Annotated in this window: 117 protein-coding genes and 1 pseudogene (1 of these 118 only partly in view); 49 read left to right on the top strand and 69 right to left on the bottom strand. The window is 72.2% G+C overall.

The window, feature by feature from the left end; genetic code table 11:
- Together ACFPFQ_RS35785 and ACFPFQ_RS35780 are read left to right on the top strand one after the other, a co-directional pair.
- Positions 1-29 carry the end of a response regulator transcription factor gene (locus tag ACFPFQ_RS35785; protein WP_379626974.1) on the top strand. Its footprint begins 658 nt before the window's first position, so 29 of the gene's 687 nt are visible here — the last part of the coding sequence; the start codon falls outside the window, past its left edge; the stop codon is at positions 27-29.
- 11 nt (positions 30-40) lie between these two features.
- Positions 41-1,159 carry a sensor histidine kinase gene (locus ACFPFQ_RS35780; protein ID WP_379626972.1) on the top strand — a complete coding sequence of 373 codons (1,119 nt, stop codon included), beginning with the start codon at positions 41-43 and terminating at the stop codon, positions 1,157-1,159.
- Positions 1,160-1,357: 198 nt separating this feature from the next.
- On the opposite strand, the gene vanA is transcribed toward ACFPFQ_RS35780, so the two are convergent.
- The gene (vanA, locus tag ACFPFQ_RS35775) at positions 1,358-2,404 is read right to left on the bottom strand and encodes a D-alanine--(R)-lactate ligase (RefSeq protein WP_379626970.1); all 1,047 of its coding nucleotides are present in this window, start codon (positions 2,402-2,404) and stop codon (positions 1,358-1,360) included.
- A complete protein-coding gene (locus tag ACFPFQ_RS35770) occupies positions 2,397-3,383 on the bottom strand; it encodes a D-isomer specific 2-hydroxyacid dehydrogenase family protein (protein WP_379626968.1) in 987 nt (328 codons plus the stop codon). Before ACFPFQ_RS35770 ends, vanA begins: the two co-directional genes overlap by 8 nt.
- A gap of 151 nt (positions 3,384-3,534) precedes the next feature.
- Between ACFPFQ_RS35770 and ACFPFQ_RS35765 the strand changes: the two genes are divergently transcribed.
- Positions 3,535-4,902, top strand: a complete 1,368-nt coding sequence (locus ACFPFQ_RS35765) for a UDP-N-acetylmuramoyl-tripeptide--D-alanyl-D-alanine ligase (protein WP_379626966.1) — start codon at positions 3,535-3,537, stop codon at positions 4,900-4,902.
- Positions 4,903-4,927: 25 nt separating this feature from the next.
- Here ACFPFQ_RS35765 and ACFPFQ_RS35760 read toward each other — a convergent pair whose 3' ends face one another.
- From ACFPFQ_RS35760 to ACFPFQ_RS35735, 6 genes are all read right to left on the bottom strand, one after another.
- Entirely contained in the window at positions 4,928-5,092 is a 165-nt protein-coding gene (locus tag ACFPFQ_RS35760; protein ID WP_379626964.1) for a hypothetical protein, read from the bottom strand.
- Positions 5,089-5,997 (bottom strand): alpha/beta hydrolase, encoded by a 909-nt coding sequence (locus ACFPFQ_RS35755; protein ID WP_379626963.1) that lies wholly within the window; start codon positions 5,995-5,997, stop codon positions 5,089-5,091. Before ACFPFQ_RS35755 ends, ACFPFQ_RS35760 begins: the two co-directional genes overlap by 4 nt.
- The gene (locus ACFPFQ_RS35750) at positions 5,994-6,818 is read right to left on the bottom strand and encodes an alpha/beta fold hydrolase (RefSeq protein WP_379626961.1); all 825 of its coding nucleotides are present in this window, start codon (positions 6,816-6,818) and stop codon (positions 5,994-5,996) included. The genes ACFPFQ_RS35755 and ACFPFQ_RS35750 overlap by 4 nt, the downstream gene beginning before the upstream one ends.
- 17 nt (positions 6,819-6,835) lie before the next feature.
- Positions 6,836-8,104, bottom strand: coding sequence for an MFS transporter (locus ACFPFQ_RS35745; protein ID WP_379626959.1), 1,269 nt, complete (start codon positions 8,102-8,104; stop codon positions 6,836-6,838).
- 268 nt (positions 8,105-8,372) lie between these two features.
- Positions 8,373-9,296 carry a fumarylacetoacetate hydrolase family protein gene (locus ACFPFQ_RS35740; RefSeq protein ID WP_379626957.1) on the bottom strand — a complete coding sequence of 308 codons (924 nt, stop codon included), beginning with the start codon at positions 9,294-9,296 and terminating at the stop codon, positions 8,373-8,375.
- 58 nt (positions 9,297-9,354) lie between these two features.
- Entirely contained in the window at positions 9,355-10,560 is a 1,206-nt protein-coding gene (locus tag ACFPFQ_RS35735) for a cytochrome P450 (RefSeq protein WP_379626955.1), read from the bottom strand.
- A gap of 142 nt (positions 10,561-10,702) precedes the next feature.
- On the opposite strand from ACFPFQ_RS35735, the gene ACFPFQ_RS35730 reads away from it, so the two are divergent.
- Entirely contained in the window at positions 10,703-11,620 is a 918-nt protein-coding gene (locus tag ACFPFQ_RS35730) for a helix-turn-helix transcriptional regulator (protein WP_379626953.1), read from the top strand.
- A gap of 19 nt (positions 11,621-11,639) precedes the next feature.
- On the opposite strand, the gene ACFPFQ_RS35725 is transcribed toward ACFPFQ_RS35730, so the two are convergent.
- The 14 genes and pseudogenes from ACFPFQ_RS35725 to ACFPFQ_RS35660 all read right to left on the bottom strand — a co-directional run bounded on the left by ACFPFQ_RS35725 (position 11,640) and on the right by ACFPFQ_RS35660 (position 23,748).
- Positions 11,640-11,942, bottom strand: a complete 303-nt coding sequence (locus ACFPFQ_RS35725) for a putative quinol monooxygenase (RefSeq protein WP_379626951.1) — start codon at positions 11,940-11,942, stop codon at positions 11,640-11,642.
- Between the two features lie 100 nt (positions 11,943-12,042).
- Entirely contained in the window at positions 12,043-12,249 is a 207-nt protein-coding gene (locus ACFPFQ_RS35720; protein WP_379626949.1) for a hypothetical protein, read from the bottom strand.
- A gap of 11 nt (positions 12,250-12,260) precedes the next feature.
- Positions 12,261-12,482 (bottom strand): hypothetical protein, encoded by a 222-nt coding sequence (locus tag ACFPFQ_RS35715; RefSeq protein ID WP_379626947.1) that lies wholly within the window; start codon positions 12,480-12,482, stop codon positions 12,261-12,263.
- A 33-nt stretch (positions 12,483-12,515) separates the two neighbouring features.
- Positions 12,516-13,592, bottom strand: coding sequence for an MFS transporter (locus ACFPFQ_RS35710; protein WP_379627101.1), 1,077 nt, complete (start codon positions 13,590-13,592; stop codon positions 12,516-12,518).
- A gap of 55 nt (positions 13,593-13,647) precedes the next feature.
- Positions 13,648-13,896, bottom strand: a pseudogene (locus tag ACFPFQ_RS35705) (MFS transporter); the annotation flags it as partial.
- A gap of 154 nt (positions 13,897-14,050) precedes the next feature.
- The gene (locus ACFPFQ_RS35700) at positions 14,051-14,779 is read right to left on the bottom strand and encodes an SDR family NAD(P)-dependent oxidoreductase (protein WP_379626946.1); all 729 of its coding nucleotides are present in this window, start codon (positions 14,777-14,779) and stop codon (positions 14,051-14,053) included.
- A 132-nt stretch (positions 14,780-14,911) separates the two neighbouring features.
- Entirely contained in the window at positions 14,912-15,319 is a 408-nt protein-coding gene (locus ACFPFQ_RS35695; RefSeq protein WP_379626944.1) for a TOBE domain-containing protein, read from the bottom strand.
- Positions 15,320-15,342: 23 nt separating this feature from the next.
- Positions 15,343-16,029 carry a cyclase family protein gene (locus ACFPFQ_RS35690; protein WP_379626942.1) on the bottom strand — a complete coding sequence of 229 codons (687 nt, stop codon included), beginning with the start codon at positions 16,027-16,029 and terminating at the stop codon, positions 15,343-15,345.
- A 10-nt stretch (positions 16,030-16,039) separates the two neighbouring features.
- Complete coding sequence (locus ACFPFQ_RS35685) at positions 16,040-16,810, bottom strand: SDR family NAD(P)-dependent oxidoreductase (protein WP_379626940.1); 771 nt, start codon at positions 16,808-16,810, stop codon at positions 16,040-16,042.
- Positions 16,807-19,263, bottom strand: coding sequence for a xanthine dehydrogenase family protein molybdopterin-binding subunit (locus ACFPFQ_RS35680; protein WP_379626938.1), 2,457 nt, complete (start codon positions 19,261-19,263; stop codon positions 16,807-16,809). Before ACFPFQ_RS35680 ends, ACFPFQ_RS35685 begins: the two co-directional genes overlap by 4 nt.
- The gene (locus ACFPFQ_RS35675) at positions 19,260-19,778 is read right to left on the bottom strand and encodes a (2Fe-2S)-binding protein (protein WP_379626937.1); all 519 of its coding nucleotides are present in this window, start codon (positions 19,776-19,778) and stop codon (positions 19,260-19,262) included. The genes ACFPFQ_RS35680 and ACFPFQ_RS35675 overlap by 4 nt, the downstream gene beginning before the upstream one ends.
- 5 nt (positions 19,779-19,783) lie before the next feature.
- A complete protein-coding gene (locus ACFPFQ_RS35670) occupies positions 19,784-20,647 on the bottom strand; it encodes an FAD binding domain-containing protein (protein WP_379626935.1) in 864 nt (287 codons plus the stop codon).
- 215 nt (positions 20,648-20,862) lie between these two features.
- Complete coding sequence (locus ACFPFQ_RS35665) at positions 20,863-22,725, bottom strand: helix-turn-helix domain-containing protein (RefSeq protein WP_379626933.1); 1,863 nt, start codon at positions 22,723-22,725, stop codon at positions 20,863-20,865.
- A 75-nt stretch (positions 22,726-22,800) separates the two neighbouring features.
- Positions 22,801-23,748, bottom strand: coding sequence for a LysR family transcriptional regulator (locus ACFPFQ_RS35660; RefSeq protein ID WP_379626931.1), 948 nt, complete (start codon positions 23,746-23,748; stop codon positions 22,801-22,803).
- 112 nt (positions 23,749-23,860) lie between these two features.
- On the opposite strand from ACFPFQ_RS35660, the gene ACFPFQ_RS35655 reads away from it, so the two are divergent.
- From ACFPFQ_RS35655 to ACFPFQ_RS35635, 5 genes are read left to right on the top strand one after another with little or no spacing between them, the layout of a single operon-like run.
- On the top strand, positions 23,861-24,217 hold the full coding sequence (locus tag ACFPFQ_RS35655; protein ID WP_379626929.1) for a hypothetical protein: 357 nt from the start codon (positions 23,861-23,863) through the stop codon (positions 24,215-24,217).
- Positions 24,214-25,095: an AAA family ATPase gene (locus tag ACFPFQ_RS35650; RefSeq protein WP_379627099.1), complete on the top strand. Its 882-nt coding sequence runs from the start codon at positions 24,214-24,216 to the stop codon at positions 25,093-25,095. Before ACFPFQ_RS35655 ends, ACFPFQ_RS35650 begins: the two co-directional genes overlap by 4 nt.
- Positions 25,092-26,243, top strand: coding sequence for a vWA domain-containing protein (locus tag ACFPFQ_RS35645; RefSeq protein ID WP_379626927.1), 1,152 nt, complete (start codon positions 25,092-25,094; stop codon positions 26,241-26,243). The genes ACFPFQ_RS35650 and ACFPFQ_RS35645 overlap by 4 nt, the downstream gene beginning before the upstream one ends.
- Positions 26,244-26,257: 14 nt before the next feature.
- On the top strand, positions 26,258-26,539 hold the full coding sequence (locus ACFPFQ_RS35640) for a hypothetical protein (protein ID WP_379626926.1): 282 nt from the start codon (positions 26,258-26,260) through the stop codon (positions 26,537-26,539).
- On the top strand, positions 26,536-26,979 hold the full coding sequence (locus ACFPFQ_RS35635) for a hypothetical protein (protein WP_379626924.1): 444 nt from the start codon (positions 26,536-26,538) through the stop codon (positions 26,977-26,979). The genes ACFPFQ_RS35640 and ACFPFQ_RS35635 overlap by 4 nt, the downstream gene beginning before the upstream one ends.
- Before the next feature lie 80 nt (positions 26,980-27,059).
- Here ACFPFQ_RS35635 and ACFPFQ_RS35630 read toward each other — a convergent pair whose 3' ends face one another.
- The 11 genes from ACFPFQ_RS35630 to ACFPFQ_RS35580 are packed head-to-tail and all read right to left on the bottom strand — an operon-like array spanning position 27,060 to position 33,279.
- Entirely contained in the window at positions 27,060-27,410 is a 351-nt protein-coding gene (locus ACFPFQ_RS35630) for a hypothetical protein (RefSeq protein WP_379626922.1), read from the bottom strand.
- 1 nt (position 27,411) lies between these two features.
- Positions 27,412-27,708, bottom strand: coding sequence for a hypothetical protein (locus ACFPFQ_RS35625; RefSeq protein WP_379626920.1), 297 nt, complete (start codon positions 27,706-27,708; stop codon positions 27,412-27,414).
- Between the two features lies 1 nt (position 27,709).
- Positions 27,710-27,955: a hypothetical protein gene (locus ACFPFQ_RS35620; protein ID WP_379627097.1), complete on the bottom strand. Its 246-nt coding sequence runs from the start codon at positions 27,953-27,955 to the stop codon at positions 27,710-27,712.
- The gene (locus tag ACFPFQ_RS35615; RefSeq protein WP_379626918.1) at positions 27,955-28,134 is read right to left on the bottom strand and encodes a DUF1059 domain-containing protein; all 180 of its coding nucleotides are present in this window, start codon (positions 28,132-28,134) and stop codon (positions 27,955-27,957) included. The genes ACFPFQ_RS35620 and ACFPFQ_RS35615 overlap by 1 nt, the downstream gene beginning before the upstream one ends.
- An 18-nt stretch (positions 28,135-28,152) precedes the next feature.
- Positions 28,153-28,380, bottom strand: a complete 228-nt coding sequence (locus ACFPFQ_RS35610; RefSeq protein WP_379626917.1) for a hypothetical protein — start codon at positions 28,378-28,380, stop codon at positions 28,153-28,155.
- 11 nt (positions 28,381-28,391) lie between these two features.
- A complete protein-coding gene (locus ACFPFQ_RS35605; protein WP_379626915.1) occupies positions 28,392-28,652 on the bottom strand; it encodes a hypothetical protein in 261 nt (86 codons plus the stop codon).
- 4 nt (positions 28,653-28,656) lie between these two features.
- Complete coding sequence (locus ACFPFQ_RS35600; protein WP_379626913.1) at positions 28,657-29,238, bottom strand: SRPBCC family protein; 582 nt, start codon at positions 29,236-29,238, stop codon at positions 28,657-28,659.
- 9 nt (positions 29,239-29,247) lie between these two features.
- Positions 29,248-31,629: an aerobic carbon-monoxide dehydrogenase large subunit gene (locus ACFPFQ_RS35595; RefSeq protein ID WP_379626912.1), complete on the bottom strand. Its 2,382-nt coding sequence runs from the start codon at positions 31,627-31,629 to the stop codon at positions 29,248-29,250.
- Entirely contained in the window at positions 31,626-32,147 is a 522-nt protein-coding gene (locus ACFPFQ_RS35590) for a (2Fe-2S)-binding protein (RefSeq protein ID WP_379626910.1), read from the bottom strand. The genes ACFPFQ_RS35595 and ACFPFQ_RS35590 overlap by 4 nt, the downstream gene beginning before the upstream one ends.
- Complete coding sequence (locus tag ACFPFQ_RS35585) at positions 32,144-33,028, bottom strand: FAD binding domain-containing protein (RefSeq protein WP_379626909.1); 885 nt, start codon at positions 33,026-33,028, stop codon at positions 32,144-32,146. The genes ACFPFQ_RS35590 and ACFPFQ_RS35585 overlap by 4 nt, the downstream gene beginning before the upstream one ends.
- Positions 33,028-33,279, bottom strand: coding sequence for a hypothetical protein (locus ACFPFQ_RS35580; protein WP_379626908.1), 252 nt, complete (start codon positions 33,277-33,279; stop codon positions 33,028-33,030). Before ACFPFQ_RS35580 ends, ACFPFQ_RS35585 begins: the two co-directional genes overlap by 1 nt.
- 163 nt (positions 33,280-33,442) lie before the next feature.
- Between ACFPFQ_RS35580 and ACFPFQ_RS35575 the strand changes: the two genes are divergently transcribed.
- The 5 genes from ACFPFQ_RS35575 to ACFPFQ_RS35555 all read left to right on the top strand — a co-directional run bounded on the left by ACFPFQ_RS35575 (position 33,443) and on the right by ACFPFQ_RS35555 (position 38,921).
- Complete coding sequence (locus tag ACFPFQ_RS35575; RefSeq protein WP_379626907.1) at positions 33,443-34,327, top strand: FAD binding domain-containing protein; 885 nt, start codon at positions 33,443-33,445, stop codon at positions 34,325-34,327.
- A gap of 1 nt (position 34,328) precedes the next feature.
- Entirely contained in the window at positions 34,329-34,811 is a 483-nt protein-coding gene (locus ACFPFQ_RS35570; RefSeq protein WP_379626906.1) for a (2Fe-2S)-binding protein, read from the top strand.
- Positions 34,808-37,207, top strand: a complete 2,400-nt coding sequence (locus ACFPFQ_RS35565) for an aerobic carbon-monoxide dehydrogenase large subunit (protein WP_379626904.1) — start codon at positions 34,808-34,810, stop codon at positions 37,205-37,207. Before ACFPFQ_RS35570 ends, ACFPFQ_RS35565 begins: the two co-directional genes overlap by 4 nt.
- Before the next feature lie 8 nt (positions 37,208-37,215).
- A complete protein-coding gene (locus ACFPFQ_RS35560; RefSeq protein ID WP_379626902.1) occupies positions 37,216-38,130 on the top strand; it encodes an XdhC family protein in 915 nt (304 codons plus the stop codon).
- 77 nt (positions 38,131-38,207) lie between these two features.
- Positions 38,208-38,921, top strand: a complete 714-nt coding sequence (locus tag ACFPFQ_RS35555; protein ID WP_379626900.1) for a VOC family protein — start codon at positions 38,208-38,210, stop codon at positions 38,919-38,921.
- Between the two features lie 199 nt (positions 38,922-39,120).
- On the opposite strand, the gene ACFPFQ_RS35550 is transcribed toward ACFPFQ_RS35555, so the two are convergent.
- The 5 genes from ACFPFQ_RS35550 to ACFPFQ_RS35530 all read right to left on the bottom strand — a co-directional run bounded on the left by ACFPFQ_RS35550 (position 39,121) and on the right by ACFPFQ_RS35530 (position 42,367).
- Positions 39,121-39,735, bottom strand: a complete 615-nt coding sequence (locus ACFPFQ_RS35550; protein ID WP_379626898.1) for a YceI family protein — start codon at positions 39,733-39,735, stop codon at positions 39,121-39,123.
- A gap of 133 nt (positions 39,736-39,868) precedes the next feature.
- Positions 39,869-40,588 (bottom strand): Rieske (2Fe-2S) protein, encoded by a 720-nt coding sequence (locus ACFPFQ_RS35545; protein ID WP_379626896.1) that lies wholly within the window; start codon positions 40,586-40,588, stop codon positions 39,869-39,871.
- Complete coding sequence (locus ACFPFQ_RS35540; protein WP_379626894.1) at positions 40,585-41,166, bottom strand: RNA polymerase sigma factor; 582 nt, start codon at positions 41,164-41,166, stop codon at positions 40,585-40,587. Before ACFPFQ_RS35540 ends, ACFPFQ_RS35545 begins: the two co-directional genes overlap by 4 nt.
- Before the next feature lie 106 nt (positions 41,167-41,272).
- On the bottom strand, positions 41,273-41,791 hold the full coding sequence (locus ACFPFQ_RS35535; RefSeq protein WP_379626892.1) for a hypothetical protein: 519 nt from the start codon (positions 41,789-41,791) through the stop codon (positions 41,273-41,275).
- A gap of 48 nt (positions 41,792-41,839) precedes the next feature.
- Entirely contained in the window at positions 41,840-42,367 is a 528-nt protein-coding gene (locus tag ACFPFQ_RS35530; RefSeq protein WP_379626890.1) for a sigma-70 family RNA polymerase sigma factor, read from the bottom strand.
- Between the two features lie 138 nt (positions 42,368-42,505).
- On the opposite strand from ACFPFQ_RS35530, the gene ACFPFQ_RS35525 reads away from it, so the two are divergent.
- Complete coding sequence (locus ACFPFQ_RS35525) at positions 42,506-43,822, top strand: vanadium-dependent haloperoxidase (protein ID WP_379626888.1); 1,317 nt, start codon at positions 42,506-42,508, stop codon at positions 43,820-43,822.
- A gap of 253 nt (positions 43,823-44,075) precedes the next feature.
- Here ACFPFQ_RS35525 and ACFPFQ_RS35520 read toward each other — a convergent pair whose 3' ends face one another.
- The 3 genes from ACFPFQ_RS35520 to ACFPFQ_RS35510 all read right to left on the bottom strand — a co-directional run bounded on the left by ACFPFQ_RS35520 (position 44,076) and on the right by ACFPFQ_RS35510 (position 46,376).
- Positions 44,076-44,483 carry a LytTR family DNA-binding domain-containing protein gene (locus tag ACFPFQ_RS35520; protein WP_379626886.1) on the bottom strand — a complete coding sequence of 136 codons (408 nt, stop codon included), beginning with the start codon at positions 44,481-44,483 and terminating at the stop codon, positions 44,076-44,078.
- Positions 44,484-44,553: 70 nt separating this feature from the next.
- A complete protein-coding gene (locus ACFPFQ_RS35515) occupies positions 44,554-45,855 on the bottom strand; it encodes an acyl-CoA dehydrogenase family protein (RefSeq protein ID WP_379626885.1) in 1,302 nt (433 codons plus the stop codon).
- 71 nt (positions 45,856-45,926) lie between these two features.
- Positions 45,927-46,376 carry an RrF2 family transcriptional regulator gene (locus ACFPFQ_RS35510; RefSeq protein ID WP_379626884.1) on the bottom strand — a complete coding sequence of 150 codons (450 nt, stop codon included), beginning with the start codon at positions 46,374-46,376 and terminating at the stop codon, positions 45,927-45,929.
- 139 nt (positions 46,377-46,515) lie between these two features.
- Here ACFPFQ_RS35510 and ACFPFQ_RS35505 point away from each other — a divergent pair, with 139 nt between their 5' ends.
- The gene (locus ACFPFQ_RS35505; protein ID WP_379626882.1) at positions 46,516-47,709 is read left to right on the top strand and encodes an FAD-dependent monooxygenase; all 1,194 of its coding nucleotides are present in this window, start codon (positions 46,516-46,518) and stop codon (positions 47,707-47,709) included.
- Positions 47,710-47,752: 43 nt separating this feature from the next.
- On the opposite strand, the gene ACFPFQ_RS35500 is transcribed toward ACFPFQ_RS35505, so the two are convergent.
- Together ACFPFQ_RS35500 and ACFPFQ_RS35495 are read right to left on the bottom strand one after the other, a co-directional pair.
- Entirely contained in the window at positions 47,753-48,721 is a 969-nt protein-coding gene (locus tag ACFPFQ_RS35500) for a threonine ammonia-lyase (protein ID WP_379626880.1), read from the bottom strand.
- A gap of 24 nt (positions 48,722-48,745) precedes the next feature.
- Positions 48,746-49,273 carry a MarR family winged helix-turn-helix transcriptional regulator gene (locus tag ACFPFQ_RS35495; RefSeq protein WP_379626878.1) on the bottom strand — a complete coding sequence of 176 codons (528 nt, stop codon included), beginning with the start codon at positions 49,271-49,273 and terminating at the stop codon, positions 48,746-48,748.
- A gap of 166 nt (positions 49,274-49,439) precedes the next feature.
- Here ACFPFQ_RS35495 and ACFPFQ_RS35490 point away from each other — a divergent pair, with 166 nt between their 5' ends.
- The 7 genes from ACFPFQ_RS35490 to ACFPFQ_RS35460 all read left to right on the top strand — a co-directional run bounded on the left by ACFPFQ_RS35490 (position 49,440) and on the right by ACFPFQ_RS35460 (position 58,119).
- Entirely contained in the window at positions 49,440-51,128 is a 1,689-nt protein-coding gene (locus ACFPFQ_RS35490; RefSeq protein WP_379626876.1) for a (2,3-dihydroxybenzoyl)adenylate synthase, read from the top strand.
- A gap of 537 nt (positions 51,129-51,665) precedes the next feature.
- Positions 51,666-52,571, top strand: a complete 906-nt coding sequence (locus ACFPFQ_RS35485; protein WP_379626874.1) for an alpha/beta fold hydrolase — start codon at positions 51,666-51,668, stop codon at positions 52,569-52,571.
- Between the two features lie 17 nt (positions 52,572-52,588).
- Complete coding sequence (locus ACFPFQ_RS35480; protein ID WP_379626872.1) at positions 52,589-52,720, top strand: hypothetical protein; 132 nt, start codon at positions 52,589-52,591, stop codon at positions 52,718-52,720.
- On the top strand, positions 52,717-54,285 hold the full coding sequence (locus ACFPFQ_RS35475) for a salicylate synthase (RefSeq protein ID WP_379626870.1): 1,569 nt from the start codon (positions 52,717-52,719) through the stop codon (positions 54,283-54,285). The genes ACFPFQ_RS35480 and ACFPFQ_RS35475 overlap by 4 nt, the downstream gene beginning before the upstream one ends.
- Positions 54,286-55,113: 828 nt before the next feature.
- Positions 55,114-56,544, top strand: a complete 1,431-nt coding sequence (locus ACFPFQ_RS35470) for a hypothetical protein (protein WP_379626868.1) — start codon at positions 55,114-55,116, stop codon at positions 56,542-56,544.
- A complete protein-coding gene (locus ACFPFQ_RS35465) occupies positions 56,541-57,335 on the top strand; it encodes a YqcI/YcgG family protein (protein WP_379626866.1) in 795 nt (264 codons plus the stop codon). Before ACFPFQ_RS35470 ends, ACFPFQ_RS35465 begins: the two co-directional genes overlap by 4 nt.
- Positions 57,336-57,345: 10 nt before the next feature.
- Positions 57,346-58,119 (top strand): MOSC domain-containing protein, encoded by a 774-nt coding sequence (locus ACFPFQ_RS35460; RefSeq protein ID WP_379626864.1) that lies wholly within the window; start codon positions 57,346-57,348, stop codon positions 58,117-58,119.
- Here ACFPFQ_RS35460 and ACFPFQ_RS35455 read toward each other — a convergent pair.
- The 3 genes from ACFPFQ_RS35455 to ACFPFQ_RS35445 all read right to left on the bottom strand — a co-directional run bounded on the left by ACFPFQ_RS35455 (position 58,116) and on the right by ACFPFQ_RS35445 (position 59,195).
- Positions 58,116-58,520, bottom strand: a complete 405-nt coding sequence (locus ACFPFQ_RS35455; protein WP_379626862.1) for a DUF302 domain-containing protein — start codon at positions 58,518-58,520, stop codon at positions 58,116-58,118. The two genes, ACFPFQ_RS35460 and ACFPFQ_RS35455, sit on opposite strands and share 4 nt — an antisense overlap.
- A gap of 44 nt (positions 58,521-58,564) precedes the next feature.
- On the bottom strand, positions 58,565-58,849 hold the full coding sequence (locus tag ACFPFQ_RS35450; protein ID WP_379626860.1) for a hypothetical protein: 285 nt from the start codon (positions 58,847-58,849) through the stop codon (positions 58,565-58,567).
- A 64-nt stretch (positions 58,850-58,913) separates the two neighbouring features.
- A complete protein-coding gene (locus ACFPFQ_RS35445) occupies positions 58,914-59,195 on the bottom strand; it encodes a hypothetical protein (protein ID WP_379627095.1) in 282 nt (93 codons plus the stop codon).
- Between ACFPFQ_RS35445 and ACFPFQ_RS35440 the strand changes: the two genes are divergently transcribed.
- On the top strand, positions 59,175-59,339 hold the full coding sequence (locus ACFPFQ_RS35440; RefSeq protein ID WP_379627107.1) for a hypothetical protein: 165 nt from the start codon (positions 59,175-59,177) through the stop codon (positions 59,337-59,339). The two genes, ACFPFQ_RS35445 and ACFPFQ_RS35440, sit on opposite strands and share 21 nt — an antisense overlap.
- Before the next feature lie 209 nt (positions 59,340-59,548).
- Here the strand turns inward: ACFPFQ_RS35440 and ACFPFQ_RS35435 are convergent, their stop codons facing one another.
- The 4 genes from ACFPFQ_RS35435 to ACFPFQ_RS35420 all read right to left on the bottom strand — a co-directional run bounded on the left by ACFPFQ_RS35435 (position 59,549) and on the right by ACFPFQ_RS35420 (position 65,595).
- Positions 59,549-60,274, bottom strand: a complete 726-nt coding sequence (locus tag ACFPFQ_RS35435; RefSeq protein WP_379626858.1) for a HugZ family protein — start codon at positions 60,272-60,274, stop codon at positions 59,549-59,551.
- 29 nt (positions 60,275-60,303) lie between these two features.
- Positions 60,304-60,618 carry a DUF4235 domain-containing protein gene (locus ACFPFQ_RS35430; protein WP_379626856.1) on the bottom strand — a complete coding sequence of 105 codons (315 nt, stop codon included), beginning with the start codon at positions 60,616-60,618 and terminating at the stop codon, positions 60,304-60,306.
- 562 nt (positions 60,619-61,180) lie between these two features.
- Positions 61,181-63,478 carry a hydantoinase B/oxoprolinase family protein gene (locus ACFPFQ_RS35425; RefSeq protein WP_379626854.1) on the bottom strand — a complete coding sequence of 766 codons (2,298 nt, stop codon included), beginning with the start codon at positions 63,476-63,478 and terminating at the stop codon, positions 61,181-61,183.
- Entirely contained in the window at positions 63,475-65,595 is a 2,121-nt protein-coding gene (locus ACFPFQ_RS35420; protein ID WP_379626852.1) for a hydantoinase/oxoprolinase family protein, read from the bottom strand. Before ACFPFQ_RS35420 ends, ACFPFQ_RS35425 begins: the two co-directional genes overlap by 4 nt.
- A gap of 115 nt (positions 65,596-65,710) precedes the next feature.
- On the opposite strand from ACFPFQ_RS35420, the gene ACFPFQ_RS35415 reads away from it, so the two are divergent.
- The 7 genes from ACFPFQ_RS35415 (at position 65,711) to ACFPFQ_RS35385 (ending at position 73,781) form a co-directional block, all read left to right on the top strand.
- Positions 65,711-67,267, top strand: coding sequence for an FAD-dependent monooxygenase (locus ACFPFQ_RS35415; protein WP_379626850.1), 1,557 nt, complete (start codon positions 65,711-65,713; stop codon positions 67,265-67,267).
- Entirely contained in the window at positions 67,264-68,913 is a 1,650-nt protein-coding gene (locus tag ACFPFQ_RS35410; RefSeq protein ID WP_379626848.1) for a (2,3-dihydroxybenzoyl)adenylate synthase, read from the top strand. The genes ACFPFQ_RS35415 and ACFPFQ_RS35410 overlap by 4 nt, the downstream gene beginning before the upstream one ends.
- Positions 68,914-68,950: 37 nt before the next feature.
- Positions 68,951-69,664 carry a TetR/AcrR family transcriptional regulator gene (locus ACFPFQ_RS35405; protein ID WP_379626846.1) on the top strand — a complete coding sequence of 238 codons (714 nt, stop codon included), beginning with the start codon at positions 68,951-68,953 and terminating at the stop codon, positions 69,662-69,664.
- Between the two features lie 60 nt (positions 69,665-69,724).
- Complete coding sequence (locus ACFPFQ_RS35400) at positions 69,725-70,360, top strand: VOC family protein (RefSeq protein ID WP_379626844.1); 636 nt, start codon at positions 69,725-69,727, stop codon at positions 70,358-70,360.
- Entirely contained in the window at positions 70,357-70,620 is a 264-nt protein-coding gene (locus ACFPFQ_RS35395; protein WP_379626842.1) for a hypothetical protein, read from the top strand. Before ACFPFQ_RS35400 ends, ACFPFQ_RS35395 begins: the two co-directional genes overlap by 4 nt.
- Positions 70,617-71,870, top strand: a complete 1,254-nt coding sequence (locus ACFPFQ_RS35390) for an alpha/beta hydrolase (protein ID WP_379626840.1) — start codon at positions 70,617-70,619, stop codon at positions 71,868-71,870. The genes ACFPFQ_RS35395 and ACFPFQ_RS35390 overlap by 4 nt, the downstream gene beginning before the upstream one ends.
- Positions 71,871-72,146: 276 nt before the next feature.
- On the top strand, positions 72,147-73,781 hold the full coding sequence (locus tag ACFPFQ_RS35385; RefSeq protein WP_379627093.1) for a methane monooxygenase: 1,635 nt from the start codon (positions 72,147-72,149) through the stop codon (positions 73,779-73,781).
- A 120-nt stretch (positions 73,782-73,901) separates the two neighbouring features.
- Here ACFPFQ_RS35385 and ACFPFQ_RS35380 read toward each other — a convergent pair whose 3' ends face one another.
- On the bottom strand, positions 73,902-74,447 hold the full coding sequence (locus ACFPFQ_RS35380; RefSeq protein ID WP_379626838.1) for a winged helix-turn-helix transcriptional regulator: 546 nt from the start codon (positions 74,445-74,447) through the stop codon (positions 73,902-73,904).
- 179 nt (positions 74,448-74,626) lie between these two features.
- Positions 74,627-75,325, bottom strand: coding sequence for a GNAT family N-acetyltransferase (locus ACFPFQ_RS35375; RefSeq protein WP_379626836.1), 699 nt, complete (start codon positions 75,323-75,325; stop codon positions 74,627-74,629).
- A 323-nt stretch (positions 75,326-75,648) separates the two neighbouring features.
- Between ACFPFQ_RS35375 and lexA the strand changes: the two genes are divergently transcribed.
- Positions 75,649-76,308 carry a transcriptional repressor LexA gene (gene lexA / locus ACFPFQ_RS35370; protein ID WP_379626834.1) on the top strand — a complete coding sequence of 220 codons (660 nt, stop codon included), beginning with the start codon at positions 75,649-75,651 and terminating at the stop codon, positions 76,306-76,308.
- A gap of 38 nt (positions 76,309-76,346) precedes the next feature.
- On the opposite strand, the gene ACFPFQ_RS35365 is transcribed toward lexA, so the two are convergent.
- On the bottom strand, positions 76,347-76,997 hold the full coding sequence (locus tag ACFPFQ_RS35365; RefSeq protein WP_379626832.1) for a TetR/AcrR family transcriptional regulator: 651 nt from the start codon (positions 76,995-76,997) through the stop codon (positions 76,347-76,349).
- Positions 76,998-77,102: 105 nt separating this feature from the next.
- Complete coding sequence (locus tag ACFPFQ_RS35360; protein ID WP_379626831.1) at positions 77,103-77,375, bottom strand: hypothetical protein; 273 nt, start codon at positions 77,373-77,375, stop codon at positions 77,103-77,105.
- Between the two features lie 313 nt (positions 77,376-77,688).
- Between ACFPFQ_RS35360 and ACFPFQ_RS35355 the strand changes: the two genes are divergently transcribed.
- Together ACFPFQ_RS35355 and ACFPFQ_RS35350 are read left to right on the top strand one after the other, a co-directional pair.
- A complete protein-coding gene (locus ACFPFQ_RS35355; RefSeq protein WP_379626829.1) occupies positions 77,689-78,048 on the top strand; it encodes a YciI family protein in 360 nt (119 codons plus the stop codon).
- A complete protein-coding gene (locus ACFPFQ_RS35350) occupies positions 78,049-79,224 on the top strand; it encodes an RNA polymerase sigma factor (protein WP_379626827.1) in 1,176 nt (391 codons plus the stop codon). It abuts the gene before it with no gap.
- Positions 79,225-79,252: 28 nt separating this feature from the next.
- On the opposite strand, the gene ACFPFQ_RS35345 is transcribed toward ACFPFQ_RS35350, so the two are convergent.
- Entirely contained in the window at positions 79,253-79,744 is a 492-nt protein-coding gene (locus ACFPFQ_RS35345; protein ID WP_379626825.1) for a MarR family winged helix-turn-helix transcriptional regulator, read from the bottom strand.
- A 130-nt stretch (positions 79,745-79,874) separates the two neighbouring features.
- Here ACFPFQ_RS35345 and ACFPFQ_RS35340 point away from each other — a divergent pair, with 130 nt between their 5' ends.
- From ACFPFQ_RS35340 to ACFPFQ_RS35325, 4 genes are all read left to right on the top strand, one after another.
- Positions 79,875-80,906, top strand: a complete 1,032-nt coding sequence (locus ACFPFQ_RS35340; RefSeq protein WP_379627091.1) for a substrate-binding domain-containing protein — start codon at positions 79,875-79,877, stop codon at positions 80,904-80,906.
- A 142-nt stretch (positions 80,907-81,048) separates the two neighbouring features.
- On the top strand, positions 81,049-81,345 hold the full coding sequence (locus tag ACFPFQ_RS35335) for an FmdB family zinc ribbon protein (RefSeq protein WP_379626823.1): 297 nt from the start codon (positions 81,049-81,051) through the stop codon (positions 81,343-81,345).
- A gap of 79 nt (positions 81,346-81,424) precedes the next feature.
- Entirely contained in the window at positions 81,425-82,678 is a 1,254-nt protein-coding gene (fmdA, locus tag ACFPFQ_RS35330) for a formamidase (RefSeq protein ID WP_379626821.1), read from the top strand.
- An 83-nt stretch (positions 82,679-82,761) separates the two neighbouring features.
- Positions 82,762-83,403 (top strand): AmiS/UreI family transporter, encoded by a 642-nt coding sequence (locus ACFPFQ_RS35325; protein ID WP_379626819.1) that lies wholly within the window; start codon positions 82,762-82,764, stop codon positions 83,401-83,403.
- A 9-nt stretch (positions 83,404-83,412) separates the two neighbouring features.
- On the opposite strand, the gene ACFPFQ_RS35320 is transcribed toward ACFPFQ_RS35325, so the two are convergent.
- The 10 genes from ACFPFQ_RS35320 to ACFPFQ_RS35275 form a co-directional block, all read right to left on the bottom strand.
- The gene (locus ACFPFQ_RS35320) at positions 83,413-85,251 is read right to left on the bottom strand and encodes an NAD-binding protein (RefSeq protein ID WP_379626818.1); all 1,839 of its coding nucleotides are present in this window, start codon (positions 85,249-85,251) and stop codon (positions 83,413-83,415) included.
- Between the two features lie 169 nt (positions 85,252-85,420).
- Positions 85,421-86,617, bottom strand: coding sequence for a lipase family alpha/beta hydrolase (locus tag ACFPFQ_RS35315; protein ID WP_379626816.1), 1,197 nt, complete (start codon positions 86,615-86,617; stop codon positions 85,421-85,423).
- 49 nt (positions 86,618-86,666) lie between these two features.
- Positions 86,667-87,056, bottom strand: coding sequence for an AtzH-like domain-containing protein (locus ACFPFQ_RS35310; RefSeq protein ID WP_379626814.1), 390 nt, complete (start codon positions 87,054-87,056; stop codon positions 86,667-86,669).
- Positions 87,053-88,693, bottom strand: coding sequence for a regulator (locus tag ACFPFQ_RS35305; RefSeq protein ID WP_379626812.1), 1,641 nt, complete (start codon positions 88,691-88,693; stop codon positions 87,053-87,055). Before ACFPFQ_RS35305 ends, ACFPFQ_RS35310 begins: the two co-directional genes overlap by 4 nt.
- Entirely contained in the window at positions 88,690-89,391 is a 702-nt protein-coding gene (locus tag ACFPFQ_RS35300; protein ID WP_379626810.1) for a cysteine hydrolase family protein, read from the bottom strand. Before ACFPFQ_RS35300 ends, ACFPFQ_RS35305 begins: the two co-directional genes overlap by 4 nt.
- Positions 89,388-90,131 carry a cysteine hydrolase family protein gene (locus tag ACFPFQ_RS35295; RefSeq protein ID WP_379626808.1) on the bottom strand — a complete coding sequence of 248 codons (744 nt, stop codon included), beginning with the start codon at positions 90,129-90,131 and terminating at the stop codon, positions 89,388-89,390. The genes ACFPFQ_RS35300 and ACFPFQ_RS35295 overlap by 4 nt, the downstream gene beginning before the upstream one ends.
- A gap of 130 nt (positions 90,132-90,261) precedes the next feature.
- The gene (locus tag ACFPFQ_RS35290) at positions 90,262-90,981 is read right to left on the bottom strand and encodes a GntR family transcriptional regulator (protein WP_379626806.1); all 720 of its coding nucleotides are present in this window, start codon (positions 90,979-90,981) and stop codon (positions 90,262-90,264) included.
- Between the two features lie 91 nt (positions 90,982-91,072).
- A complete protein-coding gene (locus ACFPFQ_RS35285) occupies positions 91,073-92,167 on the bottom strand; it encodes an AfsR/SARP family transcriptional regulator (protein ID WP_379626804.1) in 1,095 nt (364 codons plus the stop codon).
- 48 nt (positions 92,168-92,215) lie between these two features.
- Positions 92,216-92,821, bottom strand: coding sequence for a dihydrofolate reductase family protein (locus tag ACFPFQ_RS35280; protein WP_379626802.1), 606 nt, complete (start codon positions 92,819-92,821; stop codon positions 92,216-92,218).
- Positions 92,822-92,921: 100 nt separating this feature from the next.
- Positions 92,922-93,170 carry a dihydrofolate reductase family protein gene (locus ACFPFQ_RS35275; RefSeq protein ID WP_379627089.1) on the bottom strand — a complete coding sequence of 83 codons (249 nt, stop codon included), beginning with the start codon at positions 93,168-93,170 and terminating at the stop codon, positions 92,922-92,924.
- 280 nt (positions 93,171-93,450) lie between these two features.
- Between ACFPFQ_RS35275 and ACFPFQ_RS35270 the strand changes: the two genes are divergently transcribed.
- Positions 93,451-96,297: a helix-turn-helix transcriptional regulator gene (locus tag ACFPFQ_RS35270; RefSeq protein WP_379626800.1), complete on the top strand. Its 2,847-nt coding sequence runs from the start codon at positions 93,451-93,453 to the stop codon at positions 96,295-96,297.
- Here ACFPFQ_RS35270 and ACFPFQ_RS35265 read toward each other — a convergent pair.
- Positions 96,294-97,904, bottom strand: a complete 1,611-nt coding sequence (locus ACFPFQ_RS35265) for an ABC-F family ATP-binding cassette domain-containing protein (RefSeq protein ID WP_379626798.1) — start codon at positions 97,902-97,904, stop codon at positions 96,294-96,296. The genes ACFPFQ_RS35270 and ACFPFQ_RS35265 overlap by 4 nt on opposite strands.
- A gap of 114 nt (positions 97,905-98,018) precedes the next feature.
- Entirely contained in the window at positions 98,019-98,384 is a 366-nt protein-coding gene (locus tag ACFPFQ_RS35260; RefSeq protein ID WP_379626796.1) for a hypothetical protein, read from the bottom strand.
- Between the two features lie 213 nt (positions 98,385-98,597).
- Between ACFPFQ_RS35260 and ACFPFQ_RS35255 the strand changes: the two genes are divergently transcribed.
- On the top strand, positions 98,598-99,209 hold the full coding sequence (locus ACFPFQ_RS35255; RefSeq protein ID WP_379626795.1) for a hypothetical protein: 612 nt from the start codon (positions 98,598-98,600) through the stop codon (positions 99,207-99,209).
- Positions 99,210-99,213: 4 nt separating this feature from the next.
- Here ACFPFQ_RS35255 and ACFPFQ_RS35250 read toward each other — a convergent pair whose 3' ends face one another.
- Positions 99,214-99,813: a TetR/AcrR family transcriptional regulator gene (locus tag ACFPFQ_RS35250; protein WP_379626793.1), complete on the bottom strand. Its 600-nt coding sequence runs from the start codon at positions 99,811-99,813 to the stop codon at positions 99,214-99,216.
- Between the two features lie 132 nt (positions 99,814-99,945).
- Here ACFPFQ_RS35250 and ACFPFQ_RS35245 point away from each other — a divergent pair, with 132 nt between their 5' ends.
- The 9 genes from ACFPFQ_RS35245 (at position 99,946) to ACFPFQ_RS35205 (ending at position 109,775) form a co-directional block, all read left to right on the top strand.
- Entirely contained in the window at positions 99,946-101,091 is a 1,146-nt protein-coding gene (locus tag ACFPFQ_RS35245) for an acyl-CoA dehydrogenase family protein (RefSeq protein WP_379626791.1), read from the top strand.
- The gene (locus tag ACFPFQ_RS35240; protein WP_379626789.1) at positions 101,088-102,650 is read left to right on the top strand and encodes an acyl-CoA carboxylase subunit beta; all 1,563 of its coding nucleotides are present in this window, start codon (positions 101,088-101,090) and stop codon (positions 102,648-102,650) included. Before ACFPFQ_RS35245 ends, ACFPFQ_RS35240 begins: the two co-directional genes overlap by 4 nt.
- A 32-nt stretch (positions 102,651-102,682) precedes the next feature.
- Positions 102,683-104,629, top strand: a complete 1,947-nt coding sequence (locus tag ACFPFQ_RS35235; protein WP_379626787.1) for an AMP-binding protein — start codon at positions 102,683-102,685, stop codon at positions 104,627-104,629.
- Between the two features lie 4 nt (positions 104,630-104,633).
- Positions 104,634-106,205 (top strand): AMP-binding protein, encoded by a 1,572-nt coding sequence (locus ACFPFQ_RS35230; protein ID WP_379626785.1) that lies wholly within the window; start codon positions 104,634-104,636, stop codon positions 106,203-106,205.
- Complete coding sequence (locus ACFPFQ_RS35225) at positions 106,202-106,996, top strand: enoyl-CoA hydratase/isomerase family protein (protein WP_379626783.1); 795 nt, start codon at positions 106,202-106,204, stop codon at positions 106,994-106,996. Before ACFPFQ_RS35230 ends, ACFPFQ_RS35225 begins: the two co-directional genes overlap by 4 nt.
- Positions 106,989-107,468, top strand: a complete 480-nt coding sequence (locus ACFPFQ_RS35220) for a MaoC family dehydratase (RefSeq protein ID WP_379626781.1) — start codon at positions 106,989-106,991, stop codon at positions 107,466-107,468. Before ACFPFQ_RS35225 ends, ACFPFQ_RS35220 begins: the two co-directional genes overlap by 8 nt.
- Positions 107,465-107,917, top strand: a complete 453-nt coding sequence (locus ACFPFQ_RS35215) for a MaoC/PaaZ C-terminal domain-containing protein (protein WP_379626779.1) — start codon at positions 107,465-107,467, stop codon at positions 107,915-107,917. Before ACFPFQ_RS35220 ends, ACFPFQ_RS35215 begins: the two co-directional genes overlap by 4 nt.
- Positions 107,914-108,735: an HpcH/HpaI aldolase/citrate lyase family protein gene (locus ACFPFQ_RS35210; RefSeq protein ID WP_379626777.1), complete on the top strand. Its 822-nt coding sequence runs from the start codon at positions 107,914-107,916 to the stop codon at positions 108,733-108,735. The genes ACFPFQ_RS35215 and ACFPFQ_RS35210 overlap by 4 nt, the downstream gene beginning before the upstream one ends.
- Positions 108,736-108,866: 131 nt before the next feature.
- The gene (locus ACFPFQ_RS35205) at positions 108,867-109,775 is read left to right on the top strand and encodes an LLM class flavin-dependent oxidoreductase (RefSeq protein WP_379626775.1); all 909 of its coding nucleotides are present in this window, start codon (positions 108,867-108,869) and stop codon (positions 109,773-109,775) included.
- A gap of 140 nt (positions 109,776-109,915) precedes the next feature.
- Here the strand turns inward: ACFPFQ_RS35205 and ACFPFQ_RS35200 are convergent, their stop codons facing one another.
- Positions 109,916-111,151 carry an HNH endonuclease signature motif containing protein gene (locus tag ACFPFQ_RS35200; protein ID WP_379626773.1) on the bottom strand — a complete coding sequence of 412 codons (1,236 nt, stop codon included), beginning with the start codon at positions 111,149-111,151 and terminating at the stop codon, positions 109,916-109,918.
- Between the last annotated feature and the right edge of the window lie 152 nt (positions 111,152-111,303).

The following is a 111,303-nucleotide window of genomic DNA, read 5'->3' as shown; positions in this document are numbered from 1 at the left end:
ATCGCATCGACGCTGCCGGTGGCGCGTGAGACCGGCGGCGGTGGAGCGAGCCCCCGGGCTGAGCGTCCGCCTCAAACTCACCCTCAGCTACGCCGGCATCGTCATGCTCGCCGGTGCTCTGCTGCTCGCCGCGGTGTGGGTGTTCCTGCTGCGCTACGTGCCCGAGGTGATCGAGGCTCCGGGGCCCGACGGGCCCGGGGCGTTCGGACCGATGTCCGTGCCCGACCGCGGCGAGCTGCTCCGCGCGTTCGCCCCGAAGGCGGCCGCGGTGATGGCGTTCCTGCTGCTGTTCGGGCTGCTGGGGGGATGGCTGCTGGCCGGCAGCGTGCTCGCGCCGCTGACGCGCATCACGAACGCCGCACGCCTGGCCGCAACCGGGTCGTTGTCGCATCGGATCCAGCTGGAGGGCAGCGCGGACGAGTTCCGCGAACTCGCCGACGCCTTCGACGCCATGCTCGCGCGGCTCGAGGCGCACGACGCCGAGCAGCAGCGGTTCGCCGCCAACGCCTCCCACGAACTGCGCACCCCGCTGGCGATCACGCAGACCCTCCTCGAGGTGGCCCGCAACGACGTGCACCGCGACACCGGTGAGCTCGTCGACCGCCTGCAGTTCGTCAACACCCGGGCGATCGACCTCACCGAGGCGCTGCTCCTGCTCAGCCGCGCCAACCAGCGCTCCTTCACCCGCGAACCCGTGGATCTGTCCCTGCTGGCGGAGGAGGCCACCGAGTCGCTCCTCCCGCTCGCCGAGAAGCGCGGCCTCACCCTCGAGACCTCCGGCGACGTCGCACCCACCGTCGGTTCCCACGCGCTGCTGCTGCAGATGACGACGAACCTGGTCCACAACGCGATCGTCCACAACCTGCGCGACCAGGGCTCGGTGCGGGTCGCGACCAGCGTGTATCCGAAGGCGGTGGTGCTCACGGTCGAGAACACCGGGGAGAAGCTCACCCCGCACCTGGTGTCCACGCTCGTCGAGCCGTTCCGGCGTGGCACCGAACGCGTACGCGCCGACCACGCGGGTGTCGGCCTCGGCCTGGCGATCGTCAAGAGCATCGCCGAAGCACACGACGGGACGCTCTCCCTCGCCCCTCACCCCGACGGCGGTCTCCGCGTCACGGTGCAACTGCCCGTTGCGCCCTCGCACGTCGGCGGCTGAGCGGGGACCTACCGCGGACCGCACTCGACGCCCTGCAACGCGAGAGCCTGGCGCGCCGGTCGGGTGATCAACGCCCACAGGTTCCGGTTCGATCATGAGCCAGTGCGCGCTCGACCACCGGCACGAAGATCAACGCCCACTGGCTCATGGTCAACACCGAACCAGTGGGCGTTGATCATCGAATCCCACCCCGCGATGTCAGCCGTGGCGCAACGTCCCCGCCCGTGCCAGTGCGACCAGCCGGTCGATCAGGTCGCCGAGGGACAGGCCGGCGGCGGCCATCATCCCGGGGTAGCGGCTGTACGAGGTCAGCCCGGGCAGGGTGTTGACCTCGTTGAGGACCACGGCCCCGTCCTCGTCGAGGAACAGGTCCACGCGCGCCAGCCCCCGGCACCCCAGCGCGCGGTACACGGCCTTCGCGGTCTCCTGGACGAGCGTGCGCGACGCCGCCGGGATGTCGGCCGGGACGATCGGCGTCGAGTTCTCCGAACCGCTCTCCGGGGAGCTCTCCTGGTGGATCCGGAAGAAGCCGTGGGAGAGGGCGATGCGATCCACCTCGCCCGCGAGCAGTTCCCCGTCGTTGCCCAGGACGGCGCAACCGACCTCACGGCCGATGACGGCCTCCTCGATCACCACCTTCGTGTCGTATCGGCGGGCGAGGTCGACCGCGCCCGGCAGGTCTTCCGCCCGGGAGACCTTGCTGACGCCGAAGGACGACCCCGAACGGGCCGGCTTCACGAAGACGGGGAAGGGCAGCAGACCGGTGTCGATGGTCTCGCTCGCCGCGACGGTCCAGACGTTCGGCGTGGCGATCCCCGCACCGGCGGCGACGAGGTAGGTGAGGGACTTGTCCATGCACAGCGCAGAACTCTGGACGTCGCAGCCCACGTAGGGGATGCCGGAGAGCTCCAGCAGTCCCTGGATCGCACCGTCCTCGCCGAGCCTGCCGTGCAGCACGGGGAAGATCACGTCCAGGTCGACCGTCTCGTACTTGCCGTGATCCAGCACGAGCAGCCCGGGGGTGGCGCAGTCCGGCGACAGCACGGCCGGGCGGCTGCTGTCGCTCTCCCACCCGGGGTCGGGGCCGTCGCAGAGCAGCCAGGCGCCGTCGCGGGTGATGCCGACGTAGAACGGTTCATACCGTTCGGGATCGAGGTTCCTGGCCACCTCCCGAGCGGATTTGACGGAGATGGGGTGCTCTTCGGAACGGCCCCCGAAGAGGACGGCGATCCTTGTTCTAACCATGGTTCCCGCTCTCGAAGGTGAGGCAGTTGGTGATGCTGTTCTCGACGGTGTCGCGCAGGGCGCGGTCGGTGTAGTACGCGGTGTGCGGGCTGATCAGCACGTTCGGCAGTGCCTGCAGGCGCTGCAGCCGGCTGCTGTTCGGCGGCCTGTTCCGGTGGTCGACGTAGAAGATCCCCTCCTCGCCTTCGAGGACATCCAGTGCCGCGCCGCCGAGCCGTCCGCTCTCCAGCGCCACCACGAGGGCATCGGTGTCGAGGAGTGCGCCGCGTCCGGTGTTGATGAGGAACGCGCCGGCTTTCAGCTGCGCGATCCGGCGCCGGTCGAGGAGGTGATGCGTCTGCGCGGTGAGCGGCGTGTGGAGGGTGACGATGTCGCTGCGGCGGAGCAACCCGTCGAGAGCGACGTGGTCGGCGCCCGATGTCGCGGTCCCGGGCCGGCTGTCATGGGCCAGCATGCGGCAGCCGAAGCCGCGTAGCCGGTCCATGACGGCGCCGCCGATGCGCCCCGTTCCGACGACGCCGACGGTCAGGTCCCGCAACTCCCGCCCGCGGACGTCGGCCAGTCGGTAGTCGTGTTCCGCGGTCCGGCAGACGATGGATCGGGCGTGGCGGACCGCCATCAGCATCAGCATCACCGTGAAGTCGGCGACGCTGTCGGGGGAGTAGTCCACGTTCTCGACGCGGATCCCGACCTGCTCCGCGTAGGTCACATCGATGTGGTTGTACCCGACGCTCCTCGTCGAGATGTACCGGACGCCGGCCGCGCTGAGTGCGTGCAGCGTGGGGTTGGTGACCCGGGCCTTGTGGCCGATGCTGACGCAGCGGTTTCCGGCGGCCAGCTCGCTGTTGTCCTCGGATGCTGCCGCCTCCGTGATCGTCGGGTTGATGGCGAATTTCGGGGTCAACTCCCGGACCATGGCGGCCTCGTCGGGGTCGCATCCGTAGAGGGTGATCCCCGGTGCCGGTTCGCGGTGGGCCATGTGGCCAGCCAAGTGAGGGCGGTGTTGCCGGCACGTATGCGGTTTTCGATACGCCCTGGCAACACCGCCGCGCGTTCTCTCGAGAGATGAGCTGCAGCGCACCGAGCCCCACCGAACTCGACGTCGTCGCCGGGCCACGGGACGCCCGGGCATGATCGCGCTCAGCGTCGCGGAGATCGCCGCAGTTGTGGGTGGCACGGTCCAGGGCGACGGCACCGTGACGGTGACGGCGCCCGCCGTGCTCGACGGCCGCCGGGCCGAGCCGGGCGGGCTCTTCGTCGCCTTCTCCGGCGAGCACGTCGACGGCCACGACTACGCCGAGCAGGCCGGCCGGGCCGGTGCGGTGGCCGTGCTCGGCTCCCGGCCCACCGCGCTGCCCACCGTCGTCGTCGTGGACGTCCGGGCCGCGCTGCAGGCGCTCGCCGCGCACGTCGTGGCCCGGTTGCGCGGCGGGCTGACCGCCGTCGGGCTGACCGGCTCGCAGGGCAAGACCAGCACGAAGGACCTGGTGGCCGCCGTGCTGGCGACCGTCGCACCGACGGTCGCCACGATCGGCTCGCTCAACAACGAGATCGGCGTGCCGCTCACCATGCTGCGCGCCGAGGCGGCCACCCGGTTCCTCGTCATGGAGCTGGGAGCCCGTCGCACCGGTCAGATCGCCGCGCTGACGGGCCTGGTCGCGCCCGACATCGCCGTCGTCCTCAACGTCGGACAGGCCCACCTCGGCGAGTTCGGGTCGCGCGCGGCCATCGCCGAGGCCAAGCGCGAGCTGGTGCAGGGACTGGTGCGCGGCGGAACCGCCGTGCTCAACGCCGACGATCCGCGGGTGGTCGCGATGCGCTCGCTCGCAGGCGGCCCGGTGCTGACCTTCGGCCGGGCCGAGGACGCCGACGTGCGGGTCGTCGACCTGACGCTCGACCGGCTCGGCAGGCCGTCCTGCACGTTGCGGACCGCAGGCGCCTCGGTTCGCGTTGCGCTGCCGCTGGTGGGCGCGCACCAGGCGCTCAACGCGGCGGCTGCCACGGCGGCGGGGCTGGCTGCCGGGGTGCCACTCGAGGTCGCGGCGGCGGCGCTGGCGACCGCCCGGCTGTCGGAGTGGCGGATGGAGCTGCGGGAGCTCCCCAGCGGCGCGCTGCTGGTCGACGACTCCTTCAACGCCAACCCCGACGCGACCCGCGCCGCCCTGGACGCGGTGGTGGCGATCGACGGCACGCGTCGCATCGCCGTGCTCGGCGCGATGCTGGAGCTCGGCGACGGCAGCGCGGCCGAGCACCGCGCCGTCGGGAAGTACGCCGCGTCCCGCGTCGACGTGGTGGTGACCGTCGGTGCGGCGGCCCGGGCGATCGCCGACGGCGCGGGGGAGCGTGCGGTGGTGCTGGCCGACAACCCTGCCGCTGCCGACTGGCTGCGCCGCCACCTCGCCGCGGGCGACGTGGTGCTCGTGAAGGCCTCCCGCGGGGCGCACCTCGACGAGGTCGCCGCCGCGCTCACGGCCGGATCCCCTGTTGCACGGCGGTGAGCGCGCCCGTTGCCGGCGCCGAAGGTCAGGCCGCGCCCATCGCCGCCATCGCCTGCGGGAGGAACGCGCGCAGGGCGTCGAAGTCGTAGAGCCGGTTGACGCCGCTGGGGCTCGGGTGGGTGCCGTTGCGGAACGCCGTCGTGGCGGGCACCCCGGCGCGGCCGAGCGCGGCGACGAAGTCGTCGGTCATGCGGCGGACGAGCACCTCGGTGACGGCGTCGCGGACCGCCGTGACCACGTCGTCGTGCGCGCCCGCCAGGCCGTTGCCCGCCTCGACGTACAGCGAGACGCCGCGCAGCCGCGGTGCCAGCGCGGTCGGGTTGTGGGCCGCCCAGATGTCGTCCTGCAGGAGGCGGTCACCCCGCACGCACGGGCCGAGATCAGCTGGAGCAGGGGCAGTACCGGGAACAGCGCGTCCGAGTTCACCGCGCCGGACAGCGACGCGGCCGCGTCGAACACGCCGGGGTTGCGGGCGGGGTACGACATCGCGCCGAGGCCGCCCATCGAGCTCCCGGCGACCGCGCGGTGACCCGTGGTCCGGAACGTCTGGTCCACCCATGGCAGCAGTTCCCGGATGTGGGAGGTCTCCCAGGCGGGCGGCGGGAACGGGTCCCCGCCGTTCTGCGGGTCGCCCGCGGTGATCGGGGTGCCGTACCAGTCGCTGTAGAGCCCGGACGGGCCGCCGTCGGGCTGCACGAGGATCACCGGCGTGTCCCCGATGACCTGCTCCACCTCGGCGGCGGGCCACGTCGCCGGCGAGTTGTTCGCCCCGTGCAGGTGCACGAGCACCGGGTAGCGCCGCGTCGCAGCGCCGTCGTAGGAGACGGGCAGCGTCACCCGGACGTGGACGAGACCGTCGGGCATGGCGGTGCCGACCGCGGCCGAGCGGAACGCGTACATCGTCGTGCGAGCGTCCACGGGGGTCGCCGACACCGGGGTCAGCCCGACCGCCGGTGGCGCGGTGCGCGGCCGGCAGCGCGGGGAGTCCGGTGCCGCGGTGGGCGGCGTCGACGCGCTGGCCCGGCCCGCCCCGACCAGGCAGGCCGGCAGCGCCAGCGCCGCGACCGTGGCGGTGCCGAGCGTCCGGCCCCTCACGCCGCCCGTCCGGCGTTGGCGGCGATCAGGGCGATGATCTCGGACCAGAGCGCGCGGGGGAGCTCGTGGCCCATCCCGGGGAAGATCGTGAGCGTTGACCCGGGGATCTCCTCGTGCATGGCCTTCGACGCGCTCGCGCTGATCAGGCGGTCGCCGTCGCCGTGCAGGATCGCGGTGGGCAGGGCGACGTCGCGCAGTGCCTCGGTCCGGTCCTTCGCCTCGATGATCGCCTCGAACTGCCGGACGATGCCGTCGGGGTCGTAGTCGCGGTCCCACATGAGGCCACCGAGCTCGCGCAGCCAGTCGAGGTCGGCGGGGTAGCCGGTGGACAGGCACGGCTCCTCGTTGCGGAGGTAGAGCTCCACGGCCTCCTCCCGGGTCTGCGCCCGTGGCATGGCCATCCGGTCGTCGACGAGGTCGGCGCCGGCGAAGTAGGCGGTGCTGGGCGAGGTGTAGAGGAGCGCGAGGGAGCGGACGGCCTCGGGATGGTCCAGCGCGAGCTGCTGGGCGATCATGCCGCCCATCGACTGGCCGACCACGTGGGCGGGGGCGAGGTCGAGCGCGGCGAGCAGGCCGTGGGCGTCGGCGGCCAGGTCGGTGAGGTCGTAGCCACCCTGCGGGAACTTCTGGGACAGCCCGACGTCGCGGTTGTCGAAGCGGACGACGTGGAAACCGGCGTCGGCGATGTGCTGGCAGAGCTCGTGTCGCCAGCCGAGCAGGTGTGCACCGAGGCCCTGGATCAGCAGCAGCGGCGGGCTGTCCGGGTCGCCGAACGTGTCGTAGCAGAGGCGCACCCCGGTGGGTGTGGTGACGATCGGCACGGGGTTCTCCTCGGATGTCAACGGAGGGCGCGGATGCGCATGATCACGAAGCCTGCGACGACCGCGCAGATCGCGCCGAAGGCGAAGAGGGCGACGTAGCCGCCCAGGAAGGTGATGAGGCCGCCGGCGATCACCGAGGACAGGATCTGCGGCAGCCCGGTGGCGACGGCGAGGATGCCGAAGTCGCGGCCCTCGTTCAGCTTGTCCGGCAGCACCAGCGACATCACGGCGAGGTCGACGGCGAAGTAGGTGCCGATGAACGCGCCCGATGCCACCGCGTAGATGAGCATGCCCGTCCAGGTGGGGCTGATGACCGGGACGAGCAGGCTGGCGGCCAGCCCGGCCGAGCTGATCCCGCAGAAGAGCTTGCGCCGGTCGAGCCGGTCGGCGAGCCAGCCCAGGCCGGTCGCGACGACCACCCAGGTCAGGACGGTGACGGTGGTCAGTGTGCTCACGGCCACCGCGACGTCGCCGCCCGGGAGGTTCGCGGTGCCGATGTAGTCCTGCAGCGTGAAGTAGAGGTAGCCGCTGACCGTGAAGTAGGCGAGGAAGAACCCGAACCGGCTGACGAAGGCCAGGCTGAAGTCACGGGAGCGGAACGCGGCGAAGAAGGCGGGGATCGCCGCGCGCAGCGCGCCCGGGTTCCGCTCGGGTCGCGCCAGCCCGACCGAGGAGGGCTCGGGAGCGCCGATCACCAGCAGCAGGCTGGCGGCGACGAGGATCAGCCCGATGGTCGTGTAGCCCCAGAACTGGCTGACCCGGCTGGCGATGTTGACCCCGACGAGCACGCCGATCGGCGTGCCCAGCCCGATGAGCGCCGAGGCCAGCCCGCGCCGTCCCTCGGGCACCCGGTCGGGCAGGATGGCGGCGGCCGCGCCCTGGTAGAAGTTGGCCGTGAACCACAGCACCATGTAGGCCACTGCCAGCAGCGGCAGCGCGGTGGCGAGGCCCATGACCACCGTCAGCCCCGCGGATACCAGCGCCATCAGCAGGATCCACGGCGCGCGTCGCCCGAACCGCGAGCGGGTGCGGTCGGAGACGGCACCGCCTGCGGGCAGCGCGATCAGGGACGCGACCGCGGCCAGCGTGGTGAGCAGGGCGAGGGTGCCGACCTTGCCGGTCGGGTCGAGCGCATCGACCTGCGCGGGGATCAGGATCTGCTGGATCCCCTGGAACACGGCGAACATCGACGACATGGCCGTGACGACGAACGTCAACAGGCGGCCGAGGCCGACCCTGTCGACGGCCGGATCGGCACTCACACCTGCGACACCGCTGTCGATCATGGGTCCTCCGTCGGGCATGATGCGGCTGGTCAGAGCTACTAATTCGTATTAGTAGGGCGGGACCATAGCCGGACAGCCCGTCGGGGCGCAAGAGGTCGGCGGGGCTCGGCACGGCCGAGGGCCGACTACGCACATCCCGTAGCGACCGCGCACACGCTGGAACGTGTGCGCCGTCGCCACCCGGTATGCGCAGTCGGCCCTCGGGGGTGCTCGCGATCAGGCGGGTTCCCCAGGTCGTGCAGGCCCCGTGCGGTACATGGTGTTCTCCTCAGAAGCCGGTGCGGAGCGGGACGAGCGGGGTGGCGGGCAGCCCGGTCTGCCGGGTCTCGCCCAGCCCGCCCGCGCCCAGGTCACCGCCGCGCAGGGACACGACGTCGCCGGGCCGCAGCCAGCGGGCCCGCGCCAGGTCGGGGGTGTCGACGTGCTCCAGCAGGCGGCCGCCGGGAACCGTGCCGGAACAGATCACGTCGCCGGGCACGAGCTGCACGCCGCGGGAGGCGAAGGCCACCATCTCGGCGAAGCTCCAGTCCATCCCGGTCAGCCCGCCACGGGTGAGCTCCTCGCCGTTGAGCGTCACCGACAGCTCGAGCGCGGCCGGATCCAGCTCGTCGACGGTGACCAGCGCCGGCCCGAGCGTCGACGCGCTGTCCTTGCTCTTGCCCATCCCGATGCCCTGCGCGGAGTCGCGGAGCTGGACGTCGCGCGCCGACCAGTCGTTGAACAGCGTGTAGCCGACGATGTGCGCACCGGCCGTGTCCGGGTGCAGGTCCCGCCCGCCGCGCCCGATCACGGCACCGACCTCCAGTTCGAAGTCGAACATCGCGCACCCCGGCGGGATCGCGACGTCGGTGTGCGGCCCGACGATCGAGCCGACGTTGGCGAAGTAGAAGGCGGGCGTCTGGTACCAGGCCTCGTGCAGGTCGGTCGGGCGGCCCAGCGCCTGGTAGCAGCCGCGGAGGTGGTCGAGGAAGCCCAGGCTGTCGCGCACCGACGGCGGTCGGGGCAGCGGGGCCAGCAGTGTGACGTCGGCGAGGGCGACCACCTCGGCCGGGTCCCGGCGGGCTCCGGCCCCCGCCTGCGCCAGCTCGTCGCGGGCCAGCAGGTCCAACAGGGTTGTGCCGGTGGCCAGCCCGCGGACGCTCTCCCCGTCGACGATCCCGGCGCGCGGACCCGCGCCCGCGTCGTAGGTCACCTACGGCATGGCGATACCCCCTCGTCGTCGTACTGGTTGTCGCAGGCGAGCGGCTGCATCAGAACCGTACGGGCAGGCTCGCCCAGCCGCGGGCCACCTTGTTGGCCACCCGGCGCACCGGTGCCGCGGTGCCCGGCCTGATGTCCGGGAAGCGCTCCAGCAGCCGGGTGAAGATGATCTCGCCCTCCAGCCGGGCGAGCGGGGCCCCGATGCAGTGGTGATGACCCGGCAGGAACGTGAGGTGGCGGTTGGGGGAGCGGGCCGGGTCGAAACTCGTGGGGTCCTCGAACGCCCGGGGGTCCCGGTTCGCCGCCCCGATGACGAGCCAGATGATGCCGCCCGCCGGGATGTCCACGCCGCCGAGCGTCACGTCGCGGGTGGCCTTGCGCAGGTCCAGGTGCAGCGGTGGGTCGAGCCGGAGCATCTCCTCGACCAGCGCGGGGATGTTCGCGGGATCCGCGGCGGCGGCACGTGCGGCGGGCTCGGTGAACAGGAAGTGCAGCCCGTTGCCGAGCAGGTTGACGGTGGTGTCGTTGCCGGCGGTGAGCAGCAGGGCCAGCGAGCCGAGCAGCTCGTCGGCGGGCAGGCTCGCCGTGGCGAGTACCGAGGTGAGGTCGTCCTGCGGGTGGCGCCTGCGCTCGGCGATGATCGTGCGCAGGTACTCGACCATCTCGTTCGCGGCGTGGATCGCCTCGGTGCGGGCAGCGCCCTGGATGCCGGGGTCGAACGTCGCCGCCAGCGCCTGGGACCAGCGGCGGAAGTGCGACTGCTCCGCGTCCGGGACGCCGAGGACGTCGGCGATGATCGCCACCGGCACCGCCCCGGCGAACTCGGCCATGAACTCGGCCTCCTGGCCGGGGGAGAAGCGGTCCAGCAGCTCACCGACGCGCGTCTCGATGATGGGCCGCCAGCGCCGGGTCGCGTAGCCGGTGAAGGCGGGCATCATCGTCGAGCGCATCCGGGTGTGCGCGGGCGGGTCGTGGAACATGAACTGCTGCGAGCTCACCGCCATGAACGCGGCCTGCACCGGGTCCACCGGATCGTGGATGCCGGCGGGGGAGTCCCAGAAGTGGTCGGAGCTGTAGAGCGTGTTGTCGCGGCCCATGGCGGCGACGTCGGCGTGCCGGAAGGCGAACCAGCCCAGCGGCGCGAACTCGTGCACCCCGCCGCCGGTTTCGCGCAGCTCGTCGTAGAGGGGGAACGGGTCGGGATCGGCGCCCATCAGCCGGCTCAGCAGCTCCGGAACGGTCTCGGTCGACGTCATCGGTGACTCCTCGGGTCCGTGTGCGGCGACGCTAGCCGCCCGCCGCGTCGCAGGGCTCGGACCAGCGCGCACGGGTCCCGGACAGGCGCGCACGGAGGTACAGTCCGCTCGATCCCCTCCCACCACGGCAAGGACGCCAGGGATGCACCCAGGGATGTATGAGGTCGAGACGGTCACGACCCGCAACACACCGGCTGCAGAGCGGGCCGCGCTGTGGAGCGAGACGGTCACCGCGTTCCAGGGCACGCACAGCTACCGCTACGGCTACCCGGTGCCGGAGCGCTTCGACGCGACCGCGACCCGGCAGCGCAGCGCCCGGTTCCAGCTGGTCACCTGGCACATCGCGCAGGCACAGACGATCCGGCGGGATCGCACCGACGACGATGACGCGTACCGGCTGCTGTTCCCGCTGGCCGGCCCGGCCGACCTCGGGCTCTCGGGCGACGACCATCGCCTGACGCCAGCCGACGGCGTGCTGTTCGCCCCCGGCGCCCCGTTCGACCTGCGGCTCTCGCCCGGCAGCAGGGGGCTCGTCGCGACGCTGCCCCGCGCCGAGGTCGAGGACCGCATCGGCCGGAACGGGCACCGGCTCCTGCACCTGGGCCGCGCGCCGGGGCGGGTGCTGGCACTCATGCTCAGCACCCTCGTCGACGACCGTGCCGCCATCACCCGTCGCACCTTCGACACCCTGTGCGGCCAGGCGGTGGAGCTGGCCTGCCTCGTCGCGGGCGACCGGGCCGCGGTACCGGAACACGACCTCGCCGCGCAGATCCGGCTCGTCGTCCGGCGGTACGCGCACGATCCCGGGCTGACCGGCGCGGCGCTCGCCCGGCACGTCGGATGGTCGCTGCGGCAGGTGCAGGCCGTGCTGCAACGGCAGGGGACGACCCCGAGCGCGCTGATCAGGGAGGTCCGGCTCGAGCTCGCCCGAGACCTGCTCGACCGGCCCGCCACGATCACCGCGGTGGCTCGGGCCAGCGGGTTCCACTCCATCGACGCGTTCGAGAAGGCGTTCCGACGCCGGCACGGCATGAGCCCGTCGGAGTACCGGAGATCGTGAGCGCCTCCGCCCGGCCGGGTCAGGCGGGGAGCTTCGTGGCGATGATGTCGACGGGGCTGATCGTCGGTGCGACGGCGAACAGGTCGGCGGCGCGGGCCTCGATGGCCTTGCGGACCTCGCCGTTGAGGTGGAAGTGGCGGTCGTCCTCGGTGTCGAAGGTGTCGAAGATGCCGAAGGTGGTCGGGCCGGACCGGAAGGAGTTCCAGGTGAACGTGCCGGGTTCGGCCTCGACCATCGCGAGTGGCTCGGTGAGGAACGCGGCAACGTCGTCCTCCTTCCCGGGCTGGGCTTCGAAGGTGACGAGGAATCCGAGTGTGGGCACGCGGAGGACTCTGGCTGGCCGGTCTGGGTGACGTCGCACGGATCCGGCCAGCTTTGCGTCGGATCCCGCCGACCTCGGTGAACCGGAGAACGGGAGCGGGTCAGCCGGCGGCGGCCGGCGCCGCTGCTCCGCGGAAGGTCGAGCGGTAGGCCGTGGCGGTGGTGCCCACCAGCTTGTCGACGTTGCGGCGCAACGTCTGGGGGGAGCCGTACGAAGGAGCCCCCGCAGAACGACACCATCCGGCCGCCGACGCCGCTCGCAGGCTGTCGAGCAGGGCGGCACTGCGCGGGGCCAGCAGCTCCTCCACGCCGGGCACGATCACCGTGTCGGCAGTGGTGATCGTCGAGAGCGGAGCGAGCCTGCCGGGTTGGTGCCGTGGCCCAGCGTGTGCTCATCCTGCTCGCCGCACAGCACGACGTCGTAGTGCGAGTCGCCGTCGCCGGTGACCGCTGCCAGCTCCGGGATCCGGCGGCCGAAGATCTGTTGGGTGAGGGCGATCTCCATGGCGACGCTGTCGTGGGTGACGACGATGGCGATCACGTGCCGGGAGGGAACCACGCCGGGGCAGGCCGGTCACCCGGTGGCAACGGCGGTGTCGGGCCTTCCGGAGCGCAGGATCAGGCCACACAGGACGGCGCCGGCGGCGAAGATCGCGCTCACGGCCCAGAAGGCCACGATGTAGCTGTGCACCGCGGCGGCGGCCCGAACGGCCGGGTCGGTGGCGTCGGCGCCGACCAGGCGGCCCGCCAGCGCGGAGGCGGCGAGCGAGTTGAGCAGTGCGATGCCGACCGACCCGCCGATCTGCTGGGCGACGCTGACGGTGGCCGAGGCGATGCCCGCGTCCTGCGACCGGACACCGGTGGTTGCGGCGTTCATCGCGGGGGCGACGGTGGCGCCGATGCCGATCCCGAAGAGCATCAGCGGGGCGAGGACGTGCCCGGCGTAGGTGCTGTCCGGACCGATGCCGGCGAGCCAGGCCATGGCGGCGGCCGCGACGAGCATCCCGGCGGTCACCGGGATCCTGGCGCCGAAGCGCGGATGGACCTGCGTGGTGCACACCCCGCCGGCGATCACGAGGGTGGCGACCATCGGCAGGAAGGCGATGCCGGTCATGACGGGGGAGTAGTGCAGGACGCCCTGCAGGAAGAAGGTGAGGAACAGGAACGCGCCGAACAGCCCGATGCCGCCGATGAAGATCGCGAGGTGGGCACCGCCGCGCGTGCGGTCGAGGATGACGCGCAGGGGCAGCAGGGGATGCGCGGTGCGGCGCTGCCACCAGCCGAACACGGCGATCAGGACAGCGCCACCGGCGAGGAACCCCCAGGTGCTCGAGGCGCTCCACGGGTGGGACTCGACCCCCGCGAAGCCGTAGACGATCGCGAACAGGCCGGCGGAGACGATGAGCGTGCCGGGGATGTCCAGCTGTGGCCGGTCGCCGCCCCGGCTCTGGCGCGGGATGAGGGCGGCGGCCCCGACGATCGCGATCGCGGCGATGGCGACGTTGACGTAGAGCGTGAAGCGCCAGTCGAGGAACTCGGTCAGGACGCCGCCGAGCAGCATGCCGATCGCGGCTCCCGAGCCGGAGACACCGCCGAAGACGGCGAAGGCGGTGGCGCGCTGCCCGGCCTCGGTGAAGGAGGTCGAGAGCAGGGGAGAGCGCGGCCGGAGCGAGCATCGCGCCTGCCGCGCCCTGCAGGGCGCGGGCAGTGACCAGCACCTCGAAGTCGGGGGCGGCGCCCCCGAGCGCGGACGCGCAGGCGAAGCCGACCAGACCGATCAGGAACATCATCCGGCGCCCGACCAGGTCCGCCACGCGGCCGAACAGGAGCAGCAGGCTGCCGAAGGCGAGCGAGTAGGCGGTGATGACCCACTGCCGGTCGCCGACCGAGAAGCCGAGGTCCTGCTGGGCGTCGGGCAGGGCGATGGTGACGAACGTGACGTCGAGGACGTCCATCAGCTGGGCCAGGCAGATGACGGCCAGGATCCACCAACGGCGGGAGCGGTGCGCGGCGGTGGCGGCGGTGCCGGTTGTGGGGGTGCCGGGAGCTGGGGTGGGCATGGGTACTCGCTTCATGGGCCCGGGGTCGGTGGGCGGAGCCGATCGGGTGTCAGACGACGCGTCGGCCGTTGCTGAAGAGGCCGCCGGTGGGTCCGTCGGCGCCGAGGGTGGCGGCCCGGACGATGTCGCGGGCGCTGTCGGCGGCGGGGCGGTCGGTCTCGTCCACGCGTTCCGGATGGGTGGCGGTGTTGCCGGGGTCGACGGCGTTGACGAGGATCGGGGTGTCGGCAAGGGCGCGGGCGAGCACGGTGGTCAGTGCGTTGAGCATGTACTTGGCCATCGAGTAGGCCGGGGAGCGCATCGGCGCGCCGAGGTCGAGCCCGGTGGCCACCTGTTGGGCGGCGAGGCTCGAGACGTTCACGACCCGGGCCGCGGGCGCGGCGCTCAGCAGCGGCAGCACCGACTGGGTCAGCGCCCACGGGCCGATCGCGCCGACCTCCAGCGCCGAGCGCACCGCGTCCATGTCGGCGTCGAGCGCGGAGAGCGTCCTGAAGTCGGGCATGGAGCTCGCGTTGTTGATCAGGACGTCGAGGTGCCCGAACGTCCGGGTGAGGTGGTCGGCCACCGCATCCATGCTCGCCCGGTCGGCGAGGTCCAGGCGCAGGGCGGTGGCGGCGTGTCCGTACTGGCGCAGCTGCTCGGCCAGCCGCGCCGCGGCGGAGCCGTCGCGTGCGGTGAGGATGACGTGGTAGCCGAGCTCCGCGAGCAGGCGGGCCACGGCGAAACCGAGGCCCGCCGGTCGGCCGGCGCCGGTGACCAGTGCGGTCATGACGGTCATGGTGGGGGTCCTTGCGCGGTCGATCGAACTGGGTACCAGTTCTGACGAACTAAGTTCTATACAACGAACTTTGTTCGTGTCAAGCCGGCCCGCTGCCCCAGCGTTGCGGGTAGCGGATTCAGCGCAAACGGGTCAGCGCAGGGGTGCGACCGGCGTCTCGACCACGACGTTCGTGGACTTGATGATGGCGACGGCCAGCACGCCGGGTTCCAGCTGCAGCTCGCTCGCGGCCTCGGCGCTCATCAGGGACACGACCCGGTGCGGGCCGCACTGGATCTCGACCTGGGCCATGACCTGGTCCTTGACGACGGAGGTGACCAACCCGACGAAGCGGTTGCGCGCAGAACGCGACACGGCCGACGGGTCCGGGCTCGCATGGGCGTTCTCGCGGGCGAACTCGGCCAGCGCGACACCGTCGATCACCGCGCGGTGGGACGCGTCGCGATCCGCGGGAAGCCGGCCCTGGTCGATGTAGCGGCGGACGCTGTCGTCGCTGACACCGAGCAGCCGGGCTGCCTCGGAGATCCTGAACTGTGGCACCCCGGGGATCTTAGGCCGGGAGGTCAGTCGACGATCGCGACGGCCCTGGTGGGTCCGCCGTGGGCGCCCTGCAGCTTGAGCGGGAACCCGACGAAGGTGAAGCGGGTGTTGACGACCCGGTCCAGGTTGGCGAGGTTCTCGTAGTGGGTGATGTGCTCGCGGCGGCACATCATGTGGCAGGGGTAGCTGGTGCTCGACGGGTTGTCGGGAGTCGGGCTGTCGACGCCGAACGTCTTCACGCCGTGCTCGACGATCCACTCGCTGGCCGAGGCCCCCAGCCCGGCGAACTCGCTGAGGTAGCGCTTGTCGCCCGCGTACCGGTTCCACGTCGCGGTGTGGAACAGCACGATGTCACCGCGGCGCACGTCGACGGGCGCCGCGTCCGCGATCCGGTCGAGATCCTCGGCCGTGATGTCGGTCTGCGGCTTGAACTCGGTGACGTCGAGGCACACGGCGGTGCCGTAGAACAGGTCAAGCGACATCTTCTCGATCGTCTCGGCGGACGGGTCGGGGTCGAGGTGGGAGAAGGAGTCGACGTGGGTCGGCCCGTTGTCGTTGAGCATGAACCCCGTGGTCTGGAAGGAGAACCCGCCGTCGAAGCGGGGAGCGGTCTCCTCGTGGGTGGCGTGGTCGAACTGCACGGTCTTGAGGTGCCCGGGGTACACCTTCATGCCCTCGTAGATGTCCTGGGACAGGTCGATCAACTGCATGCTCGGCTCCTCAATACATCACGACGCCTGCGGTGACGTTCAGGTCCTCCCCGGTGATCGCCGCGGCGGCGTCGGAGGCGAGGTAGGTGCACGCCGCCGCCACCTCCGCCGCCTCGACCAGCCTGCCCAGCGGCGATGCCGAGGTGAACGCGGCCAGTGCCGCGGCCGCGCTGATGCCGCGCGCGGCCGCCTGTTGCGCGATCACGTCGTCGATGCGGGGCCCGGCGACGGCGCCGGGACACACGGCGTTGACGCGGACGCCGTGCGGACCCAGTTCCAGCGCCAGCGTCCGGACCAGCCCGATCACGCCCATCTTCGCGGCCGCGTAGGGCGTCCGGCCGTGCAGCGGGCGCTTGCCCGTCATCGACGAGACGGCGACGAGGCTGCCTTCGCCCGCCGCGATCAGGGCCGGGGTGAACGCGCGGAAGGTCAGGAACACGCCGTCCAGGTCGGTGGCGAGGCAGTCGCGCCACGCGGCGAGCGGGATCTCGTGCAGCGGCGCCGTCGGGCCGGCGACGCCGGCGTTGGCGACGACGGTGTGCACCGCGCCGAGCTCGGTGGCGGCCACCGCCATGGCCGCCACCGAGTCCTCGTCACGGACGTCGCAGGCCAGCGCGAGCGCGGTGGCGCCGGTGGCCTCGACGTCGGCGACCGTGTCCGCGAGCGTCGTCGGGTCCCGTGCGGTGACGGCCACGGCGAAGCCCGCGGCACCGAGCGCGGCGGCGATGGCGCGCCCGATCCCGCGGTTCGCCCCGGTGACGACGGCGACGCGGCTGCTCACGTGTTCTCGCGGGCCTTCTCGGCGGCCCGGATCGCCGCGCGCAGGCGGTCCGGTGTCATCGGCAGCTCCGTCACCCGGACGCCCAGCGGTGCCAGCGCGTCGTTGACGGCCACGTTGATCGCTGCCGGGGCCATCATCCGGCCGCCCTCACCGCCGCCCTTGATGCCGTGCAGGGTGTAGGGCGACGGGGTCTCGTGATGGCCGATCTTCAGCTCGGGTACCTCCATCGCCGACGGGATGAGGTAGTCGAGGTAGCTGGAGGTCAGCAGCTGGCCGTCGCCGTCGTAGACGAACTCCTCGTAGAGCGCGGTGCCGATGCCCTGCGCGGTGCCGCCGACGATGTGGCCGGCCAGCGAGCGCGGGTTCACCAGCGTGCCGCAGTCGTGCACGGCGGCGTAGGCGAGGAACCGGACGCTGCCGGTCTCGATGTCGACCTCCACCACCGGTACGTGGCAGGCGTGACCCATGAACGGGTAGAAGACGCCGAGGTCCTTGCGGTCGGCCGAGGGCATCGTCGTGTACGGGTGGTCGAAGACCTTGGAGTCCTCGAGCCCGGACTCCATGTCCTCGGGGAAGCTGTGCTTGAACAGGTGCAGCATGATCGCGATGTCGGCGAGGCTCTTGCGCTGCTCGGGCACGCCCTTCACCTGGAAGCCGCCGTCGGCCCACTCCAGGTCGTCCGCGTCGGCCTCCAGCAGGTGCGCGGCGGCCCGCAGCGCCTTCGCCTTGATCTTCGCGGTGGCACCCTCGACGGCACCGGCGAGCATCACGGTGGTGCGCGACCCACCCGGTCCGGTGGCGGGCAACCCGTTCTTGCTGCCCTGGTAGACGATCGCGACGTCGTGCGGGTCGCAGTCGAACTCCTCCGCCACCAACTGCGCGACCATGGTCTCGGGGGAGTTGCCCCAGAACGCGCAGGAGTAGAGCGTGGCGGTGATCCCGCCGGTGGCGTCGACCTTGAGCGTCACGCTCTCCGGCATCGACGTGACCGGTGCGCCGGGCTCGTCGAACCAGAACCAGAACTCGGTGGCCGAGAACACCGATCGCTCCTGCGCGGTGATCAAGCCGATCCCGATGTAGCGGCCCTCCTCCCGGGCCTTGGCCTGCTCGGCGCGCCAGTGGTCGTAGTCCGACAGCGCGAGCGCCTTGTCCAGCACCGCGTCGTAGTCGCCGGAGTCGTAGACGTTGCCGGTGGGGATGAAGTGCGGGAACTCGCGGATGAAGTTGCGCCGCCGGATCTCGACGGGATCGAGGTCGAGCTCGCGGGCGGCCTTGTCGACCATCTGCTCGAGCATCCAGTTGTTGACCTCGGAGCCGAAGCCGCGGTAGGCGCCCTGCTGGTTCTTGTTGGTCATCGCCGCGCGCACCCGGTAGCGCACGCTCGTCATCGTGTAGGGCCCGACGACCTGCGCGAGCGCGTTGCCGTGGTGGCCGACGCCGAACTGGATGTAGGCGCCGTAGTCCTCGACGGTGTCGATGTCGATGCCGCGCAGGGTGCCGTCGCGCATGAGCGCCAGCCGCACGTCGTAGACGCGGTCGGAGCCGTGGTGGTCGCAGTTGGAGATGTTGTCGACGCGGTCCTCGAGGTACTGCACCGGCCGTCCGACCTCGCGCGAGCACATGCCCGCGATCACGGCGGGCTTGGTGGCGAACAGCTTCGAGCCGAAGCTGCCGCCCGCCGGGAGGGGCCGGATGTCGAGCTTGTTGGTGGGGATCTTCATCGTGCCGGCCACCATGAACAGGTAGCTGGTGAAGCTCAGCGAGTTGGTGTGGACGGTGAGCGCGCCCGTGGCGTGGTCGAAGTCGGCGACGGCACCCACGGTCTCCAGCGGCTGACCGCCCGAGCGGTGCCAGCGCAGCCGGTCGGTGACGATCACGTCGGCCTCGGCGAAGTCGCGCTCGACGTCGCCGAAGTCGAACGTGCGCTCGTAGGCGCAGTTGGAGCCCAGGTCGTCGTGGACCAGCGTGGCACCGGGGGCCAGCGCCTGCTCCGGGTCGACGACGGCAGGCAGCGGCTCGTACTCCACCTCGATCAGCGCCAGCGCGTCCTCGGCGAGGTAGCGGCTGTCGGCGACCACGACCGCGACGCCCTCACCGACGTAGCGCACCTTGTCCACCGCGAGGCAGCGCCACGTGTGCTTGGCGGGATCGGGCCCGAAGTCCGGCAGCGGGTCGCACAGCTGCGCCGCCTGGGCGCCGGTGATCACGGTGTGGACGCCGGGGGCGGCGAGCGCCTCCACGACGTCGATGCCGGCGATCATCGCGTGGGCGTGCGGGCTGCGCAGCACCGCGGCGTACAGCATGCCCGGCAGCGTCAGGTCACCGATGTAGCCGCCGCGACCGCGCAGGAACTTCGGGTCCTCGACCCGGCGGATCGACTTGCCGACCCAGTTGCGGTCGGTCTTGTGGGTGCGGACGGGCGGCGCTGCCGCGGCGCGGTCGACGGTGGTCATGCCTTCGCTCCCGTGGGTGCGTCCGAGCTCGCCTTCATGCGGACCGCCGCGGCGCACACGGCCTCGGTGATGAACTGGTAGCCGGTGCACCGGCAGAGGTTGCTCGCGATGCCCTCCCGGACCTGCGCGGGTGTGACGTCCGGGTTCTGCTCGACGATCTCGCAGGCGCGCATGAGCATCCCGGGGGTGCAGTAGCCGCACTGCAGGCCCTGCTTGTCCCAGAACTCGTCCTGCATCGGATGGAGCTCGGCACCGTTCGCGAGCCCCTCGACGGTGCGGATCTCCGCCCCGTCGACCTGCACCGCGAACGTCGTGCAGGAGCGGATGCTCGCACCGTCGCGCAGCACCGTGCAGGTGCCGCAGACGCCGTGTTCGCAGCCGATGTGGGTTCCGGTGAGCCCGAGGTCCTCGCGCAGCACGTCGACCAGCAGCTTGCGCGGCTCGACCGAGACGGTGCTCGTGCGGCCGTTGACGGTCAGTGTCACCTCGGTCAATGTCGTGCGGGGGCGTTCCATCGCTGTCACCTCTGGTCCTGGGCGCGCTGCAGGGCGAGCTCGATGCCGCGCCGCAGGTAGCTGCGCGCGATGTCGGTACGGGTCTCGGTGCTGCCGTGGACGTCACCCGCGGGCGCCAGCTCGGCGGCAGCCGCATCGGCGGCCGCGGCCGCGTCGCCGGCGGTGGCGCCGACCAGCACCCGCTCGGCCGCGGTGGCGCGGACCGGTGTGGCGGCCACCCCGCTGAGCGCGATCGCGGCGCGGCTGACGGTGTCGCCGTCGAGCTCGATGACCGCCGCGACCCCGACGACGGCGAAGGTGCCGTGCGTCCGCGCGAACTCGACGAAGGCGTGACCGCCTGCCCGGCGCGGGATCCGTACCTCGGTGAGGAGCTCACCCGCGCCGATCGCGGTGGTGAACGGGCCGAGGAAGAAGTCGGCGGCGGCGACGGTGCGTGAGCCCTGCGGGCCGACGATGACCAGCTCCGCGTCGAGCGCGAGCGCGACGGCCGGCAGTTCGGCCGCCGGGTCGGCGTGGGCGATGCTGCCACCGACCGTGCCGCTGTTGCGGATCGGCGGGTGCGCGACGAACCCCAGTGCCTCGGCCAGCAGCGGGGCGAAGAGCGCGACCTCCGGGGCGTGCTCGGCCGCGGACTGGCGGGCCATCGCGCCGATCACCAGCGTGTCGCCCTCGGTCCGGATGCCGGTGAGCTCGGCGATGCGACGCAGGTCGATCAGGTGGCTGGGCTGGGCGAGCCGGAAGTTCATCAGCGGCACGAGGCTCTGCCCGCCGGCGAGGACGCGCGCCTCGTCATCGGCGTGGGCGGCCAGGAGCGCTACGGCCTCGGCCACGCTCGTGGGCGCGGCGTAGTGGAACGGGGGCGGTTTCACGGCGACCTCCTCGGGGGCACGCGGCGGCCGGGGTGTGACGCCGACCACGTGCCGTCCGATGGTTGCCGCGCCGGGTCACCGTGACCATGTGTGGCTCACCAGAAGAACCGGTCATGTGCTGGGCGGTGCCACAGGCCGCAGTGCCACGCTGCCGCGGCGCACGGCGGCCGGTCTAGCCGCGGTCTGGCCGGCCCGCGTCGGGGTAGCTGTGCCGGTCAGGACCCGCCGAGGCCCACGATGTCGCGCACCGTCAGTGCCAGCTGCAGGTCCGTGCGGGTGTCCACCCGCCGCAGGTCCCGGCCGATGATCTTCTCGATCCGGCCCAGCCGGTAGCCGACGGTGTTGGGGTGGATGACCATCTCCTGCGCCGTCGCCGCGGTGGAGCAGCCGGCGGCCAGCCAGGACCGCAGGGTGGGCAGCAGGTCGCCGCCGCGCCGGGCGTCGTGCGCGGCGACGGGACGCAGCAGACCCTGGGCGAAGCGGCGCAGCGCCGCCGGGGTGCCGTTCTCCAGGAGCAACGCGGCCATGCCGAGCTCGCGGATGTCGACGAGCCCACCCGGCTGCGTGGCGCGTCGCAGCCGCGCGGCACCCCTGGCCACGCGGAAGGCGGCGGCGTGGTCCATGAGATCGCCCGCGAGCGGACCGACGGCGATCGTGGCGACCCGTCCGGGCAGCGCCTGCCCGAGGTGGTCGAGCAGGCCGCGCAGGGCGTCACCGGGGTCGGGATCGGCGGGCAGCAGCAGGGCGTGCACGTCCTGGTGCGGACCGGCGAGCGGGCGCAGCGTCGGGCCGGCTCCGGCTCGGATGAGCTCGGTGAGGCGGTCGGTGTGCCCCGGCGGATCGAGTGCGAGCACGGCGACGTGGTGGGGCCGGGACAGGTCGTGGCCCAGCGCGGCCGCCCGGTCCAGCACGCCCTGCGGATGCTGCGGGCCGCCGGGCCGCAGCAGGTCACCCACCAGGTCGCCCGACAGCCGCTCCTCGACGTCGACGAGCGAGCGTTGCTTGAGCAGCTCGAGTGCCACGACCAGCGCGAACCGCTCGATCACCCGGCGCTCCACCGGCTCCGGCGCCGCCCGCGGGTTGGTGATCCACAAGCGGGCCGCGAGCTCGCCGCCGAGCACGACCGGTGCCACCCAGACGTCCTGGCCGGGGCCGGGCGGGTGCCCGACGGCCGCGGCGCCGGGGCGTCCCGAACGCTCGGCGGGCAGGCGCACCACCTCGTTCGTGCGGGCCAACGCGTCGAGTGCGGCCTGCACGGGCCTGCGGCGCCGCGCCGCGGCGGTCGGCGGCGGGTGGTAGCCGTGCTCCGGGGCCCTGGCCAGCAGCCGGTCGTCGGGGTCCTCCACCGTGACCGAGGCATCCAGCGCCTCGGCCAGCGCGGCCACCAGCCCGACCAGCCCGACCTCCGCGAGCACCAGCCGCATGAGCTCGCGGTGCTGCTGCTCGGCCCACTCGGTCATCGCCCGGCTGCGCCGCAGCTCGTTGTTGGCCTGCGAGAGCGCGGTGATGACGGCCTGCTGGGCGCTGCGCAGCCGGGCCGTCTCGAGCGCCAGCGCGGCCTGGTCGGCCAGCAGCTCGACGAGCTCCACCTCCTGCGCGCCGAACGCTCGCGCCGCGACGGCGTAGGCGACGAGCACCCCGACGAGCCCGGAGTCGGGCGCTCGCAGCGGCGCCGCGATGAGGCCCCGGTAGCCCTGCTTCGAGGCGAGATGGCGCAACCGGCCGTAGCGGGAGGCGATGCCGACGTCGGGCACGACGACGGTGCGGCCGTCGCGGAACGCCGCTGCCGCGGGCGAGTCGTGCATCGGGCCCGACGGGTGGATGAGCAGCGACCCGGCGTCGCTGACCTGGGCGACGTAGGCCTGCGACAGTCCCCACGAGCCCGCGACCCGCAGGTGCTCGCGGTCGGGCTCGGCGAGCATCACGGCACAGTGCTCGAAGCCGATCAGCGCGCAGGCCTGCTCGGCGACCCTGGCGAGCACGTCGTCGAGGGGCTCCGCGGCGTTGACCGCGCGCGCGATCTCACCCACACCGCTGATCCAGGACCGCAGCGAGGTCGGTACGACCGGTGTACCCACGCACCTACTGTGGGCGCGCCGGATCCCGCGGGGCAAGAGGCGGCTCCCACGACGACGCCGCCGATTCTCGGAGCCTCAGCTCCAGATCGTCACGTACACCGGTGGCCGGAACCGCGACGGCGGAACCCCCGCCCCCGGTGCGCGCAGCAGCTTCATGGCCTCTGGCGTGCCGAGGAAGTGGCGCAGCGACGCCGCCGCGGCCGAGCGCCGGTCGACGGGCAGGGTGGTGGCGTGCCAGCAGACGTCGAACGGTGTGCCGGGCACGTCGACGACCTGCAGCTCACGGCGCCGCAGTTGGTGCACGGCCAGGTGCGCGATGCCGGGGGCCACGCCCGCGCCCCGCACCGCCGCCTCCCACGCCGCGGTCTGGTTGGGGAACACGCTCAGCCGCGACTCCGGCACCCCGAGGGACCGCAGCATGGTGCTGACGTCGCTGCTCGGATCGGTCGCCTCCGGATCCACCAGCCAGGGCCACTGCGCGGGTGAGCCGCGCAGCCGGGCGTCCGGGGAGACGAGCACCACCAGCCGGGCGCGGAAGATCGGCTCGCTGACCAGCCCGAGGCTGCGGTCGGCGCCCAGGTAGGGCCCCACCGCGACGTCGGCGAGGCGCTGCGACACCAGCACCGCCATCTCGGCGGTGGCCGACACCCCCGCGGAGACCTCGATCGAGCCACCCGAGCGGGCCGTGAACGCGTCGGCCAGCGGGCCCGCGACGAACTCGATGATCGAGCTGGGTGCCACGAGCCGCAGCTGCTCGGCGGCCCCCTTGGCCAGCCGCACCGCCGACTCGGCCTCGGCGCCCAGCGCCACCATCTGCGCGGCGATGGTGAGCAGGCGCGTGCCGCCCGCCGTCAGCGTCATCCCGCTGCCGCTGCGGGTCAGCAGCGGGTCGTCGAGGTACTTGCGCAGCGCCGCGATCGCCTGCGAGACGGCGGGCTCGCTCACCCCGAGCGCGTTGGCGGCGGCCTTCACCGAGCCGAGCCTGGCCACCAGCACGAAGGCGCTCAGCTGGGTCAGCGTCATGGCGGGATTGTGCCCGTTCCGGGCGCTGCTCAGGGGATGTCCTAAGCGATCGGTTATCCGCCGATTGCCGCCCCCGGTGACCTGCACCAGTATGGCGGCGCGGAGGTGACGCATGGAGGACACGAGCGACGAGGCCCCCCAGGGTGAGGTGCTGTCCGTGCTGCGCGGGATCTGGACGGCCCAGCGCCAGTCGGTGGCCGACATCGGGCCGGGCACCACCAAGGTCTGCAAGAACATGAAGAACATCGGCTTCGGCGGCATCGCCGACGGCGGCGCGGACCGGGACTCGACCGCGGGCCCCGTCGACGACGACCAGCGCGTCGCGTGGCGGGCCCGGCTCGAACGCGAGGGCAAGGTCGTGCCCGGCTCCTCGACGTTGCGCGACCTCCTCCTCGGTGATCAACTCCTCGGGGATCATGTGCCTGGTCGCGACGCCGGGCAGGCACCGGATCCGGGGTCTGGACCCTGAACGAGAACGGGGCCGCCGGCGTCGCCGACCTCACCGCGACGCTGCGGCGCGGCGGGTACCTCGCCGGCCGCGGCCTGGCCACGGCCGTGTACGTCGCGCTGTCGTTGCGGCGGCCGCTGCTGCTGGAGGGCGAGCCGGGGGTCGGCAAGACCGAGATCGCGAAGGTGCTCGCGGACGTGCTGGGCCGCGACCTGATCCGCCTGCAGTGCTACGAGGGCATCGACACCAACCAGGCGCTCTACGAGTGGGACTACTCCCGGCAGCTGCTGCACATCCGCGCGCTCTCGGAGCAGAAGCTCGTCGACGAGGCCGCCGTCGAGAAGCTCTTCGGGCCGTCGTTCCTCCTCGAACGGCCGCTGTTGCAGGCCGTGCGGGCCGGCGACCGTGCGGTACTGCTGATCGACGAGATCGACCGCGCCGACGACGAGTTCGAGGCGTTCCTGCTGGAGATGCTCTCGGACTTCCAGATCACCATCCCCGAGGTCGGCACGATCATCGCGGCTTCCGCGCCGCTGGTGGTGCTCACGTCCAACCGGACGCGCGAGCTGCACGACGCGCTCAAACGGCGCTGCCTCTACCACTGGATCGACTACCCGAGCCTCGAGCGCGAGGTCGAGATCGTCATGGTGCGCCGCCCCGAGGTCAGCGCCGCGCTCGCCCGCAAGGTGGTGGCCGCCGTGCACCGCCTGCGCGAGCTGGACCTGGCGAAACCGCCCGGTGTCGCCGAGACGATCGACTGGGCGAGCACCCTGGACTTCCTGGGCGAGACCGACCTGACCGCCGACACGGCCGACGTCACGCTCGGGTCGGTGCTCAAGGACCGCGACGACATGGAGCTCGCCCGCGACAACCTCGACGAGCTCACGTCCGGGCGATGACGGCACCAGCCGGGAGACGGGGCGAGCCCGGGGGAGCGCTCGTCGAGGTGCTGGTCGGGTTCGGCCGGGCTTTGCGGGAGGCCGGGATCGCGGTCGGCCCCGGTGACGTCGAGACGTTCTGCGCGGCGCTGGTGCCGCTCGATCCCACCGACCTGCTCGACCTGTACTGGGCCGGGCGCGCCACGATGATCACCCGACACGAGGACGGGGCCGCCTACGACGAGGTGTTCGCGGCCTGGTTCCTCGGGGAGACCAACCCCGTCGAGCACCTGGTGCAGCTCGCGCTGGAGCCGGTGGAGCACGACTCCGTGCTCGAGGTGCCCGCCACCGAACCGTCGGGGGCCGAGGAGGACGAGGACGAGGCGACGATGGGACTGGTGGCCTCGGGCGCCGACACGCTGCGCCACAAGGCGTTCGGCGCGTGCACCCCCGACGAGCTGCGCGCGGTGCGCCGGATCATGGCGCAGCTGCGGCTCACCCCGCCGCGGCGCCGCACCCGTCGCACGCGCCCGGCGCGCCGGGGCCGGCTGCCCGACCTGCGCCGCACCGTGCGCGACTCGCTGCGGATGCACGGGGAGCCGGTAGCGCTGCGCCACCAACGCAAGCGCGTCAAGCCGCGGCCGCTGGTGCTGATCCTCGACGTGTCGGGCTCGATGGCCGACTACTCCCGTGCGCTGCTGCAGTTCGCCTGGTCGGCGCGGCGGGTGACGCGCCGGGTCGAGGTGTTCTGCTTCGGCACCCGGCTGACCCGCATCACCGTCGCGCTGCAGAAGCGCAGCCCCGACCAGGCGCTGGCCGAGGCCGCGGCCCTGGTCGTCGACTGGGAGGGCGGCACCCGGATCGGTGCCTCGCTCGCGGAGTTCGTGCGCCGCTGGGGCCGGCGCGGGATCGGGCGCGGGGCCGTGGTCGTGATCTGCTCCGACGGCCTGGACCGCGGCGACCCCGACGTGCTCGCCGCCGCCATGGAGCGGCTGGGCCGCCTGTGCCACCGGGTGGTCTGGATGAACCCGCACAAGGGTGACAACCGCGGCTACCGGCCCTCGACGATCGGCATGATGGTGGCCGAGCCGCACATCGACCTGCTCCTGTCGGGGCACGACCTGAGCAGCCTCGGGGAGCTCGCCGAGCTGCTCCCGACGCTCGGATAGGCGAGGATCGCAGCATGGCCCGGTGGAGCGTCAGCGTGGAGTCGGAGGGCGACCGCGTCCTGGGGGTCGACGAGGTCGTCGGGCTGGCCGACGCCGTGGCCCCGATGGGCGGCATCGCCTCGGGCATCGGGAGCACGCGCTACGGCGCGCAGCTGATCGTCGAGGCGGGCGACCGCGACGCCGCGCTCGAACAGGGCCGCACCGCTTTCCGCGCGGCGGCGCGCGCCGCAGGGCTCCCCGATGGCCCGGTGGTGCGTCTCGACGCCGTCGGCGAGGACGAGGACGGGGACGCATGATCCGGCTGGGCTCCCTGAGCGGCTACGCCTTCTCCGGCCCCCGCGTGCTCGGCAGCTGGACGCCGCCGGCCCGGCCGGGCGTCTACGCGATCCTCTACAAGCCGGAACCGGAGCGGAAGCCCGAGACCTACGCGGTGATCCACGTCGGGCACGCCGACGACCTCGCCGCCGAGGGGTTCCCGTTCCGCCACCGCCGCGCCCCGTGCTGGACGAAGCGGGCGGGCTCGAAGTGGAAGGTGCACATCGCGGTGCTGGAGGTGCCCGGTGGCAACCGGCCCCACCGCGAGCTCATCACCAACGAGCTGGTGGCCGTCTACCGGCCGTTCTGCAACGACCAGCAGTACGACAACACCTGGCGCGACGAGTGGATCGGGGAGTACACCGACGCCCCCACCACCGCGCCGCTCCCGCCGAACCAGGGCACCCCACGCGGGGTCTGAAAGCCGACGCTCGCACACACCGCAGCCCCACGGCACACACCGCAGAAGGTGTGTGCCGCAGTGCTGCGGTGTGTGCCGGGTCAGTGCCGGGCGGGGGAGTAGCCCACCGTCTCGTGGATCCGCGAGCGTCGCCGCCCCGACGCCGGTACGGCCACCTTCGGCCGCTCCGGCGTCGGGCTCGCCTTCGCGATGATCTGCTCGGCGTAGCCGTACAGCAGCGGCAGCGCGCCGGCGACCCGACCGCCCGTGCCGTTGATGTGGTCGAGGCCGGGGCCGATGGCCCTGGCGTCGTCGACGATCTTGCGCACCAGCCCGTCACCCGCCTCCAGCGTGCCCGCGATCCTCGCCAGCAGCGAGCCGGTCCAGTAGAGGAAGAACGCCAGCCCGGCGATCAGCACCACGATCTCGACGACCGTCAGCACGACCAACATGTCACGCCTTCCCTGCTGGTGTCGGGATGCTGTCGAGGACCCGCCCGAGGAACAGGTGGTGCTGCAGGCCCTCGGCGAGCACGAGGTCGAGCCCGCCGCCGGTGGTGGTGATGAGCGTCGTGTCCGCGGTGTTCTCCGTGATCGACACGAGGTTGGCCGCGACGGGCCCGACGTTGCGGTCGATCCGCTTGACGAACGCGATGAGCAGCGACAGCAGCACCACCACCGCGACGATGACGACGGCGCCGAGCACGAGTATCACCGTCCAGTAGGTCATCTCCCCGTCCGAGAGCGGCATGTCAACCTCCCAACCGGGCACGGCCACGCTGCAGCCCGCCGATGATCGTGACGGCATGGTCGATGGTCTCGTTGAGCCCGGAAAGGCCCGCCGTGTTGGTGCGCGACTCCCCGAGCGCGTCCCCGATCTGCTGCGCCTGCGTGCCGATCTTGCGCGCCAGCACCAGTATCGGCGTCACCAGCGCGACGACCACGACCACGACGACGAGCCCGATGATCAGGCCGAGCGTCCATCCGAAGGGCACCATCACCCACCGTCCTTCTCGCGTGCGGTCGAGACGAGGTAGCTCATCAGCGTCTCGTTGGACTCGATCCCGTGCACGGCCCTCAGGTGCGCCGCGATCTGGCGCTGCAGGTCGGCGTCGTCGGTGGCGGTGACGGCGGCGTGGCACGGGCTCCCCGCCGTCCGGCAGTCAAACTCCTTCACGGCTGAACTCCTTCGTCATCAGACCGTCTCCGTCCAGGCCCGCACGGGCGCCAGGTGCGCGTTCACCGACGGGACCACGACGGGCACGGAGCGCGTCTGGTGCGCGATGGCGCGCACCCCGACGAGCACCGAGCCCAGCGTGAAGTGGATGTGGCGCAGGTGCAGGATCACGCGCAGCAGGCCGACGGCCGTGACGGCGATGATCAGGACGGCGATCACGATCGTGACCCAGGCAACGGCAGGCATGTCGCCTCCTCCTACTTCGTCGGGAGCAGCGCCGCGACGCTGCCCGCGTACCGGGTGGCGCCGACGGCGATCTGCTCGACCACGGCGTCGGTCTGCGCCAGCCTCGCCGGCAGGTCGTTGAGCTCGACGGTGAGCTCCACGCCGTGGGTGAGGATGTCGTCGGCCGCGGCGCGGATGCGCTCGAGCGCGGCGAGCACCCGGTTGAGCAGGGCGATCACCACCGGGAGCACCACGAACAGCAGCACGGCGTTGCCGATCCACCAGAGCACCATCGGATCACCTGTTCCGGTCGTAGGGCAGGAAGAAGCGGGCGAACACTCGGCGCAGCGCCATCACGGCGGCGCGCACGCCGATCGCGAACCCGCTCGCCGGCGCCGCCGCCCGCACGGCCGTCGCGGTGCCGCCGCCCGCGGAGTTGTCGATGTTGTACTGGACGCACTCGGCGAAGCTGGTCATCAGCACGCTCGTGACGTCGGCGATCATGCCGCGACCGAACTGCGCGGCCGCCCCCGAGATCGTCAGGTCCTGGTCGACCACGACCTTCGTACCGCGACCGACCGGCGCCAGCGTCGCGGTGATCGTCATGGCCGCCTCACCGCGACCCCTGGCCTCCGACCCGGCCGCGTGCAGCACCATCCGGTGCGCGGTCTCGTCGGCGGAGAGGATCGCGGCCGTGCCGGTGAAGTTGAGCTTCACCGGTCCGAGCGCGGCGACGACCCGGCCCTCGTAGGTGCCGTTCCCGTCGTCGCCCACCAGCGACGCGCCCGGCAGGCACGGCGCCAGGTTGGGGACGTCGAGGAAGTAGGCCCACACCCGGTCGACGGGCGCGGCCACCTCGAACTCGTTCTGCAGGATCACGGTGGACTCCTAGTCGTTCCGGATCGGGGGCATCCCGGACACGTCGTGGCCGTCCTGGATCGCCTCCCAGACCCGGTCGGGCAGCAGCGGCATGTCGATGTTGCGCACGCCGGTGTCGGACAGCGCGTCCAGCACGGCGTTGACGAACGCGGCCGGACCGCCCACCGCGGCGCACTCGCCGACGCCCTTGGCGCCGATCGGGTGGTGCGGGCACGGCGTGACGACCTCGTGCAGCTCGAACCCCGGCGTTTCCCACGCGGTCGGCAGCAGGTAGTCCATGTAGTTCGACCCGACGATGTTGCCGTCGGCGTCGTAGGTCTGGAACTGCATGTTCGCCATCGCGTAGGCCTCGGTGAGCCCGCCCATGATCTGACCCTCGACGATCATCGGGTTGATCCGCACCCCGCAGTCGTCGACGGCCACGACGCGCAGCACGTCCCAGACGCCGGTCTCCGGGTCGACCTCGACCGTCGAGATGTAGCAGGCGAACGGCCAGGTCAGGTTCGGCGGATCGTAGTAGGCGTTGTTCTCCAGGCCGGGCTCCATGCCGTCGGGCATGTTGGAGTACGCCGCCATCGCGCACTCCTGGATCGTGGCGCCGCGCTCGGGTGCACCGCGCACGTAGAAGCGCCCGAGCTCCCACTCGACGTCCTCTTCGGACACCTCCAGCAGGTGCGCCGCGATCCGGCGCGCCTTGGCCCGGATCTTCCGCGACACCATGGCGATCGCCGCGCCCGCCACCGGCGTGCTGCGGGAGGCGTAGGTGCCCATCCCGAACGGTGCCGTGTCGGTGTCGCCCTCCTCGACGATCACGTCGGAGGCCGGGATGCCGAGCTCATGGGCGACGATCTGCCCCCACGTCGTCTCGTGGCCCTGGCCCTGGCTCTTCGCCCCGACCCGCAGGATCGCCTTGCCGGTCATGTGCACCCGCAGCTCGGCGGAGTCGAACATCTTGATGCCGAGGATGTCGTACTCGCGGCTGTTGCCCGCCCCGAGCGGCTCGGTCATCGTCGAGATGCCGATGCCGAGGCGGCGCCCGCGGGCGCGCGCTGCCGCTTGCTCCTTGCGGAAGTCGTCGTAGCCGATGGCCTCGAGCCCGACCTGCAGGCACTTGCCGTACTGGCCGGAGTCGACGAGGAAGCCGAACGGGGTGCGGGCCGGGAACGCGTCGTCGGGCAGCAGGTTCCTCCGCCGGAACTCGGCCTGGTCGATCCCCAGGTCGTCGGCCGCGGCCTGCATCATCCGTTCCTGGAAGAACATCGCCTCCGTCACGCGGAACGAGCAGCGGTAGGCGACGCCGCCGGGTGCCTTGTTCGTGTAGTGGCCCTGCGCGGTGATGTGGCCGGTGCCGATGTCGTAGCAGGCGAACGCGGAGTGCATCAGCCCGATCTTGAACTTGCTGGGCTGGGCGTCGGAGAAGAACGCGCCCTGGTCGGTGTCGGCGTGCATCCGCACGGCGAGGATCTTGCCGTCGGAGCGCAGCGCCATCTGGGCGTCGAGGTACATGTCGCGGCCGAACCCGGTGGAGATCAGGTTGCCGGTCTTGTCCTCGATCCACTTCACCGGTTTGCCCAGCAGGATCGACGCGAGCGTCGCGGCGACGTAGCCGGGGTAGACCGGCACCTTGTTGCCGAACCCGCCCCCGATGTCCGGCGACACGATGCGGATCATGTGCTCCGGCAGCTCGGTGACCAGCGCGAACGCCGCCCGGATGATGTGCGGGGCCTGCGTGGTCATGTAGACCGTGAGCTTCTGCGTGGCCGAGTTGTAGTCGGCCACCGCGCCACAGCACTCGATCGGCGAGGGGTGGCTGCGCGGGTAGTGCAGCTGCATCGAGGAGACGACGTCGGCCTCGGCGAATGCCCGCTCGGTGGCGGCGGCGTCGCCGACCTCCCACCGGTAGCAGGTGTTGTCGGTCTGCCCCTCCTTGTCGTCGCGGATGATCGGGGCGTCGGCCGCCTTGCTCTGCAGCGGGTTGACGATCGGTGGCAACGGCTCGTACTCGACGACGATCGCGTCGCAGCCGTCCTTGGCGATGTAGGGGTCGTCGGCGACGACGACGCACACCTCCTGGCCCTGGAACCGGACCTTGTCGGTGGCCAGCACCGCCTGGGTGTCGTAGGACAACGTCGGCATCCAGGCGAGGTTGCGCTGCGCCATCATCTCGCCGGTGAGCACCATGCGGACGCCCGGGATCTCCCAGGCCTTGCTGGTGTCGATGCTGGTGATGCGGGCGTGCGCGAGCGGGCTGCGCAGGATCTCCATGTGCAGCATGCCGGGCAGCTTGATGTCGTCGACGTAGTTGCCGCGGCCGCGGACGAACCGGCTGTCCTCGACGCGACGGCGGCTCGCGCCCATCCCGCCGATCTTGACCTCGTCCAGCGCCGTCATGCCGACGCCCCCTTCTCCTTCGCAGCAGCCCACAGCACGGCCTTCACGATGTTCTGGTAGCCGGTGCAGCGGCAGAGGTTGCCCGACAGCGCCCAGCGCACGTCCTCCTCGGACGGGTCCGGGTTGCGGTCGAGCAGTGCGCGGGAGGTCAGCATCATCCCGGGCGTGCAGAACCCGCACTGCAGGGCGTGCTCGACCGAGAAGCCCTCCTGGACGGCGTCGAGCTCGCTCGGGGTGCCCAGCCCCTCGACGGTGGTGACCTCGTGCCCGTCGGCCTGGACGGCCAGCATCGTGCAGGACTTCACGGGTGTGCCGTCCACCAGCACGGTGCACGCACCGCAGTTGGTGGTGTCGCAGCCCAGGTGGGTACCGGTCAACGCCAGGCCCTCGCGCAGCAGGTGCGCCAGCAGCATGCGGGGCTCGATGTCGACGACGCGGCGCTGCCCGTTGACCGTCAGGCTGATGCGGCGCTCGTCGGTGCCGGGTTCCCGGACGACGCTCGATTCGCCGTAGCTCATGCCGCAACTCCCTCGCTGTCGACCTCATCGGGAACCCGGCCCAGCCCGCGCCGGACGAACGTGGCCACCACGTGCTTCTTGTAGGCGGCGCTGCCGCGGTGGTCGCTCTTGGGGCGGGCGACGTCGGCCGCGAGCTGCGCGGCCTCCTCGATCGTCGCCGCCGACAGCGGCCTGCCGACCAGCGCCGCCTCGGCGGCCGCGGCATGGATCGTGCTGGGGCCCACCCCGGTCAGCGCGATGCCGGCCCGCACGACGGAGCCCGCCACCGTGTCGAGCGCGACCGCGACGCCCGCGGTGGCGAAGTCGCCCACCCGCCGCTCCAGCTTGAGGTACGTGCCGGTCGCAACGCCCTGCGGTGGCGGGATCACCGCCTCGATCGCGATCTCCCCGGGCAGCAGCGTGTTCTGGAACGGCCCGACCGCGAAGTCGGCCGCCGGGATCGTGCGCCTGCCGCCGGGCCCGAGCGCGACCACCGAGCCGCCCAGCGCCAGCAGCACCGACGCCCAGTCGCCCTGTGGGTCGGCGTGGCACAGCGACCCGACGAGCGTGCCGCGGTTGCGCACGATCGGGTCGGCGATCAGGGGAGCGGCCGCGGCCATCAGCGGGTGCTTCGCGGCGAGCAGCGCCGAACGCTCCAGGTCGACGTGGCGGCACAGGGCCCCGACGCGCAGTGTGCCGTCGGCGTCCTCGCGGTGGTGACCGAGCCCGGGGACGTTGTTGATGTCGACGAGCAGCTCAGGGGCGGCGAAGCGGAGCTTCATCAGCGGCACGAGGCTCTGACCGCCCGCGAGCACCTTGGCGTCGTCGCCGTACTGCACCAGCAGGGCGAGCGCCTCGTCGAGCGAGCGCGGTGCCTCGTAGCGGAACCGGGACGGGTACATCAGGCCTCCGGCTGGTTCTCGGGTCGGGCGGGCTCGGCGATGGCCACCGGGAGGGTGTCCTCCTCGGGGTCGGGGCGCGGTTCCTGGTGCGGCGGCCACGGACCGGCGACGGGCTGGCCCGCGATCTTCAGGTACTCCGTGAGCTGCGGCCAGGCCCAGATCGTCGGGCTCCTGCCGGTCTTCGGAGCGTTCTCGATCAGCTCGAACATGCGCGGGTTGCCCCGGCTGTGCCCGCTGGACTCGATCGCCACGTCGATCACCACCGCTCTCACTGGCGTCGGTTGGGAGTGACGCACACCACAGGCGCGTCGCGTGGCGGCCATGCTGCACCCGGTCGCACGATCTCCTCTACACGGCATAAGCGATCGGTTAAGAGGTCTTGTCCGCCCGTGTGACGCGGACCACCATGGCCGGATGCAGGTCCCTGCCCAGTTCGAGTACCAGCGTGCGCGCAGCGTCGAGCACGCCATCGCGCTGCTGGCCCGGCACGGTCCGGAGACCCGGGTCGTCGCCGGTGGGCACAGCCTGATCCCGATGATGAAGCTGCGGCTGGCCCAGCCGGAGATGCTGATCGACATCAACGACCTGACGGGGCTGGCCGGCATCGACGTCGCGGACGGGCAGCTGCGACTCGGCGCCATGGTGCGCCACGCCGAGCTGCTCGACTCCGCGCAGGCCGGTGCACTGGTCCCGATGCTGCACGACGCCGAGCGCGTGATCGCCGACCCGGTGGTGCGCAACCGCGGCACGATCGGCGGGTCGGTGTGTCAGGCCGACCCGTCGGAGGACCTGTCCGGCGCGTTCAGCGCGCTGCGGGCCACCGCCGTCATCCAGGGCGCCGACGGCACCCGGGAGGTCGCGATGCGGGAGTTCTTCACCGGGCCCTACGAGACGGTGGTCGCGCCCGCCGAGCTGCTGGTGCAGCTGCGGATCCCGCTGTGGAGCACGGGTAGTGCCTACGTGAAGGTCGACCGCCGTTCCGGGGACTGGGCCGTCGCCGCCGCGGCGGCCGCGGTCGCGCTGGGCGTCGACGGCCGCGTGACCGAGGTCGGGATCGGGCTCACCGCCGTCGGCGCCGACGGGTTCGTGGCCGCCGAGGCCGAGGACTTCCTGCGTGGCAGGCAGGCCAACGCCGAGAACTTCGCGGCGGCGGGCGCCATCGCCGCGCAGCACTGCCGGCCGTCGGCGGATCAACGGGGGCCCGCCGACTACAAGCGCCACCTCGCGGGCGAGCTCACCGCGCGGGCGCTGGCCGGCGCCGCCACCCGCGCGCTGTCGGTGGGCGTGGGGGTGGGCTGACGTGGAGGTCACCGTCGTCGTCAACGGCCAGGAGCACCGGCGCGAGATCGAGCCGCGGCTGCTGCTCGTGCACCTGCTGCGTGATGAGCTGGGGCTCACCGGCACCCACTGGGGCTGCGACACGTCCAACTGCGGTGCGTGCGTGGTCTGGATGGACGAGGTCCCGGTCAAGTCGTGCACGGTGCTCGCGGCGATGGCCGACGGGCGCCGGGTGCGCACCGTCGAGGGGCTGGCCGGCCGGGGCGGGCTCGACCAGCTGCAGACCTCGTTCATGCTCTGCCACGGCCTCCAGTGCGGGTTCTGCACGCCCGCGATGCTGATGACGGCCCGCTGGCTGCTCGACCGCAACCCGGATCCGTCCGACACCGAGGTCCGCGGGGCGATCTCCGGGCTGACGTGTCGGTGCACCGGCTACGAGAACATCGTGCGGTCGATCCGCCACGCGGCCCAGCAGGAGTCGCTGCGCCAGGAGCTGCCGGGATGACGGCCGTCGCGGACCCGCCGTCGGATCACCCGACGCCGATGGGGCACGGGCGGATGCTCCGCAAGGAGGACGCCCGGTTCCTGCGCGGGCAGGGCCGTTTCGTCGACGACATCCAGCTGCCCGGCATGCTGCACGGCGCGGTGCTGCGCAGCCCGTACGCGCACGCCCGGATCGTCTCGGTGGACACGAGCGCCGCCGAGTCGCACCCGTTGGTCCACGCGGTGATCACCGGCGCGATGCTCGCCGAGCGCGGCCTGGCCTGGATGCCGACGCTGTCGCACGACGTGGCGGCGGTGCTGGCCACCGACAAGGTGCGCTACCAGGGCCAGGAGGTGGCGTTCGTCGTCGCCGGTAACCGCTACGCCGCCCGCGACGCGCTGAGCCTCATCGACGTCGAGTACGAGCCGTTGCCGCCCGTCATCGACGCGCACCGGGCGCTGGACGCCGACGCCCCGCTGGTGCGCGACGAGCTGGCCGACCGCACCGACAACAAGGTGTTCGAGTGGGACTCCGGCGACCAGGACGCCACCGATGCGGTGTTCGCGACCGCCGAGCACGTGAGCGCGTGCGACCTGCTCTACCCGCGCGTGCACCCGGCGCCGCTGGAGACGTGCGGGATCGTCGCGAGCGTCGACCGGGTCAGCGGCAAGCTCACCGTCTACGCCACCACGCAGGCCCCGCACGCACACCGCGTCCTGTACTCCACGATCGCGGGGATCCCGGAGCACAAGATCCAGATCGTGGCCCCGGACATCGGTGGCGGGTTCGGCAACAAGGTCGGGATGTACCCCGGCTACCTGTGTGCCGTGGTGGGCTCGATGATCACCGGCGCACCGGTGAAGTGGACCGAGGACCGGTCCGAGAACCTGATGACCACCTCGTTCGCCCGCGACTACCACATGCGCGGGGAGATCGCGTCGACGAAGGACGGGCGGGTACTCGGCCTGCGCGTGCGGGTGCTCGCCGATCACGGCGCGTTCAACGGCACCGCGCAGCCCTCGAAGTTCCCAGCCGGGTTCTTCCACATCTTCACCGGCTCCTACGACATCCCGGCCGCGCACTGCCGCGTTGTCGGCGTCTACACCAACAAGGCGCCCGGCGGCGTCGCGTACGCGTGCTCGTTCCGGGTCACCGAGGCCTCCTACCTGGTGGAACGGCTCGTGGAGGTGCTGGCGCGCGACCTCGGGCTGGATCCGGCCGCGGTGCGGATGCGCAACCTGCTGCGGCCCGAGCAGTTCCCGTACCGCTGCGCCACCGGGTGGGTCTACGACTCCGGTGACTACCCCCGGACGTTGAGCCTCGCCCTGGAGATGGCCGGCTACGACGAGCTGCGCCGCGAGCAGGCGCAGCGGCGGCGCGAGTACGAGAGCACCGGGCGCGGGACGCTGATGGGGGTCGGCATCAGCTTCTTCACCGAGGCGGTCGGGGCCGGCCCGCGCGGCATGATGGACATACTCGGGTTCGGCATGGCCGACGGCGCCGAGCTGCAGATCCACCCCACCGGCACGGCCGTGCTGCGCGTGTCGTGCATGTCGCAGGGTCAGGGCCACGAGACCACGTTCGCGCAGATCGTCGCGGAGGAGCTCGGGATCTCACCCGACGACGTCGAGCTGGTGCAGGGCGACACCGACCGCACCCCGTTCGGGCTGGGCACCTACGGCTCGCGCTCCACCCCGGTCTCCGGCGCGGCCACCGCGATGGCGGCGCGCAAGGTGCGCGAGCGCGCCCGCATCGTCGCGGCGGCGATGCTCGAGGTCGCGCCCACCGACCTGGAGTGGACGAAGGGCCGGTTCGACGTGCGTGGCGTGCCGGGCGTCGGCGTCACGTTCGCCGAGATCGCCATGGCGGCCCACTCGGACCTGGAACTGCCCGACGGCATCGAGGGCCACCTGGACGCGTCCTGCGTCTACAACCCGCCCAACCTCACGTTCCCCTGCGGTGCCTACATCTGCGTCGTCGAGGTGGATCCGGGCACCGGGCAGGTGAAGGTGCGCCGGTTCATCGCCGTCGACGACTGCGGTGTGCGGATCAACCCCATGATCGTCGAGGGGCAGATCCACGGCGGGCTCGCCGACGGGATCGGCATGGCTCTGATGGAGCTGATCGCGTTCGACGCCGACGGCAACCACCTCGGCGCCTCGTTCATGGACTACCTGCTGCCCACGGCGGTGGAGTGCCCGTCGTGGGAGCTGGGCGAGACGGTGACGCCCTCGCCGCACCACCCCATCGGGGCCAAGGGGGTGGGGGAGTCGGCCACCGTCGGCTCCCCGGCGGCCGTCGTCAACGCCGTGCTGGACGCGATCGACGTGCGGCACGCCGACATGCCGCTGACCCCGGCACAGGTGTGGCGGGCGATCCAGGGCCGCCCGCTGCGCACGGACCTGGCGATCGGGTAGGAGGCGCCATGACGAGAGTGGACATGCTGGAGCGGGTGACCGTGCTGCGCACCCAGCGCACCCCGTTCGTGCTGGCCACCGTGGTGCGAGCGGAGCGCCCGACGAGCGCGAAGCCCGGCGACTGCGCGCTGGTGCTGGCCGACGGCACGATCGACGGGTTCGTCGGCGGCGCCTGCGCGGAGACCTCGGTGCGGCTGGAGAGCCTGCGGCTGCTGCGGTCGGGGGAGTCGGGGCTGCTGCGGATCACCCCGCGCGCTGACGACCCGGACGAGCCGGTGCAGGAGGGCGTGCGCACCGTCGGCAACCCGTGCCTGTCGGGCGGCACGCTGGAGATCTTCCTCGAGGCCATGATCCCGCCCGTGCTGGTCACGGTGTACGGCGAGGCGCCGGTGGCGCGGGCGCTCGTGCGCGTGGGCAGCTCGCTGGACTGGGACGTGCGTGCGGGCGTCGACCCGGCCGCGTCGATCAGCCCCGACACCTCGGCGGTGGTCGTCGCCTCGCACGGGCGCGACGAGGCCGCGGTGCTGCGGGCGGCGCTGGACGCCGGGGTCGCCTACATCGCGCTGGTCGCCAGCCGTCGTCGCGCGGCGGGCGTTCTCGACGAGCTCGCCGCCGCCGGCGTGCAGGAGTCGCAGCGCCTGCGGATCCACGCGCCCGCCGGGCTCGACATCGGGGCGCGCACCGCGGCGGAGATCGCGCTGTCAGTGATCGCCGACATCGTCGCCAACCGGCCGCGGGTGGTGCTGCCGGCCGGTGACGCCGCGGTCGCGACGGCGCCGGAGACCGCGCGCGACCCCGTGTGCGGCATGACCGTCGCGGTGAGCCCCGCGAGCATCTCCGCGCTGCACGCCGGCGCCCCCGTCCACTTCTGCGGGACCGGGTGCCGGCAGGCGTTCCTCGACGACCCGGCCCGGTTCGGGTAGCGAGACGATCAGGCCCCGGCTCGCCGCTGTCGGACCCGGCGAGCAGGATGGGCGGGCCGACGACAAGGGGTTCGCACATGATCGCCGAACTGAAGACGGTGGCGTTCGACGCCTCGGACATCAACGCGGAGGCCGAGTTCTACACCGCGCTGGCGGGCTGGACCCGGAGCTGGTCCGGCGACGACTGGATCACGATGCGCACGCCGGACGGCTGGCGCATCGCCTTCCAGCGGGCGCCGGATCACGTGGCGCCGCGGTGGCCGGATCCGGCGGCGCCGCAGCAGGCCCACCTCGACCTGCGGGTGCCCGACATCGACGCGGCCGCCGAGCGGGCGGTGGCGCTCGGCGCCACGCTGCTGCGCCGCAACGAGCGCTGGCACACCCTCGCCGACCCGGCGGGGCACCCCTTCGACCTCTGCATCAAGGAGGACGACCCGAACACCACCGTGATGGGTGTGATGCTCGACTGCCCGGACGCGAAGGCGCTCAGCACCTTCTACGCCGAGCTGCTGGGCAAGCCGGTCACCTACGACGCCCCGGGCGTCGCGATGATCGGTGAGGACGGCGCGATGCCGGTGCTGTTCCAGCAGGTCGAGGACTACCGCGCGCCCCGCTGGCCCGATCCGGCGGCACCCCAGCAGGTCCACCTGGATCTGCTCGTGGCCCGCGACGACCTCGAGTCGGCGGAGCGGGCGGCGCTCGCGATCGGCGCCACGAGGCTGCCCGGTGATGGCCCCGACTGGCGCGTGTACGCCGACCCCGCCGGCAAGCCGTTCTGCATCACTTGGTAGGGCACGACGTCGCACACCCACCCCGGTCCTCGCACACGGTGCAACCCGTGCGAGGACGGGTGACGGTGTGCGAAGAGCCGTGGGGCGCGACGCGGGTGAGGGGCACGCTCGACGGCCAGCACACGGCGACGTAGAGCAGCGTGCTGACGGTGAACGCCCGGCGACGGCGCCCAGCGGCGCCGCGGCCGATCGTCGGTGATCACGCGGTGCGGTCGGGAACGAGCCCGGTCGGTCCGCTGCGGACCACCAGGACGTCGATGTAGAGATCGAGCAGGTCACCCAGCAGCTGGCGGCCACGGTGGACGTCGCGGTCGCAGCACAGACCGACGGCGAAGCGGTCGACCTCCGCGGTCGCGGCGAACCGCGCGCACCACCGGCCGGAGTCCGGGTCCTGCACCATCCCGGTCGGTTCGACGTCCAGCACGACCGTGCTGACGGCGCCGCGGAGCGTGAGGTCGCCCAGCATCCGCCAGCCCCCGTCCGCGGAACGGACCGCGGTGCTGCGGAACCCGAGCCGGGGACGGTGGCCGGGGTCGAGGCAGGCCGGTGACCGCAGCCAGGCCTCGACCGGCCACTCCGGCGCGCTCGCCGGTGCGGTGCTCACCGGGGCCAGCTCGATCCGGGCGGTGACTGCGGGGTGCCCCGGAGCGACGAGGATCTCACCGCTGACGCCGGTCAGCGCGGCGCGGGCGCGCAGCACCCCCAGGTACCGACCGGTGATGCCGAGCGCGGAGTGGCGTGGATCGATCACCCACCGGCCGGTGCCGAGGAAGGCTGTCGGGGATTCCTGGAGGGTGCTGCCGGGCGCGGTCATGTCGCTCCACTTCGCCGGCGGGGTCGATCCGCCGGGCCATCTCGAACGGGACGGGTACGCGGCGATTCGCGGTGCGAGCCACCCGTAGGAGATAGGCAGGCGGGTTACACCACGGCCACTGACCAGCGCCGCGTTACGCCGTGGGTGGCGGCGTGAAGACCTCGATCATCTCGCCGTTCTCCCGGACCTCGATCTGCGGCAGCGGCCGCGGCGGGACCGGCAGGGCGTAGGTGATGAGCTCGCCGGTCACCGCGAAGGCCGTGTTGTGGCAGGGGCACTGTAGGCGCCGCGCCGCGACGTCCAGCGCAAGGCGGCAGCCCTGGTGGGTGCAGGTGCCCGACACGGCGAAGAGCCTGCCGTTGTCGCGGCGCACGAACCCGGCCACGCCGCCCACCTCGAACGGGTGCACCGCCCCGTCGGGAACCGCCGCCCTGGCCGCGACGGGGGTCCAGGTGCCGGTGGTCGGCACCAACGTGGCGTCCGGCGTGGACGGACCGTCGGCCACCGCCGCGACACCCGCCACCGCTCCGAGCACCGCGCGGTCCGCCACGACGCCGATCGTGGCCGCGGCCGCCGCCACGGACCCGACCTGGATGACGCGCCGCCGCGTGCCCAGCAGGGGCCGGAGGTCCCCGTTGCCCGCGGTCTGCTCACCGTCGTCGAGCTCCTCGGCGAGGCGGCGCTGCAGCGCGGTGACGAACTCCTCGCTCGGCGCGCCGCTGCCGGTGCGCGCGGCCCGCAGCGTGATCGCGGTGCGCAACTGGGCGGCGTCGTCCTCGTCGGCGCGGAACGGCCGGGGCTTGCGGCCCCGCAGCAGGTCCTCGACGAACCGCCGGACATCGCGCGCGCTCACGCCGGTCCCTCCTCACCGAGCTCGGCGGCCCGGCGCAACGCCCGATGTTGCAGGACCTTGGCATTGGCCACGCTGACCCCCAGCGCGGCGGCGGCGTCCTTGACCGAGTACGAGTTGAGGAAGCGCAGCGTCAGGATGCGCCGGTAGCGCTCGGGCAGCCCGGAGAGCACGGCCTCGGCCCGCTGCGGGGCGTCCGAGACGGTGACCTCGGGGCGTTGCGGGTCGGCGTAGTCCTCATCGATGGTGGTGATCTCCCGCCCCATCGTCGCCCGCCAGTGCCCGGCCAGCACCGTACGGGCCGTGGTCAGCAGGTAGGCGCGCACCTCACCGACACTGGCCGAGACCCGCAACGGGCGCAGCGCGGCCAGGAAGACCTCCGCGGTCAGGTCCTCGGCGTCGACCCGGTTGCCCACCTTCGAGAACATCAACCGGTAGATGCGGTCGACGTTGTCCTCGTAGACCGCCTGCCAGTCGGCGTAGCCGTCACCGGACACCACCCGCAGCTCCCCGGCACGAGCCCCACCCGCATCGCTGCGGTCGCCCGCCCGACGCCGGGCCCAGCCACCACCCTGCGCCATCCTGTACCGCTCCTCGGTCCGCCCCCCTCGGGGCACCCACGCGTGCCGACCCGTGCGGGTCGCCGACGACTGCTGGTAGGAGATAGCGCAGGAGGTTACAGGGGGCTCAGTACGCGGACGACGCGCTCTTGTCGATCTTGTTGCCGGCGGCGTCGACGACGAACCAGCTGCCGCCGAAGTTCGTGATGCCCTCGCCCGCCGTGGTGCCGGGGCCCTTGTCCTTGATGAAGTAGTACAGCGGATGCCCGGCGTAGGTCAGCTGCGTCGAGCCGTCGGTGCGCCGGCTCGTGCCCAGCAGCCCGGCCTGCACGCCCGGGCCGGCCACCGGTGCGCCGGTGGTGCTCACCGGTGGCCACGCCGACACGCACGCCGCGGCGCAGGTGGACTGCGGCCCGGTGTCGGCGTCGAACAGGTACACCGTGCGGCCCTGCCCGTCGGTCAGGATCATGCCGAGGCTGCTCTGCGCGGTCGCGACGGAGGCGGCGGTCGGGACCGCGGTCGGGCCTGCCGTCGGGGCGGTCGGGGTCGAGCCGGCGGTGGGGGTGGTCCCGGTGCCGCAGGCGGTGGCCAGCGCGGCCACGAGCGCGCAGCCACCGAGCAGGAGGTTCCTTCGCATGGTGATCATGGGTACGTCCTTCGGTGAGGGTCCGACGGGTGGGATGCCGGTAGGGGGTCAGGAGCTGGTGGTGAGCTGGCGGCGCAACGCGCGCACGGCGTAGTGCAGCCGCGACCGGACCGTTCCCGACGGCACGCCGAGGTCCGCGGCGACGAGCTCGATGGGCACGTCGCGGTAGTAGACCTCGATCAGTACGTCGCGATGCGCGTCCGAGAGCCGCTCCAGCGCACCGGCGAGCCGCCGTCGGTCGACGAACAGGTCGAAGCCGCCGTCGACGGCGCGATCGAGGACGGGGTCCTCGCCGAGGGAGATCGGCCGCACCCGGTCGGCCCGGTGGGCGTCGATGAGCAGGCGGCGCAGCACCAGCATCAGCCAGGGCCGCACCGGGCGCGGATCGGAGCCCAGCCGCGCCCGGTTGCGCCATGCGCGCAGGAACGTCTCCTGCACCGCGTCCTCGGCGGCGGGCCTGCTCGTGAAGCGTTCGGCGTACGCGAGCAGGGCACGGGCGTGCTGGTCGTACATCGCCTGCAGCGGTTCGCCGCCGGGCGGGGCAGCCGCCCGCGGGCGGCAGAGGGTGGAGGTCACGTCCAGGGATACGCGGGGTGGTTACAGCGCAGACGGCCGGGGCAACGGTTTCTGAACACCGCCGGTCGGCCGCGCGTGTTGGTAGCTGCGCCGTGGGGGTCCCCGGCGCACCATCCCTCACGATCGGCAGGTAGACCCATGCGCAGGAGAACCGCGGTGCTCGTCACGGTGGCCGCGGCCGTTGCGGCCGCAGGCATCTCGATCCCGTTCCTGGACACGTCCACCAGCGCGGCCGCACCGGCCCCCTCCAGCGTCGGGCCGGCGGACGTACCGGGGTCGGGGCGGTCGGTCATCGACTGGAACCGGACGCTGATCTCGATACTGGCGACCCCGGGCAACCAGCCGGCGACGGTGCATCCCACCCGCAGCTTCGCGATGCTGCAGGCCGCGGAGTACAACGCCGTGGTCTCGGTCACCCACAGCGGTCGGCCCTACCGCACGGCCGTACCCGCCGCGGCCGACGCCCGCCCGGACGTGGCCGCCGACCAGGCCGCCCATGACGTCCTCGCCGGGCTGTACCCGTCGATGCGGCCCACGCTCGACGGCCAGCTCGCCACCGAGCTCGCCGCGCTGCCTGCCGGCCCACCCACCGACGACGGGATCGCGGCCGGGGCCGCGGCCGCGCAGGTGATGCTGACCCAGCGGGCCTCCGACGGCGCCACCGCGGCGCCGCCCGCGTTCGTGGCGGGCAACGCTCCCGGCGACTACCGGCCCACCCCGCCCGCGGGCGCGCCCCCGATGTTCACCGGCTGGGGAGCGGTGACCCCGTTCCTGCTCACCGACGCCGGCCAGTTCCGGCCCGCGCCCCCGACCCCGGTGAGCACTCCGGCGTACGTCGCCACGCTGACCGAGGTGAAGGACCTGGGCCGCGACACCAGCACCACCCGGACCGCTGACCAGACGGCCGCGGGCCGGTTCTGGAGCTCGGCCCCGATCTGGACCACCTGGAACCAGGTCGCGCAGCAGCTCGCCACGGTGCAGCAGGCGAGCCTGACGCAGGCGACCGCGGCGTTCGCGAACCTGGACCTGGCACTGGCCGACACCACGATCGCGCTCTACGACGCCAAGTACCAGAACGCGGTGTGGCGCCCGATCACCGCGATCCGGGCCGGGCTCCCCGCCGCGCCGCTTGCCGCGGACCCGGCCTGGAACCCGTTGACACCGACCGCGGCGGACCCCTCCTACCCCGGTGCCCACAGCGCGCTCAGCGCTGCCGCCGCCCCGGTGCTGACGGCCGCCTTCGGACCCGGCCAGCACGTCACGGTCTCCTCCGCGGCGGAGCCCGGGGTCACCCGCAGCTTCCCGTCGATCGACGCCGTTGCCGACGAGGCCGGCCTCAGCCGGATCTGGGCCGGGCAGCACACCCGCCTCGACCACGAGGCCGGGCAGCAGCTGGGTCGCCAGGTCGGCGGGTTGGTGCTCGACGCCCTCCCGGTTCCGGCCACCGCGCGCTGAGGCGGTGGTTCGGACTTCGCACACCGCTCCCGGTCCTCGCACGGCCGCCGAGCGCGCACTGGCTCATGATCCAACCCGAACCTGTGGGCGTTGATCACCCGTCCGGCGCGCAACGGGGCCGGCGCGGGGGCGTCGGGTGCGCTTCCCGATAGGTTCCGCTGGTAGGCCGCCTTCGGGTGGGGGATTCTCCCGCCAGTCCGCCATGACCGTCGGTCGCGATGAACGAGTGGGCCGTGGCGTACCGTCCCCGGCTTCAGATTCCCAGCGTGCGGCGCACGATCTGGGTGCAGCGCCGGGATACCGGAATGCACTCCGCATGTCCGGCGTCGGTGTTCAGGGTGATCACGCCGTTGCCCTGGCGGTGCACCCGCCGGATGCGGCCCGGATTGACGAGAAAGCTCCGGTGAACCCGGACGAAGCCGAAAACGGACAGTTCGGCCTCGAGCTTGTCGATTCCCCTGGTCGCTGCGCGGAATCGCCCGCAGTCGGCAATCAGCCACACCACATGGCGGTTGGCTTCGGCGAACCGGATCTCCGTGGGATCGAGCAGCAGGGTGCTGTCGCTGGTGAGAGCCGCGATCCGGTGCCGCGGATCGGCAGGTCGCCCGATCCGGTCCCGCGGATCGGCAAATTGCGGAAAGGGGGCGACGTTGCCTGGCATGCAGTGCTCCTTTGCATTGCTACCGCTTTGCATTTGCTACCGCGCCGATCGTTGCGACGGTGGTGGGTCATCAGTGCTTCGGTTGCAGGCCGTAGCCCTCCATCGACTTCTTGAACGCGAACGGCTCGCAGTCGGCGAAGGTGTCCACCGAGAACGCGTCGTCGGCCATCACGCCCCAGGTCTTGCGGCGTTGCATGCCGAGGTTTCCGGAGTCGTACAGGGGGTACACGACCGATTCTCGGTAGTACTTCTCGATGCCGAACCGCTTGTCGATGGCATTGACGCCGACGATGCGCATGCAGTCGTCCACCACGCTCTGCATCAGTTCGGTGCTGAACACCTTGTTCATGCCGCCGAAGGCGTGGCCCTCACTCGCGTGCAGATCCATGTAGTGGGCGGTCTTCCAGCTCAGGTACCGCGCGGCCTCGATCTTCGCCGCGACCTCGGCCAACAGGTTGCCCACGGCCTGGTGGTTGATGATGGGTGTGGATCCGCCGCCGGTGTAGGTCTTCGCCCATTTCAGCGCGAAGTCGTAGGCGCCGCGGGCGGTGCCGACGGCGGCGATGGCGGCGATCGGTCCGGACCAGGTGAAGTTGCGGTTGATGACGAGGTCGCCATCGCCGTCGGCGAAGAGGTTGGCGGCGGGCACGCGCACGTTGTGGAAGGTCATGGTGACGTTCTGGCAGGTGCGGTGCCCGATCTTGTCGATGACCTGGTAGTCGATCCCCGGCGTGCCACGCTCGATCACGATGGCGCTCAGGCCCGCGGTGCCGCCCTTCGTGCGGTCGGTCCGCACGATGCAGACGTTGAGGTCGGCGCCCTGGAGGTCCCAGCCTCCCGAGTTGCACGGCCAGTGCTTCTCGCCGTTGAGCACGTACTCGTCGTTGCGCCGGTCGTGGTCGGCGTAGAGCTGGATGCCCGCGGTGGGATCGGGGTGGTCGAAGTTGGCGGTGCCGCCGCGTTCGCTGACGACCCAGCCGGCCAGGAAGTCCGGGTTGTCGAGGCGCGTGGCCCGGCCGATCCACTTCTCGCACTGCTCCTCGGTGCCGAACCAGGTCAGCGGCATCAGGGCCAAGCCGTTGACCAGCAGGATGGTGGGGAACCCCGCGTCCACCGCGGCGAGCTCCTCGGTGATGATCATCATGTCGACGCTCGTGGCACCCGCACCGCCGTAGCGCTTCGGCAGGAAGTCGGTGGCGAGCCCCATCGAGTACGCCTGCCGGAAGGCCGGCCGCATCGCGAGGAACGCCTGCTGGGGGTCGGGGAGGGAGTCGGCGTACTCGGCGGCCGGTCGCACGACCTCGCGGGCGAACTCGCGGACGCGCCCCTTCAGCTGCTTCTGCCTCGTCGTGAGCTCGAAGTCGATCGACATCGCTTCCCGTCCTCCCTGAGCAGCTGATGCGGATCGCCGTGCGGGACACGACGGCCGGATGGCGAGTGGCACTAGTGGCGGGTCGATCGTCCGGACAGGCCGAGTGCGCCCCGGAGCCCCTGGTCGTTGCCGGCGACGTCCTCGAGGGTCGCGTGATCGAGCACGGCGAAGTAGGCGTCCAGTGCGTGGGAGAAGACGTTGCGTGCGCCGCAGACCCCGGCCACCTGGCAGAACCGGGCGGGTCCGAGGCATTCGACGACCGCGAAGTCATCCTCCATCGCTCGCATGATCTCGCCGACGGTGATCGTCGAGGGGTCGCGAACGAGCTGGATGCCGCCACCGCGCCCGCGCACCGTCTCGACGAGTCCGGCCGCTCCCATCCGGCGCACGACCTTGTTGAGGTGATGGTGCGACACGCGGTGGGCCTCGGCGATGTGCGCGATGGAACCCCGCCGTTCCGGAGCCACGCGCAGGTACAGCAGGACGCGCAGGGCGAAATCGGCGTGCTGGGTGTGCCTCACGAGCTACGACGTGTGGTCATCGTGCCACCTCCGAGCCGCTAAAGGAGTATTCTGCATGCTACTTTGGCGGCCCTTCGGGGGCAAGGTCCGTGTCGAGAGGATCCGCGCCGATATGCTGTGCGCGTCGAGGAGGACGGTCGTGCATCGGTACGAGGGCGCACGCGCCGCGGTCGTCGGTGGCTCGATCGGCGGGCTCACGAGCGCGCTGCTGCTGCGCGAGCTGGGCTTCGCGGTCGATGTCTTCGAGCGCACCCCGGAACAGCTCGACCACCGCGGGGGCGGCATCGTCCTGCAGCCGATCACCATGAGGTGGTTCGACGGTCGCAGCGCCCGGCGGATCGACGAGCTCAGCACGCACAGCAGCCGGTTGCGCTACCTCGGGACCGGTGACGGGATCGTCCACGAGGAGCCGGCATCGTGGCGCTACACCTCGTGGGGAACGGTCTACCGCGCACTGCTGGGCGACTTCGGCCGCGATCGCTACCACCTGGGTGAGCACTGCGGGGGGTTTCAGCAGCACGCGGAGACGGTGGAGCTCCGGTTCGTCTCGGGCCGCACCGAACGCGCCGACCTGGTCGTCTTCGCCGACGGGATCGGCTCGACCGCCCGGCGGCGGCTGTTCCCCGACCTTCAGCGGACCTACGCGGGTTACGTGGGCTGGCGCGGGACGGTTCGCGAGGACGCGCTGTCCCCACGGACGCACGCGCTGCTGGCGGACGCGCTCACCTACAGCGTCGGTGACCGCACCCACTGCGTCCTGTACACGATTCCCGGGATGGACGGCGAGCTGGCGCAGGGCAGGCGGCTGCTCAACTACGTCTGGTACCGCAACGTGGCGGCGGGCCCGCCCCTGCAGGAGCTCACGACCGACGTCCGCGGCGTCGAGTGCCCGGTCACCGTCGCGCCCGGCGCCGTGCAACGCCGCTACGTCGACGAGCTCAAGGCGGCAGCGGCGGCCGAGCTCGCACCGGCCGCGGCGGAGGCCGTCGTGCGCACCGAGCGGCCCTACGTCCAGGTGGTCTGCGACGTCCGGGTCCCGGCGATGGCCGACGGCCGGGTGGCGATCATCGGGGATGCCGCGTTCGCGGCGCGGCCGCATGCCGCGGCGGGCTCGGCGAAGGCGGCCGACGACGCCTGGGCCCTCTACGAACACCTGGGTGCCGCCGGCGGTGACATCCCGGCCGCACTGCGGAGCTGGCAACCGGCACAGCTGGCGCTGGGCAACCAGCTGCTCGACCGGGTCGCCGCGATGGGCACCAGGTCGCAGGTCACGAACACGTGGGAGCCGGGTGATCCCGATCTGCGGTTCGGCCTGCGCGGACCCGGGCGCTGATCTGTCCGGGGCGCTGAGACAACCCCGAATCAGACCCGCGGCATCAGCGAGGGGGTGCGACCCACCGGCGGTAGGCCTCGGCGTCGACGTTGCTGCCGCACACGACGGTCACCACGTGCCGGCCGGCGAAGCGATCGCGGTCCTCCAGGACCGCCGCGATGCCGAGCGCGGCCGACGGCTCGACGACGAGCCCCGCGTGGTCGACGAGCAGCCGCATCCCAGCGATGATCGACTCCTCGCGCACCAGCACCGCGTCGTCGGCGACCACGAGGAGGTCGGCCAGCACGGCGGGGATGGGGAACCGGCCGGCGACGCCGTCGGCGATCGTGTCGGTGGTGTCCGTGGTGACGATGCGGCGCTGCTGCCACGAGCGCGTCAGCGCCGGTGCGCCCAGCGGCTGGACGCAGATCACCTCGACCCCGGGAGCCATCTCCTTCAGCACGTGTCCCACGCCCGTGGCCAGCGCGCCACCGCCGAGCGCGATCAGGACGGTGTCGAACGACGGTTCGCCCGCGACCAGCTCCAGGCCGATGGTCGCCGCGCCCTCGCACGTCTCGAGGTCCAGGCTGTCCTCCAGCAGCCGGATGCCGTCGTTGCGGGCGATGGCCGCCGCCCGCTCGCGAGCCGCCTCGTGGTCACCGTCCACCAGCTCCAGCGTGGCGCCCAGCGCGCGGATCCGGTCGAGCTTGACCGGCGTCGCGGAGCGGGCCGCCACGACGGTGACCTCGAGCCCCCGGCCCCGTGCGGACCAGGCGAGCGCCTGACCGAGGTTGCCCGCGCTGGCGCACACCACGGAGCGGTCACCGAGGTCGGTGAGCCTGCTCGCGACGATCTCGGTGCCGCGGGCCTTGAAGCTGCGGATCGGGTTCGCCGTCTCGAGCTTGATGCTCACCGCACAGCCGAGTGCCGGCTCCAACGCCTCGCAGCGGTACAGCGGGGTGTCGAGGAAGATCGGGTCGATGACCCGCAGCGCTGCCCGGATCCGGGCGGTGTCGAGCCGGGTCTTCTGCACGGCACGCCAGCGTAGTGAGCCTGCTCAGGCGTCGGTGCTCGAGGTGTCGGTGCCCGAGGCGTCGGGGCGGTCGTCCTCGGTTCGCGTGGCAGCGCGTTGCAGCTCGACGATGCGGCCGAAGTCGGCGACGAACGTCGTGTAGGCCTGCTTGCCGAGGGCCCGACGGTGCCGGTCGGCGATCTCGGCCATGATCGCGTCTGCGGTGCGCATCTCGGAGCGGCCGCGTTCGGTCGGGACCACCAGCTTGGCCCGCCGGTCGTCCGGGTCGGGCCGGCGCTGCACGTAGCCCAGCGCCTCGAGCTCGTCGACGTTCTTGCCGATGACCTGTTTGTGCTGCCCGGAGAGCCGGGCCAGCTCGGTGGCGCGGACGCCGTCGGCGCGCAGGTGGGCGAGCACGGCGCCGTGGCGCGGGGCGATGTCGTCGAAGCCGTGGCCGTGCAGGCGCCCGAAGAGCTCACCCTGCACCGAGAAGAGCAGCCGACCGGCGAGAACACCCAGGTCGGTTGCCGCGTCCCGGCGGTTCTCCCCCTCCGGGGCCGTGCTGGCGGTCACCGCCGCAGGGTACAAGCTGCGGCCCGCATCGCCCCGGACCACCGCGCTGCCCCGGCGGTTGCCACCGGAGGGGCGGTTGCCAAATGAGGTAAGCCTTGGTGAAGTACGCCCGGCGGTGCGCCCGGTGTGGGCCGTCGCGACGTGACCGACGGGGAGTGCTGCTGCCGTGACCGATACTGGTGCATCCGACGACGGGTTCACGCCGTGGCCCGCCGATGCCGTCGCGCGCTACCGGCGGGCGGGGCACTGGGGTGACGCCACGCTCGGTGAGCTGCTGCGGGTCTGGGCCGAGCGCTCCGGTGCCGCGGTGGCCGTGGTCGGGGGTGTCGAGCGGCTGACCTACGCGGAGCTGGACCGCCGCGCCGACGCGGTGGCTCGCGGCCTGGTCGACCTCGGTATCGCACCGGGTGACCGGGTGCTGGTGCACCTGCCGAACACCGCGGACTTCGTCGTCACCCTGTTCGGGATGCTGCGGGCAGGCGCGGTGCCCGCACTCGCCCTCCCGGCGCACCGCCGGGTCGAGATCGAGCACCTGGCGACGCTCGCGGGGGCGGTCGCCTACCTCGTCCCGGCGTCGCACGGCGGGTTCGACCACCTCGGGCTGGGTGCCGAGATCCTCGCCGCGGTGCCCTCGGTGCGTCACGTGCTGGTCACCGGTGCCGACCCGGCGAGCATCGACGAGGCCGGCCCGGCGTTCCGGTCCGTCGCCACGATCGAACGCAACGGCGCGGGGTCGAGCGCGACGCTGCCGGCCGTCGACCCGGCCGCCGTCGCCGTGCTGCTGGTCTCCGGTGGCACCACCGGCAACCCGAAGCTCATCCCGCGCACGCACCGGGACTACGCCTACAACGCGCGGGCCAGCGCCGAGGTCTGCGCGCTGGGTCCGCAGGACGTGTACCTGGTGTGCCTGCCCGCGGCACACAACTTCCCGCTGGCCTGTCCGGGGCTGCTCGGCGCGCTCGGGGCCGGCGCCATTGTGGTGATGTGCCCGGTGCCGGGTCCCGAGATCGCGTTCGCCCTGATCGAGCAGGAGCGGGTCACCGTGACCGCGCTCGTGCCGCCGCTCGTGCGGCTGTGGGTCGACGCCGCGGCCTGGGAGCAGGCCGACCGGTCGAGCCTGCGGTTGCTGCAGGTCGGCGGTGCGAAGCTGGACGCGGCGCTCGCGGGGGAGGTGCCCGATGCGCTGGGCTGCGCCCTGCAGCAGGTCTTCGGAATGGCCGAGGGACTGCTGAACTACACGCGCCTCGACGACCCGTTCGAGCTGGTCCGCACCACGCAGGGGCGGCCGCTCTCGGTCGATGACGAGCTGCGGATCGTCGACGACGCGGGCGCCGACGTGGCCCCGGGTGTCGTGGGGGAGCTGTTCACCCGCGGTCCGTACACGCTGCGCGGCTACTACCGGGCGGCGGCGTACAACGCGACCGCGTTCACCCCGGACGGCTGGTTCCGCACCGGTGACCTGGTCCGGCAGCTCCCGTCGGGGCACCTCGTGGTGGAGGGCCGGGTGAAGGACGTGATCAACCGCGGTGGCGAGAACGTGTCGGCGGTGGCGCTCGAGGAGCACCTGCTCGCCCACCCCGACATCGCAGGCGCTGCCGTGATCGGGCTTCCCGACCCCGTACTGGGGGAGCGGGTCTGCGCGGTGCTGACCCTCGCCGCACCGATCCGGGTGGGGGAGCCGGCCCGCTCGCTCAAGCGCAAGGAGGTGACCGCCTGGTTGCGTGCCCGTGGGCTCGCCTCGTTCATGCTCCCCGACCTCGTTGTGGTGCAGGAGAGCCTGCCCCTCACCGGCGTCGGGAAGATCGACAAGCGGCGCCTGGCCACCGAACTGGGACCCGACCGCGTGCGCACCTGACCCACGTCGCATACCCCCGCAGGTCCTCGCACGCGTTCCAACCCATGCGAGCACTGGTAACGGTGTGCGAAATCGGGGTGGTGTGCGACTGGCCCAGCGATGCCTGCTTGCTCAGCAGCCCGGACGCTCCGGCCGCACGGTCGACCCCGCCGGCCAGCAGCGCCGGGATCGCCGCGGCGGCGCCTGTGTCGGGGATCTCCAGCTCGACGAGCGCGACGTCGAACGCGACGGTTTGGGCGGCGCAGTCCCTCGTCCACCGAGTGCGCGACCGCTACGCAGTGCAACCCGGGCTGCGCGTCGAGTGCCAGCGTCAACGCGCCGGTGAACACGCGGTGGTCGTCGAGCACCAGCACCCTGATCGTGCCCGATACCACGATCACTCGTCGATGCACATCCCGAATTCTAGGGAGGGGGAGGGCGGAATTAGAAGGTTAGCCTCACCTCTGATCAGGCCTGCTTGCCTGGGCCGGCACGCGGAGGGGATGGCATGCACATCGCTTCGTTCGCGCCGTCCTCCACCACCACGGACAGGGTTCGATGACGTTCTTCACCAGGGATGGTGTCCGGCTCGGCTACGACGTGATCGGCGACGGTCCGCTGGTCCTGCTCGTGATGGGCACCGGCAGCCCCGGCCGGGTGTGGCACCTGCACCAGGTGCCGGCGTTGGTGGCGGCGGGCTACCGCGTCGCGACGCTCGACAACCGCGGGGTGGCACCGTCGGACGAGTGCGGTTCCGGCTTCACGATGGCCGACATGGTCGGCGACGTCGCTGCGTTGATCGAGCTGCTCGGCGCCCCGGCACGCCTCGTCGGCACGTCGCTGGGTGCCCGGATCGTGGCGGAGACCGCGCTGGCCCGACCCGACCTCGCCGTCCAGGCCGTGATGCTGGCCGCCCACGGCAGGCCGGATCCGCTGCAGGAGCGCCTCACCGCGGGCCGGCGCGAGCTCCATGACCGGGGGATCGAGCTCCCGCCGGGTTTCGCCGCGGCCGTGGCGGCCCAGCAGAACCTCTCGCGGCGCACGCTGGCCGACCGGGCCGCGGTCACGGACTGGCTCGAGATCTTCGAGTTCGCCGCCGCGCAGACCGGGCCGGGCGTCCGGGCCCAGCTCGACCTCGCCGACTCCGACCGGCTCGCCGACTACCGGCGGATCACGGTGCCCAGCCTGGTCGTCGGGTTCGCCGACGATCTGATGCTCCCGCCGTACCTGGCCAGGGAGGTCGCCGACGCGATTCCGGCGGCCCGCTACGTGGAGCTGGCCGACTGCGGGCACTACGGCTACCTCGAACGTCCCGACGCGGTCAACGAGCTGGTGCTGGAGTTCTTCACCACGGTGCGGGCGCCGGCACGCGCCTGCCCGCCGGGCCACTGCCCGCCACCGCCTCATGTGCCCGGCGATGTGCAGCAGGCGACGAGTACGCAGCGATCCCTGGAGCCAGGGTGAGGACAAGGAGCGAGCCCATGTCGGCAAACCCGTTCGACGAGGACGTCCCCCCGGGCCGGTGCCCCGTGTTCGGCGAGGTGCTGCGCGCCGCGTGCCGAGAGGCCCGGAGGGAGGCGGAGGCGTCGGCGGCGGGCGCTGCCCGCTCGTGAGCACGTCGGATCCCGCCTCCGCGGCCGCAGCGCTCGTCCGCGACAGCGGCGGCCCGTACGTCATCTACGAGCGCGACCAGCGCTGGACGGTCGCCTCCGGTGCCCGGGTCGAGCTGCGGCTGGACCGCGACCGGATCCGCTTGCACACGCCGACCGGCGACCGCGACATCGCGGTCGGCCCCGACCCGCTGCGCCAGGTCGCCGACCTGCTCGCCGGTCTCGAGATCCCGGGCTGGTCGGCCTACGGCTGGGCCGCGTTCGAGCTGGCACACCTGCTGCGCGGCGACCGCGACCGCGCCGGGCCCGCCACCCTCCTGCACCTGCTCGTCCCGGAGGAGGCGGTCGTGATCGGGTCCGGATCCGGTGCGGCCTCCGGTCCCGACGTCGCGCCGCCGGTGGCGTGGCCCGCACCAGGGGCCGAGCTCGACGTCACCCTGACCGGGGGTGCGCGCTACCGCGACGCCGTCGCCGCGGCGGTCCGCGACATCCGCGACGACAAGCTGCAGAAGGTCATCCTGTCGCGGATCGTGCCGGTGGCGGGCGGGATCGACCTGCTGGCGACCTACGTCGCCGGCCGCGCGGGCAACACACCCGCACGGTCGTTCGTGCTGGAGCTCGGTGGGCTGGCCGCGGCCGGTTTCAGTCCCGAGACCGTCGTCGAGGTCGCCGCCGACGGCCGGGTCTCGACGCAGCCGCTGGCCGGCACCCGCATGCTCGTCGGCGACCCCGTGATCGACGTGGCGCGCAGGGAGGAGCTGCTCGCGGACCCGAAGGAGATCTACGAGCACGCGATCTCCGTCCGGCTGGCCCAGGACGAGCTCGCCGGTGTCTGCAGCGCGGGCTCGGTGCGCGTCGACGAGTTCATGACCGTGCAGGAGCGCGGCAGCGTGCAGCACCTCGCCTCCCGGGTCAGCGGCCACCTGGCCGCCGGGTACGACGCGTGGGACGCCTTCGCGGCGCTGTTCCCGTCGATCACGGCGTCCGGCATCCCGAAGGCGGCCGCCTACGACCTGATCGCGCGCTACGAGGAGGGCCCCCGCGGCCTCTACAGCGGGGCGGTGCTCGCGCTGTCCGCCGACGGCGCGTTCGACGCGGCGCTGGTGCTGCGCACCGTGTTCGTGCAGGACGGCCGCACGTGGCTGCGGGCGGGTGCGGGGATCGTCGCGCCGTCCACGCCCGAGCGTGAATGGGACGAGACCTGCGAGAAGCTGCGCAGCCTCTCCCGGTTCCTGGTCCGGGCCGCACCGGCAGGCGGGCAGGCGCCTGTGCCGAGCCGGGAGCGGGGGAGTCGGGAGCGGGGGAGTCAGGGAGGTCGGTACGCGATCGACTTCACGATGGAGGGGCTGCGCCACACCGCGGCCGGCCTCACCGAGGGGGACCCGGCGACGATCGGCGTGAACACCAACCTGTTCGAGCTGGGCCTGGCGTCGATCGCGCTGATGCAGCTGGTCGGCTCCTGGCGCCGCGCCGGGGTCGAGGTCGAGTTCGCCGAGCTGTCGGAGAATCCCACGCTCGAGGGCTGGGCGAAGCTGCTGCGCGAGCGGCGCCCGGCCACGACGGCGTGACCGTCGCCGGGGTCCCCCCATTTCGCACAGGGCCGTCGGGCACGCCGGCCGGAGTTGCGCCGGCTATTCCTGGACCAGAAGGCAAGGCTAACGTGAAGTTCACCCATGCGTGCACAACTACCCTCGATCGGCAGGCGGCACTTCCTGGCCGCGGCCGGCCTGACGATGGGGGCCACGGCGCTTGCCGGGTGCGGGTCTGCCGCGCCGTCGGCGCCCACCACGCCGGCGCCCGCTGCAGGCGGCTCCTTTCCCGTCACCCCCGACGCGGTCGAGGGCGCGGTCACCCTGGCCAAGGGGCCGGTCCGGCTGGTGTCGGTGGGCCAGTTCCGCGACTCCGACGCTGCGGTGGCACTGGGCGTCGTCCCTCGCCCGCCGCTGAGGGCGCGTTTCAGGACGGGATCGCACTCCTGCAGCCGCGCTCTTGGTGAGCCCATCCTCACCATTGGAGTTTTGGGTTTGCTACCGCCTCGTTCGTCCATCCTGCGCACTGTTCGTCCGATTCGAGCGGCGCGACGCTCGATCCGCCGGTCAGGGCCTGCGAGGCGATCGGTGCCGGCGGCAGATGGACGAGCGCCGTGGGCCGATCGCCCGGCAACGACGTGACTACCAGGGGATCTTGTGGGCAATGGCCTCTTGACTATTGCGGATAAGTTGGCAAGCCTACCCTAAGTAGACAGCCTCGGCGCGGGAAATCCACCCGCGCCTCCCCACGACAGCCGAAGTCGGACCGCCTGCGGTCTCGACGCGCTTCCGCTCGCCCGCACGGCCCTGCCCGCCTGCGTTCGTGCCCGCCTGCACCTGTGACCGCCGCTGAGAGGATCCACCGAGATGACCACGAGCACCCCAGACCAGGCCGCCACGGGCCTGCCCGATCTGGCCGGGCTGCTGGCGAGCGACGATCCGAACGAGCTGGTGAAGGCCTTCGCGGCCAACCCCGCGTTCCGCGCGGCGGAGTGGGACGAGCTGACCACCGGCAACGATCCGTACCGGCGGCCGGTCCGCCCGGCGGATCTGGCGTGGTTGGACTACGCGAAGCCGATGCCGGTGGAGAAGTCGCTGAAGCTCTCGGCGTTGCTGGGGCACCGGATGCTGCGCAACGTCCACGACGCGGGGATCCTGCACCTTCCGGCGAGTCCGGATGCGGCCAACCGGGTCGACCGCGCCGATGTCTACTCCACCCGCAACCGGGTGCTGGCGGCGTTGGCGGGGCCGGTGCTGGAGGCGCACCTGTTCGCGCCGCTCGCCGAGCAGCGCCCGGAGCTGCTCGGCGATGTGGCCGGGTTGCGGCGGGTGGTGGAGCAGGAGTGCGAGCGCCGCCATGCCGAGCCGGGTGCCGCGTTCAGCGTCGCGGCGGGCACGAAGCATCGCCGGGAGGCCTCGACGTTCCTGCTGTTGCAGGTCTCCGCGTTCCGCCCGGCCGTCGCGGCGGCGGCGGGTCGGGGTGCGGTGGGGGAGTACGACGCTGCCCACCCGGGCCTGCGCGGCTGGTTGCTCGACCGCTACCGGGCGTGGGCCGATGGTGGGCCGGCGTATCGCGAGGTGCTCGCGGCGGCGGGGCTCGTGGACACCGCCGGTGCCTACTGGCAGCTCTACCTCGGTTCGTCGTTGGGTCGTGGCAACCACCTGCTGAGCCTGGCGTCGCGTCCGGAGCACGGGTTCGCGTTGCTGGGGGCGTTGGTGCACGAGTGGATCGACGACTCGGCGGTGCGGGGGGTGTTGCGGGAGACTCTGGCCGGGGGCCTGGACGGCGTCCCGGACGAGCCGCTCGGGGCGTCACTCACCCCCACGGCCGCTGGTGCGCTCGTGGAGGAGCTGGTCGGGCCGCTTGCGCAGCGCCTCGGTGCCGAGGTGGTCGCGGAGTTCCATCGCGGGTTCGTCGACGCCGCGACATCGGCGGCGCTCTGGGATCGGGACCTGTCGGCGCAGCTGGACTGGGCGGATCGGATCGAGGAGTACCAGGAGAAGGCCGAGACGATCGACCAGCATCTGACCAACGAGAACATCGTGGTGGATCTGGACACGTTCGTGGAGGACAACGAGGAGACCTCGACGACGCACGTGCACAACGAGCACCGGTTGGTGATGATCGAGTCGGGCCAGATGCATTTCTGGAACAACGTGACGCATCAGATCGCGCTCAATGCGGGCGACAAGTTGTTGATCCCGGTGTCACGGTTGCACGGCTCCACCGTGCTGTCGGGAACGTGTACCTATCACCAACCGATCATTCCCGACGAGCTCCTCGCCCAGTTCGCGTGAGCGCGGGGATCGCCGGTCCCGATCCGGCACTCGTGATCGGTGACGTCCCGGAGTGGGGCGCGCCGTACCTGGCGGAGCTCACCAGCACGCTGCAGTCGGTGAGCGACCCGTTCCCGTGCACCTTCGCGGTGGCGGCGGCGCGCAAGCGCACGTTGCGGTTCGCCTTCGTCGACGATCTCGGCGACGACGCCGCGTGGGCCGGGTTGGCGACGTCGCTGCGGCAGTACCTGCAGATCTACCAGGAGTTCTCCCGCGACACGTCGTTCGTGGCGCTGTTCCGCCCGGAGCGCACGCAGCGGGAGCTGGCGGGGTACCGGGAGCGGTTCTGGTCGGTGCTGCAGTACCTGCACGACCACGACGACGAGCCGTGGCCCGCGGAGATCCCGACCGATCCGGAGGATCCGCACTGGGAGTTCTGCTTCGGTGGGACGCCGATCTTCGTGGTCTGCAACACCCCGGCCTACTCGGCTCGCCGGAGCCGTTTCGGGCGCAACTTCCAGATCACGTTCCAGCCCCGCTGGGTGTTCGACGAGCTGGGGCCCGACAGCCCGCGGGGGATCGCGGCCCGGCGTTCGATCCGGCGCCGGTTGCTCGCCTATGACCGGATGCCGCCGTCGGGGTTCCTGGGTGACTACGGGGATCCGGCGAACCGGGAGTACCGCCAGTACTTCCTGCCCGACCGCGAGGACGTCGTGGCGGCCGACGGATCGCCACCGCAGGCCGCGGGGTGCCCGTTCGCGGCCCGTGCGGCCGCGACCGCGGGTGGCCGGGAGCAGTCGTGGTCGACATAGGCTGCAGCGCGTGCACGTCGTGGACCTGGGCATCGTTCCGGTCAAGGGAACGCGCTACGTGCAGGTCGGGGCCGTGGACCTGGACCGGAGCGGCGTTGTCGGTGACCGCGCGTTCCTCGTCGTCGCCGCGGCGGACTCCGGGCTGCTGATCACCGGCCGGACCCCGGCGCTGCAGCGGGTCCGGTCGCGGTGGTTGCCGGAACGGGGACTGCTGCGCCTGGAGTTCCCCGACGGCACCGTCGTGACCGACCGCCCGCAGCCGGGCGAGCACACGACCACCCGGATGTACGACGGCCGGGAGCTGACGGGCCGGCTCGCCGACGGCCCCGCTGCCGCGGCCTTGTCGGAGTTCCTCGGCAGGCCGGTGCGGCTGGTGCAGCCCGATGCGGGCGCGCGGGGAGCCGACGACGCTCCGGTGACGCTGGTGTCGGAGGCGTCGCTGGCGACGGTGGCGTCGGAGACCGGTACCGCGCACCTGGATCCCCGCCGGTTCCGCATGACGATGACGGTGAGCGGCGCGGCCTCCTGGGAGGAGGAGAGCTGGCTCGGCCGGGAGGTCGTGGTCGGGGAGACCACGCTGCGGGTCGGGCGACCCGTCGTGCGGTGCGTCGTCACCACGCGCAACCCGGAGTCCGCGGTGGTGGACGCGCGCGTGCTGCACGCACTCGCGCGGCTGCGCGGGCACACCGACCTCTGCCTCGGGGTGTGGTGCGAGGTGGTCGAACCCGGTCGGGTGCGCCGCGGCGACCCGCTGCGCCTCGGGCCGCTTCCACCCCCGACCTAGGCGGGGCCGACGCTGCGCTCCACGAGCTGCGCGAGGCCGGTCGCGACGGCGTGCACGGCCTTCTCGCTGCCGCTGCCCAGCCGGTGGCGCTCGGCGATCCAGGTGGTGTCGTTGTAGGTGAGCCACACCGCGTCGTCGGCCGCCTGCCAGGCGAGCGCCTTCAGCGGGAGATCGATGCCGCTGGTCTGCTGGTCCTGCATCAGCGCGGTGCCGCCCCGGGGGTTGCCGAAGATCAGCAGCTCGGTGGGACGAAGCGCCAGCCCGACGTCGGCGGCGCCGCCCCCGTGGTCGATCCGGGCGAACACGACCATGCCGGCGTCGATCGCGGCGGCCTGCAACCGGTCGAGCGTCTCGCTCACCGACCACCTGCTCGCCACGGTGACCAACCCCGTTCCGTCCATGCGCCGAGCCTACTGGGCGGGTGCCGCGACGGATCGCAGCGCGCCTAGCGACGCTCGGGCTCCAGTACGGCCCGGACGCCCTGCGGTCCGGCGTCGGGGAACTCGGCCGGGTCGTGGGCCGTGGTGGGTTGGCACTCCTCGGGCAGCGCGCCCGCCTCCCGGCAGGGCACCGCCGGGTGTTGCGTGTCCTCGACGGTGGGGAGATATCCGGTGTCGTCATGGGTCCAGCGGATGCCGTGGGCGCACCAGAGGTCGGCGGCTCGGGACCGGCTCGCGGGCGGGGTACCGCGAGGTGCCGAGGTGGTGGCGTCGGAAGGCAGCTGGGTCATGATCGGGAGTGCCCCGATGGCGCACTGTCCAACCCGGATTCCCGATCCTCGTGCAGCGAGCTGATCAGCGGGCCTGCACCAGCTGCTCCACGACCCGCCGCGCCGGCTGGATGAGCACCGCGGACGTCGCCCCGATCGCCACCCACATCGCGACCCCGACGATCGTGGAGACGTCGACGGCGTGCGCGACCTGGGCGGGCGGCGGCGAGCAGATGATCGCGATGCGGGCCCCGGAGGCCACGATCATGATCAGGCCCAACGCCGCCGTCAGCAGGCGCTGCGCCAGCCGGTGCTCGATGACCCGCGCGGTGATCGGCGGGATGTCGTGAACCTGGCGCCGCACCACACCGTCGGGTACGGCATCCGCGAGTCCACCGCCGCACCCTGCACAAGCGGTCGGGAGGTGCTCGACGATCTCGTCGGGATCAGCCACAACACCCAGCGACCGGCCCTCGGCGCCGGGCTGCTCACCCGGCGAGGACGCACTTGATCTCGAAAGCCAGGGCACGAAACCCAACGCGCCAGGCCGGACAGCCCACACGCCGTGCCGGAACACACCACGACCATCGCACCTGACCAAGCACTACGAGGTCGCGAGGAACCGCCGTACGGCCGAGCGCCCACTCGGCAAGATCAACCACACGGTGCTCCGGTCCCGATGACCGAGACCGTGGTATCACCGCCGGCCTGCTGCGCGACTCACTGGCTGCGGGCCTCCTGGACCATCGCCACGAGCGCCTTGCGGGCGCCTTCGGGTGTGGTGACCTGCTCGGCGAAGGGGAGCCGGACGTGGTGCTCGCCGCCGGACCCGTCGGTGGCGAGCATGTCGAAGCCGTAGCGGTCGATGCCGGTCATGCGGGCCGTCACGGTGTCCGGGCGGTCACCGAAGACCTGGCAGTACTGCACCATCGCCGGGCCGTGGTCGTCGTTCATGTGCCCGACGATCCCGGCGACGTGCGGCAGCAGCGGGTCGGGCTCGGCCGCGGTGTACGCGGCCGCGTCGACCCAGCTCATCCGCGCGAAGCCGCCGACGAACCGCACCGACGTCACGTCCAGGCGGTAGATCCGGAACCCGTGATCGGTGCCCAGCCCGCCGGGATGCACGCCCTGGTAGGTGGCGAGTGCGGTGGGGCCGTCAGCGCCGGTCACCTCGGTGACGGGGCCGATCACGGTGACCCGTGCCAGGTCCAGCGGATCGCCGGCACCGGGCTCGGTGACCATCAGCGACGCGCGCGGATCGGCCTTGAGGTTGTGGCTGTGCACGGCGAGGTCCGACAGGAGCAGCAGCGGCCGTCCCTGCTCGTCGGCGGCGGGCGCCACGACCGAGCCGAAGGGGTAACCACCCTCGCCGAGAGTGGAGAGCATGCCGGTACGGGCGGTGGCCAGCAGGTTGCGGCCGCGTTCGGCGTCGTTGGGGCGAGTCACCCCGCCAGCCTATGGCCCCGCCACCCCGGTCAGCGACGGCCGCCGGCCAGTACCCGCTGCACGCCGCGCATCCCGGCGCGGTCGACCGCTGACTTGATCAGCCCGAACAGGGCGCCCTGCAGGACGGCCGCGAGCAGGACCTCGCGGGTGGTGTAGTCCTCGTCCGTGGCGTTCGGCGGCGTCGGGGCGTCGGAGATGCGCTTCCAGACCTGGCCGAACACGACGTTGGCGAGAATACCGCCGAGCACGCTGAACACCATGCCGAACGGCTTGTAGGCGATGGTGGCCAGCTTCTCGACACCAGGGCTGACGGCGGGCTGGGGTTCTGGCGGGTGCGTTGACATGGTCTCCGAATACCCCGGCCCGGCCGTGACCACACCGCGGGGCATGGTCCGTCGCGAGGTGGGGTACCTCGGGTCGCGCAGACGGAGATCTTCGTCTTTCGGCGTGGTGCTGACCGCGGGACTGCTGCTGGGCCGCCTGCTGGCCGTCCGGACCGGCGTGCCGGAGGCGGCCGCGTACGTGCTGCTCGTCGAGGTCGGTGGCGGGGTCGGCTTCGGGCTGCTGGTGGGTGTCGTCGTCGCCGCGGCGCGCGAGCGGATCAGCGATGTCCCGACACAGGTCGTGATCTCGCTCGGGACGCCGTACCTCGCGTTCGTGCCGGCGAACCATGGTCGCGATCAGCCAGGAGCTCGACCTCGACGAGACGAGGCTGCACCGCCGGCACCGCTGAGGGCTACCGGCGAAGGCTACCGGCGGCTCCGGCGCAGCAGGCGCACCAGCAGGAAGACGAGCAGGAACGCGCCGGGTCCGGGTCGCGGCCCTGTTTGCTCGCACACACCGTGGTGTGCCCGCACACACCGTGCAAGGTGGGTGCGGGGACGTCGCGGTGTGTGCGAGCGAGGATCAGGCGTCGACGGTCGCGGTGCGCCCCAGCGCGTCGACGTGGTCGGCGGGCACGACGGCCGAGTGGACGGCCGTCCAGCACCCCGGGCAGCAGTACTGCCGGAACACCACCGGCGCATCGACGTAGTCGGAGGCGGTCGCGATGATCTGCGGTCCGGCGTCGGTCGCCGGTCCCTCGTAGCGGGCCAGCGTGAGTGCCCCCGCCTCGCCCAGCGACTCGCCGCAGTGCCGGCAGGCCACCACGTGACCGCCACCGACGGGAACCTCGACGAGGTTGTCGTCCAGCCGCCTGCCCGCCGTGACGTCGAGGGTGCCCGCGGAGGTGCCGCCGCCGGAGCGGTCCCGGCGTACCCCGCGCTGTCGCGTCCGCTCGGCGCCGGTCGCCGTCTCGTCGACGGCACCGTCGACGAGCACCACCCCGTAGACGTCGCGGGCCGCCGCGGCGGTGATCTTGTACTCGCGCAGGTCGTGGGCGACGGCCGCGGGGTCGCGGGTGAGCGGGTCGCCGTAGCCACCGCCGCCCTGCCAGGTCATCGCGAGCACCTCGCCGGGCGCGAGGTAGCTCGACGCGTAGTTCTGGCCGGGTTCCAGGTCGTCGCTGATCTCCGCGAGCTCCGTCGGCATCCGGCCCGCGGCCAGCATCGCGGCGACGCGGCTGCCACGGGCGACGACGTCAAGGCCGGTGTTGCCGGGGTGCCCGCCCGACAGCCCGCCGTTCTGGGACACGGCCTTGCCCGCCGATGCCAGCACCAGCCCCATCGGCAGCGACGTGCCGTGCGGGGTGATCGCGACGGACGCGCCGACACCACCGCGGTGGCGGCCCGGCCCGCCGGAGTCGGGCTCCTCGCGCCGCCACAGGGTGAGCACGGGGTAGAGGAACTCGGTCATCTCGACGTCGGGGATGCGGCCCATGGGGATGCAGAACAGCCCGCCGGTGTCGATGCCGTCGGCGTGCGGCCGCGCGCCGTACCCGCCGGCCATGGGCTCCATGATGATGTTGAGGAACGGCACGGGCTGCTCGCCGCGCTCGTCGAGGTCGGCGATCACGGCGGTGTCCCAGGTGCCGCAGCAGGTGGCCTGCACGTTCCGGCCGAGCTCGAGGTCGCGGTCCAGCATCTGCGACAGGCACTCCGCGACGAGGCTGCCGGTGAGCCAGGCGGGCCCGATCGGGCCGCGCCCGACGGCGGCGGGGTAGGTGGCGTTGTTGAGCGTGCCCTCCTCGGTGACGAGGTCGAAGCAGCGCATGAGCCCGCCCGCGGACCACGGGATGTCGCCGGCGAGGATCGGCAGCAGCGCGAGCATCACGCCGCCGCGCATGCCCGCGTAGGTGCAGTTGACGACGCCGGCCTGCGGGTCGGTGCCGGTGAAGTCGAACGTCAGGTGATCACCGGTCTTCGTCGTGGTGACGGTGATCTTGTGCAGGCCGCGGTCGCCCTCGTGGGACTGGTCCTGGTAGCCCGTGGCGCTCCAGCTGCCGTCGGGCAGGCTCGCGAGCTTGCCGCGCAGCCGCGCCTCGGCGTCGGCCATCATCCGCTTCATCACGGCCTTGACGGTGTCGGCGCCGTACTGCGCGATGAGCGCGAGGATGCGCTCGCGGCCGACGTTGTTGGCGCCCACCTTCGCCCGCAGGTCCAGCCCGACGAGCATCGGGACGCGCGAGCGGCGCACCCAGACGTCGGCGACGTCGCGCTGGAGCTGGAAGTCGCGCACCACCTTGATCGGCGGCGTGGGCAGCGACTCGGAGAAGACGTCCTGCGCCGCGGGGGAGAACGACCCGAGGCCGACGCCGCCCAGGTCCGGCTCGTGGCAGATGGCGCTGGTCCAGGCGAACAGCTTTCCCTCGTGGAAGACCGGCTGGTAGACCATGGTGTCGTTCTGGTGCAGCCCGCCGCCGACCCACGGGTCGTTGGTGAGGAACATGTCGCCCGCGGTGATGCCGGGGTTGGTGGCGCGGTGGCGCAGCGTCCAGTAGATCGCGAGGTCGACGGCGCCGACGAGCATCGTGTTGTAGAGCCCGACCTGCACCTCCTGGCCGAGCTCGTCGCTGATCGCGAAGTCGAAGTCGTTGGCATCGGTGACGATCGGCGAGCCGGACATGCGCTTGAGCGCCTCGCCCATCTCGTCGGTGACCGACCAGAGCCGGTGTCGGACCACCTCGTAGGTGAGCGGGTCGAGCGCGTCGATCTGCTCCTGGGTGACGGTGTGGGTCGGCAGCGTCGACGGCAGCGAGCGCTGCAGCTCGTCCGGGTCGACGGGGCGGCTCGAGAAGACCTCGGAGCCGGGGATGGGCATGGTCACGAGGCGCTCCCAACACGAGCGGTGCGGAGGGTGAGGTTGCCGAGGTGGTCGACGGTGCCGGTGGTGCCGCCGGGGACGACGACGGTGGTGGTGGGCACCTCCACGATCGCCGGGCCGACGATGGTGTGGCCCGCGCGGAGCGCGCCGTAGTCGTAGATCGGGGTGTCGACGTAGCCGGTGGCGGCGTCGAGGCAGACCGGACGGCTGCCCACCTGCGCCGCGGCCGGATCGGGCGACGCGGCGGGCGCCACCTCGGGCAGCGTCGGGGAGAAGGGCAGCACGCCGACCCCGCGCACGCGGAACGTGATGGCCTGGATCCCGGCCTCGCGGAACCCGGCCTCGGCGCCGTAGAGCGCGGCGTAGCGCTCCTCGAACCCGGCGGCGGCCGCCTCGACCGCGGCGGTGTCGAGCGGGCCGGCGGCGACGGGCGTGGTGACCTCGGCGAGCTGCATCGTGTACCGCATGTCGATCTCGCGGTGGAGCTCGACGGTCGAGAACGTCAGGCCCTGGCGCTCGAGCCCGGCGCGGACCCGTTGCTCCAGCTCGGCGAAGTTCCTCGTCGCCCGCTCGGGATCGAAGGGCACGAAGCTGGGGTCCGACAGCTCGGCCGCGAGCACGACGTCGGAGGACGCGAGGCCGAAGGCGGAGAACGCCGAGGCCACCGGGCCCAGCGGCACCACGACCTCGTCGACACCCACCTCGGCGGCGTAGCGGGCGCAGTGCGCGGGGCCGGCACCGCCGAAGGCGTAGACGACGAACCCGCGCGGGTCGTGGCCGGCCTCGACGACGGTCTTGCGCAGCAGGTCGCCGGTCTGGGCGTTCTGCACCGCGTGGATCGCCGCGGCGGCCTCCTCGACGCTGAGCCCGAGCGGCTTCGCGACCTGGGTGTCGATGGCCTGGCGGGCCAGCTCCAGCGACAGCGGCTTGCGCCCGCCCAGCAGACCCCGCTCCGACAGGATGCCCAGCACCAGGTTGGCGTCGGTGTTGGTGGGCTCGCTGCCCCCGTTCCCGTAGCAGGCGGGGCCGGGCACGGCCCCCGCGCTGCGCGGACCGATCCGCAGGTTGCCACCCGCGTCGAGCCAGGCGATGGCGCCGCCGCCGGACCCGATCGCGTCGACCCGCAGGGTGGGGACGTTGATCGGGTGGTGGTTGATCACCGTGGTGGTGTCGCGGACCGGCTCGCCGTCGACGATGAGGCCGGCGAGGAAGGTGGTGCCGCCCACGTCGGTGGAGATGATGTTGCGATGGCCCAGCTGGTGGCCCAGCTGCACCGAGCCGACGACGCCGCCGGTCAGCACCGACCCGACCGTGCTGATCGCCGTTGCGGGGGCCTCGGCGGCCGCGACCGCGCCGCCGTTGCTCTGCATGACCAGCAGCGGCCCGGTGAGCTTCCGCTCCCGCAGCGCGTCCTCCAACGTGGCCAGGTAGTCGCGCAGGCCGGGGCCGATCTGGGTGCTCATGATCGTGGTCGCGTTGCGGGAGAACTCCCGGATCCGGGGGCTGACCTCGCTCGAGAGCGCGACGAAGACGTCCGGGTCCTGCTCGGTGACGAGCTCGCGAAGGCGCTGCTCGTGCGCCGGGTTGCGGAACGACCACAGCAGCGAGATCGCGATGGCGCGGATGCCGTCGTCGAGCAGGGCCCGGATGGCGGCGCGGGCCTGGTCCTCGTCGAGGGCGACGATGACGGTGCCGTCCCGGTCGATGCGCTCGGTGACCTCCAGCGCGTGCCGCTTGGGCAGCAGCCCGTGGTCCTTGTCCTGGCCGAGCACGTGCTGCAGCTCGTGCGGCGAGCGGCCAAGGTAGCGGCCCTCGACGTTCATGATGAAGATCGAGTCGCGGTGGCCGCGGGTGGTCAGGAAGCCGACCGGGGCGACGTTGCCCGTGACGAGCGCGTTGAGCGACGACGTGGTGCCGTGCGCGATGTGGTGGGTGTCGGCGAGCACGTCGGTCAGCGGGCGGCCGAGCTGCTCGGCGAGCAGCTCCAGCACATCGAGGACGCCGTGTGAGTAGTCCGGAGGGGTGGAGGGGGACTTCGCGGCGACGATCGTGCCGGCGTCGTCGTCCAGGACGGCATCGGTGAACGTGCCGCCGACGTCCACGCCGATGACATAGGCCATGACTCACGCTCCTTCGCGGGAGGTCGCCGCAGTGAGCTGCGGTCCTGACGGTTGCGTAGACTATTTAACGTCTGCGAAGGTAGTCAAGGAACTCAGCTGACCAGAGGAGGAACGCATGGTGCTCCGGCGCGTCGCCGTCATCGGTGGGGGGCCCGGCGGGCTCTACGCCGCGCGGCTGCTCAAGCTGGCGCAGCCGGCGTGCGAGGTGGTCGTGCACGAGCAGGGGGAGCCGGACACGACCTTCGGGTTCGGGGTCGGGCTGGCCGCGGGCACCCAGCGCAGGCTCGAGGCCGCCGACGCGGACACGCTGCGCGACATCGCGGCGTCCGGGTGCCGCCACGACATGACGATGCAGGTCGGCGGCCGCGTCGCGCGGGTGCGCAACGACCGGTTGATCGGCGTCGCCCGCACCGAGTTGCTCGCGATCCTGCAGCGCCACGCCGAGAAGGCCGGGGTGCGGCTCTCCTACGGCGAGCGGCTCGCACCCGACCAGCTCGACGCCGATCTCGTGATCGCCGCCGACGGGGTCGGCAGCGCCACCCGGGAGGCCGGCGGCTTCGGCGCGGACGTCGAGATCGGCCGCGGGTTGTTCCTCTGGTGCGGGGCCGGGTTCACCCTCCCCGACGCGGTCTTCGCGCCCGTCGCGACCGAGCACGGCACCTTCGTCACGCACGCCTATCCGTACTCCGGGGGCAACAGCACCTTCCTCATCGAGACCGACGAGCGGACGTGGCGCAACGCCGGCTTCGACGCCACCACCGACGGGACGCCGTTCGACGCCTCGGACACGGCGTCGCTGCGATACCTGCAGGAGGTGTTCGCGCAGCAGTTGCAGGGCCATCCGCTGATCGGCAACCGGACCCGGTGGCAGCGCTTCCGGACCGTGCGCTGCGCGCGGTGGTCCGCCGGGCGCACCGTCCTGCTCGGCGACGCCGCGCACACCGCCCACTTCTCGATCGGCTCCGGAACGAAGCTGGCGATGGAGGACGCGATCGGCCTCGTCGAGGCGCTCGGGCAGGAGCCCGATCCCGCCGCGGCTTTCGCTCGCTACGAGGCGGTGCGCAGGCCCGCGGTCGAACGGCTGCAGGAGCTCGCGCGGCGCAGCCAGCTGTGGTGGGAGTCGTTCGCCTCCCGGACCGCGCTGCCGGTGGAGCAGCTCATGGTCGCGTACATGACCCGGGCCGGGAACGTGCCGCTGGACCGGTTCGCGCTGACCGCTCCGGACGTCGTCGGTGCCGCGCTGGGGCAGTTCGCGGGACAGGACGCGCCCCCGCCCCCCGCAGACCTGACGAGCTGGGTCCTCGACCGGCCGCTGCACCGCGATGACCTGGACCTCGCGGGGCGGGTCGTGGCGTCGGACGCCCTCGCTCTGAGTGTCGTCGCGGACGTGCTGGCCGATCCGTGGAGCGCCGCCGGTGACTCCGTGGTCGCGGCGGCCCGGAGCCGCCGGGCCGCGGGCGCCGCCGGGTTCCGCGTGGTCGGCCCGTCCGACCGCGACGCGGTGTTGACCCGGTTGGACCTGGCCGAACGACTGCGCAGCGAGGTCGGTGGGATCGTCGTCGTGGAGGGGCCACCGGGCCTGCGCGACGATCTGGCGGCCGGGCTCGTCAGCGGTCGCGCCGACCTGGTGACGTGGGCTGAGAAGGGGACGGGGACGGGGGAGAGCGCATGAGGACCGACGAGCGGCTGGTCCGGTACCCGCAGGATGTTGCGCACCGCTACCGCGAGGCAGGGCTCTGGGGTGCCCGGACGATCGCCGAGGAGCTGCACGCGGTCGCATTGGCGCACCCGCGGCGCCTCGCCGTCGCCGCCCTCGACGGCAGGCTGACCTTCCGGGAGCTCGACGAGCGCACCGACGCGCTGGCGGCCGGCCTGGCCGGGCTGGGCCTGGAACCGGGCGACCCGGTGCTGTTCCAGGTCACCAACCGGCTCGACTCCGTCCTCGCCTGGTACGGGGTGCTCAAGGCCGGGCTGGTGCCGGTCTGCACGCTCGCCGCGCACCGCGGGCACGAGATCGGCGAGGTGAGCAGGCGCGTCGGTGCCGTCGCACACCTCGTCGAGGCCGCCACCCGCGGCTTCGACCTGGTGGGGTTCGCGGTCGAGCAGCAGCGCGACCACCCGACGATGCGGCACGTACTCGTACTGGGTGCCGAGGACGACGGGCGCGGTGTCGCCCTCGACGCACTGGTGGGTGACCCGGCGCGAGCTCGCGCCACCGTCGAGCGGATCCAGGACGCGATCGACCCCGATGACGTCGCGGTCTTCCAGCTCTCCGGGGGCACGACCGGGGTGCCGAAGGTGATCCCGCGGTTGCATGCGGAGTACTGGTACAACGCGGCCGAGTACGCCCGATCCTGGGGCTGGACACCCGACACGCGGGTCGCGCACCTGATCCCGATCATCCACAACGCCGGCATCACCTGCGCGCTGCACGCCGCGCACTCCGTGGGCGCCTGCCTGGTGCTGGGCAGCCCGGATCTGGGGGAGTCGCTGCCGTTGCTGGCGCGGGAGGGTGCGACGCACGTCCTGCTCGGGCACGGGCACTTCGGCGCCGTCACCGATCCGGGGTTCGACGCGGCCGCCGCGACACTGACGCAGGTGGTGCTGTCGGGTACCAAGGTGCCGGGCGCGCTGTTCGACGAGCTGGAACGGCGCGGCCTGTGGTCCGGGCAGCTGTTCGGGATGGGGGAGGGGCTGCTGCTCACGACCCGGCCGGGGGCCCCGCGGGAGGCGCGGGCCACCACGGTCGGGACGCCCATCTCGCCGCTGGACGAGATCCGGGTGCTGCGGCCCGGCACGGAGGACGAGGTGCCCGACGGCGAGGTCGGTGAACTCGTCTGTCGCGGCCCCTACACCCTGCGCGGCTACTTCGACGCCGCCGCGCACAACGCCCGCGCGTTCACCGGCGACGGCTGCTACCGCACCGGAGACCTCGCCGCGATCCGCCGGATCGACGGGGAACGGTACGTCAGCATCGAGGGGCGGATCAAGGACCTCATCAACAGGGGCGGCGAGAAGATCAACGCCGAGGAGGTGGAGTCGCTGCTGCTGCGCCATCCCCGGGTCGCGGCGGCAGCGGTCGTGGCCATGCCGGACCCGCGCCTCGGCGAGCGGACCTGTGCCTTCGTCGTCGTCCGGGGCGCGCCGCTGACGCTGCGGGAGGTCCAGCAGCACTTCGCGGACCTGCAGGTGGCCAAGTTCAAGTGGCCCGAGCGCATCGAGCACCTCGACGAGATGCCGCGCACGCTCGTCGGGAAGCTGGACAAGAAGGGCCTGCAGGCCACGATCGCGGCCACCGTCGCGGGCGGGGTGCCGTGACGTCGCCGTGCCGCGCGCCCGCACTACGCTCACGGCCATGACCGGCAGCTCCGAGCGTCCAGGCAGGAACGGCCGGGGCGGTGGCACGCGTCGTGAGCTCGTCGAGAACGAGATGTACGAGCACGCGATCCGCCTGTTCGCCGAGCGCGGTTTCGCCGGCACCAGCCTGCAGGACATCGCCGACGCCATGGGGATGACCCGGCCGGCGCTGTACTACTACGTCAAGAGCAAGGACGAGCTGCTGGCGAAGCTGGCGGCCGACGTGGCGGGCGGGTCCGCCGTCGAGATGGCCGAGCTCGTCGCGCGGCCCGACCTCGACGCCGTCGGCAAGCTGCGCGCGATCGCCAGGATGTCGGTGGTGCGCCTGGCGCGCCAGCCCGATCGGTTCCTGCTGCTGATCCGGTCCGAGGCGGAGCTGCCCGCCGCGCTCGCGGAGTCCTACGACGACAACCGGCGCGCCGTCCTCAAGACCGTGGCCGACGTGATCGAGCAGGGCATCGTCGCCGGTCAGCTGCGTCCGGTCGACGCGCGGGTCGCGGCGCTGGCGGTGCTGGGCATGTGCAACTGGGTGGCGTGGTGGTTCCGGCCCGACCGCGACGACGTCGATGCCGTGGCCGACCAGCTCGCCGACATGGCGCTCGCCGCGCTGCAGCGGGCCGACCACCGCACGCCCGACGGTGAGGGCCCGGCCGCGGCGCTGGCGATGCTGCGCCAGGACCTCGACCACCTGGAACGCATCCTCGACGGGTGACGTTCTTCTCCAGTGTCGAACTGTTGACGAGTTCGTAGAATCGCGCGTAGCGTCGAGGTCATGACGGAGCTCGACCACCGCGTCCAGGGCGTCGACCACACGGCGTTCCCCACGTTCGATCCGGCCGCCACGGTGCGCTTCTACCGGGACGTGCTCGGCTTCCCGGTGGTGCACTCGATCTGCGCCGCGGGCTGGGGTCCCGAGGACCACCCCGACTTCATCCACTTCTTCTTCGACATCGGCAACGACGACCGGATCGCGTTCTTCTACTACTTCGGGCTCGAGCCGGTGCACACCCACGAGCGCGGCGACGTCTACGCCGGGTTCGACGCGTCGGTGCCGGAGTTCTTCGTGCGGTCGCGCCACCTCGCGATCCACGTCGAGGACGAGGCCGACCTGCTGGAGTACCGGCGCCGGCTCGACGCCAGCGCGTGGCCGGTCGAGATGCAGATCAAGCACGAGACGATCGAGTCGATCTACACCCACGACCCGAACGGCTACATGATCGAGTTCACGCGGGCGATGCGGCCGGTCACGCCGCAGGAGGACCTCGACGCCACGCTCACGATCGACGCACTGCTCGACGTCGTCGCCGAGCCCGAGCCCACCTTCGGCAAGCTGCTGGCCCGCAAGGCGGAGCTGATCGTCGAGCGGGCGGCGGACTGGGAGCTCGCCCGGTCGGGGGCGCAGCGGTGACCGCGCTGTACGTGCTCGACGTCCCGGAGAACACGCCGCTGGCGAAGATCGCCGCGGCGGACCCCGCGGTCACCGTGGACCGGATCGGCCCCTACTTCGCGATCACCGCGGACGGCCCGATCGTGATCGACCGCCGGGCCACCGGCTGCCGGCACGCGGTCTGGTACAGCGCGGTGGCCGGTGTCGCCCGCGACAGCCGCATCACCCAGCACGACAAGGACGCGCTGCGGGTGGAGCCTGGGCGGGTGGAGCCGGCATGACCACGGGCTCCGTGGCGCGGTTGGGGGCAGGCCGCTACCTCGCGGCCGGCGGCAGGCCGGCATCGACCGTCACGTCGGTCCACGAGCTGACCACCGCCGACGGCGCCACCGTGCGCGGCGTGCTCGCGACGGTGCCGGGCGCCACCACGGTCGTCTGCCTCATGCACCCGCGCCAGGACGTCACCCATCACCCGCTGGTCCCGGCGCTGCTCGCGGCGGGCGCCGCGGTGTGGACCCAGCACGCGCGTTCGGTGAACAACGACCTCGCGCTCGTGCACGAGCAGGCACTGCTCGACGTCGCGGCCGGGCTGGTGTTCCTGCGGGAGCAGGGGTTCGCGTCGATCGTGGCGCTCGGGAACTCCGGGGGCGGGCCGCTGTACGCGTTCTACCTCGAACAGGCCGGGCTCGCCGCGGCCGACCGGATCGCGATGACACCCGGCGGGCGGCCCACCGGCCTGGCCGCAGCGGACATGCCGATGGCGGACGGCGCCGTCTTCCTGGCCCCGCATCCGGGGCCGGGGCGGCTGCTGCTCGCCTGCATCGACCCGTCGGTCGCCGACGAGGCCGACCCGCTGTCGGTCGTCTCGGAACTCGACCCGTTCGGCCCGGCCAACGGGTTCGCCGAACCCCCGGCGAGCTCGTCGTACTCCGCGGAGTTCCTGGCCCGCTACCGGGCGGCGCAGCGCGACCGGGTCGCGCGGATCGACGCCGTCGCCCGCGAGCACCTCGCGCGGGCGGCCGAGGCCCGTGCCGCGTTCTCGCGCAGCGGTGCCGCCGCCGACCGGCGCCGCGCGATCGCCCCGCGGATCATCACCGTGTTCCGCACCGATGCCGACCCCCGCACCGTCGACCTGTCGATCGACCCCAGCGAGCGCCCCTACGGCTCGCTGTTCGGCCGCCGCCCGGATCTCATCGACTACGGCCAGGTCGGCTTCGGCAGGCTGACGACGCCCGAGGCCTGGCTCTCGACGTGGTCGGGCCTGTGCTCGAACGCCGACTTCGTCCGCTGCGCACCCGGGGTCACCGTGCCGACCCTGTTCGTCGAGCTCACCGGGGACCAGGCCGCCTTCCCCGCCGACTCCCGCCGGATGATCGCCGCGCTCGGTGCCCGGGACGTCACAACGGCGTCGGTGCGCGGCACGCACTTCGGCGGCGCGATCGTGGCGGGCGAGCCCACCGGCAACGAGCTCGCCGCCACGGAGATCGCAGCCTGGCTGGGCGAGCGGCATGCGCTCGCGCCGCCACAGTAAGTATCAACTCAGTATTCAGTCTCATATTGATACTCACGTGTCCTGTCGGCCGTGTGAGGGTCATCACGAGGAAGGTGGTCGGTGCCGACCCGTGCTCGGTGCCGCCGTCGCCTCGGGTCCACCTCCAGGGCCGTCGGCGCCCGTGCCGCGCCGGCTCGCGGAGGTGGGCTGACCCCGATCCACCTCCTGCGATCGATCCCGGCAGCCGTCGGGACCCTGCGCGGGTCCGGATCGTGCCCACCACCACCGTGAGGAGCACGTGTGAGTCGGCAGAGTTTGACCAAGGCTCATCAGAAGATCCAGGAACTGTCCTGGGAGCCGCAGTACCACGAGCCGTACATGAAGTACGGCACCGATTACACCTTCCGCAAGGCGGCGAAGAAGGACCCGCTCAAGCAGGTCCTGCGGTCCTACTTCCCGATGCAGGAGGAGAAGGACCACCGCGTCTACGGCGCGTCCGACGGAGCGATCCGCGGGAACATGTTCCGCACCGTGCAGGAGCGGTGGATGGAGTGGCAGAAGCTGTTCCTGTCCATCATCCCGTTGCCGGAGGTGTCGGCCGCGCGGTCGATGCCGATGCTGTTCCACGTCGTGCCGAACCCGGAGCTGCACAACGGCCAGGCGATCCAGATGATCGACGAGGTGCGGCACTCGACGATCCAGCAGAACCTCAAGCGCCTGTACATGACCAACTACATCGACCCCGCCGGGTTCAACGACAGCCTACGGGCCTTCCAGAGCGACTATGCCGGCACGATCGGGCGCCAGTTCGCCGAGGGGTTCATCACCGGCGACGCGATCACCGCCGCATGCGTGTACCTGACGATCGTCGCGGAGACGGCGTTCACGAACACGCTGTTCGTGGCCATGCCGGCCGAGGCTGCGGCCAACGGCGACTACCTGCTGCCCACGGTGTTCCACTCGGTCCAGTCCGACGAGTCGCGTCACATCTCCAACGGCTACGCGACCCTGCTGATGGCGCTGTCGGACGAGGACAACCGGCAGCTGCTCGAGCGCGACCTGCGCTACGCGTGGTGGAACAACCACTGCGTCGTGGACGGCGCGATCGGCGTGTTCATCGAGTACGGCACCAAGGACCGCCGCAAGGACCGTGAGTCCTACGCCGAGATGTGGCGGCGCTGGATCTACGACGACTACTACCGCTCGTACCTGGTGCCGCTGGAGAAGTACGGGCTGGTCATCCCGCACGACCTGATCGAAGAGGCCTGGAACCGGATCATCAACAAGGGCTACATCCACGAGTTCGCGCAGTTCGCGGCCGCAGGCTGGGTCGCGAACTACTGGCGCATCGACGGGATGACCGACCAGGACTTCGAGTGGTTCGAGTACAAGTACCCGGGCTGGTACGACAAGTACGGGGCATGGTGGGAGAACTACAACCGCCTCGCCACCCCGAACGGGCACAACGCGATCGTCGCCGAGGACGTCGACTACGTGTACCCGATCCGGTGCTGGACGTGCCTGGTGCCGTGCCTGATCCGGGCGGACATCCAGACGGCCGAGGTCGACGGGCAGCACCGCGCCTACTGCAGTGAGACCTGCAAGTGGACCGATGTGACCGCGTTCCGGCCGATCTACCAGGGCCGGGAGACCCCGAACATGGGTCGCCTGACCGGGCTGCGGGAGTGGGAGACGCTGTACCACGGCTGGAACTGGGCCGATGTGGTCGGCGATCTGGGTTTCGTCCGTGACGACGGCAAGACCATGATCTCGCAGCCGCACCTGGACCTGAACCCGAAGAAGATGTGGACGCTGGAGCACATGCGTCGCATGCCGGCTTTCCAGAGCCCGCTGGTGCTGTTCAACGAGATGGACGACGCCGGGCGCGCGGCGTTCGTCGACGACTACCGCCGCCAGCGTCCGGGAGGCAAGCCCGCACTCAGCTCCTGACCGCCCTGAGCTCCTGACCGCACTGAGCTCCTGACCGCGCGGATCAGGTGAGGGGACGCTGATCCCCTCGGCGGCCGGGCGCCCGTCCCGGATGATCGGTTGCCCGTCTCCGGCGGCCGGTCATCCGGAACCGGGTGCCCGGCCGTCGGCCGTCGCGGGCACCGCTGCGTCTCGGGAGTAGCGCAGCCGGACGTCGGGCCGGTCGGCCAGTTCGGCCGGGAACCCCGCGCCGAGCCGGAACTGCACGTGGTCGGTGCTCAGGTGCTCGCCGCAGTCGGAGCACACCATCTCCGCGTGCACCTCGTGGCCGCACCGGGTGTGCTCCATGGCGATGGGAGGGCCCGCGCCCTCGTCGAGCCACCGGTCGCCCCAGGCGAGCATCGCTGCGAGCACCCCGAACAGGTCGCGGCCCTTGTCGGTGAGCAGGTACTCGTTGCGCGGCGGGTTGTCCTGGTAGAGGCGCGTGGCGAGGATCCCGGCCTCGACGAGCTTGCGAAGCCGCTGCGACAGCGTGTTGCGCCCGATGCCCTTCAGATGGTGGAACTCGTCGTAGCGCCGGACGCCGAGCACGGCGTCGCGCAGGATCAGCGGTGTCCACGGATCGCCGATGAGATCGGTGACCCGGGCGACCGAGCACGGGAAGCCGTTCTCGGTCGCGTCGTCCACGGGTACAGCTTAGATCGGGCGCGGGCATCGTGCCTGCATCGGCACCTGCGGCTGATCGGGAGGAGGGAGCATGCCGGCTGCTGTCGTCCCATGTATCCGGCGGTGGGGCGGTGCGTCGGCACCTCCACGCTCACCAACCGGCGGCCGCCCCGTCAACACCGTCGACGTGCAGGTGGCTCTCAGGCGACGGATTCGGCTGCCGGGACGCGGACCCTCAGGAACTCGACCCGACGGCGCAGCCGGAACCCCAGCGCCAGGTAGAGCCGGATGGCGGGGGTGTTCAGGGCGTAGGCGTGCAGGAACGGTGAGTCGCCCCGATCGCGGATGCTGGCCGCCACGGCGTGCACGAGCCTCGTGGCGAACCCCTGGCGGCGGTAGCCGACGTCGGTGCAGACCGCGCTGATCTCGGTCCAGCCCGGTGGCTGCAGTCGCTCACCCGCCATCGCGACGAGCCGTCCGGCCCGCCGGATACCCAGGTAGGTGCCCATCTCGATGGTGCGGGGGAGGAACGGTTCGGGGTGGGTGCGCTCCACCAGCGCCAGCATCTCGGGCACGTCGCCGGCGCCGAGCCGGACGGCCTCGGGGTCGTGCGCCGCAGCGACACCCGCGTCGATCAGCTGCACGCCGTCGCCGTCGCGGACGACCTCCCAGCCCGCGGGCGGTGGCGTGGTGAGGCCGTCGACCGACAGCACCGCGCCGGGCCCGAGCAGGTCGGCGACATCGCACCAGGCGCTCTCGTCGGGATCGGCGGGCAGCGCGACGAGCGGGGACACATCGGGGTGGTAGCGCAGCGCCTGACCGTGGCGTTCGGCGAGGTGGCGGTGCGCTCCGAGCAGGGACGCCCTGGCGGGGTTGTCGAGCGGGTGGGGCTCGCTCACGGGAGTTGTCCTCTCTCCGCCGCGGTTCTCGCGGCGGCGAAGGGTGGGGGCGCGCTGCCGGCGCGCCACAGCCGGGGGGGAGGGGCCTGAGGTACCTCGCTACGACTGACAGTGCCCCGGCGGCGAGCCCACCCCGTCGAGCCACAGCCGAGCGACGAGCAGGCGCCGGTGGCCGGTCATCTCCACACTCCCTGGTCGTACCGCCGTGTTCGGTGTCCAGAGTATCCAGCGCGACCCCTCGACCGGCAGCGTCCATCGGTGTGCGGACGGTCGGTGATCACCTGGGCGACCGGCCGTGGGACTGCTGCCTCTACCATCCCCGGGTGCCCGTCGCCGATGATCTCGACCTGTTCGACCAGCTGGACACCTCGTCGCTGCCGCCGCGCCAGCAACGGATCCTGCTCGCGATCAGGGACTGGGTGGTGCGCCACGGGTACTCGCCGAGCACCCGCGAGATCGGTGACGTCGTCGGGCTGCGCTCCGCGTCGTCGGTGTCGAAGCACCTCACGAGCCTGGAGGACAAGGGGTTCCTGCGGCGCGGCACGGCCATGTCCCGGCCGATCGACGTGCGCCTGTTCCTGCAGGAGCCGCGGGCGAGTTCCGACAGCGACTCGGTGGCCGTCCCGGTGGTCGGCGACATCGCCGCCGGCGCGCCCATCCTGGCCGAGGAGCACGCCGACGAGGTGTTGCGGCTGCCCCGCGAGCTCGCCGGACGGGGCACCGTCTTCGCGCTGCGGGTGCGGGGCGACTCGATGGTCGACGCCGCGATCTGCGACGGCGACACCGTCGTGGTGCGGCAGCAGTCCGAGGCCCACTCGGGTCAGATCGTGGCCGCGATGATCGACGGTGAGGCCACCGTGAAGGTGTACCGCCGCCGCAACGGCCACGTCTTCCTGGAGCCGCGCAACCCGGCCTACGAGGTTATCGACGGCGACGAGGCCGCGGTGCTCGGCATCATCGTCTCGGTGCTGCGCAGCGTCTGAGCCCGGCCGTTCGCGCCCGCGCCGTCAGCCCGGCGCCATCAACCCGGGGGCGCCAGCGTGCGGAACAGCAGCGTCCACAGGAGCTCGGCCGTGACCCGCGGTGACTCGTCCTTGTGGTTGAGGCTGCGCACCAGCAGCAGGTTGGCGATGGTGCTGCTCATGTCCGCCGCCGACGGGTCCGGCCGCAACTGCCCGGTCTGCTGGCCGTGGCGGATCAGGCGCACGAGTGGGTCCAGCAGTGGAACGATGGTGCGGGGGTCCAACTCGTCGGTGGGGTCCTGGGTGCGCCCGGTGCGGATCGTGTACTCGAGCACCGCGGCGGTGAAGGCGGCGGTCAGGCCGCGGTGGTAGTAGCTCAGGCGCGCCAGCGCGTTGATCTGGTCCGACAGTGCCGCGAGCACCGGACGTTCGCGGGCGATGTCGCGTTCGGCCTGGATCACGAGCTTCGTGACGTGCGGCGCGAACACGACCCCGATGAGCACGTGCTTGGTCGGGAAGTGGTTGTACGCCGTCGCGGAGCTCACGCAGGCGTCGGTCGCGATGTCCTCCATCCGCGTGCCGGCCCAGCCCCGGGTGCTGAACGCCGAGTCGGCGGCAGCGATCAGCGCCGCACGGGTGCGTCTCCGTTTCGTCCGAGCCGCGCGGGCCCGGGGGCCGTCGCCGACCGGCTCGTCGCCCCCGACCGTCATCAGCACCACCGCCGAACCTCATCCCATGCGTCACGGCGACTCCGTTCTGCCTCATGGAGTTCTCGAAGTCGGGGACCCGACGGTTACTCTGGGGTGATCCCGATGTCACGCGCACTCGGCCGAGACGACCGACGGCATCCGGCGCAGGCGGTCGACCAGCAGCCGGTGCTCGTCGGCGCCGAGCAGCACGGTGCAGCTGACGTGGCTGGCGACGACACCCTCCTGGACGTTCACAGCGAGGTCGCGCACGCGGTAGCGGCGACCGCGCAGCAGGGTCACGACGCGCAGCACGCCGTCGAGGCCGTCGTGGACGTGGGTGGTGATGCGCCGGTAGGTGGGCTGCTGGGTGGCGCGGACGGACGAGGCGGGGTTCAGCACGCGGATCTCCTGGCTGGGAGGTGCAGGGGGATCCGGCCCAGGTGCCGGTGTGGCGCCCGCGTCCTACGACTCCGCGTTCTGGGGCAGCGGGCAGATCGGGCGCGGCAGCAGTGCGGGCGCGCCGACGACCTGGCTCAGCCGGCGCGCCGGAGAATCAGCTGCGACCGGATGGCCCCCGCGCGATGCACCCGACGAACCTATCAGTCGGATGAATGGTCGAGAAAGTTCTCGCCACACTGTCCTGCGAGGCGCTCCCCGTTCGTCTCCTACGCGACCATCCCGCCAGAGGTGGTCACGACCAGAGGAGGACACGATGAAGTACATGATGCTGATCCACCAGGGCACCGCTGCCACCCCGCAGGACCCGGAGGCCTGGGCGAGCCTGTCGGCCGACGAGCAGCAGGCCGTCGGCGCCGCGTACGGGCGGATCAACCAGACCCGGGGCGTCACACCGGGGCTGGGGCTCCAGTCGCCCGAGACCGCCACCACGGTGCGCGTCGAGGGCGGGCAGACGCTCGCGACCGACGGCCCGTTCGTGTCGGTCAAGGAGGCGCTGGGCGGCTACTTCATCTTCGAGGCCGCCGACCTGGACGCCGCCATCGAGCTCGCCGCGACGGTCCCGGCTGCCGCGATGGGCGGAGCGGTCGAGGTACGCCCGATCATGGAGTGGTAGGTGGCGTCGCTCGAGCAGGTCTTCCGTGACGAGTGGGGGCGCGTGCTCGCCACCCTGGTCGGCGTCCTCGGCGATGTGGAGCTGGCCGAGGACGCCGCCCAGGAGGCGTTCGCGACCGCCGCGGCGCGCTGGCCTCGAGACGGTGTGCCCGAGCACCCGCGGGCCTGGTTGCTGACGACCGCGCGCAACCGGGCGATCGATCGCATCCGGCGTGAGCAGACCCTCGCCCGGAAGGCGCGTCTGCTCGCGGCCACACCCGTTGTGGAGGATGCCGTGTTCGACGACCTGCAGGACGCTGCCATCCCGGACGAGCGCCTCGAGCTGATCTTCACCTGCTGCCACCCGAGCCTCGCGCTCGAGGCGCAGGTGGCGCTGACGCTCCGCACGCTCGGCGGGATGGCCACCGACGAGATCGCCCGTGCGTTCCTCGTGCCCGAGCCGACCATGGCCAAGCGGCTCGTGCGCGCGAAGCAGAAGATCAAGGCGGCGGCCATCCCGTTCCGGGTGCCGCCCGCCCACGTGCTGCCCGACCGGCTCGCGGCCGTGCTCGCCGTCGTCTACCTGATCTTCAACGAGGGCTACTCCGGCCGCAGCGAGCTCGCGACCGAGGCCATCCGGCTCGGTCGCGTGCTCGCCGGGCTGATGCCCGACGAGCCCGACGTCGCCGCCGTGCTCGCGCTGATGCTGATCAACGACGCACGCCGGGCCGCCCGGTTCGACGGCGACGGCATCGTCTTGCTGCGCGACCAGGACCGCTCGCTGTGGAACACCGGCCAGATCGACGAGGGCCGTGCGCAGCTCGACCGCGCGATCGCTCTCGGCGGTCGCAGGCGCTACGTCCTCGAGGCGGCGCTCGCCGCGCTGCACACCGAGGACCCGCCGGACTGGACGCAGATCGCGGCGCTCTACGGCGAGCTCGCGGCGCTCACCGCCAACCCGGTGGTGCTGCTCAACCAGGCCGCCGCCATGGCCGAGGCCGGCGCCGTCGCGCAGGCGTTGCACGTCGTCGACGGTCTCGACCTCGACGGGTACCACTACCTGCACGCCACGCGGGCGGAGCTGCTGCGCAGGCTCGACCGCCCGGCCGAGGCCCGCGCGTCCTACGGCCGGGCGCTGCAGCTGGTGCACAACGATGCGGAGCGGCGCTTCCTGCAGGAGCGGCTGGCGCAGCTCTGACGCGCGGAGGAATCGGCCGGGTGGCGCCTCAGCGGCCGTCCGCGATCGGGGCCGGCTCGGCGGGTGTGGTGGCGGTGGTCGCGGTCAGACCACCGGCCAGCCGGCGCAGCAGGTCGTCGAGCACGGCGGTGTCGGGCCCGAGGATCTCGCGGAACTGCTCCTGGACCTCGGCGGCGGCCGCCTGCCAGGTGGCGAGCGCCTCGCGGCCGCGGGGGGAGGCGAGGATCAGCACCCGCCTGCGGTCCTCCTCATCGGCGCGGCGCAGCACCAGGTTGGCCGACACCATCCGGTCGACGAGCTTGCTCAGCTTCGGGGCCAGCAGCAGGGCGTGGTCGGCCACCACGTTCATCGGGCAGCCGCCCTGCTCGACGAGCAGCGACAGGATGCGCCACTGGTCGATCCCGGAGCCGTGGGCCTTGAGCGCCTCGTCGAGGCGCTGGGTGACGGCGCGCTCCACCAGCGAGAGCAGGCGCAGCGAGTCATCGCTGACCAGCGCGCTTCGGTCCGGACGTGCGGCCATTGTCGAATGCTAACCCTACGATTGGAGTAGCACGATCGCTGCAGTGTGTGGTTAGCGTGACGCCATGACCCCGTGGGCGGCGCCGCAGCACCTGACGGTGCCGCCGTCGCGCGGCCGCGACGTGCTCAACATGGCGCTCGTCATCCCGCTGCAGGGACCGGCGGGGATCTTCGGGCCGTCGTGCGAGAGCTGCGCCGCGCTCGCGATGGAGGAGATCAACGCGGAGGGCGGCGTGCTCGGGCGCGAGCTGAACCTCGTGCCCGTCGACGGCGGCACGGAGCCTGCCGTCGTCGCCACCGAGATCGACGCGCTGATCCGTGCGGGCGCGATCGAGGCGGTGACGGGCTGGCACATCTCGGCCGTCCGCGAGGCCGTGGCGCCGACGATCGCCGGCCGCGTCCCGTACGCCTACACCGCGCTCTACGAGGGCGGTGAGCACCGGCCCGGGGTGTTCCTGACCGGCGAGACGCCCGATCAGCAGCTGGGCCCCACGCTCGACTGGTTCGCCGGCACGGCGGGCGTCCGACGCTGGACGATCGTCGGCGACGACTACGTCTGGCCGCGCGGCACCGCGCGGGCGGCGCGGCACTACCTGCGCCGGATCGGTGGCACGGTCTGCGACGAGATGTACGTGCCGCTGGGCACCACCGACTTCTCCGCGGTGCTGCACCGCGTCGAGGCGAGCGGGTGCGAGGCGGTGCTCATGCTGCTCATCGGCGACGACGCGGTGGCGTTCAACCGCGCGTTCAGCGCGAGCGGCCTGGATCGTGACGTGCTGCGCTTCAGCTCATTGATCGACGAGAACGTGCTGCTCGCCTCCGGTGCGGAGAACACCCGCGGGCTGATGACATCGGCCGGGTACTTCGAGGACCTCACCACCACGTCGGGCCTGGACTTCGCGGCCGCGTACTTCCGCCGCTTCGGCCCCGAGGCGCCGGTGCTCAACAGCCTGGGCGAGTCCTGCTACGAGGGCGTGCGGCTGCTCACCGAGCTGATGCGCCGGGCCGGCTCGGTGGAGGTCCCGCCGATGACGTCGGTGTCGGAGGGCCTGTCCTACGAGACCCCGCGTGGCACGGTGGTGCTGCGCGACCGCCACCTCAAGCAGCGGGTGTTCCTCGCGGTCGCCGACGGCCTGTTCTGGGACGTCATCCAGCAGCTCTGAGCGTCTGACCAGCAATAATCTGAGTGCAGACGCATTCGCCGTACCCCGATGGTGGTAGCCGTTGACAGCATCGGTGACGGTGAGTATTTTCCTAGGAAATTATTTCCTCGGATCTCCAGTCGTCCACACCAAGGGGTGCCCGATGGCGACGTACCGGTATCGCTGCGACAACGACGGACCCGTCGACATCCGACGGCCGATCGGCACCGCCCCCGTCACGATCGACTGCCCGGACTGCGGGGCGGCGTCGGTGCGGGTGATCACGGCGCCGATGCTCGGGCTGGCCGACCGCAGGCGGATGGCCGTGATCGACCACGCCGCGGCGTCGAGCTCGGAGCCCGCCGTGGTCTCGTCGATCCCGCAGGCTCCGCGCGCCGGCCAGCGGCAGGCGCACCGCCCGCAGCTCGACCCCCGGATGAGCAAGCTGCCCCGGGCCTGACCTGACCGTGCCGGTGATCCGGCACGGCGTTCTGCAAGTTCTCGTCACCGGTAATACGAATGAGGAGTGCTGATTCGTCATGCCCGAACTCGTTTTCCCGCTCGATTCCCAGAAGAAGTTCACCGAACAGCGGATCGTCGGACACAACCGCTGGCACCCGGACATCCCCGCGCTCGTCCAGGTGAAGCCGGGTGATTCGTTCCGGGTGCACTGCCGGGAATGGTTCGACGGCGCCATCCACAACGACGACTCCGCCGACGACATCCTCAACGCGCCGCTGGCCGGGGTGCACGTGCTGAGCGGCCCGATCGCGGTGCAGGGTGCGGAGCCCGGCGACCTGCTCATCGTCGACATCCTCGACGTCGGCCCCATCCCGCAGGAGGACTCCGGCCCCCTGGCCGGGCAGGGCTGGGGCTACACCGGCGTCTTCGCCACCAGCAACGGCGGCGGCTTCCTCACCGAGCAGTTCCCGGACGCCTACAAGGTGATCTGGGACTTCCAGGGCGGCGTGGCCACGTCGCGGCACGTGCCGAACGTGGCGTTCACCGGCATCGTGCACCCGGGCCTCATGGGCACCGCACCCTCGGCCGCGTTGCTGGCGAAGTGGAACGCCCGCGAGGGCGCCCTCATCGCCACCGACCCGAACCGGGTGCCGCCGCTCGCGCTGCCGCCGCTGCCGGACTCGGCGATCCTGGGCAACCTGACCGGCGACGAGTTCAACCGGGTCGCGGGGGAGGCCGCCCGCACCGCGCCGCCACGCGAGAACGGCGGCAACCAGGACATCAAGAACCTCACCAAGGGCTCGCGGATCTTCTACCCGGTCTTCGTCGACGACGCGAAGCTCTCCATGGGTGACCTGCACTTCTCCCAGGGCGACGGCGAGATCACGTTCTGCGGGGCGATCGAGATGGGCGGGTTCATGGACCTGCACGTCGACCTGATCAAGGGCGGGATGGAGACCTACGGCGTCTCCGAGAACGCCGTGTTCATGCCAGGACGCACGGATCCGCAGTACAGCGAGTGGCTCGCGTTCTCCGGCACCTCGGTGACGCTCGACGGCGAGCAGCGCTACCTCGACTCGCACCTGAGCTACCAGCGGGCCTGCCTGCACGCGATCGACTACCTGCAGAAGTTCGGCTACAGCGCCATCCAGGCCTACATGATCCTGGGCGCCGCACCGATCGAGGGCAGGCTCTCGGGCGTCGTGGACATCCCGAACTCGTGCTCGACGGTCTACCTCCCGACCGAGATCTTCGACTTCAACGTGCGCCCGAGCAAGGACGGGCCCCACCAGATCGATCCCGGCATGGGCGTGCCCAGGTCGGCCGGCTGAGCCAGCGCTGCCGGGCGGGACGGGCCCTTGCCGGGCCCGTCCCGCCCCGGCTCCCGGTCACCTGAGGAGAGAGGTCTGGAACCATGGGATCCGTAGGACTGCTGTTCGTCGGCGCCGTGCTGTTCATCAACGGAGCCATGCTGCTGGGCTGGGTCAAGGGGAAGTCGGCCGCGCCGATGAACTTCTTCGTCGGCGGTCTGCAGATCATCACCCCCACCTATCTGATCTTCACCGCCGACGGCAATGCCGACACCATCCTGTCGGCGGCGGGCCTGTACCTGTTCGCGTTCACCTACCTCTACGTCGGGCTGAACCTGACGTTCGACCTCGACAGCACCGGACTGGGCTACTTCTGCCTGTTCGTCTTCGTGTCCGCGCTCGTCTACTCGGGTCTGAACTTCTTCCACTTCAACGACCCGGGTTTCGGTGTCATCTGGCTCTACTGGGCGTTCCTGTGGCTGCTGTTCTTCCTCGTGCTGGGCCTGGGGCGCGACAGCCTGGGCCGCTACACCGGTGCGGTGTGCGCCATCCAGGGCTGGGTCACGGCGTGGATCCCGGCGTTCCTGCTGCTCACCGGCCGCTACGCCGACTACGCGACGCTGACGGCGATCGTGCTCGCGGTGTTCGGTGTGGTCGTCTTCGGTGCCCTCTACGTCCGCATGCGGGGGCACGACACCACCCCGGTGACGCCTGCCGAGCCCGACGGGCAGCATGTGCCGGCCTGAGCCGTCGCCTCATCCGGCGGGGGCACGGGGGGCGTCGCGGCGCAGCACCTGCATCAGCTCCTCGTAGGGGCCGATGAGGTAGGCGTCGTCGCCCGCACCGAACCGGGTGCCGCGCCGGGGGAGCAGCTCCACCTGCCGCTCCCCGTCGCGGGCGGCGCGGCGGATGCTGACCACCCGGGTGCGCTCGGACAGCTCAGCCATCGCCAGCCCGTCCAGGCCGCCGCCCGCGGCGACCGCCAGCCGTCCCACGAGGAACGGGATGCGGTCGACGTAGAAGGTGGCGAGCACGTCGAGGCCGAGCGCGGCGCCGACGAACCACGGCGCAGCCAGCGCCGCGGTCGAGCGGACGTAGCGGAAGCCGAACCCGTCCTCGATGCCGGTGGCCAGCTCGCGGTCGAACACCCGCAGCACCACCGGCACCTGGTCCCACCGGTCGCCGAGCTGGTCGCGCACGACCAGGCCGGTCTCGACGTTCACGAGGTCGTCGCTGGTCAGGACGGCGACAGCGATGGCCTCGTGGAGGTTGGCCGCGGTCAGCACCGCCGCGTCGGTGGCGTCGCCGACGACCACCGGGACGTCCAGTGCGCGGGCGTGGCCGTGGTGGCGGCCCGCTTCCTCGCGGTCGATCACCACGACGCGCCGCCCGGCGGCCACGAGCTCCTGCACCACCTCCAGCGCCACCGAGCCCAGCCCGACGACGATCACGTGACCGCGCGTCGACCCGACCCGGCGCCTGCCGAACGACTGCTCGAGCCTGCTGCTGACGAGCAGCTGCGTGATCAGGGAGAAGATGATGGCGGTGAGGATCGCACCGCCACCCATCAGCCCGATCGCCCAGATCCGCAGCCACGTCTGCTGCTCGGCGAAGGAGAAGTCGCCGTAGCCGACGGTCGCGATGGTCTCGACGGTGAAGTAGACGGCGTCCACCACGCTCATGCGGGAGCCGTCGGCCTTCGTGTAGCCCAACTGCAGCACCACGATCGACACCAGTATCGCGACGGCGAGCACGGCCAGCGTCGCGCGCAGGCGCCCGTCCGCCTCGGTGACCAGCGAGCGGGCCAGCGCGCGCAGGCCCGGTCGGCTGCGGCCGGTCTCGGCGCGCTCGATCGCCCGCGCCACACCGGCGGAGCGGGCCCCGGCCGTTTGCCGGACGAGGTGCTGCGGGCGCATCAGCTCCACCACCTCCGGCGTCGCGAGCTCCTGGAACTGCTCGGGCGTGCCGACGAGCGTCACCCGATCACCCGCGCGGACGGCGTGGTCGCGGCCCGGGCAGATCAGGGGTGCTTCGCCCGCGCTCGCGACGGCCAGTGGCGCGAGGTGCGCGTAGAGCTCGCGCAGGGTGGCGGTGCGCCCGGCCCCGACCTGTGCGACGACCTCGGCCACCAGTAACGCGCTGCCGGCCAGCTCGATCGTGTGCGTGCGGGTGCCGAGGCAGGCCTCGACGACCGCCGGTGCCGACAGCGCGGCGACGTCGAACACGCCGCCCTCACCGGTCACCTCGGCCAGTGCCCGCCCGACGCTGCCGTTGCCCATCTGCACGACGAGCCGCACGTCGGGGCGCAGTCGCCGCGCCAGCAGCGCCGTCTCCATCGCGCGCAGGTCGTCGCCGAGCAGGCACACGACGGCGACGGCCGTGGCGAGGCCGGCGTCGAGCAGCGACTCCCGGAGCCGGCCCTCGACGCGCCGCACCTTCCACTGCGCGAGCAGCCGCTCGGCCACCACGTCGGCGCCCTGCGCCGGGTCGACCACCACGACCTCGGCCCCCGCGGCCAGCAACTGCTCCACGGTGCGCAGCGCGACACCGTCCACCCCGCACACGACGACGTGCCCGGTCTCCGGAATCTCCACGGGCGCAGTCTCGCGATGTCGTGTCACATCCCGGTGACAGCGCCATCACCAGCCACGTCGCACACGTTTCCCGACCTCGCAGGGCGATTCCCGTCGTCGCAGGGTGTGGAACCCGTGCGACGACCTGCGACGGTGTGCGAGGTCGGTCGGTGCGCGGGGCCCGCGACGCTCAGGTGCTCAGCCAGGCCAGCAGCCGCGCGTAGACGGCGTCGTCGGTGAGCAGGCCGCCGTGGCGCAGGCCGCCGATCCGGTGCGTGCGCGCCGACGGGGCCGGTGCCAGCGCGCTGCTGCTGGGCACCAGCAGGTCACCGATCCAGTGGCCGAGCGGGCCGGGATCGCGGATCACGGTGGCCGCGAGGTTGCTGTGCTGGACGTTGCCGGGCGGCAGGTAGGGGAGTGCGGTACCGGCACGGGTCACGGCGTCCGGATCGACGCCGTGCCAGTCGTCGCGCTGCAGGCTGCCGTGGCGCAGGTCCTTGATGCCGGCACTGCGGGCAGCCAGCAACGCTGCGAGCGGTGCCGTCTCGTCGAACTGCCGCAGCGCCCACGCCGCGGTGTTGGCGCCGCGCTCCAACGGCGCGCCCAGCAGCGGGGTGCCCAGGCAGACGAGGTGGTGGGTGCGATCGGGCCATGCGCTGCCCCGCATCGCCGCCTGGTGCACCGCGCTGCGCGCCACGAGTCCGCCCATCGAGTGCCCCACCAGCGCGAGCCGCTCGACAGGTCGCGGCCAGGCCGCCACCAGCGCGTCGAGCAGGTCGGCGAGATCGCGCCCGTTGTCCGACACGTGCCGGCCGCTGTTGTAGCGCAGCAGCACGCTCGTGCAGCCCAGGTCGGCACGGAGCCTGCTGGCGAAGTCGCCGCCCGGTGTGGCTCCGGTCCACCACTCCTCGGTCTCGATCACCCCGTGCAGGAACACGACGAGCGATGCGGCGGCGTCGGGGAAGCGGGCCGCGAGTGTCGCGGGCTCGGGGTCGACGTCGACGCCGTCGACCCGGATCCGCATCGGGCCCACCAGCGCCGGATGGTGCTCGGCGAGCCGGTCGCCGAACGCACCGTCGAGCAGGCCGGCGAGGTGTCGTCCCCGGGGCCCGCCGCTCCACGGCCGCGCCGTGCGCGTGCGTGGCGCGGAGCCCAGCGCGACGCCCGCGACGCCGCCGACCGCCCGGATCCCGAGCCGGACGAGCTCGTAGATCCCGGTGGTGACCGACTCCTGCAGCACCCGCACGGATCGCGGCAGCAGGCGGTTCCAGCCGGAGCGCGCGATGGCGCTGTGCATGCGGTGCGTGGTGGCGGCCACCCGGTCCAGCACGTCGGTGACCAGCGCGGCCGTGGCGACGACCTCGCTCGACTCCGTCACCGACGCCATGGCCCCACCCTTCGCAGAAGGCCACGGTAGGCCGCCACCACCGCTGCGGTCACCCGAGGGGCACCTCCGACACGTGCGCCGCGACGATCCGCCAGCCGTCGTCGAACCGGACCCAGGTCTGGCTCTGCCGACCCTCGACCGCACCGTCGGGGTAGCCGAACAGGGTCGTCACGACGGCCGTGCGGTTGTCCACCACCAGCACCACGGTGTCGTGCAGCCGCCTGCCGGGCGGCACCGTCGGATGGTCCCGGCGCCATGAGGCGATCGCCGCCGCCCCGTGCTGCCGGTCGGCCACCCCGAACCGGACGCAGCGGGGGTCGTCCCAGAACAGCTCGGTCAGAACGGCGACGTCGCCCGCCCGGAGCGCCCGCTCGTAGCGCTCGAACGCGGCGTGGACATCGGCGACGACCTCGGGCCGGTCCAGCAGCAGCGGCGTCATGCGGTGGCCGGGCGACCCGGCTCCGCGATCACGACCGGCGCCACCATGGCGCTCTGCTCCTCGACGGGCTCGGGTTCGCGCGGGGCGGGCACCTCCGCGTCAGCCGCGGACTTCCGCCCGGTGACCAGCGCGAACCCGAGCAGGACGATGCCCGCGAACGCGTAGCCGAGCGCGATCTGGCCGCCGACGTCCCAGCCGACGGACACACCGTGGATGAGCCCGATGAAGCCCAGCGCGGCGCCGACGAAGCAGTAGATCGCCGCCGCCACGAACTTCTTGTCGACGATGAACGCGACGATCGCACCCAGGATCATGCCGGCCAGGATCGCGCCCCCGCCGAGCAGCGACAGCCCGGTGTAGACGACGCCCGCGTTGACCAGGGCGGGCTCCCCGACCTGCGCGGCCGTGGTACCGGCCGCCGACAGCGCGTTGTCGATCAGCCCCGACGCCCACGACGCGATGTTGGGGATGATCGCGATGACCACCGCGACGGCGTGCGCACGCGGCACCTCCTGGAAGGCCTGCGCGCCGATCAGCAGCCCGATGTAGAGCAGGATCGGCACGATCGCCGGCAGCGGCAGCAACGCTCCGAGCAGCCCGAACAGGCCGAGGAAGCACATCAGCGCGATGACGACGCCCGACGCGAGCGAGTAGCTCGTGCGGCCGCCCGCGGCCTTCCACCCGGGGTGTCCGATGTAGACGGCGGGCGGGAACGGGCAGCCCAGCACCGAGCCGACCACGGCCCCGACACCGTCGGCGGCGAGGATCGCCCGCAGGTTGTACTCGTCACCCGCGACGGCCGCGCTCTCGACGTTGGTCATGCCCTCGGTGAAGTTGTAGATGCCCAGCGGGATGGCGGTGGCCAGCAGCGGGGCCACGTCGGAGAGCCCCTGGCCGAGCCGCGCGAAGTCGGCGGTGGGCAGCGACAGCGCCACGTCCTTGGCGGCCGCCGCGACGTCCGGGGCCGACATGTAGCCACCGATCCAGCCGATCGCCGTGCCCACCAGCAGTGCGGCGAGGCCGACCGGGATGTTGCCGGGCAGCCGCAGGTCGGTGAAGAAGCCGATCAGGATGATCACCATGACCGGCAGTGCGATCCACAGCGCCTCCCACATCTGGGCGGCCGGGCGCATCGAGATGAACGCGATCGAGACGCCCGCGAGCGTGCCGAGCATGGCCGCCTGCGGCGTGTACCTGCGGATGAACGGGCCGATGAACGCCCCGACCAGCACGATCAGACCGATGATGAAGCACCATGCGAGTCCGGAGGCCCACGCCACCAGCGGGTCCTTCGTCTTCAGGTAGATCGGCAGCATGATCAGGAACGTCACGATGAACATGTGCGGCACCGACGGGCCGTAGGGCATCGCGCAGACGTCCGTGCGGTTCTCCCGGCGCGCCAGCCGCCGCGCCAGGTAGGTGTAGTAGACGTTGCCGATCAGCAGCTGCACGCCCAGCGCGGGCAGGATCACCCCGAACACCTCGGTGCCGGGGATCTTCACCACGCCGATGCAGAGCCCGGAGAGCACCAGTACGTTGACCAGGGTGTTGAAGCCCAGCCCGAAGAACGCGTTGGTGTCGCCGCTGACCCACCACGACAGCGTGATCGGTTCCTGTTCCTTCGTCGGTGCGCTCACGACGGGACCTCCTCCAGAGCCGTTTCCGATTCGACGTTCAGGGCAGCAAGGAATGCGGCGGACGGCGCGACCCAGCCGAAGATGCCGCCCTGGGCAGCGATCATGGCCAGGCCGACGCGCTGGAACTCGGGGAAGTAGGAGCCGGTGCAGTCCGACAGGACGAGGCACTCGTAGCCGCGGTCGTTGGCCTCGCGGACGGTGGTGTGCACGCACACCTCGGTGGTGACGCCGGTGACGACCAGGCTGGTGATACCGCGTGCCGCGAGCTCCGCCCCGAACGTCGTGCCGTGGAACGAGCCCTTGCCGGGCTTGTCGATCACGAGTTCGTCGGGGAGCGGCGCGAGCTCGTCGATGATGTCGTGGCCGTACTCGCCACGGATCAGGATCCGGCCCTTGGGGCCGGGCGAGCCGATGCGCTTGGTCGGGTCACCGCGGTTCAGCTTGGCAGGGGGGCAGTCCGACAGGTCCGGGACGTGGCCCTCCCGGGTGTGGATCACCGTGAGCCCGACGGCGCGCGCGGTCTCGAGCACCGTGCGCAGGGGCGGCACCACCGCCGCCAGCAGGGAGACGTCGTTGCCGAGCGTCTCGCCGAACCCGCCCGGCTCGACGAAGTCGCGCTGCATGTCGATGATCACCAGTGCGGTGCTGGCCTGGTCGAACGTGAACGGGTAGGGCTCCGCGGGAACGGTGCTGGTCATGTTCCCTCCCAGGTCGTCGCCGCGAGAACGGCGCCGGAGTCGGCGACGGCACCGAACACGCCGCCCTGCATCGTCACCATGTGCAGCGCCGCGGCGTGGTTGCCCGGATCGGTGGCGCCGGTGCAGTCCGACAGGATCAGGCACTCGTAGCCGCGGTCGTTGGCCTCGCGCATCGTCGTGTGCACGCAGACGTCGGTGGTGATGCCGGTGAGCACGATGTGGGTGATGCCGTTGGTGCGCAGCACCAGGTCGAGGTTCGTGGCGTAGAACGCGCCCTTGCCGGGCTTGTCCACGAGGACCTCGCCGGGGATCGGCGCGACCTCCGGCACGATCTCCCAGCCGGGTTCGCCGCGCACGAGTATCCGGCCCGACGGGCCCGCCGAACCGATCTCGGCGCCGATCCGGGCCGAGCGCCAGCGCTTGTTGGCGGGCAGGTCCGTCAGGTCCGGCGCGTGGCCCTCCCGAGTGTGGACGACGAGCATCCCCGCCGCTCTGGCGTGGGCGAGCAGCGCCGCCGTGGCCGGCAGCCCGGCGCGGGTGAGCCCGATGTCGTAGCCCATGCGGTCGACGTAGCCGCCCGGCCCGCAGAAGTCGACCTGCCAGTCGATGCAGATCAGCGCGGTGTTCGCCGCCGCCACGGATCCGTCGTAGGGCCAGGGGTAGGGATCGGCGATGACGGGGCCGATCCGGGCTCTGCCGGTGCGCGCCGGTACCGGCGCCACTGCTGTCTGCGCGCTCATAGGGCCTCCTGTGATCAACCCGCCCGGTGCCGCCGCCCGCTGGCGCGGAGGTGCACTTGGTCGATTGTCGACAGTTTGGTGACCGGGTCAGGTCTGCCCTGTTACGTGCGGGTGACGCCTCGTAACGACGTCAGCCGGCGGTGGTGCCAGGTCGTGTTGACAACGGGATGGTCGATGGCTCGTCCGGTCCGAGCTCGGATCCGAGGTAGACGCGAGCCCCGTGATGGTCGAGCTCGTAACGCGCGGCGGCGAGATCACCGCAGGCGATGGCCTCGTAGAGACGCCGGTGGCGCACCGCACCTTCGCGGGGCGAGCGGTGGTGCTCGGCCTCGCGACGCATGTTGGTGGCCATGTAGAGCTGCAGTTGCAGCAGCAACGGCTCGTACACCCGCAGCAGGTGGTGGTGCCCGGCCAGCGCCACGAGCGCCAGGTGGAACTCCCGGTGCGCCGCGGCGTGGTCGGCGGCGACCCCGCTGACGGAGGCCTCCTCGATCCACACAACGGTGTCGTGCAGCGTGGCGAGTGCGGCGGGGTCGGGCACGCTGCTGTCGCCGAGCGCGCACTGCAGGGCGAACTGCTCGAGGTTGTCGCGCAGGCTGAACAGCTCGTCGATGTCGCGGGCCGAGAGCTCCACGACGCGGACGCCACGCCGGGGGAGGTGCTCGACGAGCCCCTGCTGGCCCAGCAGGCGCAGCGCCTCGCGCAGCGGGGCCCGGCTGGTGCCGAAACGGCGGGTCAGCTGCTCCTCCACCAGGCGTTCACCGGGGGCGAGCGCGCCGCTGAGGATCTCGCTGCGCAGCTGCCGGACGGCGAGCTCCACCAGGCTGATGGCCTCGAGCCCACCTCCCACGGCGGGCCCACCCCCCACAGCTGGCCGAGCCTCTGCGGTCACGGTTGCACCACTGCCCTTCCGGCGTTCGGGCGTATCCCGCTACACCCTGTCAGATGAGACTGCCAGATGGCGCGATCCTCGGGCGCGGTAGCCGTAGAGCACCGCCCGGGCCGCGGCCGGTGTCAGGTGCCGGACCGGATCCGCGAGCCCACCGGGCCCGAACCCCGACTCGCAGCCCGAGCGCCCCGAGCACCGCGAGGGGCACCTGCTCGGGCGCGGTCAGCGGGGCCAGGTCGACGAAGCAGGTGTCGCCGGACCTGCGGCCCGCGGCCTCGACGGCCAGGCGCGTCTTCCCCATGCCACCCGGCCCGAGGATCGTGACCAGCCGCGCGTCCGCCAGCGCGGCGAGCCTGGCCAGCTCGACGTCGCGGCCGACGAAGCTCGTGAGCTGGCCGGGCAGGCCGCGCCGGGGGAGCGCTTCGGGGTGCTCGGCACGCAGGATCGACCGGTGGATCGCGGCCAGCTCGGGGGACGGGTCGGCGCCCAGCTCGGTGCGCAGCAACCGGCGGACCTTCGTGTACTCCTGCAACGCCTCGCCGGGTCGCCCGGCCCGGTGCAGCGCCCGCATGAGCTGGCCGCGCAGGCGTTCGCGCAGCGGATGGGCGGCCACGAGGCTCCCCAGCTCGGCGACCGACGCGCCGGCAGGCAGGGCCAGCTCCGCCTCGATCACGTCCTCGGTGGCGGCCAGCCGCAACTCCTCCAGCCGCGCCGCCATCGCCTGCCCGTGGGGGAGATCGACGAGCGCCGGGCCGCGCCACAGCGTCAGCGCCTCGCGCAGCACGGCCGCCGACCGTGCGTGCTCGCCGGCGGCCAGCAGCCGGGCGCCGTTGCGGGCGAGCCGTTCGAACCGGTGCGCATCGACGTCGTCCGCGTCTGCGGCCAGCCGGTAGCCGCCCGGCAGGAACTCGATCAGGTCCGACGGCAGCGCCCGGCGCAGCCGCGAGACCTGGGCCTGCACGGCGTTGGCGGCCCCCGCGGGCGGGTCGTCGCCGTACTGCCCGTCGATGAGCTGTTCGACGCCCACCGCCCGTCCCGCCTCCAGGACGAGCAGCACGAGCAGCGTGCGGGGCCGCGGGCCGCCGACGGCGATCGGGTCACCGTCGGCGGTCCGCACCTCGAGCGGGCCGAGAATGCCGAACTGCATGGCCGCATTCTCAACCCGGGGGCGCCGCGGCACGACCGAGATCCGCGCTCAGTCCCGCACGCGGTCGTAGAGCAGGCCGATCGCGCCGGACTCGGTCGGCGCCGAGTGCGTCAGCGTCCAGGACGTGCTGGGCAGCCCGTCCTCGAACAGCCGCATGCCACCACCGGCGACCTCGGGGCACAGCGTGATGCTGAGCCGGTCGAGCTCGTCGGCGTCCAGGAGCGCCTTGATCACGCTGCTGCTGGCGAGCACGACGATGTCGCCGCCGTCCTGCTCGCGCAGCTGCTTGACCGCCGTGACCGCGTCGGTGCCGGCGCGCCGCGAGTGCTGCCACGACAGCTCGGTGGCCGAGGTGAACACCACCTTCTCGACGTTGGTGAGCCAGCGGGAGAAGGCGCGGTCGCGGGGATCGGCCTGTTCGCTGTCGGCGACGGCCGGCCAGAAACCGCCGAAGCCCTCGTAGTTCTTGCGCCCCAGCAGGGCGGTGGTGGCGCCGGTGGTCACGAGCATCATGTGGTCGCGGGCACCGTCGGTGATCGCGTGGGGAACGACCCAGCCCATGTCGTAGTCGCCACCCGGGCCGTTCACGCGGCCGTCCAGGGAGAGGGAGATGTTGCCGACGACGGCACGGCGGGTGCTGTTCGTGCTGGTCATGATGGTGTCCTTCGGTTGTGGCACCGGTCTTCGGTGCCGTGGGGAAATCCTGGCGGGTGCGGGGCGGGGGGAACATCTGCCAGCTGGCAGACAGGAGCGATCAGGCCGGCCGATAGCGCAGGGTGTGGATTCCCGACGGATAGGCCCGGGAGTGCGTGAGCATGAGGTTCGCGCGGTCCTTGAGCTCGGTGAACAGCGGCTGCCCGGTGCCCAGCGCCACCGGGTAGACCTTGATCCAGTACTCGTCGACGAGCCCGAGCCGCACGAACTGCTGCGCGATCTCGACGCCGCCGAACAGGACCAGCCCCCGGCCCGCCTGCTGCTTGACCGCGGCGACCTCGTCGTCGATGTCGCCGCCTGCGACCCGCCAGCATGGTGTCGACCTCCGCCCGCAGGTCGGCGGTGAACGCGGTGTTCATCTGCGGGTCGGGCGTCATCCAGTCCAGCTCGCCCCCGGACCGGCCAGGCAGCCGTCGAGGGTGGTGTTGACGACCAGTATCACCTTGCGCATGTCGCTCCTTCTGCCGTGCGGGGTCCGCTGCGAGTGGGGAAACCCTCGCCGACCCGACGCCCGTCGTCGTCGTCAGATCTGATGAGATCAAGGTCCGGAACAGCGGGAGAGGTGGGCCGTGGCGGCGACCGTCGTGAGCCCGGTACTGGTCGGCCGCAGCGTCGAGCAGGCCGCGCTGCAGGCCGCATACGACCGCTCCCGCGCGGGGCACGCGATCACCGTCGTGGTGTCGGGTGAGGCCGGCATCGGCAAGTCGCGACTGGTCACGGCCGTGATCGAGCAACTGCCGGGAGATCCGCTCGTGCTCGTGGGCGGCTGCCTGGAGCTGGGCACCGACGGCGCGCCGTTCGTGCCGTTCGTCGCGATCCTGCGTGACCTGCTGCGCCGCTGGGATCGGGAGCGGGTCGACGCGCTGCTGCGACTGGAGGAATCGGCACTGGCGGCGCTGCTGCCGGACCTGCCCGCGCCGCGCGTCGCGCACGGTCGCACGCGGCTGCTGGAGGAGTTCCGCACGCTCGTCGAGCGGGCCGCGGCGACCGGTCCGGTCGTGCTCGTCGTCGAGGATCTGCACTGGGCGGATCCATCGAGCCGGGAGCTGTTCGCCTACCTGGCGCGCAACCTGGTCGGCTGCGGGGTGCTGCTGGTCGGCACCGTCCGCACCGGCGAGCTGGTGGCGGGCCATCCGGTGCGGGCGCTGCTCACCGAGGTCGGCCGGCGTGCCGATGTCGTGGTGCTCCCGCTGCCACCGCTCGCGCCCGGCGACGTCGCCGCGCTGCTCACGGCGATCCGCGGCGCGGCAGCGGAACCGGCGCAGAGCCGTCGCATCCACCGGCGCAGCGGCGGCAACCCGCTGTTCGTCGAGGCGCTCAGCGGTGCGGACGGCGCGTCCGAGGCTTCGTTGCGCATGCTGCTGCTCGACCGCGTCGCCGAGCTGCCCGAGCCGGCGCGCGCCCTGCTCGCGGTGGTCGCGGTCGCCGGTTCCGCGGTCGCCGACGACGTGCTCGCGGTGGTGAGCGACCTTCCCGTCACCGACCGGCAGCAGGCGCTGCGGGTGCTGATCGAACGCGACCAGCTGCGGATCCACGCCGACGGCTACACGATCCGCCACGACCTCATCCGGGAGGCCGTCGGCCGCGCGCTCCTGCCCGGTGAGCGCCGCGAGCTGCACCGGCGCTACGCCGACGCGCTGGCAGGCGACCCGGGCGCAGGCGCGGCCCTCGCCGAGCACTGGGCAGCGGCAGGCGAACCGGAACGGGCAGTCACCGCGGCCTGGCAGGCAGCGGCCCGAGCGCGGGCCTACCACGCCTTCGACGAGGACCTGGCGCTGCTGGAACGGGTGCTCGGGCTCTGGGAACACGTCGCGGATCCCGCGGCACTGATCGGGGCCGGGCCGGCTGTCGTGCACGAGCTCGCCGCCACCGCTGCGCTCGCCGCCGGTTCCTCGGCCGCCGGTGTCGCGCACTGCACGGCTGCGCTGGCGCTGCTCGACCGGGCCGCCGAGCCCGAGCGGGCGGCCCGGATGCTGGGGTTGCGCGGCACGCTGCAGCGCCGCCTCGACGGTCGCGGCCGCCAGGACCTCGAGACCGCGGTGGCGCTGGTGCCCGCCGATGCCGACCGCACCCGGGCCGAGCTGCTCTCCGCGCTCGCGTTCGCCAGCACGTCCGACGGCCGGGCCGACGACGCCCGGCACCAGGCGACCGCGGCGCTGCGGATCGGCGATCGCCTCGCCGACCCCGCGCTGCGAGCCCCGGCGCTGCTCGTGCTCGGCGCCGTCGAGGCCGACCTGGACGCGTCGCGGCGCCTGTTCGCCGAGTGCCGCGGTGCCGCCGATGCCGAGGACGATCACCACACGTACCTCACGAGCCTGCAGTGGGAGGCCACGGCGCTGACTCCGGCAGGTCAGTACGCCGCGGCGGCCGAGCTCGCCCGGTCGGGCCTGGAATCGGCGCGCCGTCACGGGCACCTGCGCTCGCGGGGCAGCATGCTGGCCGAGACGCTCGCGGGTGCGCTGGTGGCGCTCGGGCGCTGGGACGAGGCGTTGGAGGTGGTCGACGACGCGCTCGCCGAGGACCCGCCCGCCTACTTCGTCAGGTTGCTCGACGTCTGGCGGGCGAACGTGGCGCTGCACCGGGGCGAGACCGAGCGCGCCGATCGGCTGATCGATGCGCTGGCCGCCGACCTTCCCCCGGAGACCCAGGGACACATCCCGATCGTCGACCTGCAGATCCGGCGAGCTCTGCAGCGCGGCGACACCGATCAGGCGGACCAGCTGCTCGCGATGGCGATGGCGTCGATCATGGATGGGGCGACGCTGACGTACGAGCGCCTCACGCTCGCCGTGACCGGGGCCGAGGTCGTGGCCGCCTGGCGCGCCGCGCACCCGCGGGACCGGCGGGTGGCCGTCGTGCTCGGCACCCGCCTGGCGGAGCTGCGCGCGCTCGTGCGCGCCAACCCGTACCGCACCTCCGGTGCCGCCGCGCAGGTGCTCACGTTCGAGGCGTTGACCGGCAGCGGCGCGCTCACGGACTGGGACCGCGCCGCGGCGGCGTGGCGCGGGGTCGGCAACCCCCTCGAGCTCGCCGGCGCGCTGATCGGCGGTGCCGCAGCGGCGCTCGCGTCGAGCAACCGTTCCGGGGCCCGGCAGCGGCTGCGCGAGGCCGGGAGCGTCGTCGACGGCCTGGGCGCGGTGCCGCTGCGACGCCGCGTCGACGAGCTCGCCGTGCGGGCCCGGCTCGAGGACCCGCAGGCGCCCACCGACCCGGCGGCGCGGTTCGGGCTCACCCGCCGCGAGCTGCAGGTGCTGCAGGTGCTCGCCGGTGGCCGGTCCAACGCCGAGATCGCCGCCGCGCTGTTCATCTCGACGAACACGGTGGCCAGCCACGTGGCCCGCATCCTCACCAAGCTCGGCGCCGGCAGCCGCACGGAGGCCGTGGCGCTGGCGCACCGCGACGGGCTGCTTTCCTAGGTCGCGCTGGTCTCCAGCAGCCGCCCGTCGGCGAGGCGCAACCAGCGGTCGACCCCGATCCCGGCGAGGAACCGCTCGTCGTGGCTGACCACCACGAACGCGCCCTGGTAGGCGCGCAACGCGCTCTCCAGCTGGCCGACGCTGACCAGGTCGAGGTTGTTGGTGGGCTCGTCGAGCAGCAGCAGCTGCGGAGCCGGTTCGGCGAACAGCACGCAGGCCAGCGTCGCCCGCAGCCGCTCCCCGCCGGAGAGCGCCCCGATGGGGAGATGGATGCGGCTGCCGCGGAACAGGAACCGGGCGAGCAGGTTCATCCGCTTCGGCTGCGGCATCGACGGGGCGAAGTCGGCCAGGCTGCCGACGACGGAGCGGTCGAGATCGAGCAGGTCCAGGCGCTGTGACAGCGTCGCGACCCGGCCGTCGCCGCGCGTGGCCGTTCCCGCATCGGGTTGCTGGTCACCGCTGATCAGGCGCAGCAACGTGGACTTCCCGGCGCCGTTTGGTCCGGTCAGCGCGACCCGTTCGGGGCCGCGGAGGGTGAGATCGGCGCCCACGAACAGGTCCCTGACCTGCATCCCGGCGCCCTGGAACACCGTGCGGCCCGCTGGTACCGCGGTGGCGGGCAGCTCCAGCGCGATCTGCTGCTCGTCGCGCAGGGCCCGGCCGGCCTCGTCGAGGCGGGTCCTGGCGTCGCTCACCCGGGCGGCGTGGGTCTCGTTCGCCTTCCCGGCCGACTCCTGGGCGCCCCGCTTCATGGTGCCGGCGAAGATCTTCGGCAGCCCGGCGTTCTTGAGGTTGCGCGACGCGTTGCTCGCTCGACGCGCGGCCCGCTCCCGGGCCTGCTGCATCTCCCGCTTCTCGCGCTTCACGTCCTGCTCGGCGTTGCGGATGTTCTTCTCGGCCACCTCCCGAGCCACCCGGACCGCCTCGGTGTAAGCGGTGAAGTTGCCACCGTGGAAGCGGACCTCGGCGCTGTCGAGCTCGGCGATGCGGTCCATCCGGTCCAGCAGCTCCCGGTCGTGGCTCACGAGCAGCAGGCAGCCGTTCCAGTCGTCGAGCGCGGCGTAGAGCCTGCGGCGGGCGTCGCCGTCGAGGTTGTTCGTCGGCTCGTCGAGCAGCAGGATGTCGGGGCGCTCGAGCAGCCGCGCGGCCAGGCCGAGCGAGACGACCTGACCACCGCTGAGCGTGTGCAGGCGCCGGTCGAGCGCGACGTCGCCGAGGCCGAGGCGGTCGAGCTGGGCGCGGCTGCGTTCCTCGACATCCCAGTCGCTCCCGATCGTGGTGAAGTGCTCCTCGCTCGCGTCCCCGGACTCGACGGCGGCCAGCGCGGCGATCGTCGCGGCGACGCCCAGTACCTCGGCGACCGCCAGGTCCCCGGTCAGCGGCAGGCTCTGTGGCAGGTAGCCGAGCACCCCTTCGACCGAGACCGAGCCGCTGATCGGCCGGTACTCCCCGGCGATCAACTTGAGCAGCGTGGACTTGCCGGCGCCGTTGGGGGCGACGAGGCCCGTGCGGCCGCCGCCGACGGCGAACGACAGGTCCTGGAACACCGGCGTTTCATCGGGCCAGGAGAAGGTCAGGTTCGAACAGACGACAGAAACGTCGGACATGGCACAGCCCTCGGGATGGGGGGACGGGGGATTCGACGGCCGGATATCACCCGGAGACGTCGTCGCTGCCCGTCATTCCCTGACCCCCACCTCATCGAGAACGTGCCGCCGAGGCTACTGCACGGCCGCGGCCGTCCGCCTGCGGAATACCATCGCCGTGGTCACCGCCAGCACGATCGTGCCCAGCGCCTCCACGACGAGCGTGGTCGGCACGAGCGTGAAGTCGAGGTCTTCACGGATGCCGAAGAGCCCGACCGTCAACGCCAGTACCAGCGCCAACAGCGTGCCCACCATGAACAGCAGGCTCAGCACCGTCGCCAGCGACAGCAGCCGGGCCCGCAGCACGAGCATGGCGATCGCCAGCACGAGACCCCCGATCGCGTTGAGGACGAACAGCACGCCGAGCACACCACCGACCCCGTCGAACACGAGGAACAGGTGGATCCCGCCCATGGCCAGCAGCAGGATCGCGCTGAGCACCTGCCACACCATCAACGACCCTCGCGACTCCGATGCCATCTCCGTGAACCTGCCTTCCGTGCGCAGCCCCCGGCCGGCTGTCAAGGGCCTTCACGGTGTGCACGGCGCTGGGGGGAAAAGGGTTCAGATCGGGTTGCGCTGATCACGCTCGACGGTCGCCGGGTGCGATGCGCCGGACAGGGCCCGGTGAACCCGCCCGTACGCTGCGCCGCCATGCGGATCTACGCCGAGCGCCCCGTGCGCATCGCCCGTCAGCTGCTCGCCGATCTCATGGCCGTCGGCTGGGTGGTGCTGTGCGTGCTGGTGGCGCTGACCGCGAGGGACCTGATCCTGCGCCTCCAGTCACCTGCCAGGGCACTGGCGAGCGCGGGCGAGTCGATCCGCGGGGCCTTCGACGGCGCCGCCCGCACCGCGGGCGGCGTGCCGTTCGTCGGTGGGGAGCTGGCCCGCGCGCTGGGCGCGGGCACGGGCGCCGGCCAGTCGCTGGCAGCGGCCGGGCAGGACCAGGTGGACACGATCGCGGGTGTCGCCACCGGCACGGCCGTCCTCATCGTGGCGCTCGGGGTCCTGCCGGTCCTGCTGATCTGGCTGCCGCTGCGCATCCGGTACGCCCGCGCGGCCCGCTCGGCGGTCATCGTGCGCAACGCCGACAGTGACCTGCTGGCACTGCGCGCGATGGCGCGGCTGCCCATCCGCAAGTTGTTGGCGGTGTCACCCGACCCGGCCGCGGCCTGGCGTCGTGACGAGCGCGACGTCGTGCACGGCCTGGCCGCGCTGGAGTTGCGCAGCCTGGGGCTGAAGGTGCCGAAGAAGCTCCCGGACTGACCGTTCAGGCAGGTTCCAGGCTGGCGGTCAGGCTGGCGGCCATCTGCTCGCCGAGCTGCTCCGGGGTGGCGGGACCGGACGCCCGGAACCACTTGTACGTCCAGTTCACGGCCCCGAGGCACATGTTGACGTACACCCGTGGCGTCATGCCGATGGCGATCTCCGGGTGCTCGTCGAGGTGGCGGTTGAGTGCGGAGAGGAACAGGTCCTCGAAGGCGTGGCGGCGCATCAGCAGGTGCTCGGCGAGGTCGGCGGGCAGCTCGTGCTCCTCCTCGAAGCAGACCTTGAGCAGCTCCTGGTGGCGGCACGTGTACGCGACGCGGGAGCTGATCAGCTCGCGGATGGCGGCGAAGGCGGTAGGTGCCTGCGCAACTACCTCTTCGGCCAGTACCCGGCTCTCGTCGAGCACGTCGGAGTAGATGCGGACGAGCAGCTCCTCCTTGCTGCGGAAGTAGTGGTAGAGCGTCGGTTTCGAGAGCCCGACGGCCGCGGCGATCTCGTTCATCGACGTGGCCCGGAACCCGCGCCTGCTGAAGATCTCGGCCGACAGCGACAGCACGCGTTCGCGCTGTTGATCGGCTCGGGTCAGCACGACGTCGGTCATGTTCGAGCCCCTCTCCGTCCTGCCGCCAGCGGCGTCCGGTGCGCGCCGCCAACGGTAGCCGTCATGACTTGACAGCCCTGCCGGACATCGTTCTACTGACTCGACCGTCCGGTCGGTCGACTCTAGCGGAGGATGCCCGTGACTTGGGAGCTCGACGAAGCGCACACCGACTTCGTGGCCACGTGCCGCGCGTTCGTCGACCGTGAGGTCCGGCCGCTCGTCGATGCTGCGGAGCGGGACGCGACGTTCCCCGCGGAGCTGTGGAAGCGCCTCGGCAACGCCGGCCTGCTCGGCCTGGTGACGCCGTCGGACCTCGGCGGCGTCGACGGCGACGCGCTCGCGGTCGCGCTGGTGGCCGAGGAGCTCGCGCGCGCCAGCGGCGGCATCGCGGTCACCGCGCTGGTCAGCGCGTACATGGCCGGCCCGCACCTGGTGCGCCAGCGGACGACCCCGGAGCAGGAGCGCTGGGCCACCGCGGTGGCCACCGGCGAGGCGGTGGCGGCGATCGCCGTGACCGAGCCCGGCACCGGCTCCGACGTCGCCGGCATCACCACCCGCGCCCGGCGCACCGACGACGGCTGGGTTCTCGGCGGCCGCAAGATGTTCATCACCAACGCGGGGCTGGCCGACGTCCTGATCGTCGCCGCGCGCACCGGTGACGCGGGCCGCGGCGGCATCACGCTGTTCCTGGTGCCCAAGGACACGGCCGGGCTCTCGGTCGGCGCGCCGCTGGTGAAGATGGGCTGGCACTCCTCCGACACCCGCGAGGTGATCCTCGACGACGTCACGCTCCCGGCCGACGCCGTGGTCGGCACCGAGGGCCGGGGCTTCTACCAGATCATGGCGGGCTTCGAGCTGGAACGGATCGCGCTGTCGGGCATGGGCATCGGCCACGCCGCCGAGTGCCTGGACCTGGCGCGCGCCTACGTCCGGGAGCGCGAGGCGTTCGGCGAGCCACTGGTGCGCCTGCAGACGATCCGCCACCGGATCGCGACGATGGAGATCGAGCTCGAGGCGGCCCGGCTGATCACCTACCAGGCCGCGGCCCGGCTCGACAGCGGGCACCCGGAGGCGTCGCGGTCGGTCGCGCGGGCCAAGTACCTCTCCGCGATCATGGCCAACCGCGTCGTCGACGACGCCGTGCAGCTCTTCGGTGGTGCCGGTTTCGTCGAGGAGTCGGCGGTGGCCCGGCACTACCGCGACGTGCGGATCCTGCGCATCGGCGGCGGCACCGACGAGATCCAACTGGAGATCCTGACCCGGGGGATGGCCTCGTGACCACCCTCGATGCGGAGCCTGCGGTCGTCGACGCGGTCGTCGACGCCGCCCCCACGGCCGAGGACGTCGCCCGTGCCGCGCAGACGGCGCTGCGCGGTGGCGACCCGGCCCGCTGGCCCGACAAGCTGCCCGTGCGCGACCGGCTCGCGGTGCTGTTCGACACCGGTTCCTTCGTGGAGGACGGCCTGCTGGCGCGCGCCACGGAGGACGGGCTCCCGGCCGACGGGGTGATCACCGGCGTCGGCCGCGTCGAGGGCCGTCCGGTGGCGGTGATCGCGCACGACTTCACCGTCAAGGCCGGCTCGTGGGGTGAGCTGACGTGTGAGAAGCAGATCCGGATCCTGGAGCGCGCCGACCGCGACCTGCTCCCGGTGGTCTACCTCGTCGACTCCGCGGGTGGGCGCCTGACCGACCAGATGGGCTTCTTCCCCGGCCGCCGCGGCGCCTCGGCGATCTTCCGGCTCCAGGTGAAGCTGTCCGGCCGGGTGCCTCAGCTGTGCTGCCTGCACGGGCCGTCCGCGGCGGGCGGGGCGTACATGCCGGCGTTCTGCGACTGGGTCGGGATGGTCGACGGGAACGCGTCGATGTACCTGGCCAGCCCGCGCGTCGCGGAGAAGGTCACCGGCGAGCGCACGACGCTGGAGGAGATGGGCGGCGCGATGATGCACGCCACCGTCTCCGGCTGCGGCGACGAGGTCTTCGACGAGGACTGGCAGGCCATCGCCGCCGCCCGGCTGCTGCTGACCTACCTGCCCGACGACTTCCGCAGCCCGCCCGCGGCGGCCCCGTCGGTCGCGCCGGAGGTCACCGGCTGGGACGGCGTGATCCCGGGCGACCCGAACACCGGTTACGACGTGCGCGGCGTGGTCGACCGGCTCGTGGACGCCGGCACGTTCTTCGAGATCAAGGCCCGCTGGGCGCAGGAGATGGTGGTCGGCTTCGCGCGGCTGGAGGGCCGCGTGATCGGGATCGTGGCCAACCAGCCCGCCGTGCGCAGTGGCGCGATCTTCGTGGACTCCGCCGACAAGGCCACCCGCTTCATCTCGATGTGCGACGCCTTCAACGTGCCGCTGGTGTTCCTGCAGGACGTGCCGGGCTTCATGGTCGGCGTCGACGTCGAGCGCCAGGGCATCATCCGCCACGGCGCCAAGCTCATCGCCGCGATGTCGTCGGCGGAGGTGCCCAAGTACTCGGTGGTGCTGCGCAAGGCCTACGCGGCCGGCTTCTACGCGATGTGCGCGCCGGGCTTCGAGCCCCGCGCCACGCTCGCGCTGCCGACGGCGACGATCGGGCCGATGTCCGCACCGGCCTCGGTCAACGCGGTGTACGCCAACAAGATCGAGGCCATCACCGACCCCGACGAGCGGGCCGCGTTCGTCGCGGCCCGCACGGTCGAGCAGCAGCGCGACATCAACCTGCTGCGCATGGGCAGCGACCTCGTCGTCGATGCCGTGGTGCAACCCGAGCGGCTGCGGGCCGAGCTCGTCGCCCGGATGGTCGATGCGGATCGCTGGTCGCGCGAGACCGGCCGCCGCCACCACCTGATCAGCCCGGTCTAGACCCACCAGTGGACGCGCCAGGAAGGACGACGATGTCCGACGACAACGACAGCCCTGCCGACAACGACAGCCTTGCCCAGTTGATCAAGACGCCGCTGCAGCCGCTGCGGCCGGACTGGGTCGTGCCCGAGCGCGTCGAGGCGCTGCGCGCCGCCCGGGCGTTCGACGACCCGGACGGCTACTGGGAGTGGGTGGCGCGGCAGCAGCGCTGGTCGACGCCGTGGACGAGCGTGCGCAGCGGCGATCTCGCCGACGTGCGCTACTTCGAGGGCGGCATGCTGAACGTCGCCGACAACTGCGTCGACCGCTGGGCCGAGGACCCGCAGACGGCGGGCCGCAACGCGATCGTCTGGGAGGGCGAGCCGGGCGACAGCCGCACCGTCACCTACGCCGAGCTCGCCGACGAGGTGTCGCGGCTCGCGGCCGGGTTGCTGGCCATGGGTGTCGCGAAGGGCGACGTGGTCGCGATCTACATGCCCAACCTGGTGGAGGCGTTCACCGCCATCCATGCCTGCAACCGGATCGGCGCGATCTACACCGTGCTGTTCTCCGGGTTCGGCGAGGAGGCGGTGGCCTCACGGCTGGTGGCCGCACGTGCCGTCGCCGTGGTCGTGGCCGACGCGATCTACCGGCGCGCCAAGCCGGTGCCGCTGCTGGAGACGCTGCGCGCGGCCCGCGGGCGCGCGCCGTCGGTGCGGCTGACGGTGGTGGTGGACCGTACCGGCAACGCCGTGCCGCTGGTGGAGGGTGAGCGGTCCTACGCCGACGTGCTCGCCGCCGGCGCCGGGGGCACGCCCGCCGTGCCGCTGGAGGCCAACGAGCCGTCGTTCCTGATCTTCACCAGCGGCACCGAGAGCCGCCCGAAGGGTGTGGTGCACAGCGTCGGCGGGTTCCTGCTGGGGACGTGGGCCAACGCCTACTGGCAGGCCGGTCACGAGCAGGACGACGTCTACTGGGTGGCCGCCGACGTCGGCTGGCTGACGTTCCCGATCCAGGCCGTGGTCGGCGGGCTGGCCTGCGGGATGACCATCGCGTGCTTCGAGGGCGCGCTGGACACCCCGACGACGTCGCGGTTCTACGAGATCTGCGAGAAGCACCGCGTCACCAAGATCCTCGCCGCCCCGACGCTGGTGCGGATGCTGCGCAAGTTCGGCGACGACCTCGCGGCCGCACACCCGCTGCCGGCGCTGAAGCTGATCACCGCGCAGGGCGAGCCGTTCGACGCCGACACCTTCGACTGGGCCACCGCCACGTTCGGCGTGCCGATCGTCAACGCCTACGGCCAGACCGAGACCGGCTCCACCTGGGCGTACCCGGTGTACGGGGTGGAGGCGATCAAGGCGGGCTCGGTCGGCACGGCCGTGCCGGGCCACAGCTTCGCGATCGTCGACGACGAGGGTGCGCCGGTGCCGGCCGGGGTCAAGGGCAACCTGCTGCTGACCAGCCCGTTCCCGACCCTGGCCCGCACCGTCTGGGACGACCACGACCGGTACCTGTCCACCTACTTCGGCCGCTTCCCCGGCCGCTACGCCACCAACGACGAGGCCGTGCTCGACGAGGACGGGCACCTGTGGGTGCTGGGCCGCGCCGACGACGTGATCAACGTGGCGGCGCACCGGATCTCGACGATGGAGATCGAGGCCGTCGTCACCGCGCACCCCGGTGTCGTCGAGGCGGCGGTGGTCGGCCTCCCGGATCCCACCAAGGGCACCGTGCCGATCGCGTTCGTCACGCTGGCCGCTGGCACCGACCCGGAGCAGGTGCGCACGGAGGTCGCCTCCCGCGTGACGGCCGAGATGGGCGGCTACGCGCGACTCGCCGCCATCCACATCACGCCGGCCATGCCCAAGACCCGCACCGGCAAGACCATGCGGCGGCTGCTGCGCGACATCATCGTGCACGGCAAGCCGACCGGGGACACCAGCGCCATGGAGGACGCCGCCGCGCTCGACGCGGTCACGACTGCCATCAAGGGCTGAGGTCGTGCGGGTCTACGAGGTCACCGAGCGCACGATCGGGACGGTGCTGGCCGACAAGGCCGCCACGGTCGGCGACCGCCCGTTCCTGCACTTCGGCGAGGAGCGGTTCACCTACCGGGACGCGCACGAGATCACCAACCGCTACGCGCACGGCTTCCTGGCCGCGGGCATCGGCGCGGGTGACCACGTCGCGATCGTGATGCGCAACCGGCCGGAGCTGCTCTGGGCGCTGTGGGGGCTGGGCAAGATCGGCGCGGTCGCGGTGCCGCTCAACGTGGCCGCCAAGGGTGAGCTGCTCACCTACCTGCTCGACCAGTCCGATGCGGTGCACCTCTACGTCGACGACGATCTGCGGGAGCGCGCCGACCGGGCGGCGGCGGGTGTGGCGGGGCTGCGTCACGTCGACTCGACCGCTGACCTGCAGGCGTTCGCGACGCAACCCGCGTCGGACCCACCCGGCATGGCCGAGGTTCGCAGCGACGACCCGCACCTGATCATGTACACCTCGGGCACCACCGGACCGTCGAAGGGCGCGGTCTGCCCGCACTCGCAGGGGTTGGCGGTCGGGCAGCAGCTCGCGACGATCAGCGGGTACCGCCCCGACGACGTGCTCTACACCTGCCTGCCGCTCTTCCACGCCAACGCGCTGTGGTACACCGTCTACGCCGCGCTCTGGGCCGACGCGTCGGTGGCGCTGTTCCCGAAGTTCTCGGCCAGCCGGTTCTGGGACGAGGTGCGCGCGAGCGGCGCCACGGTGTTCAACGCGCTCGGCGCCATGGCCAACATCATCTGGCAGCTCCCGCGCGCCGCCCGCGACCGCGAGCACGCCGTGCGGATCGCCATGACGGTGCCGACCTCGCGCGAGCTGTGCGACGGCTTCCGGGAGCGCTACGGCATCACCGTCACCTCGGTGTTCGCGATGACGGAGAACTGCGCGATCACCGTGCTCGGCCCGGACGACCCGCCGGAGAAGGCGACGTCGGCGGGTCGGGTCCGCGAGCACGTCGACGTCCGGATCGTGGACGAGCGGGAGCGACCGCTGCCGGCGGGCGAGGTGGGGGAGATCTGCATCCGGCCGGCCGAACCCGGCGCCATCATGCTCGGCTACTACGAGATGCCCGCCGCGACCGTCGCCGCCACCCGGGACCTGTGGTTCCACACCGGTGACCGTGGCCGTCTCGACGAGGACGGCTACCTCTACTTCACCGATCGCAAGAAGGAGGCGATCCGCCGCCGCGGCGAGAACATCTCCGCCTACGAGGTGGAGACGGTGCTGTGCCGCCACCCCGCGGTGCAGGAGGCCGCGGCCGTCCCGGCGCCGTCGGAGCTGGGTGAGGACGAGGTGATGGCCTACGTCGTGGCCGCGCCCGGTGCGGAGGTCTCGTTCCGCGAGCTGATCGAGTTCTGCGCCGACAACATGGCCTACTACATGGTGCCGCGCTACCTGGAGCTCATCGACGCGTTGCCGAAGACGCCGAGCGAGAAGATCGAGAAGTACAAGCTGAAGGTGTCGGCCGCCGAGCGGCTGCACGAGCTGTGGGACCGCGAGGCCGAGGGTGTGGAGGTGCGCCGGTGACGGTGCGGGTGGAGTTCGACGGCGCGGTGGCGCGGGTGGCGATCGACCGGCCCACGGTGCAGAACGCGCTGGACGCCGTGGTGGTCGCCGGGCTGGAGGCCGCGGTGCGCTGCGCCGTGAACCGCGGCTGCGCGGCACTCGTGCTGAGCGGCACGGGCGGCACGCTGTCGGCCGGTGCCGACCTGCCCTACCTGCGCTCGCTGCTCGGCGACGCCGCCGCGCTCACCGGGTACCTCGACTCGATCGCGACCGTGCTCGACCTGCTGGAGTCCGCGCCGCTCATCTCGATCGCCGTCGTCGGGGGGTACGCGCTCGCGGGCGGGTGCGAGATCCTGCTGGCCTGCGACCTGGCCGTCGTCGCCGACGACGCGCGGATCGGCGACCGGCACCTGGAGTACGGCCTGCTGCCCGGCGGCGGCGGCTCGGTGCGGCTGCCGCGATCGGTGCCCGGCCCGCTCGCGCGGCGGTTGCTCTACACCGGCGAGATGATCGACGGGGCGACCGCGGCCCGCTGGGGGCTGGTCAGCCACGCGGTGCCGGCGGCGGAGCTCGACGCCACCGTCGATGCGCTGGCGGCCCGGCTGGCGCGCCACAGCCCGGCCGCGCTCGTCGGGATGAAACGGCTCTACCGCGACGCCGTGAGCACGCCGGCGGCCGAGGCGCTGGTCGCGGAGCGCGCCGTGCTCGTCGAGCACCTGATGGCGGGCGGGGCGGACGAGGGGCTGGCGGCCTTCGCGGAAGGACGGGCGCCCGAGTTCCGGGCCGCCGGCAAGGGAGGAACGCATGGCTGACGACTTCGGGGACCGTCCGGTCACCGGCAAGTGGTTCGAGGAGCTCGCCGTGGGCACGGTGATCCGGCACGCGACGCGCCGGACCGTCACCGAGACCGACAACGTGCTCTTCACGACGATGACCATGAATCCCGCGCCGCTGCACCTGGACGCCGAGTACGCGTCGCACACCGAGTTCGGGAAGCCGCTGGTCAACAGCATGTTCACGGTGGCGCTGGTCGTCGGGCTGTCGGTGCCGGAGCTGACACTGGGCACCATCGTGGCGCAGCTGGGGATCGACGCGGTCCGGTTCCCGGCGCCGGTCTTCCCCGGTGACACGGTCCGCGTGGAGACCGAGGTGATCGAGGCGCGGCCGTCGAAGTCGCGCCCGGAGCAGGGGCTGGTCGTGTTCGAGCACCGCGCCCACAACCAGCGCGACGAGCTGGTGTGCGTGGCGCGGCGCACCGGGCTGATGCACCGGCGGCCGTCGTGATCACGAGCTACCTCGACGCCATCAGCATCGGCGACAAGCACACGAGCCGGGCCCGGACGATCACCGAGACCGACATCGTCAGCTTCGCGATGTTCACCGGCGACTGGCACCCGATCCACACCGACGTCGAGTACGCGGCAGCGGATCCGGACTTCGGCGGGCGGATCGCGCACGGCGCGCTGGTGCTCTCGGTGGCGCTGGGCCTCGTCACGTTCTGGCCACCGGCGATGCGGGCGTTCTACGGCGTGGACCGGCTGCGGTTCGTGGCGCCGACACGCATCGGCGACACCCTGCACGTCGACACGGAGGTGATCGGGATCTCGCCGCGCAACGCGGAGAGCGGCGTGGTCACGTCGATCTTCCTGGTACGCAACCAGCGCAACGAGGATGTGATGGCGGCGACGCTGAAGACACTGGTCGCCCGCGACCCTGCGAAGCTGCCCGCATGAGCGTCTTCGCCCCGCGCAGCCTGCTGTTCGTACCCGCCACCAGGACCGACATGCTCGCCAAGGTCGAGCGGGTGCGGCCCGACGCGGTGGTGGCCGACCTCGAGGACGCCGTGGCGCCTGCGGAGAAGGAGCAGGCGCGCGCCGACGTGCTGGCCGCGCTGGCGGCGCAGCGGCCCGGCGCCGGGCACGTGCTGGTGCGGATCAACGCCCCCGGCACGCCCTGGTACGACGACGACCTGGCGGCGGTGACCGGCGCATCCGGTGTGGACGGTGTCGTGCTGCCCAAGTACGAGCGCCCCGAGCAGTTGGGCGCGCTGCGGGCCGCGCTGCCCCTCGGCACGATCATCATCGTCGGGTTGGAGAGCGGCCTCGGCGTCGCCGACGCGCGGCCGCTGCTCGCCGCGCTCCCGGACGCCGTGTTCTTCGGGGCGGAGGACTACATCGCCGATCTCGGCGGCCGCCGCACCGCGGGCGGCGCCGAGGTGCTCTACGCGCGCAGCGCTGTCTGCCTGGCCGCGCACCTCGCCGGGGTCGCGACCCTGGATCAGGTCGTGGCGGCGGTCCGCGACACCGACGCGTTCCGCGCCGACGCCGTGGCCGGTCGGGAGATCGGCTACCGCGGCAAGATCTGCCTGCACCCGCTGCAGGTGCCGATCGCCCACGAGGTCTTCACGCCGTCGGAGGCGGAGGTCCGCCACGCCCGCGAGGTGCTCGACGCCGCGGGCGCCGGGGTGGGCGTGGTGGACGGGCAGATGGTGGACGCCGTGCACATCACGATGGCGCGGGCGGTGCTGGAACGGGCCGGAGGGCCCTCCTAGACACGCTGTGGTCGAGGTGCACACCGGCCTGGAAGGACATCGGGGTGCTCCTGTCGTCGCCTGTGGTCGTGCTGGCGAAGGGGAGACCGAGCCGGGCGGGAGAACTCATCGATGCCGCTACGGTTCGTTTCATGCAGATCGGAGTCGTCCTGCCCGCGGCGGAGGCCGGTGCCTCCGGTGTGACGCCGCCGTGGGCGATGGTGCGTTCCTTCGCCGAGTCGGCGGAGCGCCACGGGCTCGACTCGGTCTGGATGATCGACCACTTCTTCACCGCAACCCCCGACGGCCGCCGCGAGGGCATGCACGAGGTGTGGACGACGATCGGTGCCGTCGCCGCGGTCACCGCGCGGATCCAGGTGGGCACGCTGGTGGTGTGCAGCCCGTTCCGCAATCCGGCGCTCACCGCGAAGGCCGCTGCGACGGTCGCCGAGATCAGCGCCGGACGCCTCGTGCTTGGTCTCGGCGCGGGCTGGCACGACCCGGAGTTCGCGGCGTTCGGCTACCCGCTCGACCACCGCGTGGGGCGCTTCGCCGAGGCGCTGCCCATCGTTGCGGCGCTGCTGCGCGGCACCACCGTCAGCGTCGACGGCCGCTTCCATCGGATGCGCGAAGCGGAGCTGGTGCCGCCACCACCGCACCCGGTGCCGGTCCTGGTCGCGGCCGAGGGCCCGCGAATGCTGGGGCTGGCCGCGGCGTACGCCGACGCATGGATCACCGCCTGGTACGGCCACCCCGACGCGCGCTTGCACGCGCAGCTCGCCGCGATGGACGCGGTGGCGGCCCCGGCGGGGCGCGACCGCGTGCAGCGGTTCGTCGGCATCAACGTGCACGATCCCGACGGCGGGGTGCCACCGGACCCCGACGAGTCGGTGATCCTCGGCTCGGTCCGCGAACTCGCCGCCGCCCTCGACGCCTACGCGGCGCTGGGCATCGACCACGTCGTCGTGCAGCTGACGCCCCACGACGAGCGGTCGCTGGTGCGGCTCGCGGCCGCGGTCGGCCGGGCAGCTTGCTCGCGAGGACGACGTCCGCAGACGTGAGTACGCGGATCCGGGTGCCGGCGCGGTGGGTCTCCAGCAGCTCTGGTTGAGGAAAGGGCGCCTCGCCGGCGGGCAGGTCTCGGGGAGGGCACGACGGCCTCGGGAATGCGCGCTGCGCGCGCCACGGCATGCGGGCGCATTCAGGCGCTAATGGGTAGATCGATGCGATGCATCTGATTGCGGCGGGGGCCGCCTGGTATCCAGGGTGGTGGGTGGAAGAGTGGGAAGCCGTCGGTGATGGTGACTTCCCATTCTTCTTTGTGCATCACCATGTGGTGGTGGGTGCACAGCAATACCAGGTTGCTGAGTGCGGTGATGCCGCCGCGGGCCCAGTGGATGATGTGGTGCGAGGAGCACCATGGGGCTGCGGCTGTGCAGCCGGGGAAGGCGCAGCCGCTGTCGCGTTGGGCTAATGCGCGGCGCATCCAGCGGGGTACCACGCGTTGGGAGCGGCCGATGTCGAGTGGTTCGCTGTTGCCGCCGAGGACGATGGGGATGATCTCGGCGTCGCAGGCGTGGCGGCGGGCGTCCTCGGCGGAGATCGGGCCGGTCATGGAGCCGTCGCCGAAGTCGCGTAGCCCGGTACCGAGGCGGTTTTCGAGGTCTTGCAGGGTGATGGTGACGTTGATGTGCGGGCGTTCGCCGCCGTCGACGGGGAGCTGTCGACAGGTCAGGGATCGGCGGGCGAGGTCGACGAGGGCGTCGGCGTCGCGTTCGGTCTTGGTCCGCGGGTCCGGGGTGCCGTCTTCGGCCGGTTGGGGTGCGGCCAGGGGTGAGAGGGCGGTGTTGAGGTCGGCGGCGGATTCGGTGTTGAGCCAGCCGCGCAGGTCGAAGCCTTCGCCGTTCGCGGTGAACGTGAGGTGGTCCTGCGTGGGTGGGGTGTCGCGGGGTGCGGCGCCGTCGGGGTCGAGGAACGCCAGGCGTCGGCGGGCGAGGACGCCCAGCTCGTAGGGGTTGAACACGCGGGCGTGCGCGGCGAGGTAGGACTCCAGCTCGGCACGGTGTGGTTCGAGGTCCGGCTTCAACCCGCCGAGTGTCCGTTGGATCACCGTGATGTGCTCGGCGGAGATTGCGCCCTCGGCGAAGGCCTTGGCGGTCTCCGGCAGCGCCGCAGGCAGCGCGTCACCGCTGGGGGAGCGTCCGGGCAGCACGTCCTTGGCGGCGGTGATCCGGCGTCGTGCTTCGGCTTTGGTGATGTTCTGCGTGCACTGCAACAATTCGTTGGTGGTGTTGTAGCCGTGCGCGCCGGCGAGCCCGCGCACCTCGGCTTCACGAACCAAAGCGAGCCCTTCAAAGCGGAGAAGGTTTGTTTTCTTCTCTATCGTGGCGAGCCCGTGCAGGATCTCCTCATCGGAGGCCTGCCAGGCTGTGCTCATGCCTTCAATTCTATACGAACACGTGTTCGATTGCCAGGGCGAAATTGGCGTCGCGGACGTAGTTGTGATGATCGAATGGCCCTGGGGCCTGTCACGATTTCCGTGTAAGCCACGGATGACTAATTTAGTTAACCTATCACAGGGGAAGTCGA

The organism is Pseudonocardia sp. GCM10023141, from assembly GCF_042653605.1.
The sequence above is the reverse complement of the archived record's forward strand: the minus strand, read 5'-3'. Positions and strand labels throughout refer to the sequence as shown.

Bases quoted from the DNA above. Each gene is read 5' to 3' on its own strand.
- vanA (WP_379626970.1), bottom strand. From the start codon at position 2,404: ATGGTTAGAACAAGGATCGCCGTCCTCTTCGGGGGCCGTTCCGAAGAG.
- ACFPFQ_RS35770 (WP_379626968.1), bottom strand. From the start codon at position 3,383: ATGGCCCACCGCGAACCGGCACCGGGGATCACCCTCTACGGATGCGAC.
- ACFPFQ_RS35765 (WP_379626966.1), top strand. From the start codon at position 3,535: ATGATCGCGCTCAGCGTCGCGGAGATCGCCGCAGTTGTGGGTGGCACG.
- ACFPFQ_RS35760 (WP_379626964.1), bottom strand. From the start codon at position 5,092: ATGACCGACGACTTCGTCGCCGCGCTCGGCCGCGCCGGGGTGCCCGCC.
- ACFPFQ_RS35745 (WP_379626959.1), bottom strand. From the start codon at position 8,104: ATGATCGACAGCGGTGTCGCAGGTGTGAGTGCCGATCCGGCCGTCGAC.
- ACFPFQ_RS35735 (WP_379626955.1), bottom strand. From the start codon at position 10,560: ATGACGTCGACCGAGACCGTTCCGGAGCTGCTGAGCCGGCTGATGGGC.
- ACFPFQ_RS35730 (WP_379626953.1), top strand. From the start codon at position 10,703: ATGCACCCAGGGATGTATGAGGTCGAGACGGTCACGACCCGCAACACA.
- ACFPFQ_RS35700 (WP_379626946.1), bottom strand. From the start codon at position 14,779: ATGACCGTCATGACCGCACTGGTCACCGGCGCCGGCCGACCGGCGGGC.
- ACFPFQ_RS35690 (WP_379626942.1), bottom strand. From the start codon at position 16,029: ATGCAGTTGATCGACCTGTCCCAGGACATCTACGAGGGCATGAAGGTG.
- ACFPFQ_RS35680 (WP_379626938.1), bottom strand. From the start codon at position 19,263: ATGACCACCGTCGACCGCGCCGCGGCAGCGCCGCCCGTCCGCACCCAC.
- ACFPFQ_RS35675 (WP_379626937.1), bottom strand. From the start codon at position 19,778: ATGGAACGCCCCCGCACGACATTGACCGAGGTGACACTGACCGTCAAC.
- ACFPFQ_RS35660 (WP_379626931.1), bottom strand. From the start codon at position 23,748: ATGACGCTGACCCAGCTGAGCGCCTTCGTGCTGGTGGCCAGGCTCGGC.
- ACFPFQ_RS35655 (WP_379626929.1), top strand. From the start codon at position 23,861: ATGGAGGACACGAGCGACGAGGCCCCCCAGGGTGAGGTGCTGTCCGTG.
- ACFPFQ_RS35645 (WP_379626927.1), top strand. From the start codon at position 25,092: ATGACGGCACCAGCCGGGAGACGGGGCGAGCCCGGGGGAGCGCTCGTC.
- ACFPFQ_RS35640 (WP_379626926.1), top strand. From the start codon at position 26,258: ATGGCCCGGTGGAGCGTCAGCGTGGAGTCGGAGGGCGACCGCGTCCTG.
- ACFPFQ_RS35635 (WP_379626924.1), top strand. From the start codon at position 26,536: ATGATCCGGCTGGGCTCCCTGAGCGGCTACGCCTTCTCCGGCCCCCGC.
- ACFPFQ_RS35630 (WP_379626922.1), bottom strand. From the start codon at position 27,410: ATGTTGGTCGTGCTGACGGTCGTCGAGATCGTGGTGCTGATCGCCGGG.
- ACFPFQ_RS35625 (WP_379626920.1), bottom strand. From the start codon at position 27,708: ATGCCGCTCTCGGACGGGGAGATGACCTACTGGACGGTGATACTCGTG.
- ACFPFQ_RS35620 (WP_379627097.1), bottom strand. From the start codon at position 27,955: ATGGTGCCCTTCGGATGGACGCTCGGCCTGATCATCGGGCTCGTCGTC.
- ACFPFQ_RS35610 (WP_379626917.1), bottom strand. From the start codon at position 28,380: ATGCCTGCCGTTGCCTGGGTCACGATCGTGATCGCCGTCCTGATCATC.
- ACFPFQ_RS35605 (WP_379626915.1), bottom strand. From the start codon at position 28,652: ATGGTGCTCTGGTGGATCGGCAACGCCGTGCTGCTGTTCGTGGTGCTC.
- ACFPFQ_RS35595 (WP_379626912.1), bottom strand. From the start codon at position 31,629: ATGACGGCGCTGGACGAGGTCAAGATCGGCGGGATGGGCGCGAGCCGC.
- ACFPFQ_RS35590 (WP_379626910.1), bottom strand. From the start codon at position 32,147: ATGAGCTACGGCGAATCGAGCGTCGTCCGGGAACCCGGCACCGACGAG.
- ACFPFQ_RS35585 (WP_379626909.1), bottom strand. From the start codon at position 33,028: ATGTACCCGTCCCGGTTCCGCTACGAGGCACCGCGCTCGCTCGACGAG.
- ACFPFQ_RS35575 (WP_379626907.1), top strand. From the start codon at position 33,443: ATGCAGGTCCCTGCCCAGTTCGAGTACCAGCGTGCGCGCAGCGTCGAG.
- ACFPFQ_RS35565 (WP_379626904.1), top strand. From the start codon at position 34,808: ATGACGGCCGTCGCGGACCCGCCGTCGGATCACCCGACGCCGATGGGG.
- ACFPFQ_RS35560 (WP_379626902.1), top strand. From the start codon at position 37,216: ATGACGAGAGTGGACATGCTGGAGCGGGTGACCGTGCTGCGCACCCAG.
- ACFPFQ_RS35555 (WP_379626900.1), top strand. From the start codon at position 38,208: ATGATCGCCGAACTGAAGACGGTGGCGTTCGACGCCTCGGACATCAAC.
- ACFPFQ_RS35550 (WP_379626898.1), bottom strand. From the start codon at position 39,735: ATGACCGCGCCCGGCAGCACCCTCCAGGAATCCCCGACAGCCTTCCTC.
- ACFPFQ_RS35540 (WP_379626894.1), bottom strand. From the start codon at position 41,166: ATGGCGCAGGGTGGTGGCTGGGCCCGGCGTCGGGCGGGCGACCGCAGC.
- ACFPFQ_RS35535 (WP_379626892.1), bottom strand. From the start codon at position 41,791: ATGATCACCATGCGAAGGAACCTCCTGCTCGGTGGCTGCGCGCTCGTG.
- ACFPFQ_RS35525 (WP_379626888.1), top strand. From the start codon at position 42,506: ATGCGCAGGAGAACCGCGGTGCTCGTCACGGTGGCCGCGGCCGTTGCG.
- ACFPFQ_RS35520 (WP_379626886.1), bottom strand. From the start codon at position 44,483: ATGCCAGGCAACGTCGCCCCCTTTCCGCAATTTGCCGATCCGCGGGAC.
- ACFPFQ_RS35515 (WP_379626885.1), bottom strand. From the start codon at position 45,855: ATGTCGATCGACTTCGAGCTCACGACGAGGCAGAAGCAGCTGAAGGGG.
- ACFPFQ_RS35485 (WP_379626874.1), top strand. From the start codon at position 51,666: ATGACGTTCTTCACCAGGGATGGTGTCCGGCTCGGCTACGACGTGATC.
- ACFPFQ_RS35480 (WP_379626872.1), top strand. From the start codon at position 52,589: ATGTCGGCAAACCCGTTCGACGAGGACGTCCCCCCGGGCCGGTGCCCC.
- ACFPFQ_RS35470 (WP_379626868.1), top strand. From the start codon at position 55,114: ATGACCACGAGCACCCCAGACCAGGCCGCCACGGGCCTGCCCGATCTG.
- ACFPFQ_RS35455 (WP_379626862.1), bottom strand. From the start codon at position 58,520: ATGGACGGAACGGGGTTGGTCACCGTGGCGAGCAGGTGGTCGGTGAGC.
- ACFPFQ_RS35450 (WP_379626860.1), bottom strand. From the start codon at position 58,849: ATGACCCAGCTGCCTTCCGACGCCACCACCTCGGCACCTCGCGGTACC.
- ACFPFQ_RS35430 (WP_379626856.1), bottom strand. From the start codon at position 60,618: ATGTCAACGCACCCGCCAGAACCCCAGCCCGCCGTCAGCCCTGGTGTC.
- ACFPFQ_RS35420 (WP_379626852.1), bottom strand. From the start codon at position 65,595: ATGGCCTATGTCATCGGCGTGGACGTCGGCGGCACGTTCACCGATGCC.
- ACFPFQ_RS35415 (WP_379626850.1), top strand. From the start codon at position 65,711: ATGGTGCTCCGGCGCGTCGCCGTCATCGGTGGGGGGCCCGGCGGGCTC.
- ACFPFQ_RS35410 (WP_379626848.1), top strand. From the start codon at position 67,264: ATGAGGACCGACGAGCGGCTGGTCCGGTACCCGCAGGATGTTGCGCAC.
- ACFPFQ_RS35405 (WP_379626846.1), top strand. From the start codon at position 68,951: ATGACCGGCAGCTCCGAGCGTCCAGGCAGGAACGGCCGGGGCGGTGGC.
- ACFPFQ_RS35400 (WP_379626844.1), top strand. From the start codon at position 69,725: ATGACGGAGCTCGACCACCGCGTCCAGGGCGTCGACCACACGGCGTTC.
- ACFPFQ_RS35390 (WP_379626840.1), top strand. From the start codon at position 70,617: ATGACCACGGGCTCCGTGGCGCGGTTGGGGGCAGGCCGCTACCTCGCG.
- ACFPFQ_RS35365 (WP_379626832.1), bottom strand. From the start codon at position 76,997: ATGACGGTCGGGGGCGACGAGCCGGTCGGCGACGGCCCCCGGGCCCGC.
- ACFPFQ_RS35355 (WP_379626829.1), top strand. From the start codon at position 77,689: ATGAAGTACATGATGCTGATCCACCAGGGCACCGCTGCCACCCCGCAG.
- ACFPFQ_RS35345 (WP_379626825.1), bottom strand. From the start codon at position 79,744: ATGGCCGCACGTCCGGACCGAAGCGCGCTGGTCAGCGATGACTCGCTG.
- ACFPFQ_RS35340 (WP_379627091.1), top strand. From the start codon at position 79,875: ATGGCGCTCGTCATCCCGCTGCAGGGACCGGCGGGGATCTTCGGGCCG.
- ACFPFQ_RS35335 (WP_379626823.1), top strand. From the start codon at position 81,049: ATGGCGACGTACCGGTATCGCTGCGACAACGACGGACCCGTCGACATC.
- fmdA (WP_379626821.1), top strand. From the start codon at position 81,425: ATGCCCGAACTCGTTTTCCCGCTCGATTCCCAGAAGAAGTTCACCGAA.
- ACFPFQ_RS35325 (WP_379626819.1), top strand. From the start codon at position 82,762: ATGGGATCCGTAGGACTGCTGTTCGTCGGCGCCGTGCTGTTCATCAAC.
- ACFPFQ_RS35315 (WP_379626816.1), bottom strand. From the start codon at position 86,617: ATGGCGTCGGTGACGGAGTCGAGCGAGGTCGTCGCCACGGCCGCGCTG.
- ACFPFQ_RS35310 (WP_379626814.1), bottom strand. From the start codon at position 87,056: ATGACGCCGCTGCTGCTGGACCGGCCCGAGGTCGTCGCCGATGTCCAC.
- ACFPFQ_RS35300 (WP_379626810.1), bottom strand. From the start codon at position 89,391: ATGACCAGCACCGTTCCCGCGGAGCCCTACCCGTTCACGTTCGACCAG.
- ACFPFQ_RS35295 (WP_379626808.1), bottom strand. From the start codon at position 90,131: ATGAGCGCGCAGACAGCAGTGGCGCCGGTACCGGCGCGCACCGGCAGA.
- ACFPFQ_RS35285 (WP_379626804.1), bottom strand. From the start codon at position 92,167: ATGCAGTTCGGCATTCTCGGCCCGCTCGAGGTGCGGACCGCCGACGGT.
- ACFPFQ_RS35280 (WP_379626802.1), bottom strand. From the start codon at position 92,821: ATGACCAGCACGAACAGCACCCGCCGTGCCGTCGTCGGCAACATCTCC.
- ACFPFQ_RS35265 (WP_379626798.1), bottom strand. From the start codon at position 97,904: ATGTCCGACGTTTCTGTCGTCTGTTCGAACCTGACCTTCTCCTGGCCC.
- ACFPFQ_RS35255 (WP_379626795.1), top strand. From the start codon at position 98,598: ATGCGGATCTACGCCGAGCGCCCCGTGCGCATCGCCCGTCAGCTGCTC.
- ACFPFQ_RS35250 (WP_379626793.1), bottom strand. From the start codon at position 99,813: ATGACCGACGTCGTGCTGACCCGAGCCGATCAACAGCGCGAACGCGTG.
- ACFPFQ_RS35245 (WP_379626791.1), top strand. From the start codon at position 99,946: ATGCCCGTGACTTGGGAGCTCGACGAAGCGCACACCGACTTCGTGGCC.
- ACFPFQ_RS35235 (WP_379626787.1), top strand. From the start codon at position 102,683: ATGTCCGACGACAACGACAGCCCTGCCGACAACGACAGCCTTGCCCAG.
- ACFPFQ_RS35220 (WP_379626781.1), top strand. From the start codon at position 106,989: ATGGCTGACGACTTCGGGGACCGTCCGGTCACCGGCAAGTGGTTCGAG.
- ACFPFQ_RS35210 (WP_379626777.1), top strand. From the start codon at position 107,914: ATGAGCGTCTTCGCCCCGCGCAGCCTGCTGTTCGTACCCGCCACCAGG.
- ACFPFQ_RS35205 (WP_379626775.1), top strand. From the start codon at position 108,867: ATGCAGATCGGAGTCGTCCTGCCCGCGGCGGAGGCCGGTGCCTCCGGT.
- ACFPFQ_RS35200 (WP_379626773.1), bottom strand. From the start codon at position 111,151: ATGAGCACAGCCTGGCAGGCCTCCGATGAGGAGATCCTGCACGGGCTC.